The organism is Lactiplantibacillus daoliensis, from assembly GCF_005405005.1.
Lineage (GTDB): Bacteria > Bacillota > Bacilli > Lactobacillales > Lactobacillaceae > Lactiplantibacillus > Lactiplantibacillus daoliensis.
Genome location: NZ_BJDH01000004.1, coordinates 115,344 through 230,686 on the forward strand (window position 1 = coordinate 115,344; position 115,343 = coordinate 230,686).

112 protein-coding genes and 1 tRNA gene (2 of these 113 cut by a window edge) are annotated in these 115,343 nt (G+C 44.1%); 19 read left to right on the forward strand and 94 right to left on the reverse strand.

The window, feature by feature from the left end:
• From FFM64_RS06380 to hisS, 4 genes are all read right to left on the reverse strand, one after another.
• Positions 1-24 carry the 5' end (the start) of a YitT family protein gene (locus FFM64_RS06380; RefSeq protein WP_137607180.1) on the reverse strand. 852 nt of this gene lie to the left of the window's left edge, so 24 of the gene's 876 nt are visible here — the first part of the coding sequence; the start codon lies at positions 22-24; its stop codon lies beyond the left edge, outside the window.
• 116 nt (positions 25-140) lie between these two features.
• Positions 141-677 (reverse strand): peptide-methionine (S)-S-oxide reductase MsrA, encoded by a 537-nt coding sequence (gene msrA / locus FFM64_RS06385; protein ID WP_137607181.1) that lies wholly within the window; start codon positions 675-677, stop codon positions 141-143.
• Between the two features lie 87 nt (positions 678-764).
• A complete protein-coding gene (gene aspS / locus FFM64_RS06390; RefSeq protein WP_137607182.1) occupies positions 765-2,537 on the reverse strand; it encodes an aspartate--tRNA ligase in 1,773 nt (590 codons plus the stop codon).
• 18 nt (positions 2,538-2,555) lie between these two features.
• Complete coding sequence (hisS, locus tag FFM64_RS06395; RefSeq protein ID WP_137607183.1) at positions 2,556-3,839, reverse strand: histidine--tRNA ligase; 1,284 nt, start codon at positions 3,837-3,839, stop codon at positions 2,556-2,558.
• 385 nt (positions 3,840-4,224) lie between these two features.
• Between hisS and FFM64_RS06400 the strand changes: the two genes are divergently transcribed.
• Positions 4,225-5,073: an N-acetylmuramoyl-L-alanine amidase family protein gene (locus FFM64_RS06400; RefSeq protein WP_137607184.1), complete on the forward strand. Its 849-nt coding sequence runs from the start codon at positions 4,225-4,227 to the stop codon at positions 5,071-5,073.
• Between the two features lie 128 nt (positions 5,074-5,201).
• On the opposite strand, the gene FFM64_RS06405 is transcribed toward FFM64_RS06400, so the two are convergent.
• From FFM64_RS06405 to FFM64_RS06440, 8 genes are all read right to left on the reverse strand, one after another.
• Complete coding sequence (locus FFM64_RS06405; RefSeq protein WP_137607185.1) at positions 5,202-5,822, reverse strand: HAD-IA family hydrolase; 621 nt, start codon at positions 5,820-5,822, stop codon at positions 5,202-5,204.
• 80 nt (positions 5,823-5,902) lie between these two features.
• Positions 5,903-6,349, reverse strand: coding sequence for a D-aminoacyl-tRNA deacylase (gene dtd, locus FFM64_RS06410; protein ID WP_137607186.1), 447 nt, complete (start codon positions 6,347-6,349; stop codon positions 5,903-5,905).
• Between the two features lie 14 nt (positions 6,350-6,363).
• Positions 6,364-8,628, reverse strand: a complete 2,265-nt coding sequence (locus FFM64_RS06415) for a RelA/SpoT family protein (protein WP_137607187.1) — start codon at positions 8,626-8,628, stop codon at positions 6,364-6,366.
• A gap of 71 nt (positions 8,629-8,699) precedes the next feature.
• Positions 8,700-9,038 carry a hypothetical protein gene (locus FFM64_RS06420; protein WP_137607188.1) on the reverse strand — a complete coding sequence of 113 codons (339 nt, stop codon included), beginning with the start codon at positions 9,036-9,038 and terminating at the stop codon, positions 8,700-8,702.
• A gap of 69 nt (positions 9,039-9,107) precedes the next feature.
• A complete protein-coding gene (locus FFM64_RS06425) occupies positions 9,108-9,860 on the reverse strand; it encodes a 16S rRNA (uracil(1498)-N(3))-methyltransferase (RefSeq protein WP_137607189.1) in 753 nt (250 codons plus the stop codon).
• 15 nt (positions 9,861-9,875) lie between these two features.
• Positions 9,876-10,826 carry a 50S ribosomal protein L11 methyltransferase gene (prmA, locus tag FFM64_RS06430; protein ID WP_137607190.1) on the reverse strand — a complete coding sequence of 317 codons (951 nt, stop codon included), beginning with the start codon at positions 10,824-10,826 and terminating at the stop codon, positions 9,876-9,878.
• Positions 10,827-10,923: 97 nt separating this feature from the next.
• Positions 10,924-11,544, reverse strand: a complete 621-nt coding sequence (locus FFM64_RS06435; RefSeq protein ID WP_137607191.1) for a DNA-3-methyladenine glycosylase — start codon at positions 11,542-11,544, stop codon at positions 10,924-10,926.
• Positions 11,545-11,581: 37 nt separating this feature from the next.
• Positions 11,582-11,866, reverse strand: a complete 285-nt coding sequence (locus FFM64_RS06440; protein ID WP_137607192.1) for a hypothetical protein — start codon at positions 11,864-11,866, stop codon at positions 11,582-11,584.
• 256 nt (positions 11,867-12,122) lie between these two features.
• Here FFM64_RS06440 and FFM64_RS06445 point away from each other — a divergent pair, with 256 nt between their 5' ends.
• Complete coding sequence (locus FFM64_RS06445) at positions 12,123-12,413, forward strand: hypothetical protein (RefSeq protein ID WP_137607193.1); 291 nt, start codon at positions 12,123-12,125, stop codon at positions 12,411-12,413.
• Positions 12,414-12,547: 134 nt separating this feature from the next.
• Here FFM64_RS06445 and lepA read toward each other — a convergent pair whose 3' ends face one another.
• The 29 genes from lepA to rpsB all read right to left on the reverse strand — a co-directional run bounded on the left by lepA (position 12,548) and on the right by rpsB (position 46,584).
• Positions 12,548-14,383, reverse strand: a complete 1,836-nt coding sequence (gene lepA, locus FFM64_RS06450; protein WP_137607194.1) for a translation elongation factor 4 — start codon at positions 14,381-14,383, stop codon at positions 12,548-12,550.
• Between the two features lie 151 nt (positions 14,384-14,534).
• Entirely contained in the window at positions 14,535-15,821 is a 1,287-nt protein-coding gene (gene dltD, locus FFM64_RS06455) for a D-alanyl-lipoteichoic acid biosynthesis protein DltD (RefSeq protein WP_137607195.1), read from the reverse strand.
• Positions 15,818-16,060: a D-alanine--poly(phosphoribitol) ligase subunit DltC gene (dltC, locus tag FFM64_RS06460; protein WP_130843307.1), complete on the reverse strand. Its 243-nt coding sequence runs from the start codon at positions 16,058-16,060 to the stop codon at positions 15,818-15,820. The genes dltD and dltC overlap by 4 nt, the downstream gene beginning before the upstream one ends.
• A gap of 25 nt (positions 16,061-16,085) precedes the next feature.
• Entirely contained in the window at positions 16,086-17,300 is a 1,215-nt protein-coding gene (dltB, locus tag FFM64_RS06465) for a D-alanyl-lipoteichoic acid biosynthesis protein DltB (RefSeq protein WP_137607196.1), read from the reverse strand.
• On the reverse strand, positions 17,297-18,823 hold the full coding sequence (gene dltA / locus FFM64_RS06470; RefSeq protein ID WP_137607197.1) for a D-alanine--poly(phosphoribitol) ligase subunit DltA: 1,527 nt from the start codon (positions 18,821-18,823) through the stop codon (positions 17,297-17,299). Before dltA ends, dltB begins: the two co-directional genes overlap by 4 nt.
• 39 nt (positions 18,824-18,862) lie before the next feature.
• Entirely contained in the window at positions 18,863-19,012 is a 150-nt protein-coding gene (locus tag FFM64_RS06475) for a teichoic acid D-Ala incorporation-associated protein DltX (protein ID WP_137607198.1), read from the reverse strand.
• Between the two features lie 37 nt (positions 19,013-19,049).
• The gene (locus FFM64_RS06480) at positions 19,050-20,255 is read right to left on the reverse strand and encodes a serine hydrolase domain-containing protein (protein ID WP_137607199.1); all 1,206 of its coding nucleotides are present in this window, start codon (positions 20,253-20,255) and stop codon (positions 19,050-19,052) included.
• A 410-nt stretch (positions 20,256-20,665) separates the two neighbouring features.
• Positions 20,666-21,811 carry a molecular chaperone DnaJ gene (gene dnaJ, locus FFM64_RS06485; RefSeq protein ID WP_137607200.1) on the reverse strand — a complete coding sequence of 382 codons (1,146 nt, stop codon included), beginning with the start codon at positions 21,809-21,811 and terminating at the stop codon, positions 20,666-20,668.
• Positions 21,812-21,915: 104 nt separating this feature from the next.
• Entirely contained in the window at positions 21,916-23,784 is a 1,869-nt protein-coding gene (dnaK, locus tag FFM64_RS06490; protein WP_137607201.1) for a molecular chaperone DnaK, read from the reverse strand.
• A gap of 39 nt (positions 23,785-23,823) precedes the next feature.
• Positions 23,824-24,411, reverse strand: a complete 588-nt coding sequence (gene grpE / locus FFM64_RS06495; RefSeq protein WP_379859051.1) for a nucleotide exchange factor GrpE — start codon at positions 24,409-24,411, stop codon at positions 23,824-23,826.
• A 20-nt stretch (positions 24,412-24,431) separates the two neighbouring features.
• Positions 24,432-25,475: a heat-inducible transcriptional repressor HrcA gene (hrcA, locus tag FFM64_RS06500; protein ID WP_137607329.1), complete on the reverse strand. Its 1,044-nt coding sequence runs from the start codon at positions 25,473-25,475 to the stop codon at positions 24,432-24,434.
• A 153-nt stretch (positions 25,476-25,628) separates the two neighbouring features.
• On the reverse strand, positions 25,629-26,339 hold the full coding sequence (budA, locus tag FFM64_RS06505; RefSeq protein ID WP_137607203.1) for an acetolactate decarboxylase: 711 nt from the start codon (positions 26,337-26,339) through the stop codon (positions 25,629-25,631).
• Between the two features lie 5 nt (positions 26,340-26,344).
• Positions 26,345-27,340: a riboflavin biosynthesis protein RibF gene (gene ribF / locus FFM64_RS06510; protein ID WP_137607204.1), complete on the reverse strand. Its 996-nt coding sequence runs from the start codon at positions 27,338-27,340 to the stop codon at positions 26,345-26,347.
• A gap of 14 nt (positions 27,341-27,354) precedes the next feature.
• Positions 27,355-28,278, reverse strand: a complete 924-nt coding sequence (gene truB / locus FFM64_RS06515) for a tRNA pseudouridine(55) synthase TruB (protein ID WP_137607205.1) — start codon at positions 28,276-28,278, stop codon at positions 27,355-27,357.
• 215 nt (positions 28,279-28,493) lie between these two features.
• The gene (gene rbfA, locus FFM64_RS06520) at positions 28,494-28,847 is read right to left on the reverse strand and encodes a 30S ribosome-binding factor RbfA (RefSeq protein WP_137607206.1); all 354 of its coding nucleotides are present in this window, start codon (positions 28,845-28,847) and stop codon (positions 28,494-28,496) included.
• A gap of 25 nt (positions 28,848-28,872) precedes the next feature.
• Positions 28,873-31,500: a translation initiation factor IF-2 gene (gene infB, locus FFM64_RS06525; protein WP_137607207.1), complete on the reverse strand. Its 2,628-nt coding sequence runs from the start codon at positions 31,498-31,500 to the stop codon at positions 28,873-28,875.
• A 13-nt stretch (positions 31,501-31,513) separates the two neighbouring features.
• Positions 31,514-31,819, reverse strand: coding sequence for a L7Ae/L30e/S12e/Gadd45 family ribosomal protein (locus FFM64_RS06530; protein ID WP_137607208.1), 306 nt, complete (start codon positions 31,817-31,819; stop codon positions 31,514-31,516).
• Positions 31,809-32,108: an RNase P modulator RnpM gene (rnpM, locus tag FFM64_RS06535; protein ID WP_137607209.1), complete on the reverse strand. Its 300-nt coding sequence runs from the start codon at positions 32,106-32,108 to the stop codon at positions 31,809-31,811. The genes FFM64_RS06530 and rnpM overlap by 11 nt, the downstream gene beginning before the upstream one ends.
• 18 nt (positions 32,109-32,126) lie before the next feature.
• The gene (gene nusA, locus FFM64_RS06540) at positions 32,127-33,359 is read right to left on the reverse strand and encodes a transcription termination factor NusA (RefSeq protein ID WP_137607210.1); all 1,233 of its coding nucleotides are present in this window, start codon (positions 33,357-33,359) and stop codon (positions 32,127-32,129) included.
• A 19-nt stretch (positions 33,360-33,378) separates the two neighbouring features.
• Complete coding sequence (gene rimP / locus FFM64_RS06545) at positions 33,379-33,855, reverse strand: ribosome maturation factor RimP (protein ID WP_137607211.1); 477 nt, start codon at positions 33,853-33,855, stop codon at positions 33,379-33,381.
• A 136-nt stretch (positions 33,856-33,991) separates the two neighbouring features.
• The gene (locus FFM64_RS06550) at positions 33,992-38,302 is read right to left on the reverse strand and encodes a PolC-type DNA polymerase III (protein WP_137607212.1); all 4,311 of its coding nucleotides are present in this window, start codon (positions 38,300-38,302) and stop codon (positions 33,992-33,994) included.
• A 273-nt stretch (positions 38,303-38,575) separates the two neighbouring features.
• Positions 38,576-40,285 carry a proline--tRNA ligase gene (locus tag FFM64_RS06555; RefSeq protein ID WP_137607213.1) on the reverse strand — a complete coding sequence of 570 codons (1,710 nt, stop codon included), beginning with the start codon at positions 40,283-40,285 and terminating at the stop codon, positions 38,576-38,578.
• A 40-nt stretch (positions 40,286-40,325) separates the two neighbouring features.
• Positions 40,326-41,603, reverse strand: coding sequence for an RIP metalloprotease RseP (gene rseP / locus FFM64_RS06560; RefSeq protein ID WP_137607214.1), 1,278 nt, complete (start codon positions 41,601-41,603; stop codon positions 40,326-40,328).
• A gap of 39 nt (positions 41,604-41,642) precedes the next feature.
• On the reverse strand, positions 41,643-42,428 hold the full coding sequence (locus FFM64_RS06565) for a phosphatidate cytidylyltransferase (protein ID WP_137607215.1): 786 nt from the start codon (positions 42,426-42,428) through the stop codon (positions 41,643-41,645).
• Positions 42,429-42,446: 18 nt separating this feature from the next.
• On the reverse strand, positions 42,447-43,226 hold the full coding sequence (locus FFM64_RS06570) for an isoprenyl transferase (protein ID WP_137607216.1): 780 nt from the start codon (positions 43,224-43,226) through the stop codon (positions 42,447-42,449).
• A 118-nt stretch (positions 43,227-43,344) separates the two neighbouring features.
• A complete protein-coding gene (gene frr, locus FFM64_RS06575; protein ID WP_137607217.1) occupies positions 43,345-43,908 on the reverse strand; it encodes a ribosome recycling factor in 564 nt (187 codons plus the stop codon).
• 1 nt (position 43,909) lies between these two features.
• A complete protein-coding gene (gene pyrH, locus FFM64_RS06580; RefSeq protein WP_137607218.1) occupies positions 43,910-44,632 on the reverse strand; it encodes a UMP kinase in 723 nt (240 codons plus the stop codon).
• A gap of 164 nt (positions 44,633-44,796) precedes the next feature.
• On the reverse strand, positions 44,797-45,675 hold the full coding sequence (tsf, locus tag FFM64_RS06585; RefSeq protein WP_137607219.1) for a translation elongation factor Ts: 879 nt from the start codon (positions 45,673-45,675) through the stop codon (positions 44,797-44,799).
• Between the two features lie 102 nt (positions 45,676-45,777).
• Positions 45,778-46,584, reverse strand: a complete 807-nt coding sequence (gene rpsB, locus FFM64_RS06590; protein WP_137607220.1) for a 30S ribosomal protein S2 — start codon at positions 46,582-46,584, stop codon at positions 45,778-45,780.
• A gap of 223 nt (positions 46,585-46,807) precedes the next feature.
• Between rpsB and FFM64_RS06595 the strand changes: the two genes are divergently transcribed.
• Positions 46,808-47,530: an HAD family hydrolase gene (locus FFM64_RS06595; protein WP_137607221.1), complete on the forward strand. Its 723-nt coding sequence runs from the start codon at positions 46,808-46,810 to the stop codon at positions 47,528-47,530.
• A gap of 102 nt (positions 47,531-47,632) precedes the next feature.
• On the opposite strand, the gene FFM64_RS06600 is transcribed toward FFM64_RS06595, so the two are convergent.
• The 3 genes from FFM64_RS06600 to FFM64_RS06610 all read right to left on the reverse strand — a co-directional run bounded on the left by FFM64_RS06600 (position 47,633) and on the right by FFM64_RS06610 (position 49,730).
• Complete coding sequence (locus tag FFM64_RS06600) at positions 47,633-48,631, reverse strand: D-2-hydroxyacid dehydrogenase (protein WP_137607222.1); 999 nt, start codon at positions 48,629-48,631, stop codon at positions 47,633-47,635.
• A gap of 81 nt (positions 48,632-48,712) precedes the next feature.
• Entirely contained in the window at positions 48,713-48,988 is a 276-nt protein-coding gene (locus FFM64_RS06605) for a GIY-YIG nuclease family protein (protein ID WP_223876915.1), read from the reverse strand.
• Positions 48,978-49,730 carry a tRNA1(Val) (adenine(37)-N6)-methyltransferase gene (locus FFM64_RS06610; protein ID WP_137607223.1) on the reverse strand — a complete coding sequence of 251 codons (753 nt, stop codon included), beginning with the start codon at positions 49,728-49,730 and terminating at the stop codon, positions 48,978-48,980. Before FFM64_RS06610 ends, FFM64_RS06605 begins: the two co-directional genes overlap by 11 nt.
• A gap of 110 nt (positions 49,731-49,840) precedes the next feature.
• Between FFM64_RS06610 and FFM64_RS06615 the strand changes: the two genes are divergently transcribed.
• Entirely contained in the window at positions 49,841-50,476 is a 636-nt protein-coding gene (locus tag FFM64_RS06615) for a lysophospholipid acyltransferase family protein (RefSeq protein ID WP_137607224.1), read from the forward strand.
• A 20-nt stretch (positions 50,477-50,496) separates the two neighbouring features.
• On the opposite strand, the gene FFM64_RS06620 is transcribed toward FFM64_RS06615, so the two are convergent.
• Positions 50,497-50,733 (reverse strand): YneF family protein, encoded by a 237-nt coding sequence (locus FFM64_RS06620; RefSeq protein WP_137607225.1) that lies wholly within the window; start codon positions 50,731-50,733, stop codon positions 50,497-50,499.
• A 97-nt stretch (positions 50,734-50,830) separates the two neighbouring features.
• Positions 50,831-51,094: a DUF896 domain-containing protein gene (locus tag FFM64_RS06625; protein WP_171000320.1), complete on the reverse strand. Its 264-nt coding sequence runs from the start codon at positions 51,092-51,094 to the stop codon at positions 50,831-50,833.
• A gap of 130 nt (positions 51,095-51,224) precedes the next feature.
• Between FFM64_RS06625 and lexA the strand changes: the two genes are divergently transcribed.
• Positions 51,225-51,854: a transcriptional repressor LexA gene (gene lexA / locus FFM64_RS06630; protein ID WP_137607227.1), complete on the forward strand. Its 630-nt coding sequence runs from the start codon at positions 51,225-51,227 to the stop codon at positions 51,852-51,854.
• Between the two features lie 33 nt (positions 51,855-51,887).
• Here the strand turns inward: lexA and FFM64_RS06635 are convergent, their stop codons facing one another.
• Positions 51,888-52,529, reverse strand: coding sequence for a DNA alkylation repair protein (locus FFM64_RS06635; protein ID WP_223876916.1), 642 nt, complete (start codon positions 52,527-52,529; stop codon positions 51,888-51,890).
• A gap of 97 nt (positions 52,530-52,626) precedes the next feature.
• On the opposite strand from FFM64_RS06635, the gene FFM64_RS06640 reads away from it, so the two are divergent.
• Positions 52,627-53,244 (forward strand): hypothetical protein, encoded by a 618-nt coding sequence (locus FFM64_RS06640; protein WP_137607228.1) that lies wholly within the window; start codon positions 52,627-52,629, stop codon positions 53,242-53,244.
• A 48-nt stretch (positions 53,245-53,292) separates the two neighbouring features.
• Here the strand turns inward: FFM64_RS06640 and FFM64_RS06645 are convergent, their stop codons facing one another.
• The 3 genes from FFM64_RS06645 to FFM64_RS06655 form a co-directional block, all read right to left on the reverse strand.
• Positions 53,293-54,462, reverse strand: a complete 1,170-nt coding sequence (locus tag FFM64_RS06645) for a hydroxymethylglutaryl-CoA synthase (protein WP_137607229.1) — start codon at positions 54,460-54,462, stop codon at positions 53,293-53,295.
• Positions 54,463-54,499: 37 nt separating this feature from the next.
• Positions 54,500-54,883 (reverse strand): hypothetical protein, encoded by a 384-nt coding sequence (locus tag FFM64_RS06650; protein ID WP_137607230.1) that lies wholly within the window; start codon positions 54,881-54,883, stop codon positions 54,500-54,502.
• A gap of 117 nt (positions 54,884-55,000) precedes the next feature.
• Positions 55,001-55,834 carry a hypothetical protein gene (locus FFM64_RS06655; protein WP_137607231.1) on the reverse strand — a complete coding sequence of 278 codons (834 nt, stop codon included), beginning with the start codon at positions 55,832-55,834 and terminating at the stop codon, positions 55,001-55,003.
• A 203-nt stretch (positions 55,835-56,037) separates the two neighbouring features.
• Here FFM64_RS06655 and FFM64_RS06660 point away from each other — a divergent pair, with 203 nt between their 5' ends.
• Entirely contained in the window at positions 56,038-56,463 is a 426-nt protein-coding gene (locus FFM64_RS06660; protein ID WP_137607232.1) for a PTS sugar transporter subunit IIA, read from the forward strand.
• Between the two features lie 155 nt (positions 56,464-56,618).
• Positions 56,619-56,706 (forward strand) — tRNA-Ser (locus FFM64_RS06665).
• 229 nt (positions 56,707-56,935) lie between these two features.
• Here FFM64_RS06665 and FFM64_RS06670 read toward each other — a convergent pair.
• From FFM64_RS06670 to rnz, 8 genes are all read right to left on the reverse strand, one after another.
• Positions 56,936-57,397, reverse strand: a complete 462-nt coding sequence (locus FFM64_RS06670; protein WP_137607233.1) for a phage tail protein — start codon at positions 57,395-57,397, stop codon at positions 56,936-56,938.
• Positions 57,398-57,505: 108 nt separating this feature from the next.
• Positions 57,506-59,260, reverse strand: coding sequence for a thiamine pyrophosphate-dependent enzyme (locus FFM64_RS06675; protein ID WP_137607234.1), 1,755 nt, complete (start codon positions 59,258-59,260; stop codon positions 57,506-57,508).
• Positions 59,261-59,351: 91 nt separating this feature from the next.
• Entirely contained in the window at positions 59,352-59,774 is a 423-nt protein-coding gene (locus FFM64_RS06680) for an Rrf2 family transcriptional regulator (RefSeq protein WP_137607235.1), read from the reverse strand.
• Positions 59,775-59,995: 221 nt separating this feature from the next.
• The gene (locus FFM64_RS06685) at positions 59,996-60,514 is read right to left on the reverse strand and encodes an adenine phosphoribosyltransferase (protein WP_137607236.1); all 519 of its coding nucleotides are present in this window, start codon (positions 60,512-60,514) and stop codon (positions 59,996-59,998) included.
• Between the two features lie 18 nt (positions 60,515-60,532).
• On the reverse strand, positions 60,533-62,869 hold the full coding sequence (gene recJ / locus FFM64_RS06690) for a single-stranded-DNA-specific exonuclease RecJ (protein WP_137607332.1): 2,337 nt from the start codon (positions 62,867-62,869) through the stop codon (positions 60,533-60,535).
• 27 nt (positions 62,870-62,896) lie between these two features.
• Positions 62,897-63,247: a LapA family protein gene (locus FFM64_RS06695; protein WP_137607237.1), complete on the reverse strand. Its 351-nt coding sequence runs from the start codon at positions 63,245-63,247 to the stop codon at positions 62,897-62,899.
• Positions 63,248-63,264: 17 nt separating this feature from the next.
• Positions 63,265-64,056: an SDR family NAD(P)-dependent oxidoreductase gene (locus FFM64_RS06700; RefSeq protein ID WP_137607238.1), complete on the reverse strand. Its 792-nt coding sequence runs from the start codon at positions 64,054-64,056 to the stop codon at positions 63,265-63,267.
• Positions 64,057-64,064: 8 nt separating this feature from the next.
• The gene (rnz, locus tag FFM64_RS06705) at positions 64,065-65,000 is read right to left on the reverse strand and encodes a ribonuclease Z (protein ID WP_137607239.1); all 936 of its coding nucleotides are present in this window, start codon (positions 64,998-65,000) and stop codon (positions 64,065-64,067) included.
• A 147-nt stretch (positions 65,001-65,147) separates the two neighbouring features.
• Between rnz and FFM64_RS06710 the strand changes: the two genes are divergently transcribed.
• On the forward strand, positions 65,148-65,429 hold the full coding sequence (locus FFM64_RS06710; protein WP_137607240.1) for a hypothetical protein: 282 nt from the start codon (positions 65,148-65,150) through the stop codon (positions 65,427-65,429).
• A 54-nt stretch (positions 65,430-65,483) separates the two neighbouring features.
• Here the strand turns inward: FFM64_RS06710 and obgE are convergent, their stop codons facing one another.
• Positions 65,484-66,779, reverse strand: a complete 1,296-nt coding sequence (obgE, locus tag FFM64_RS06715) for a GTPase ObgE (RefSeq protein ID WP_137607241.1) — start codon at positions 66,777-66,779, stop codon at positions 65,484-65,486.
• A 444-nt stretch (positions 66,780-67,223) separates the two neighbouring features.
• Here obgE and FFM64_RS06720 point away from each other — a divergent pair, with 444 nt between their 5' ends.
• From FFM64_RS06720 to FFM64_RS06735, 4 genes are all read left to right on the forward strand, one after another.
• Positions 67,224-67,979, forward strand: a complete 756-nt coding sequence (locus tag FFM64_RS06720) for a DeoR/GlpR family DNA-binding transcription regulator (protein ID WP_137607242.1) — start codon at positions 67,224-67,226, stop codon at positions 67,977-67,979.
• Complete coding sequence (gene pfkB / locus FFM64_RS06725; RefSeq protein ID WP_137607243.1) at positions 67,976-68,893, forward strand: 1-phosphofructokinase; 918 nt, start codon at positions 67,976-67,978, stop codon at positions 68,891-68,893. The genes FFM64_RS06720 and pfkB overlap by 4 nt, the downstream gene beginning before the upstream one ends.
• Before the next feature lie 28 nt (positions 68,894-68,921).
• Entirely contained in the window at positions 68,922-70,889 is a 1,968-nt protein-coding gene (locus FFM64_RS06730; RefSeq protein WP_137607244.1) for a PTS fructose transporter subunit IIABC, read from the forward strand.
• A gap of 155 nt (positions 70,890-71,044) precedes the next feature.
• Complete coding sequence (locus FFM64_RS06735) at positions 71,045-72,367, forward strand: metallophosphoesterase family protein (RefSeq protein WP_223876917.1); 1,323 nt, start codon at positions 71,045-71,047, stop codon at positions 72,365-72,367.
• Positions 72,368-72,447: 80 nt separating this feature from the next.
• Here the strand turns inward: FFM64_RS06735 and uvrC are convergent, their stop codons facing one another.
• From uvrC to FFM64_RS06750, 3 genes are all read right to left on the reverse strand, one after another.
• Complete coding sequence (uvrC, locus tag FFM64_RS06740) at positions 72,448-74,262, reverse strand: excinuclease ABC subunit UvrC (RefSeq protein ID WP_137607246.1); 1,815 nt, start codon at positions 74,260-74,262, stop codon at positions 72,448-72,450.
• A gap of 115 nt (positions 74,263-74,377) precedes the next feature.
• Entirely contained in the window at positions 74,378-75,118 is a 741-nt protein-coding gene (locus FFM64_RS06745) for an amino acid ABC transporter ATP-binding protein (protein WP_137607247.1), read from the reverse strand.
• Positions 75,111-76,589 carry an ABC transporter substrate-binding protein/permease gene (locus FFM64_RS06750; RefSeq protein ID WP_137607248.1) on the reverse strand — a complete coding sequence of 493 codons (1,479 nt, stop codon included), beginning with the start codon at positions 76,587-76,589 and terminating at the stop codon, positions 75,111-75,113. Before FFM64_RS06750 ends, FFM64_RS06745 begins: the two co-directional genes overlap by 8 nt.
• Before the next feature lie 204 nt (positions 76,590-76,793).
• Here FFM64_RS06750 and FFM64_RS06755 point away from each other — a divergent pair, with 204 nt between their 5' ends.
• Positions 76,794-76,961, forward strand: a complete 168-nt coding sequence (locus tag FFM64_RS06755; protein ID WP_137607249.1) for an SPJ_0845 family protein — start codon at positions 76,794-76,796, stop codon at positions 76,959-76,961.
• Between the two features lie 51 nt (positions 76,962-77,012).
• Here the strand turns inward: FFM64_RS06755 and FFM64_RS06760 are convergent, their stop codons facing one another.
• From FFM64_RS06760 to rpsO, 11 genes are all read right to left on the reverse strand, one after another.
• Positions 77,013-77,420: an iron-sulfur cluster biosynthesis family protein gene (locus tag FFM64_RS06760; RefSeq protein WP_137607250.1), complete on the reverse strand. Its 408-nt coding sequence runs from the start codon at positions 77,418-77,420 to the stop codon at positions 77,013-77,015.
• Between the two features lie 238 nt (positions 77,421-77,658).
• Positions 77,659-77,955 carry a nucleoside triphosphate pyrophosphohydrolase family protein gene (locus tag FFM64_RS06765; RefSeq protein WP_137607251.1) on the reverse strand — a complete coding sequence of 99 codons (297 nt, stop codon included), beginning with the start codon at positions 77,953-77,955 and terminating at the stop codon, positions 77,659-77,661.
• Between the two features lie 2 nt (positions 77,956-77,957).
• The gene (gene yihA / locus FFM64_RS06770; RefSeq protein ID WP_137607252.1) at positions 77,958-78,551 is read right to left on the reverse strand and encodes a ribosome biogenesis GTP-binding protein YihA/YsxC; all 594 of its coding nucleotides are present in this window, start codon (positions 78,549-78,551) and stop codon (positions 77,958-77,960) included.
• A gap of 163 nt (positions 78,552-78,714) precedes the next feature.
• Entirely contained in the window at positions 78,715-79,977 is a 1,263-nt protein-coding gene (gene clpX / locus FFM64_RS06775; protein WP_137607253.1) for an ATP-dependent Clp protease ATP-binding subunit ClpX, read from the reverse strand.
• A gap of 223 nt (positions 79,978-80,200) precedes the next feature.
• Entirely contained in the window at positions 80,201-81,520 is a 1,320-nt protein-coding gene (tig, locus tag FFM64_RS06780) for a trigger factor (protein WP_137607254.1), read from the reverse strand.
• A 202-nt stretch (positions 81,521-81,722) separates the two neighbouring features.
• Positions 81,723-82,910, reverse strand: coding sequence for an elongation factor Tu (gene tuf, locus FFM64_RS06785; RefSeq protein ID WP_137607255.1), 1,188 nt, complete (start codon positions 82,908-82,910; stop codon positions 81,723-81,725).
• A 215-nt stretch (positions 82,911-83,125) separates the two neighbouring features.
• Positions 83,126-84,046, reverse strand: a complete 921-nt coding sequence (locus tag FFM64_RS06790) for a hypothetical protein (RefSeq protein WP_137607256.1) — start codon at positions 84,044-84,046, stop codon at positions 83,126-83,128.
• A 61-nt stretch (positions 84,047-84,107) separates the two neighbouring features.
• The gene (locus tag FFM64_RS06795; RefSeq protein ID WP_137607257.1) at positions 84,108-85,832 is read right to left on the reverse strand and encodes a ribonuclease J; all 1,725 of its coding nucleotides are present in this window, start codon (positions 85,830-85,832) and stop codon (positions 84,108-84,110) included.
• 15 nt (positions 85,833-85,847) lie between these two features.
• Complete coding sequence (gene dapA / locus FFM64_RS06800) at positions 85,848-86,723, reverse strand: 4-hydroxy-tetrahydrodipicolinate synthase (RefSeq protein WP_137607258.1); 876 nt, start codon at positions 86,721-86,723, stop codon at positions 85,848-85,850.
• Between the two features lie 130 nt (positions 86,724-86,853).
• Entirely contained in the window at positions 86,854-88,050 is a 1,197-nt protein-coding gene (locus FFM64_RS06805) for an MFS transporter (RefSeq protein ID WP_137607333.1), read from the reverse strand.
• A 150-nt stretch (positions 88,051-88,200) separates the two neighbouring features.
• Entirely contained in the window at positions 88,201-88,470 is a 270-nt protein-coding gene (gene rpsO, locus FFM64_RS06810; protein WP_122551502.1) for a 30S ribosomal protein S15, read from the reverse strand.
• A gap of 227 nt (positions 88,471-88,697) precedes the next feature.
• Between rpsO and rpsT the strand changes: the two genes are divergently transcribed.
• A complete protein-coding gene (rpsT, locus tag FFM64_RS06815; protein WP_137607259.1) occupies positions 88,698-88,952 on the forward strand; it encodes a 30S ribosomal protein S20 in 255 nt (84 codons plus the stop codon).
• Positions 88,953-89,049: 97 nt separating this feature from the next.
• Here the strand turns inward: rpsT and holA are convergent, their stop codons facing one another.
• From holA to pdhA, 18 genes are all read right to left on the reverse strand, one after another.
• Entirely contained in the window at positions 89,050-90,093 is a 1,044-nt protein-coding gene (gene holA, locus FFM64_RS06820; RefSeq protein ID WP_171000322.1) for a DNA polymerase III subunit delta, read from the reverse strand.
• Positions 90,071-92,287, reverse strand: coding sequence for a DNA internalization-related competence protein ComEC/Rec2 (locus FFM64_RS06825; protein ID WP_223876918.1), 2,217 nt, complete (start codon positions 92,285-92,287; stop codon positions 90,071-90,073). The genes holA and FFM64_RS06825 overlap by 23 nt, the downstream gene beginning before the upstream one ends.
• Positions 92,288-92,341: 54 nt before the next feature.
• Complete coding sequence (locus FFM64_RS06830) at positions 92,342-92,827, reverse strand: ComE operon protein 2 (RefSeq protein WP_137607262.1); 486 nt, start codon at positions 92,825-92,827, stop codon at positions 92,342-92,344.
• A 52-nt stretch (positions 92,828-92,879) separates the two neighbouring features.
• Positions 92,880-93,584: a helix-hairpin-helix domain-containing protein gene (locus FFM64_RS06835; RefSeq protein WP_137607263.1), complete on the reverse strand. Its 705-nt coding sequence runs from the start codon at positions 93,582-93,584 to the stop codon at positions 92,880-92,882.
• 93 nt (positions 93,585-93,677) lie between these two features.
• Positions 93,678-94,721 (reverse strand): SepM family pheromone-processing serine protease, encoded by a 1,044-nt coding sequence (locus tag FFM64_RS06840; protein ID WP_137607264.1) that lies wholly within the window; start codon positions 94,719-94,721, stop codon positions 93,678-93,680.
• On the reverse strand, positions 94,721-95,206 hold the full coding sequence (gene coaD, locus FFM64_RS06845) for a pantetheine-phosphate adenylyltransferase (RefSeq protein ID WP_137607265.1): 486 nt from the start codon (positions 95,204-95,206) through the stop codon (positions 94,721-94,723). The genes FFM64_RS06840 and coaD overlap by 1 nt, the downstream gene beginning before the upstream one ends.
• On the reverse strand, positions 95,203-95,772 hold the full coding sequence (gene rsmD / locus FFM64_RS06850; RefSeq protein WP_137607266.1) for a 16S rRNA (guanine(966)-N(2))-methyltransferase RsmD: 570 nt from the start codon (positions 95,770-95,772) through the stop codon (positions 95,203-95,205). Before rsmD ends, coaD begins: the two co-directional genes overlap by 4 nt.
• A gap of 15 nt (positions 95,773-95,787) precedes the next feature.
• The gene (locus FFM64_RS06855; protein ID WP_137607267.1) at positions 95,788-96,084 is read right to left on the reverse strand and encodes a YlbG family protein; all 297 of its coding nucleotides are present in this window, start codon (positions 96,082-96,084) and stop codon (positions 95,788-95,790) included.
• A gap of 166 nt (positions 96,085-96,250) precedes the next feature.
• The gene (locus tag FFM64_RS06860) at positions 96,251-99,682 is read right to left on the reverse strand and encodes a pyruvate carboxylase (RefSeq protein WP_137607268.1); all 3,432 of its coding nucleotides are present in this window, start codon (positions 99,680-99,682) and stop codon (positions 96,251-96,253) included.
• A gap of 31 nt (positions 99,683-99,713) precedes the next feature.
• Positions 99,714-100,880, reverse strand: coding sequence for an FtsW/RodA/SpoVE family cell cycle protein (locus tag FFM64_RS06865; protein ID WP_137607269.1), 1,167 nt, complete (start codon positions 100,878-100,880; stop codon positions 99,714-99,716).
• Between the two features lie 264 nt (positions 100,881-101,144).
• Positions 101,145-102,983 (reverse strand): translational GTPase TypA, encoded by a 1,839-nt coding sequence (typA, locus tag FFM64_RS06870; RefSeq protein ID WP_137607270.1) that lies wholly within the window; start codon positions 102,981-102,983, stop codon positions 101,145-101,147.
• A gap of 189 nt (positions 102,984-103,172) precedes the next feature.
• Positions 103,173-103,949 (reverse strand): inositol monophosphatase family protein, encoded by a 777-nt coding sequence (locus tag FFM64_RS06875; RefSeq protein WP_137607271.1) that lies wholly within the window; start codon positions 103,947-103,949, stop codon positions 103,173-103,175.
• 9 nt (positions 103,950-103,958) lie between these two features.
• Positions 103,959-104,249, reverse strand: a complete 291-nt coding sequence (locus FFM64_RS06880; protein WP_223876919.1) for a UPF0223 family protein — start codon at positions 104,247-104,249, stop codon at positions 103,959-103,961.
• The gene (locus FFM64_RS06885; RefSeq protein WP_137607272.1) at positions 104,230-105,171 is read right to left on the reverse strand and encodes a Rossmann-fold NAD(P)-binding domain-containing protein; all 942 of its coding nucleotides are present in this window, start codon (positions 105,169-105,171) and stop codon (positions 104,230-104,232) included. Before FFM64_RS06885 ends, FFM64_RS06880 begins: the two co-directional genes overlap by 20 nt.
• 243 nt (positions 105,172-105,414) lie before the next feature.
• Positions 105,415-106,827: a dihydrolipoyl dehydrogenase gene (lpdA, locus tag FFM64_RS06890; protein WP_137607273.1), complete on the reverse strand. Its 1,413-nt coding sequence runs from the start codon at positions 106,825-106,827 to the stop codon at positions 105,415-105,417.
• 7 nt (positions 106,828-106,834) lie between these two features.
• Positions 106,835-108,145: a 2-oxo acid dehydrogenase subunit E2 gene (locus tag FFM64_RS06895; RefSeq protein ID WP_137607335.1), complete on the reverse strand. Its 1,311-nt coding sequence runs from the start codon at positions 108,143-108,145 to the stop codon at positions 106,835-106,837.
• Positions 108,146-108,201: 56 nt separating this feature from the next.
• On the reverse strand, positions 108,202-109,179 hold the full coding sequence (locus tag FFM64_RS06900) for an alpha-ketoacid dehydrogenase subunit beta (protein WP_137607274.1): 978 nt from the start codon (positions 109,177-109,179) through the stop codon (positions 108,202-108,204).
• 1 nt (position 109,180) lies between these two features.
• On the reverse strand, positions 109,181-110,293 hold the full coding sequence (gene pdhA / locus FFM64_RS06905) for a pyruvate dehydrogenase (acetyl-transferring) E1 component subunit alpha (protein WP_137607275.1): 1,113 nt from the start codon (positions 110,291-110,293) through the stop codon (positions 109,181-109,183).
• Between the two features lie 301 nt (positions 110,294-110,594).
• On the opposite strand from pdhA, the gene def reads away from it, so the two are divergent.
• Positions 110,595-111,155, forward strand: coding sequence for a peptide deformylase (gene def / locus FFM64_RS06910; protein WP_137607276.1), 561 nt, complete (start codon positions 110,595-110,597; stop codon positions 111,153-111,155).
• A gap of 43 nt (positions 111,156-111,198) precedes the next feature.
• Here the strand turns inward: def and FFM64_RS06915 are convergent, their stop codons facing one another.
• Positions 111,199-111,693: a hypothetical protein gene (locus tag FFM64_RS06915; protein ID WP_137607277.1), complete on the reverse strand. Its 495-nt coding sequence runs from the start codon at positions 111,691-111,693 to the stop codon at positions 111,199-111,201.
• A gap of 273 nt (positions 111,694-111,966) precedes the next feature.
• Here FFM64_RS06915 and FFM64_RS06920 point away from each other — a divergent pair, with 273 nt between their 5' ends.
• The 3 genes from FFM64_RS06920 to FFM64_RS06930 all read left to right on the forward strand — a co-directional run bounded on the left by FFM64_RS06920 (position 111,967) and on the right by FFM64_RS06930 (position 114,904).
• On the forward strand, positions 111,967-112,185 hold the full coding sequence (locus FFM64_RS06920; RefSeq protein WP_137607278.1) for a DNA-directed RNA polymerase subunit epsilon: 219 nt from the start codon (positions 111,967-111,969) through the stop codon (positions 112,183-112,185).
• Entirely contained in the window at positions 112,182-113,858 is a 1,677-nt protein-coding gene (gene rnjA / locus FFM64_RS06925) for a ribonuclease J1 (protein ID WP_137607279.1), read from the forward strand. Before FFM64_RS06920 ends, rnjA begins: the two co-directional genes overlap by 4 nt.
• 83 nt (positions 113,859-113,941) lie before the next feature.
• On the forward strand, positions 113,942-114,904 hold the full coding sequence (locus FFM64_RS06930) for a diacylglycerol/lipid kinase family protein (RefSeq protein ID WP_137607280.1): 963 nt from the start codon (positions 113,942-113,944) through the stop codon (positions 114,902-114,904).
• Positions 114,905-114,966: 62 nt separating this feature from the next.
• Here FFM64_RS06930 and FFM64_RS06935 read toward each other — a convergent pair whose 3' ends face one another.
• Positions 114,967-115,170 (reverse strand): hypothetical protein, encoded by a 204-nt coding sequence (locus FFM64_RS06935; protein WP_137607281.1) that lies wholly within the window; start codon positions 115,168-115,170, stop codon positions 114,967-114,969.
• Between the two features lie 158 nt (positions 115,171-115,328).
• A protein-coding gene (locus tag FFM64_RS06940) for a C40 family peptidase (RefSeq protein ID WP_137607282.1) crosses the window boundary here: on the reverse strand, positions 115,329-115,343 show its end. Its footprint extends 1,287 nt past the window's final position; 15 of the gene's 1,302 nt are visible here — the last part of the coding sequence; its start codon lies beyond the right edge, outside the window; the stop codon is at positions 115,329-115,331.

A 115,343-nucleotide genomic window follows, 5' to 3' on the forward strand; every position in this document is an offset into this window, starting at 1 on the left:
GGTCAACTGCTGAAAATCAGTCATTTTTGTGCGCTCCTTTGTATGATGTCTCCGTTATTTTAACATGCATAAACTGTGGTAAACAGCTTTTACCGCATTTCACCCGAAAGTCTAACCCTTCTCAGCAAATTACCATCAAATTAGTCAACTTTAGGTGTATCAGCCCAGTTATCCGCAATAAATGCAGCCCGGCCACCGGCCTCTTGGGCCGCATAGACTACTGGATTATTTTGATAGAAACGTTGATGCTCTGCAGCAGCTGGATAAAATGGCTGGGCCGCTTCAATCGTGGTCACGATTGGCTTATCAAAACGTTCAGCCGCTTGTAACTTGGCTTTTGACGCCGTTGCGATGGCCCGCTGTTCAGCACTATTAACAAAAATAACTGGCCGATAATTGTCACCACGATCTTGAAATTGCCCCATCGCATCGGTGGGGTCCGTTTGATGCCAATAAATTTCGACTAACGCCGCATATGTGATTTTACTAGGATCAAAAGTAATTTTAACGGCTTCGGTGTGACCAGTCGTATGCGACTTCACTTCTTCATAAGTCGGATTGACGGTATGACCACCAGTAAACCCAGAGACGACACTAATAATACCGGGTTGGCTATCAAATGGCTCAACCATGCACCAAAAGCACCCGCCAGCAAAGATCGCTGTTTCAGCTTTCATGAGAATCACTCCAATTAAATTTTAATATAAATCTAACATGAAATAAAAAGCGCGTCCAGTCGCTTGATTGGACGCGCTCCAGTTGTATTAATCTTTAGGTTTAGTCACAAATAAGGCTAAGTCCTGTAATTGACGTTCTGATACTTCAGCTGGTGCATTCGTCATTGGTTCAGAAGCTTTCGAATTCTTAGGGAATGCGATGACTTCACGAATGTTGTCATTACCAGAAAGTAACATCGCGAACCGGTCTAACCCGATTGCTAAACCGCCATGCGGTGGGAAGCCCATGTCTAAGGCATCTAGTAAGAAACCAAATTGTTCTTGGGCCCGTTCTTTGGTGAAGTCCAGTGCCTTGAACATCTTTTCTTGCAATTCGCGTGTATGAATACGGATGGAACCGCCACCTAATTCATAACCATTTAAGATGATGTCATAAGACTGTGCGTGGGCTTTATGTGGATCTTCACCCTCGTTTAGATAATGCACATCTTCCTCATTTGGCATCGTGAATGGATGGTGAGCAGGAACCCAGCGTTCGATTCCTTCATCATATTCAAACAGTGGCCAGTCAACAACCCAGAGATAGGCATATTGATTTTCATCGATCATGCCTTGTTCCTTAGCAATCACCTTACGCAAATAACCCAACGTTTCAGAAACAACCTTGAAGTTATCCGCTGCAAACAAGAGTAAGTCGCCTGGTTTGGCGTCCGCAGCTTTAGTAATGGCATCAAAGTCATCCTTGAAGAATTTAGCGATTGGACCACTAAAGCCATCGTCAGTAACTTTCATCCAAGCTAAGCCTTTCGCACCGAAACGTTCAACATAGCTTGCATAAGCATCGATAGCTTTGCGAGAATACTTGTCGGCGCCTCCAGGAACAGCGATGGCTTTAACGAAACCACCATTTTTGATGGTGCCAGAGAACACTTTAAAGTCAGTGTCGGCGAAAACTTTTGACATATCCTTTAATTCCATCCCAAACCGTACATCTGGTTTGTCAGAACCAAAACGACTCATTGCGTCATGCCAAGTAATACGCGTAAATGGCGCCGTAATATCAATGCCCTTCACATCTTTCATGACTTTTTGGATTAACCCTTCCGTATATGACTGAATTTCTTCAGCAGTTAAGAAGGAAGTTTCCATATCGATTTGCGTAAATTCTGGTTGGCGATCGCCACGCAAGTCTTCATCACGGAAACAACGCGCAATTTGATAATACCGGTCAAAACCCGCCCCCATCAACAATTGTTTGAACAATTGTGGTGACTGTGGCAAGGCATAAAAGTGGCCTTGATAAACGCGTGAAGGAACCAAGTAATCCCGCGCACCTTCAGGGGTTGATTTTGTCAAAAATGGCGTTTCAATATCGTAGAAACCATTGTCGTCAAAATAACTGTGAACGGCTTTAGTGATGCCATTACGAATCTTAAGCCCCCGTTGCATTTCAGGACGACGCAAGTCTAAGTAACGATACTTCAACCGTAATTCATCAGAAACATTAATGTCATCTTGAATATAAAACGGTGGCGTCTTAGCCTTGTTCAAAATTTTAGCATCATGAATTTCAACTTCAACTTTACCAGTCTTCATGTTCGGATTAATGGCATTGTCAGCCCGATTAACCACTTTACCTTGAACCTCGATCACATATTCATTTCGAAGTTGGTCGGCAACGGCTAAGGCATCCGCTGAAAATTCTTGACTGAAGACCAATTGTAAAATGCCTTCACGGTCACGCAAATCGATAAAGATCAAACTTCCCAAGTCCCGGCGTTTTTGCACCCAGCCTTGTAAAGTGACCTCTTGACCAAGATAGTCTTCATTGACTAACCCAGCATAGGTGGTTCGTTTCATCAATTCAATTCCTCCTTATTATTTCGCAGCTAACAGCTGTTTAACATCGTTGTAGACATCCGCCATGGCAACTTGAGTTTCTTCACCCGTCGCCATTGACTTCAGGTTAACGACACCATTTTCCAACTCGCTCTCACCGACTGTCATCGTGTAGCGGGCATTTAACCGATCAGCGCTCTTGAATTGGGCTTTCGGCTTCCGATCCAAATAGTCTCGTTCAGCGGTTAAACCAGCCCCACGCACAGCTTGAACTAATTTCAGCGTCGTAGCACTGGCTTCATCACCAATCCCAACAACGTAAACGTCCAATTGATCTGCAGTTGGAAAGGCAATGTTTTCGGCATCCATTAAGACAAGTAACCGTTCAACACCAAGTCCGAAACCAACGCCAGAAGTCTCTGGACCACCAAGTTCCTTGACCAAGCCATTATAACGACCACCGGCACAAATCGTGGTGTAACCTTGCCCTAATGACTTCGAATTCGTCATGATTTCGAAGATCGTATGGTTGTAATAATCCAAACCACGAACCATGGTTGCATCAATTTCATAAGGAATTTCTAACGCATTTAAGAAAGTTTGGGCTTGTTCAAAATGAGCTTTCGCTTCCGGCGTCAAATAATCCAAGATTGACGGCGCTGCCGCAACAAATTTTTGATCTTGTTCAGCCTTGCTATCCAAGACACGTAATGGATTCTTGTGTAAGCGGGCCTTTGAATCATCACTCAATTCGTCAAAGTGAGGTTCCAAGTAATCGATCAAGGCTTGACGGTAGTCGTCACGAGTCTGTTGATCCCCTAAGGTGTTGATTACTAGTTTCAAATCATTTAAGCCAAATTGCTTCAACAAGTTGTAGCCCATTGCGATCACTTCAACGTCCAAAGCCGCACTTTCGCTACCAAACGCTTCAACCCCAAGTTGATGGAATTCCCGTAAACGACCTGATTGTGGCCGTTCATAACGGAACATTGGTCCCATGTAGTAGACCTTATAAGGTTTCAAAACTTGAGGACCATACAATTTGTTTTCAACAAATGCACGGACCACGCCGGCGGTCCCTTCAGGACGTAGCGTCACATGACGGTCACCCTTATCATGAAAATCATACATCTCTTTGGTCACAATATCGGAAGTGTCACCTGCAGAACGTGAGAAGACTTCAAAATTTTCAAAAATTGGCGTGCGAATTTCCTTAAACTGGTAAGTTTTGAAAAGTTCACGTGCGGTTTGTTCGACATATTGCCATTTTTCACTATCACCAGGTAATATATCCGCGGTGCCTTTTGGCCGTTGGTATCTCATCTAACTTCCTCCTTCTATTCAAATCGACAAAAAAAACGCCCTTGTTTGTTTATCCAAGGGCGCTTTTTTGCGCGGTACCACCTTTATGAGCACTAACTGATAACGTCTGTACTAATAACAGGCGGAACTTTTACGTTCACCTCAAAAGCGTCTCCTCATTGTTCGCAATCCGGAATTCTCAGCACTACCGGTCTCTGGCTAAAGCGTTGCACAATGCTCATACTTTCTCTGCGGTCGATTTATTAATATATGGTTAAAGTTACACGATTTTGGGGTAAAAGTCAACGCCTCCACCTAAAATTAATACCGTTGATGCGCAACCATTCGATTCTTTGGTATACTATTTAGTAATGAAAAATTTATTTAGACTTAGTTGGTGACTCGCATGCAAGTGCTTAAGCGTTTTTGGCGTCAAATTACAATTTCACTCGTTTTTATTGGGCTCATTATTGGGTTCATTTTTGTGCTGGCCACTCATAACACGGCCATCGTTAATATTGCGAATGTCAACATCCGTGAAGGACCTGGCATGAGCTATGCCATTACTGATGCCACCAACAAAGGTACCAAAGTCCATATTATGAAGCGTAAAAATAATTGGTTATACGTCCGCTATGCGGATCATAAATTCGGCTGGATCGCTAGTTGGCTTGTCAACGAACACAATACACAATTGACTAAAACGACTAAAATCTCTGATGCAACGATTGTCATCGATCCCGGCCACGGCGGATCCGACTCCGGGGCCCTCTCAAGTAAAAACAAGATGGAAAAGACCTATACCTTGCGAGTCGCTAAAGTCGTCGCCGCACGGTTACGCGCTGCTGGTGCCCACGTTGTGATGACCCGTGACACGGATAAAACGGTTAGTCTAAGCGCCCGACCGGCGATCGCCAATAAGCTCCACGCCGACGCGTTCATCAGTTTCCACTTTGACAGTTCACCTGAGAAAAATACCGCCTCTGGTATTACAACTTACTATTATCACAAATCAACCTCACTAGACTTAGCGAAGGCTTTGAGTGATGACACGGTTGGCCTACCGATTCCGAATAAAGGCGTGGCCTTTGGGGACTTCCTCGTTATCCGTGATAATCAAGTTCCAGCCGTACTAATGGAACTTGGCTATATTAACGATAAAGCCGATTTTAAGACCATCAGTTCACAAAAATATCCTAATGAAGTGGCCCAGGCAGTCTATGCGGGATTGACAAATTACTTCGACACGCACTAACCTGGACAGACAAACGTCTCAAGCAACCGCTTGAGACGTTTTTAGTGGTATCACGAAAATAACCGAGCAGACGCTAAAACAGGTCACACGGCAATTAGGCTGTGTGACCTGTTTTGATCTGAGATAATTTATTTAATAAATGGCATCAAGTTAACCAACTTGGTCACCTGTACTTCTGGGGCACTAGTGACTTTGATGAGCTGATCATAATCAAATAAGAACCCAGTGATGTGCGCATTGTGCCCGGCATCGATGTCTAAATTACGATCACCAACCATAACCGCTTTTGAACGATCAACCGCGTGTTTATCCAACAAATAATCTAAAGCCTCAGGATTTGGCTTGCGCGCAAAAGGCTGTTCACCCGTCACAAAATCATCGAAATACCGGCTTAAGTCAGCCCGTTTCAGATAGTCCAAGGCATCTCGATTACGGTGGGTCATCAAATAATTGTGACCACCCACGGTTTTAATTTGCGCTAAAACTGTCGCAGCCCCTTCAAAAGCTTGTGGTGCTTGCAATGCGGGTTCGTATTGCTGATAACCGGTCCGCAAGTCATGCCAGTCCCAACCAAAACGTTTCGCAACTTCCCGATAGGCAAAACCGACAGATTCTTGACGCATCATGTCATAAATCTCGTCACGACTTAAGTCACCACCTAAGTTTTGGACGGCGCGTTGAAACGCTGTGACCATGGCCGGATACGTGTCCATTAAGGTCCCATCAAAATCCCATATAAATTCTTGCATCATTAAATTCCTCCAAAGTGTTTTTTGACTTGTTTTCAAAAAATATTGACGTGATCCCCCGGTCACGCCAATACCTTTAATTACTTCCGATCTGTATCATAACAAATGGTGACCGGGCCATCATTAACCAAAGCCACTTGCATGTCAGCGCCAAACTCGCCGGTAGCGACCTTAATCCCAGTCGCGGCTAATTGGTGATTAAACTGATCATACAACTTAGTTGCCAGCTCCGGTGCCCCCGCGGCAGTAAAACTCGGTCGATTGCCGTGAGTTGTCTCAGCGTATAAGGTAAATTGTGAGATAGATAGAATTTCACCCGCAACCTGTTGCAAGTTGAGATTCATTTTACCGGCAGCATCACTAAACACCCGCAAGTTCAAAATCTTATGTGTTAGATAATCTAATTCTGCCTGACCATCCGTGTCCTCAAAACCAACTAGTAAGACAAAACCGTGATTGATGGCGCCGTGAACTTGCTCATCAATGGTGACTTGCGCCTCTTTAACTCGTTGTAAAACAACTCGCACGTGTCCAATGCCTCCTAAAACATCTTCCGTTCGACCACATAAACGTCTTGCACGTTCTTCAGACTATCAATGATTCGTTGCAAGTGATCTAAGTTACGAACCCCCAACGAAACGCTAATAATCACCATCTTGTTATGATCAACTTTTCCATTAACGTTCGTTAAGAATTTGGTATTATTGTTGATCACCTTCAAGACATCGTTCAGCATACCGTTACGATTGTAACCTTGGATTTCAAGATCTGAATTATAGTTCGTCCGGTCGCCCTCAGGATCTTCCCATTGAACTTCAATGAGTCTTTCACCCTGTGACTCGGCACTTTTGACGTTTGGACAGTCAATCCGGTGCACGGAGACGCCGCGGCCCTTAGTAATATAACCAACAATTTCATCACCAGGAATCGGTGAACAACAGTGGCTCAGCCGGACTAACAAATTGTCGACGCCTTGAATAATGACCCCACCAGAAGACGAAACCTTCTTGTGCTTGACATCATTTTTGGCTTTCTCCTCTTGTTGATCCTTGGCCTTTTTCTTCGTGACTTGTTCATGATGTTCTTCGAGAATTTCACGTTCGCGTTCACGTTGACGATCGGCTTCCCGTTGTTTCCGAACATCACTGGTCAACCGGTTGGCGACACCAACCGGTTGCACATCACCGAATCCTAACGCGGCATACAGGTCGTCTTCGCCACCATAGTGCATCTTCTTAGCCACCGCGTCGAGCTTCTCTTTAGACATAACATCTTTAGGATTAAACTCAAAATCACGGAGTTGTTTATCTAACAATTCGCGACCGGTAATAATGTTTTCTTCGCGATCAGCATTACGGAAAAATTGCTTAATCTTATTACGAGCCCGGCGAGTATAGACTAATTTCTGCCAATCCCGACTTGGCCCCGTCGAACTGGTCGACGTCAAAATGTCGACAATATCCCCATTTTTGATTTGATAATCAAGCGGCACAATCTTACCGTTAACCTTCGCACCGGTCGTATGGTTGCCGACTTCGGTATGGATCGAGTACGCCATATCTAGTGGTCCAGCACCCTTTGGCAATTCGGTCACATCACCCTTAGGCGTAAACGCATAGACACGATCACTAAACAAATCCCCCTTAACGCCTTCCATAAAGTCTGCGGCATCTTTACTTTCGTCCTGTAACTCAATGATTTCTTTAACCAAGTTAAGTTTATTGCCAGACTTAGTTGCTTGAACTTGATCACGCATGCCTTCTTTATAGGCCCAGTGCGCCGCAACCCCGTATTCAGCGACCCGATGCATCTCATAGGTTCGAATTTGAATTTCCAGTGGCTTACCCTCTGGTCCAACTACGGTCGTGTGTAGGGATTGATACATATTCGCTTTTGGCATCGCAATATAATCTTTAAACCGCCCAGGCATTGGCTTCCACTGAGTATGAATGGCACCCAGTACTGCGTAACAGTCTTTAATCGAATCAACGACCACGCGAATTGCTAGCAAATCATAGAGTTGACTAAACTGCTTATGCTTATCTCGCATTTTTTTATAAATTGAATAGATATGCTTTGGTCGGCCATAAATTTCAGCTTCTGGTAATTTCAAATCTTTTAAAGCTTTTTGAATATCCTGAATGGCAATTTCAATGTATTTTTCGCGATCATCACGCCGAGAATTCATTAAATGAACAATGCGATAATATTGTTGTGGATTCAAATAACGCAGCGAAATATCTTCAAGTTCCCATTTAATCGTGCTGATCCCTAATCGATCGGCAATTGGGGCATAAATTTCGAGAGTTTCGTTCGCAATTCGCCGTTGTTTGTCAGGACGGAGATGTTGTAGCGTCCGCATATTATGTAGGCGGTCAGCCAACTTCACAATCATGACCCGAATATCTTTGGACATTGCTAAGAGCAATTTACGATGATTTTCGGCCAGTTGTTCCTTATTAGACTTATAGCGAATCTTGCCTAATTTAGTGACCCCATCCACGATTACCGCGACATCATGACCAAATAATTCTTCAACATCACCTAAAGTGACCCCAGTATCCTCAACGACATCGTGCAAAAAGCCAGATGCCACGGTTTCTGGGTCCATTTTCAAATCAGCCAAAATACCAGCGACCTGAATTGGATGCATAATGTAAGGTTCACCAGACTGGCGAGTCTGATCTTGATGCACGTAGGTTGCAAAATCACACGCCCGTTTAACCAACGCGACGTGGTCAGCATTCATATATTTTTGAACAGCAGTTAGGACGTCTTGTGCCGTCCAAGTAGGTTGTTTGGGCATCCATATCACCACGATTTCTCAAAATTTTAGTTTCATAAAAAGGCACGTTGATGAACGTGCCTTGCTTACCGCTAATCCCGTTGTGCTTCACGAGGTGCGGCCATCCCGTAAGCTAAGTACGACAAGCCTAAATCGACTAACGCCAAATAGTAGACGTACTGTGGGAAAAATAGATAGAGACCAAGTAAACAAAATATTGGTAGCAACCAGACTAACCAGCCCGTACGAGCCGTTCGACGAATTTGCCAACCAATGATCATGGCCACGATAAAGTCAAAACAAAATAGTAACCAGACGATTTGATGAAACCGGCTGACACTCAATAACTTTAAGAGCCAAGGTAAAACGACCCCAACTAGGATTGCAACTAGCCAATACTGGCCGTTAAATTTACGAAATTTCTCCGTCAAACTAATCCCTCACTTACACTTAAATGCTTAATGACTATGATTATTTATTGTACACCACCAACGCTTAAATTACACTAATTCTTGCGAAAAAGAAACCGCGCTAAGTAGGTACATTGGCGCGGTTTCTGCGCGCATAATTCGTGGTCCTAAACCGGCCGCTACGACCCCTGCTTGAGCTAAGTCACTCACTTCGGTCATCGTCAACCCACCTTCGGGACCAAAAACAGCTAACAAACGTTGACCGATAGCCATTTTGTTCAATGATTGGACTAACTGACTACTTTCGCCTTGCTTCGCTGATTCTTCCCAGGCCACGATCCCAGTATCATATGGCACGGTTTGAACTAACTTGGTCAAACTAGGCTGATACGACACAGTTGGCACAACCGTGCGATGAGACTGTTCCGCCGCCGCATGAGCAATTTTAGCCAAACGAGCTAACTTACGATCACGCTTGTTTTCAGCCCACTTGGCAACCGCGTATTGACTGTCGAAAAAGACAAATTCAGCAGCCCCAAGTTCCGTGCCCCGTTGGACGATTTGTTCCGTTTTATCACCCTTGGAAACGCCACAAGCAATCACAACTTTAAGCGGTAATTCCACCTGAGGCGAACTGACCCGCACCACTTCAACTTGGGCGTCAATCGCTGTACTGCTCAACAGTTTGCCAATGACAACTTGTTGATTGGCCGTCACAAATTCAGCCTCATCCCCAACTTGTGCCCGCATGACTTTAAGCCAATGATGAACACTCTCACCGGTTAACTTAAATTGCTCGCCAATCGTTGTTGGCGCTGACGCCGTTAAAAAATACCGTTGCATACGCGTCGTCCTCCGTTAATCTGCATCCGTTGGGAGATAGGCCACAATACTGTGCCAGTCGCCCATTTGAGTGTGCTGTGTAATTTGGAAACCTGCGCCCTTAATAGCATCAAGTACTCCTTGAAACTTGTCATCGATAATTCCTGAAGTAATAAAATACCCGCCACGCTTGAGATTTGCTTTAGCTTGCGGAACTAATGGGATAATAATTTCCGCCAGAATGTTGGCCACAATAATATCAGCCTGGGTATGAATTCCCTTGAGTAAATCATTCGCTGCAATCTTAATGTCAGCTGCAACTGGATTTAAGTCAAGGTTGGCTTGAGCAGACTTGACGGCCACGTCATCCAAATCATAAGCTTCAACTTGGCCGACGCCCATCGCTTTAGCCGCAATACTCAAAATACCAGAACCAGTCCCAACATCAATCAAATGTTCACCACCGTTGATGACCGTTTCCAAGCCCTGTAGTGACAACTTGGTCGTCGGATGCGTCCCCGTTCCAAATGCCATGCCAGGATCTAGTTTGAGCACTAATTCACCTGGTTGCGTTGGTTGGTAATTTTCCCAACTTGGCACAATGGTCAGATAGCGCGTCACCCGTACTGGATGATAGTACTTCTTCCACGCTGTCGCCCAGTTTTCGTCGGATAAGTCAGCCATGCTGACCTCACCAGGAGCTGGATTCAAGCCGAAATCAGTTAGTTGTGCCACCCGTTGTTTGATGGTTGGCACAATTTCTGGGACAAAAATCGTTTCTGGATAATACGCCGAAATCTGTGCACCCTTGGTAATGTGTGGAATAGTCGCTAAATCGATAATTTCACCATACCGATCTGGCTTTAGATTTTGATAATCTAGGGCATCGTCAATTTTCACACCACTGGCACCAGATTCCATTAAGATATTCGAAACAGCCTCAACCGCTTCATTTGAGGTACTGACCGTTACTTCTGTCCATTTCATGAGTCGTTTCCTCCTAGAGAAAGTTTAATTAGTCTTATTCTACCAATAAATCAGTGTTTGACGCAAAAAGGGACCGATAACGCGATTGACAAGCCGATTACCGCCAACCGTGGTGGACCGTATCAATATCTCGCTTGTGGATTTGAGACACAAACGGGTTGCCGACCACATAATATCGTAATGGCGCCGTGCTCCAATCCGCTTTGTTTAAAATACCAATTCGAGCACTGTGACCAATTTGTTTGGGCGTTCGAGCCGATGAAAAATCAATGGTCAAAGTTTCTGGTGATAGTGGGCGCCCGTTCAACGTTTTATCAAGTCCCAGTGCCTGCATTAGTTTACCCGGACCAGTCGTCAAATTACTGAGCGGTACCGGCCGATTCATCTGCATTTGAACAAGACCACTAGCTGGCTCAATGCCTCGGATTAGGACACACTCTGGCACTCCTACGGCTTGGGTGACTAGATTTAATAAAAATTGAGTACGCATCTGATAAATGTAAATCGTCCCAGCAGCTTGCCAAAGTGCTTGATTACGTTTTGTTTGATGATTTTTGAATGCATGGGCACCCGCATCCTGAGTTCCCAAATAGGCTTCTGTTTCAGTAATCCAGGCACTAATTGGGCCGTCTTCTGCCTGATACACCAATCTCTGACCTAATAAGCTGGCGGCAATCTGTTGCGTGGGTAGGTTGGTTAAAAAGTCACCAATTTGCATGTCACTTGACTCCCTTCGCTAGATATTAAAAAAGCGGCTAATCAGCCGCCTTTCTGGTCAAACGTTTATTTAGATACTTAAGCATATCTGCTTCGTGCTTAAAAATTCGAGGATGCTTCTGCTTGTGCAGTCGTAAGGCAATCTCATTAATTTTAACGCGTCCAGTCCAAGTGTGACTATACTTCACGACCACGCGATTATTTCGATGGTCCTTACCGAATTTCAACACGTAAACGCTGTCGGGAACCATTAGCGGTCGAATATACGTTTTATCGTAATCATAGTTTATCGATCGCAAATACTGTTTCGTGCGCTTTAACATGTCGTTGATCTCTCCTTCACTAAGTGAAATTGATTTTATTTAAGAACTTAATTAATTAAGCCCCGCTCCGTTAGTTCTGAAAGATATTATAACAGATTTTAAACGCTAATTGTACCAATTCGCCACCGGTTAGGCAACAATTCGACTTTATTTCCTGATATTTAATTAAATCCTGGCCGAATCACTCGATTACTAATTTAATTATGATAAACTATTTGCAGTTAGGAAACTGATCTTTTACAAGGGGATAATTGTTATGATATTAATCGAAAAAATTCACCAACGTGGTCACGCTGAATTAACGAGTGTTGACCAAATCGAACGTTTTCAAACCGCCGATGGCTATATCATCTCGAACCAAGTACTCGCTCGAGAAATCGGCGCAGATAGTGAAAATTGCTTCTACAAAAATACCGAAGGCAAACGAAAAAAAGTCGTTGCGACTAAAGATGACCAGGGTCAATGGCATTTAAAAACCATCGGTAACACCGATCCTGCCACTGACGGCCTGTTACAGTTACCTTATATGCCCACTAACTGGGGATAATTGGTAGCTACAACTAGTTAATCAGAAGCTATTTGTTCTACTCAAAAAGGGATTAACCGCGTTTTTGCGATTAATCCCTTTTTGACTGTTATCAAATTAGTGTGGCAAATGCACCCCACTGACGAAAAGCCCTATTACGACGGCTTTTCGTCTTCGTCGGTTTTCAGAACTGCCATGAAAGCTTCTTGCGGAATTTCCACCCGACCAACGGCTTTCATACGTTTCTTCCCAACCTTTTGCTTTTCAAGTAACTTCATCCGTCGAGTGCGGTCCCCACCATAAAGGTGAGCCGTCACATCTTTCCGATAAGCTTTGATATTTGTCCGGGCAATGACCTTAGCGCCAATCGTTGCTTGAACTGGAATTTCAAAGTTTTGCCGTGGAATAATTGTCTTTAGTTTCGAGGCAATTTCACGACCACGCGCCGGCGCAAAGTCCCGATGAGAAATAAAACTCAACGCATCGACCTTATCACCATTCAGCAAGATATCAATTTTGACCAAATCACTCGCACGGTAGCCATCTAAATCATAATCTAATGACGCATAACCACGGGTATTTGACTTCAATTTATCAAAGAAGTCAAAAATGATTTCTGACAATGGAATATGATAGACCACGTTGACCCGGTTATTATCCAGATAAGCCATCGTATCAAATTCACCACGTTTACGCTGTGCCAACTCCATGACTGCGCCAACGTATTCATTAGGCACCATGATCTGAGCTTTGACGTAAGGTTCACGAATTTCTTTTAACGAGGATGCTTCTGGCATTTCCGCCGGATTTTCAACATCTTTTTCCGTACCATCAGTCATCAACACGTGGTAAGTAACTGATGGCGCCGTGGTAATCAATTCCAGATTGAATTCTCGTTCCAGCCGCTCTTGGATCACATCCATGTGCAACAGCCCTAAGAAGCCACAGCGGAACCCAAATCCTAACGCCTGTGACGATTCGGCTTCAAATTCCAAGGCCGCATCATTCAACTTGAGTTTTTCCAATGCTTCACGCAAATCGGTAAATTTGGCATTATCAGTTGGATAGATCCCAGCGTAAACCATTGGATTCATTTCACGATAGCCGGCCAGCGCCTTTTCGGCAGGGTTGGCAGCGTTAGTCACCGTATCCCCGACTCGCGTATCCTGAATATCCTTGATACTAGCTGTAATATAACCAACGTCGCCCGCCATCAAATAGTCACGCGCAATGGGCTTGGGGGAGTTGACCCCCACTTCAGTGACGTCGTAAGTACTGCCACTGTTCATTAACTTGATCTTATCACCAGGTCGAACAATGCCTTCGTGTACCCGAACGCTCAAAACGACCCCACGATAGTCATCATAAATTGAGTCAAAGACTAACGCCTTCAACGGTGCATCCAAGTCACCAGTTGGCGCTGGAACCTTATGCACGACTTGTTCAAGTAATTCTTCGATCCCAATTCCCGCCTTCGCAGAGGCTAAGACCGCATCTGAGGCATCAATCCCAATATCATCTTCAATTTCTTGTCGAACCTTTTCGGGTTCCGCAGATGGTAAATCAATTTTATTGATGACCGGCACGATTTCTAGATCATCATCAATTGCAAGGTAGACATTAGCGAGTGTCTGCGCTTCTACCCCTTGCGCCGCATCAACGACCAGAATGGCACCTTCACAGGCTGCCAGGCTACGTGAGACCTCATAGGTGAAGTCCACGTGTCCAGGAGTGTCAATCAGATGGAAAATATAGGTTTCGCCATCTTTAGCCGTATAATGCAGTTCAACCGCATTTAACTTGATGGTAATCCCACGTTCACGTTCCAAATCCATTGAATCCAGCACTTGGTCCTGCATCTCACGTTTCGAGATGGTATCCGTCAATTCAAGAATCCGATCCGCCAACGTTGATTTACCATGATCAATGTGGGCGACGATTGAAAAATTCCGGATATGTTTTTGCCGATCTTGCATTGTCGCTTTATCCATTTATTTTCCTACTTTCTTACTAATTCCTAGTCCAGACAATTATACCAACTAAGCTGCACAATCACAATTTTTCCGATAATTGAAGCACCGAACGACAAAATCGCGGCAAAAAAATAATCCCAACCAAGATTGGTCAGGATTACAAAACAGCTTATTGTTGTTCAAAAGCTTTTAAGTTTTTAGGATTGAGTTGTTGCCAACGCTTCGTGTAGAACTCATCATTCAAGTGATATTGTGGTTTAGTCATTGATTTCTTACTCAAAAACGGATTGAGCTGTTGATCAACAGCTAACCAGCCACGCCAGCCTAAATGAATCGTATCGGTCATGAAATAATCTTGATCGCCATCTTCTGACAAATCAATCACATTATTGAACCCTTGACTCGCCAACTGATAGCGAATCTTTTTGTCAAACTGCGCAATCATCGGCATTGATAGGCCTGTATAATTGGCCCACTTCTGATTGATTGGTGGAATCACAAACATCACATCTGTATGATTCTTGGCAAATTGATTTAAAACCAATTGGAAGTCAGAAAATTCTGGTGACTTCGTATAATCAAGTTTGGTTTGCGAGTTTTTCAAGTGCTTATAGTTCCGCCGCAACTGCGTCTTCCAGAAAGTGTTGCTAATTTCCAAACTGTTAGACGTTGTCTGTTGCTTACCAATGTTACCAGCCAATTTATCCAAATTAGCATAATTATAATTGGCAGGCAATTGCGATTCAGCATGATCAACTTTACCAAGATTCTTACCCGAAATCCCGAATTTTGAAAAGAATTCATCTTCGCTACCAAGCATCCGCGCTTTATAGTTGATATAAGCTCGTTGTGAACTCGTTGGCTTTAAACCAGCAGCGACACGCGTCAAAGCATTTGCCAACACTTTATCGGAAGATCCGGATGGCATTTCTAACAAACGCTTAGCCGCATAGCGGTCCATTTCGGTATTCTGTTCCGTCTGTAACCAGTCAGTCGTCTGCAAAGGTGAGTAATAGTACGCAAACGCATCCTTACGCGTCCCATGTGGCACAAACCATTGAGGTGAAATTACAAAGACAGCCTTCTTATTAGTTAACTGCTTTTTTACCGATTGCATCACGAAGTATTGGGTCAGCGATTGTGTCCCACGCGCCCCCAATAAGAATGGCCGATAATTACGTTGATACTTATCTGCCAACACTGACGGATGCATTGGATCAAATCGTGACCATTCGGACGACCCAAAGAACGGCACGTAACCGTCATCTAACGCTTGACGTTTAACGAGGCGGCCTTTTAAGACATTCGGTGACAGTGAGACTGCCGCCTTTTTCTCTGTCGTTTTGGAGACATGATTTAATCCGAACGAGAATGGCGAGAGCAGTACGGCCAATAATAAGATAGCTACCAATATAATTGGCCCAAAAATCTTAAAAAGGCGTTTTGGAACACTCATTGCATGCTCTCGACCTTAGCAACGATTTTAGCAGGTGTGTCCCATTCTGACCGTTCGAATTCTGAGACAGGCACTTCGATACCTAATTGGTTTTGTAATTCCAATAAGAGTTGTACGGAACCCATTGAGTCTAAGATACCTTCATCAAATAAGTTCGTGTCCATGTTGCTAGAAACGTCTTCCCCGGTTAAATCCTGTAAAATTGATAAGACTGTTGATTGTGTTTCATCCATAATAATAACTTCCTTTTTATTAATTTATTTTTTAATGCCGTGGCACGAACCACAGCGTGTTCAAGAATCCTGAGAAAATTAAGAAACTGAAACAAACCACGTTAAACGTTAAGAAGATGGCGAAGTATTCTGTAAACTTGTTATGCGGAATCTGGGCCTGATGCTTCTTCTTGTATCGTAACCACGAATCGTTGATCACCATCGCAAAACCATGGAATAACCCATAGACGATGTAGTACCAAGTCTCGCCATGCCAGAACCCCATGATCAACATGTTAATGACATAGGCGACGTTGGCCGTGGTAATCCGGCTCTTGAACCACTTGTGCTTCATCATAAAGAAGACCAAGCGCATGTAGATGAAATCACGGAACCAGAAAGATAACGTCATGTGCCAACGATTCCAGAAGTCTTTGATATTCTTTGACTTAAATGGTTGATTAAAGTTCATTGGGGTTTCAACACCCATCAGGTAACTGACCCCAACTGCAAACAAACTGTAACCCGCAAAGTCAAAGAACAGATCCATACTGTAAGTATACATGACTCCTAGCAGTGCCCAAGAAATCCCATGTGCTTGCAAAGCCGCATGTTCAACCGTTGGCAACATTACTGTCCCAAAGATATAAGCCAATAAGAACTTATACAAGAACCCCAGAAAAATGTAACGAACCCCTTTTTCCATCAGATCCAAGTACTTCGCACGCGTTGGCACACTATCGTAATCCTTGACGAAACGCCGATAACGGTCAATTGGTCCCGAAGAAATCGTTGGGAAGAATAGTAAGAACTGTCCAAATAAAATTGGATGGAATTCTTTAATCACACCATCACGCGTTTCCATGATAGTCTGTACAACCTTAAAGGTTAAATAAGAAATTCCTAAGAATCCAATAATCGAACTGGCGCCATGAGCAACAGCAGGCGTGATTTTAACAACTGCTAATGGAATAATCGCTAAAATCACACTCACCACGAAGACCCAGCCCTTGTTAGCTGAATCTGCCCGCTGACGGTATTTCGAGTACAACCAAACCAAACAGATTTGGTAGACCAGGTAAATAATCAATGCGATCCCAGTCTTCCATTTTGGCCCACCAAAGGTCAGCAGCAGGAAGACAAATGAGATGATTGATTCATAAATGTGTGAACGGTGGCCGTAAAGTAATCCAATCATTAACGGTAACAGAGCAATGAAAAGTAAGATGAAGTACGTTGGGTTACCGTATGGATCAAATGACATCATTCCGGATTAACCTCTTTCATAATCGACTTGACATCAATTTTGCCGTTAGGCGTCAATGGCAAGCTTTCTTGATAGACGAAACGCTGAGGAATCATATATTCCATCATCATTCCTTGTAAATCTTTTTTGATTGCCGTGGTCAAGGCAAAGTCCGTTTCAAATTCATTCGGCTTTGGCACCACGTAAGCGATCATTTGGGTTACTTTATGCTCTTTATTGTACTTCGGTACGGCTACCGCTTGTTTAATATGTTGCTGTTGACCCAAGAAATGATCAACTTCTTCTAGCTCAATTCGATAACCATGCATCTTAATTTGGAAATCGACACGACCACGGTAACGGAACAAGCCGTCAGCGTCCATCGTACCAATATCACCAGAATGATAAGCGCGTTGGCCATCTAATTCAAAGAATGCTTTGGCTGTCTTTTCAGGATTATTGAGATACCCCTTTGAAACACTTGGACCAGCAATGATCAACTCGCCCTCAGTTCCAGTTGGGACTGGTTCGCCGTTTTCATCAACAACGACCATTTGCGTATCGGCCTTCGCATAACCAATTGGCAACCGATCAAATTTTGCTAAGGCTGCATCCGTAATCTCAATTTGCGTGACTGCGACACAGGTTTCCGTTGGGCCATAAGTGTTGAAAATCCGAGCTGCTGGGAAACGTTGCTTTAAAGTCGCTGCCGTTTTATGCGTCAATTCTTCCCCACAGAATAAGAAGTGGGTCAATGATGGTAAGTTTTCGGCATTAAACTTAGGTTCAAGCAAACAAATATCCATAAATGAAGGCGTTGAAACCCACACGTTAATTGGGAGCGTCGGTAGCGCCGCAAATAATTGCTTAAAGTCATCAGTTACGGCCTTTGGTAGTGCATAGAGCGTCCCACCAGCTGCCAATGTTGGATAAACATCCATCACTGATAAATCAAATGAATATGGTGGTTGTGATAACGCGTTTGGTTGTGCAGGTAAGCCGAAATCATCGCTCAACATCCAGTTCACGTAACTAATTAAGTTGTCGTGACTGATCTGAACCCCTTTTGGTTTACCCGTCGTTCCAGACGTAAAAATAATATAGTAATTATCATCGCCATTCACCGCATGATCTACTTGGTAAGCCACGGTTGTTTTGAAAATGGCATCCAATTGATCAGGTGTAATGACTGGCGTCGTGCCAACACCCGTTGGTAAGTCAGCGACCGCAATGACGGCAGCCGGCTTGGCAATTTCATTAATCATCGTTAAACGTTCATTTGGCGAATGTGTATCAATCGGAATGTAGGCGCGACCGGATTTCACAATCCCTAAGAAGGTCGCAATCATTTCAAAAGTTTGCCCGCCGAAAACAATTATCGGCGCATCGGCTGCCAAATCCAGCGTATCTAAGTGCGCTGCTAACGCGTCTGAATATCGTTTTAAATCGGCGTAAGTGTGTTTTACACCCTGCACATCGTAGACTACCTTTTCTGGTTGAGTCCGTGCAAAATCATCAATTGTTGCAATCATATTTTTGATCATTAGTCATTTCCCCCAAAAAGATCGTTATTGCCTTCCCAGTTAAAATTCATTATAAATAAACTTCGCTTGGTTAATACCACTGTAACCATAAAGGTAAACCAGCGCCAACATGATAGCAAAATAAAATACTGTCAATGAAATAAATTGAACTACTGGTCGATGAAACCAAACCTTCAATTTTGCAAACATGCAGTCACCTCCTAAAGATCAATTCTAATGAAATTTTTTAGTTCAAGTTCCCCTGCATCATTTCTTCATAAATCTTGCTCGTCGTCCCTGGCATATTTAGTGCTTGACGCCCATAGTTTGACAACAAGACCACGCCATTCTTACCATCATTAGAGATCATCACGGCCGATTCTTGACCATAACCAACACCATGTAAGCGAAGTGTCTTAGAACTAATTCGATAGAGGCCGCCAGCATAGGGACCGGTCGCCGAACGCGTATGCAAGATATCAACGTTTGCCTTTGACAATAGGCGTCCTTTTAAGATGGCTGCCTCACTCTTAAATAAATCACTAGCACTCATAAATATTTGTCCAGTGCCTAATTCATAAGTCATTTGGGCTCTAGACTCCGTTGCCTCTGGCGTATAGTCTGCATTAACTTGGGTTTTAGTTGCAAAATAACCCTTAGTAGCATTTTCACTAAGCTTATCCGTAACAAAACCCGTTTCTTGCAAATTTAGTTTTTGGATAAAATGCTTTTTGAAATACTGCTTGTAAGATACCCCACTCTGCTGACGAATAATTCCCGCCAACAATAAAAAGTTAACAGGGGCATAATTAAAGGTACCATGTATTTTTGAATTATACGTCGCATTCGTGACCGCAAAATTGACAACTTGATTTTCAGGAAGCGCCGTTTCAGGTGCCTTTTTCAACTGCAATCCAGTTGACATATCTAGCATCATCCGAATCGTAATATCATCACCATGTGTAATGCTTGGATAATATTTCGACAACTTATCAGATAGTTTGATTTTGCCAGCCTGAACGAGCTGCATAATGCCTGCTGCGGTCAGAGACTTTTGAATCGACAAAATCTGAAACATTGAATGTGGCCCATTCTTGACCTTTTTCGCATAGTCCGCATACCCAAAACCCTTTTGATAAATCACTTTGTTGTCTTTAACGACTAAAGCCGTCCCAACAAATTGATCAGCATCTAACATTGACGTAATCTGTTGGTTCGTTGATTCCGTCTTGCTGAATGGATCAGCGTTAATTTTTTCAGCCAGCTTGCGCTTTTTGACTGTTTCACGTTTGACGCGCGCTGCTCGTTTCGAAGCTTTAGCACGTTTAGTAGCTGCCTGCTTTTTTTGCAGCACAACCGCCGCTTGATGTTGTTCATAGTGCCGATAACCGACCCCCGCGCCGATTAAAACGATACCTGCCAACATAACTAATCCTAATTTCCATTGTTTCACAATTATCAGCTTCCCCGTCAGTCAATTTACCACACAACATCACCGACTAGCGGTACGTTAAGTTCAAGGAATAGTTTACCAAGCGATGCCGTTTATTCGTGGTTTGCACTTGAAAACCATAAAAGTCTGCACGTTCGCACTGCCAAATGACTCGCCTGTAACGATTTTGTAACATTACCGTTGAATTGCCCCCACTACTGTGATTGAATCCCATTGGTTCACCTCCTTAATTAAGTCTAGCACCGACAATATTATAGTTATAATATATCGAAACCGTTTATTAAAAAAATGACTGCCAGGCAGTTCAGTTAATAAACCAAGTCAGTCGCCTTTACGCAGTCTGATACGGATTCGTTCACATGAAAATAAAAAAGACATGCCTAGTTGCCCAGACATGTCTCAAAATCGCTTTAGACGCCACGAAGTTTATCGAATAGTGAACTCTTCCCATTACCGGCAACTGATTTACCGCTGGCTTTGGCAAAAGTCTTCAAAGCTTCTTTTTGACCTTTATTTAATTTTGTTGGGGTTTGAATTGAAACTGTGACTCGTTCGTCACCATTCCCGTTGCCACGTAAACGAGGAGCACCCTTACCACGTAAGCGGAAGGTTGTGCCGGTTTGTGTCCCAGCTGGAATCTTCAATTTAACATCACCATGGACCGTTTTAACGGCGACTTCATCACCCAAGGCCGCTTGTACGAAGTCAATCGGCAACTTAAAGTAAATCGTCGCACCGTCTCGTTCAAACTCATCACTAGGTTCAACTCGGAAAATAATAAACAAATCACCGTAAGGGCCACCATTTGCTCCGGCTTCACCTTGGTTTTGAAGGCGCATTTGTTGGCCTTCTTCAACCCCAGCTGGCACCGTTACTTTAATGGAGTGACTTTGTTCCGTATGACCGGAACCGCCACAAGTAGCACACTTATCTTTGATTTCCTTACCAGTTCCATGACAAACATCACAGACTTGTTGACTCATCATGCGACCAAGTGGGGTATTCGTTTGAACTTGAATATAGCCACTCCCATGACATTTCGAACAAGTGACTGGTGACGTGCCAGGTTTGGCACCTGAACCGTGACAAGTTTCACATTGTTCTTCACGATTATACGTAATGTTGGTCTTTTTTCCGAAAATCGCATCTTCAAATTTCAGTGTCATTTCATATTGTAAATCACGGCCCTGTTGAGGTGCCGTCGGATTTGGCCGACGACCACCTCCGCCAGCACCACCAAAGAACGAACTGAAAATATCTTCGAAGCCACCGCCGCCAAAACCACCGAAGTCTTGACCGCCAAAGCCACCAGCACCGCCGCCGAAGCCTTGTTGTTGACCACCAGTTGAACCGAATTGATCATATTGCGCCCGTTTTTGCGGATCACCTAATGTTTCGTACGCTTCATTGACCGCTTTAAACTTATCTTCCGCGCCAGGTTCATGGTTCAAATCGGGATGGTACTTTTTTGAAAGCTTCCGGTAAGCTTTTTTAATTTCATCCTGACTGGCATCTTTTGCAACACCCAGAACCTTATATAAATCTTGTTCTGCCATTGTAACCTCCTAATGATCCTTAATAAAGTCTCATCAATACTAGCATAGTTGACGCAAAAAGCCAAAGCCGCGCGGCCTTGGCTTTTTGATCCAACCGGTAAATTTTACTTCTTATCCTTATCTTTATCTAAGTCTTCGAAGTCGCCATCGACGGTATTGTCATCGTCTTTAGCATCACCCTTAGCATCTGCACCAGCAGCATCGGTGGCACCTTTAGCATCGCCTTGTGCTTGTTGCGTTTGTTGATAGAGTTTAACTGATAAATCTTGAACGATCTTGTTCAAGTCGTCTTTCTTGGCTTTCATTTCTTCAACGTTGTTGTCATCTTGAGCTTTCTTCAAAGCATCACGAGCATCTTGTGCTTTCTTGACTTCTTCGTCAGAAACCTTACCTTTAAGTTCCTTGAGCGTCTTATCAGTCGTAAAGATCAATTGGTCAACTTCATTCTTCAAGTCGACTTCTTCCTTACGTTTCTTATCAGCATCTTCGTTTTCTTTGGCTTCCTTGACCATTTGATCAATTTCTTCGTCAGAAAGACCCGATGAACTCTTGATGGTGATCTTTTGTTCTTTGTTCGTGCCCATATCCTTAGCAGAAACGTTCACGATCCCGTTCTTATCAATATCGAACTTAACTTCGATTTGAGGAACACCACGAGGAGCAGCAGGAATATCAGTCAGTTGGAAACGACCCAACGTCTTGTTGTCAGCAGCCATTGGCCGTTCACCTTGTAAGACGTGAATATCAACAGCTGGTTGATTATCCGCAGCCGTCGAGAAGACTTGTGACTTGCTAGTAGGAATCGTCGTATTACGATCGATCAACTTAGTGAAGACACCACCCATGGTTTCAATCCCAAGTGATAATGGGGTGACATCCAAGAGGACAACATCCTTAACATCACCAGTGATGACCCCACCTTGAACAGCGGCACCTAAAGCAACGGCTTCATCTGGGTTAATTGAATGGTTTGATTCTTTACCCGTCCACTTTTCAACGGCTTCTTGAACGGCTGGAATCCGAGTTGAGCCACCGTTTAAGATCACAACATCCAAGTCAGAAGCTTGTAAGTTGGCATCCTTCAAGGCATTCTCAACTGGAATCCGAGTCTTTTCAACTAAGTCTGCCGTTAATTCATTGAACTTGGCACGAGTTAAACTTTGTTCCAAATGTAATGGACCATTAGCGCCAGCAGAAATAAATGGCAAGCTGATATTTGCTTCAGAAACCCCTGAAAGATCCTTCTTAGCTTTTTCAGCAGCATCCTTTAACCGTTGTAAGGCCATCTTGTCTTGTGACAAGTCGACACCATTGTCAGCTTTGAAGCCGGCAACTAACCAGTCAATGATCTTTTGGTCAAAGTCATCACCACCAAGATGAGTATCCCCGTTGGTTGATAAGACTTCAAACACACCGTCGCCTAATTCCAAGATGGAAACATCAAAAGTCCCACCACCAAGGTCATAAACTAAGATTTTTTCATCTTTGTCGGTTTTATCCAAACCATAAGCTAACGCAGCAGCTGTTGGTTCGTTGATAATCCGTTCAATGTTTAAGCCAGCAATCTTACCAGCATCTTTAGTAGCTTGACGTTGAGCATCGTTGAAGTATGCAGGCACGGTAACAACCGCTTTTTCAACGGTATCGCCCAAGTAATCTTCAGCAAATCCTTTGATGTACTGTAAAATCATTGCAGAAATTTGTTGTGGTGTATAATCTTTGCCTTCAATATTAACTTTGTAGCCTGCTTCACCCATGTGACGCTTGATTGAAGCAACCGTGTTAGGGTTAGTGATTGCTTGCCGTTTGGCAACTTCACCAACTTGAGTTTCGCCATCTTTGAAAGCCACAACTGAAGGAACCGTCCGGCCACCTTCTGGAGTGGTAATAATCTTTGGTTCGCTACCTTCGAGTACGGCAACTGCAGAGTTAGTCGTCCCGAGGTCAATCCCGATAATTTTATTACTTGCCATAAATTAACAAACCTCTTTTTAAATTTATTTTTTAATTAATTACTGAGCCACAACGACCATTGCTGGACGTAGGGTTCGGTCTTTGAATAGGTAACCTTTTTGCAAAACCTGCACCACGGTTTCAGCCGGATGATCTTTGTCAGCAGGAACCGTTTGTACGGCCTGGTGAACATTTGGATCAAAGGTTACACCGTCAGCTGGAACTTCGGTGACACTGTGCTTCTTCAAGGCTTCTTGCAAATGGCCATAGACCATTTCGACACCCTTCTTCAACTGATTAGCAGTTTCATCCGTAGCATCTGCGGCTAAAGCGCGTTCCAAGTTATCCAACACTGGCAACACGTCTTTCGCCAACGCCTGACCATCATACTTGATGATCGAAGCTTGTTCCTTTTTGAAGCGATTTTGCATATTGACCAATTCGGCTTGCGCGCGCAACAATTGATCATCTTTTGCATCTAATTGTTGTTTCAAATCGGCAATTTGCGCCTCGCGAGGATCAACTTTCGGTGCAGCCTTTTTAGCCTTGCCTGCTGATTTCTTCGTCGCTGAATCAGCGGCAGAAGTGGCAGTTTGACTAGCTGCACTTTCAGTTGGTTCAGTAGCACTTGTTGGTTTTTTTGCCAATGATTTCATCTCCCTGTCCGTCACTCGTCAAAGTACCGGTAATAATCTAGCAATTTGCGGGCCAGTTCACGTTGAAACGCACCCATCAGACCAATCATCCGTGAATACGGCATAGCAGTCGGCCCAAGCAACGCAATGATGCCTTGCCCATGCTGATCGACGTCGTAAGTCGCGGTGATCAAACTGTAGTCTTTCAAGAGGTCGTTGGTAATTTCATTACCGATACGCACTTGGATGTGCTGCCCCGGTGTGCCAATAACATTGGCTAAGTTATCCGTTTGATCAAGTAATGAATACAATGATCGCATTTCCTTTGGATCTTGTAGGCTAGTGTAGTTAAAGAGATTCAACTTACCACCCACATAGAATCGTTCAGAAGCTGCCTTGGACAATACACTGCCAAAAATCGCTAGGAAACCATCGGGATCTTGCAAATACTGCGCCAACTTCAATGGAATTTCTTGCTGTAATTTTGCCAGCACGTCTTGTAACGGCAGACCAATCAATTGATCATCAATAAACCGGACCACGGGTTCTAACTCATCACCGGAAAGATCATTCGGAATCGTGAACGTTTGGTTCTCAACGTCACCGTTATTTGTCACCAGAATGGCCATCACTTGATGATTGCCAAGTGGCACTAAACGAAAACCGCTGAGCCGACTGTCCTTCAATTCCGGCCGCAACGTAAAAGTGGTATAACTTGTCAATTGAGATAAGATATCCGCCGATTGCGCCACGATCTCATCGATTTTATGAAATTCACCACCCAACGAATGTTGGATGACCTTCAAGTCGCGATTGTCCACTTTTTCAGGGGTCAAAATATGATCAACATAATAACGATAACCCTTAATTGATGGAATTCGACCGGAAGACAAATGCGTTTTGACGATTAATCCCAAATCCTCGAGCCGCGCCATTTCATTACGAATGGTCGCAGAGCTAACCTTCATTGGTAACTCTTGGACTAACGATTTGGACCCAACTGGGGAACCGCCTTCGGTATAGTCACGGACAATTGCCTTCAAAATTAGGCTTTGTCGTTCAGTTAACGTGATCATCACCTCTTTTTAGCACTTAACTTAATGGAGTGCTAACACAAGTACTAATATAACAACCCCTAACCCTAAAGTCAAGGAAAGACAAAGTATTTTAGCAAAATAATTAGCCGAGTGCTAAAAAAGTCCAAGGAACAAATTCCCTGGACCAGCAAACTAGCGTTCAGCCTTGTTAATGGCCGAATCAATGGTGTCATTATCAAATTTTTCAGCCAAGTAATCGGCATTGTCAATTGGCAAATGCACTTGAAAATCGGCAAACTTTTGCACGCTTAATTTCGCTTGATCAATCTCAAAGTCCAATAAGTGACCGCCGAGTTGGTGATCTGTACTCAAGAAATGCAAATGGAACCCACCGACCGTCGCACCTTGGAACAAATGCGGCGCAAAATAACCAATAATTGTGCCTTCGACAGCAGTCCCCTCAAATTCTGGTTGGGTCGCCGTCGCAGCCACTAAGGTCTTATAAGGCTTAGTTTGGTGTGGTGCCACCCGTGTTTTAACACGCTTAAACATCCCGTCCACGCGTACTGCTGCGAAAACATTCATCAGTTGAAAGTCAGTGGCGACCTGACGCTGAAAATCAGCCATATCTAACTGACTCACTGTAGTCGCCTGTTGTGGGGCCTCGAAGTGAACCGATGCGAATGGTAAGGTTTCGGTGGCAGCAATCTCACGCACCTGGCCGTCTTCACGGGCCTGGTAAGCATGACCGTTCAAAATAATGACTTCACCATTTAAACCGTCCAAGGTCCCAATCCCAGTATCGCCATGAGCTAATAGCTCGCCAGCGGTAATCGTGCCGTCATATAGACCTGGAACTAATAGTCCTAACGTCCCATGTTGGAAAATTTTGCTTGTATCCATTTTTGCTAATCCTCCTGATCAGTTTGCAATAATGACCATAAACGTGGTTCCGCGTGAAACAGTTGCGCCACATAATACGCGCGGGTAGCTTGTTCATCTGCTTGCAACTGGGCCACGAGTCCAGCCGCACCATCAAACTTGATTTCGCCCCGCATGCGATGTCCCCAGCGAATGGTTAACGCTTGACCATAAATGTCCCCGGTAAAATCTAATAAGTAAATTTCAACCGTGATGGGACGATTATCGCCAAAGGTGACATTCCGACCCACGGACGCCATGCCCAAGACCCACTGATCTTCGACCTGAACCATTACCGTATAAATCCCGATTCCTGGCACCCGTGTATTATTACCATGTGCCACATTGGCCGTCGGAAACCCCAACGTCCGTCCACGAGCTTCCCCATGAACAACGGTCCCAGTGGTTTCGTATTGATAGCCAAGCAACTCATTTGCTTCATCCACTTGCCCCGCATCCAATGCTGAACGGATTCGGGTTGAACTAATTTTTTCTGTGCCATCAACGGCCTTGGGAACTTCAACAATTTCAAAGCGTTGTCGTCCATACCCGCCAAGTCGTTGCATGTTTGCAGTCGCAGCTGGACCATAAGTGTAATCAAATCCAGCAACAACCGTCGTTGCATGCAGCCCAACAATCAATTGGTCCACAAACGCTTGCGGTGACAGCGACCCCACGATGGCATCAAGATGTAAGATATACAAAATGTCGACACCCAGCTCTGCCATCAATGTTTCTTTTTGCGCGATTGACGTTAAATAGCGCACATGTTCGGGCGCGGCATGTTGAAATACCACTGAGGGATGCTGATCAAAAGTCATGGCGGCGAGCTTAGTCCCGTTGCTGTCAGCCACTTTGCGAGCAGTCTCAATCACCCGTTGATGTCCACGATGCACGCCGTCAAAAAATCCCAGTGCCAAAGTAATCGCACTAGTAGAAATTTGAGCCGCCACATCGGGATATTTTAAATTAATCACCTGCATGTCACAAAAACTCCTTAATCAACTGAAAACATCTTAAACGGCTTATACCGCTGTTCTTCAGTCCGATAACTATATAAACATTTTATGCGGTCTTGATAGGTTAATGCAACTATCGTGTTCGCATCTGGATGTGGCTGTTGACCTTCTTCCGGCAATAACCAGGCGCCATTTTTAACGTGTGACCAGAGTTCAGTCGTTAAAGCCACCTGCGGATAGGCTGTCAAAGCCTTCTCAATGGGTGCCAATAAGGTTTCCTCAGTCTCATTGGCTACCGCTGCTTCAATCTGGGCAAAAGTGACCGTTTCAGCCAACGTAAACCCACCACTTTTTAACCGAGTTAAGTCACTCATGACCGCTGGGACACCCAGTTTTTTACCAACATCAACTGCGAGTGTGCGGACATAGGTTCCCTTACTACAATCGACCGTAAAATAAATCGTTTGTGTTTGTCGTTCAGGATCATAAGTCGCAGCTTGCCGTTGCGTAAAGCGACCGATTGTAATCTGGCGGGCCGGTCGTTCAACGGTTTCACCATGTCGCGCATAGTCATATAAGCGCCGGCCGTTGACCTTAACTGCCGAAAACATCGGCGGAATCTGCGTAATCTCACCGGTCATCGTGGCTAGTGCTGCATCAATTTCAGTCGCACTAAACGGCCGGGTGATCGCTTGACAGTCAACTTCATCGCCATCTAGGTCCTCGGTCGTGGTGGCAAAACCAAGGGTAATACTCCCCTGATACTGCTTACCAGAAGCTACCAAAAACTGCACGACTTTGGTCGCATTGCCAATACAGATTGGTAGCACGCCATCAACACCCGGATCCAGTGTACCTGAATGTCCCACCTTACGGGTATGATATAACTTTCTGATTTTAGCCACACAGTCAAAACTCGTCAACCCGCGTGGCTTATACAATGGTAAAATTCCGTTTGGCATAAAAATGACTCCTTAAAATTAACTTTTTTCAGTATACCACAACCAAGTAAAACGATTACAGTTGAATCACAGTCCGGAATTACTGAATGGAAATTTATTGCCGGCTACCGGTCAGTGAAAAACGGCTAAAAATTTAGTTTCACTAAAAGTAGTTGATCAAAAAAAGACCGCTGTGAGAAAATACCCACAGCGGTCTTGAACCAATCATTAGTGAACTAATCTTGGCGTTTTAAATTATTAATCAATTGATCGATTCGACTCCCATATTGAACAGAAGTATCCCGTTCAAATGTAAGTTCGGGGGTCTTATAAATACTGAGACGTGACCCTAATTCACTACGAATCAAGCCTTTAGCTTTTTCAAGCCCTTTGGCCGTCTTCTCACCATCAGATGCTTTATCTGATAAAATGCTGTAGAAAATCGTCGCTTGTTGCAAGTCACCAGTTACCGTCACACCGGTAATGGTTAACCCAGCAACACGTGGATCACGAACTCGCTTCAATAGAATGTCGTCAACTTCTTTTTGAATCTCTTGTTCAAGTCGACCAACCCGATAATGTTGTGCCATCTAGTGCACCTCCTTGAGGGATTGCTTATTCAATCGGAACTTCCTTCATGATATAGGCTTCAATCACATCGTTCACACGAATATCATTGTAGTCTTCAATCCGAAGTCCTAATTCGAAGCCTTGCTTAACTTCCTTCACATCGTCTTTGAAACGACGTAAACTAGCTAATTTACCGTCATAAATAACAACGCTGTCACGGATGACCCGAACACCGGAATCACGATGAATGACCCCATCGGTAACCATCCCACCACCGATTGTCCCAATCTTAGAAACCTTATAGATTTCACGGATTTCGGCTTGACCAGTGATCTTTTCTTCGTATTTAGGTTCGAGCATCCCTTTCATCGCGCTTTCGATTTCATCGATCGCGTTGTAGATGACTTGATGCAAACGAATATCAACATCGTCAGTATCAGCTTGTGACTTCGCTTGTGGCGTTGGCCGCACGTTGAAACCGATAATGATGGCATTACTTGCTTCTGCTAAGGCAACATCACTTTCGTTGATGGCCCCAACAGCTGTATGGATAATATTAACTCGAACGCCTTCAACATCGATCTTCTTCAAACTTCCTGCTAAGGCTTCAACGGAGCCTTGAACATCTGCCTTAATAATCACATCGACTTCTTTGATTTCACCTTGCTTCATTGAATCAAACAAGTTGTCCAAAGTGACATGGTTCGTTTGCTTCCGTTCGTCCATCAAGGCTTGTTTAGCCCGTTCTTCACCGGCTTCACGAGCAGTCTTTTCATCATCGAAGACGACGAAACGATCTCCGGCTTCAGGCACATCACTTAAACCAGTAATTTCGATTGGTGTTGATGGAATAGCTTCCTTAATCCGCCGACCGCTATCATTAGTCATTGTCCGGACCCGACCGTAGGTATTCCCAACCACAATTGGGTCACCAACATGCATCGTCCCTTGTTGAACTAACAACGTGGCCGTTGAGCCTTTCCCACGGTCCAAACTTGCTTCCAAAACAGAACCAGCAGCATTTTGGTCAGGGTTAGCCTTCAATTCAAGCACTTCGGCTTGTAACAAGATCATGTCCAATAATTCATCCAAATTCTTACCGAATTTCGCTGAAATTTGAACGAAGATCGTGTCGCCACCCCAGTCTTCAGAAATCAACCCATATTCGGTCAATTGTTCCATAACGTGGTTTGGATTGGCACCTGGCTTATCAATCTTGTTAACCGCAACGATGATTGGCACCTTCGCTGCTTTCGCATGGTTGATTGCTTCGATAGTTTGAGGCATAACCCCATCATCGGCAGCAACAACTAAGACCGTAATATCAGTAATATCAGCACCACGTGCCCGCATTTCAGTAAAGGCAGCATGCCCTGGCGTATCCAAGAAGGTAATGGATTTGCCATTATGTTTCACTTGGTACGCCCCAATCGCTTGGGTAATCCCACCAGCTTCACCAGCAGTCACGTGAGTGTGCCGTAATTTATCCAAAAGGGTCGTCTTACCATGATCAACGTGTCCCATGACAGTAACCACTGGGGCCCGTGTCACAGCATTTTCCATGTTTTGATTTTCTTCGTCAAAGAACTTGTCTAAGTCAGTCACATCGACTTCAACCTTTTCTTCAGCGTTGATGCCATAATCAGCGGCTAAAACTTCAATCGTATCTTTATCCAAGGATTGGTTTTGATTAACTGCCACACCTAGCATAAATAACTTCTTGATAATTTCAGCTGGTTCGCGATGCAAAATCTTACCTAAGTCTTGAGCGTTCATACCGACCGTGTAAACCAGAGTTTCTGGTAACGGCTTGTCTTTACGAACTGAGACCGGCTTGTTCGTAACTTGGCGAATCCGTTGATTCTTCCGGCTTTGCTTGCGATTGTTACGACGACGGTTATTATTACCGCCACGATAACGGCCGCCACCGCCATTATTATTTAAGCTACCGCCAAAACGGCCGCTCCCGTTACGACTACTATTGTTACTACCGGTGCTACTATTACTACTGCTCCGGTTATTAGTTGAGTTGTTAGAACGGCTTTGGGAATTATTGGAACGGTTCTGACCGTTACCATTGCTCGAACGGTTTTGACTATTGTTTGAGCGATTTTGAGAATTATTTGACCGATTAGCACTCCCGGTCGTCCGAGAGCCGTTGCTATTGTTTGAGCGGTTCGAAGAATTTGACCGGTTTTGGTTGCTATTTCGGTTCTGGGTATTATTAGAACGGTTGGCACTACTATTAGTGCGAGTGCCGTTACTACTATTTGAACGAGACGCGTTGCTTGATGACGACCGCGAAGTCGTTGATCGAGAACTTGTGTTATTGGAACGGGTATTACTATTATTATTTTTGCTTTGATTGTTATTATTATTTCGATTATTATTCAAAGAATCACCACTCTGTAAATGACGCGAGTTGGATTGCTGCTGATTAGCAGTTCGTGTCACATTTTTAGCTTCAGGTTTTGAAACTGGACTGGTTGCCCCAGTCGTTTGAGATTTAGGATTGGTTGTAGCGGAGGCACCAGTTAACTGGCGTGCCTCGTTGTCACCGAGTGTCGACATATGATTTTTGACGGAGAATCCCAACTGTTTTGCTTGCGCAATTAACTGTTTACTTGGAATATTTAGCTCCTTCGCTAATTCATAAATTCGCTTTTTCCCCATATCTTCACCCTCCTTACTTTGTCATGATTGCCACCATTTTCTTGGCAAAACCTGCATCAGTAATAGCAATCACTGTTCGTGGTTTGCCATTGGCTGCTGTTAGTTCTGCGCGAGTTAAGGTATCGATCACTGGTACATCATAAGATTGGGCCTTATCATGAAATTTTTTGGCTGTCGAGGGACCGGCATCACTTGCAATAAAAACAAGTTTGGCCGATTGGTTCCGAATTGCCGTCAACGTTAAGTTTTCACCGGCAATTTGTTGTTTGGCACGCCGTGAAAGGCCCAGTAAGTTTAAACAAGCTTGTTTAGGCGTCATCACCGAATAATTCCTTTCGGGCTTGTTGGTGATCAACGTAAGCCACTAGTTCGTCGTAGAACGCCGCATCCACTTTGACCCCAAAGGCTTTATCAAAAGTCTTTTGAGCTTTCGCTTGTTCGGCAACCGCAACATCTAACGCAATATAAGCACCACGACCCGGCTTTTTACCGGTTGGGTCAACAGAGACTTCACCTTGCTTGTTTTTAACTACACGTACGAGTTCTTTCTTGGGATGCATTTCACCCGTTACAATATCTTTACGTAACGGCACTTTTCTTTTTTTCAAGGCCCAGACCTCCTCTAGTTATTCAGCATCACTGGCTGAGGCTTCACTATCATCAGCTGACGCAACACTTGGTTCAGACGCTTGGTCATCAGTAGTTGATGCTGGTTCAGCTGCTACGGCACTATCTTCGTTCAAATCAGTCGTAGCATCCTCAGTTTCAGTCTCAGTAGCTGTTTCAGCCGCTGCAACATCCGTGGGGTTCTCATCCATTATATCAGATGCTTCAGTTTCTGATTTAATATCAATCTTAAAACCGGTTAATTTTGCGGCTAAACGCGCATTTTGACCGCGTTTACCGATTGCCAATGACAATTGGTAATCAGGAACAACGACTGTACAGCCGCGTTCGTTTTCAGGATCAAAAATAACATCTAAAACTTCGGCTGGATTTAAAGCATTCGCAATGAAAACAGCCGTGTCATCGGTCCATTCCACGATGTCCATATTTTCGCCGTGTAATTCGTTAACAATTGTTTGAACTCGTTGTCCTTTAGGCCCAACACAGGTCCCGACCGGATCAACGTTAGGATTATTTGAACGAACAGCGACTTTGGCCCGGTCGCCCGCTTCACGCGCAATTGAGACAATTTCGACAATGCCGTCAAAAATTTCAGGCACTTCTTGTTCAAATAATCGTTTCAATAAGTCTGGTGCAGTCCGTGAGACAAAGACTTGAGGCCCCTTCGTCGCATTTTCAACTTTTGAAACGTACACTTTGATTTTGTCATGGATGCGATAAGTTTCACCAGGTAATTGATCTGAACGACCCATTACGGCTTCCACTTTACCTAAGCTGACATAAACAAAGCGATTATCTTGGCGTTCAACTTCACCAGTCACGATTTCATTTTCGTATTGACTGTATTCGTCAAAAATAATCCCACGTTCAGCTTCGCGTACCCGCTGCATAATGACTTGTTTAGCGGTTTGTGCCGCGATCCGACCAAAGTTTTTTGGGGTGACTTCAAAACGAATATCATCACCAATTTCATAGGCCCGATTGATGGCAAGTGCATCTTGCAAACTAACTTCCAAACGTGAATCAAACACGTCTTCAACAACTTCTTTGACGGCGTAAACATGAATATTACCTTTAACTTGGTCAAAGTCAACTTCCACGTTTTGAGCTTGGCCATAGTTACGCTTATAAGCGGAAACCAAGGCTGCTTCTAAGGCATCGATCACAACTTCTTTTTTAATGCCTTTTTCTGATTCAAGGGTGTCTAACGCCCCTAATAATTCCTTACTCATGTGTAAACTCCTTTGCTAACTAAAACTTCACTGCCAACCGTGCTTGTGAAATCTGATCACGGTCAATCGTCACAGTTTTGTGCCGCGTTTTATCTAAGTAATTAATTGTTAATGTTTCAGGGGTCACAGCGGTTAAGTCGCCTTCAAAACCCTTTTTACCATCGATTTTTTGGTACAGGCCAACGTGGACGTACTTCCCAATGGCATTTTGAAAATCGGCTTCCTTTTTAAGTGGCCGTTCAGCACCGGGCGAAGATACTTCCAAGAAGTAGGCTTGTGGAATTGGATCAGGATCCATACTATCCAATTTTTCACTTAATTCATCGCTAACCATGGCACATTCTTCAATGTTAATGCCCCCTGGCTTGTCGATATAGAGTCGTAAATACCAACTCTGACCTTCACGCACAAATTCAAGATCAACTAATTCAAACTGGTGGGTCGCCACAATGGCTTGTGCCAACGGCTGAATGGTCTCAACAACATTATTGCTCACGTTTGCGCCTCCTATCCAGATTAGTCCAATAAAAAGAGTGAGCATCGCTGCTCACTCGTTAACGAGTTTTAAATTACACTCATATATTATCATAATAATGCGTAATCCGCAACACTAAGCGACTTTCACGCCATTTTTAGAATAAAGAAAGTTGGTTTTCATCAGGTAACCCTTTCAAAATCCCATACTGACTCATAAAGTCAATCAATTTTTGCGAGACCTTACCACGTTTAGACAAGTCTTCCTTAGATAAAAACTTCTTGTCTGCGCGTGCCGCCACAATCTGTTTCGCAACGCCTAAGCCTAAACTTGGAATTGACCGGAACGGTGCAATCAACGTGTCGCCCTCAATCAACCAATCAGTTGCATCAGATTTATACAAATCGACCATCTGAAATTTGAAGCCACGCTCCAACATTTCATTGGCTAATTCCAAAACTGTCAGCAGGTTCTTTTCACCAACCTTAGCGTCATTCCCTAAATCTTGAATTTTTTTCATCGAAGCCTTCACCGCTTCTTTACCTTGTGACATGGCCACGAGATCAAAATCGTCGGCGCGGACTGAAAAGTAGGCTGCGTAGTAAATCAGTGGGAAGTAGACTTTGAAATAAGCCACCCGCAAAGCCATCAAAATGTAAGCCGCCGCATGGGCACGTGGGAACATATACTTAATCTTCAAGCAAGACTCGATATACCAGTCAGGCACATTCGCATCCTTCATCGCTTGTTGCCAATCATCAGGAATCCCCCGACCTTTACGCACATGTTCCATAATTTGGAAAGACATATCCGATTCCATCCCATAGTGAATCAAGTCGGTCATGATGTTATCTCGACAACCAATAACTTCCGCTAAGGTAACGGTCCCATCCTTGATCAGTTCTTCCGCGTTCCCTAGCCACACATCGGTCCCATGTGACAGACCAGAAATTTGTAGCAATTCGTTAAAGGTTGATGGATGCGTCTCTTCTAACATTCCTCGAACAAAACGCGTCCCAAATTCCGGAATACCCAGGGTCCCAGTCTTTGAGAAAATTTGGTCTTCATTGACGCCTAAGACTTCTGGACTGGAAAAGATTTTCATGACATTCGGATCAACTGGTGGAATGCTTTCCGGCTTGATTCCGGACAAATCTTGCAGCATCCGAATCATGGTAGGATCATCATGTCCCAGAATATCAATTTTCAAAATATTATCATGAATTGAATGGAAATCAAAGTGGGTCGTTTGCCAAGCAGCAGTCTGATCATCGGCCGGATATTGAACGGGCGTAAAATCGTAAATATCCATATAGTCCGGCACAACAATAATTCCGGCCGGATGTTGCCCAGTTGACCGCTTGACCCCAGTGATGCCCTTCGCCAAACGGTCAATTTCAGCCGTCCGCAAGTTCTGTTCAGTGGTACGTTCATAACCCTTGGCATAACCGTAACCGGTCTTATCGGCAACCGTCCCAATCGTGCCAGCCCGATAAACATTCTTTTCGCCAAACAACACTTTCGTATAGTTATGGGCGATTGGTTGATAGTCCCCAGAGAAGTTCAAATCAATATCAGGAACTTTATTTCCATAAAAACCTAAGAAAGTTTCAAACGGAATGTTTTGACCATCGCGCACCATATTCGTGCCACATTCAGGACAGTCTTTCGGAGGTAAATCATAACCAGAACCGTATTCATTATTCGTATAGAAGTGTGAATATTGACAGTTTGGACAACGATAATGCGGTGGCATCGGGTTCACTTCTGTAATCCCAGATAATGTCGCCACGATACTGGACCCGACTGACCCACGAGAACCAACCAAGTAGCCATCTTTATTACTCTTGAAAACCAAGCGCTGGGCGATTAAATAAATTACTGAGAACCCATTCCCGATGATACTCTTCAATTCCTTGTCGACTCGTTTTTGCACGATCTCAGGTAACGGATCACCATACCAAGCATGCGCCCGATCCATCGTCAGCTTTTTGATCTCGGCTTCAGCACCCTTCATCCGTGGTGTGTAAAGCTTATCTTTAACTGGTCGCACCACTTCGAACTGATCCGCCAGCTGTTGCGTTGCCGTCACGACGATGCGTTTGGCCGTTTCATCACCCAAGAATTTGAACGCGGCTAACATTTCATCCGTTGTCCGGAAATGATCATCAGGAAACTCAGTTCGATTAGCCGTTCGTGGTTGCGAACGCACCAATACCGTGCGATAAATCTTATCTTCGGGGTTCAAATAATGGACATCTCCGGTCGCAACGACTGGAATCCCCAACTCATCACCCAGGCTAACCATGTTCTTAATAATATCTTCCAACCGAGCATTATCCGCAATCAAACCAGATGCGACTAATGGTGAATAAGCTGGTTTCGGCTGAACTTCAAGAAAATCATAATAGCTCGCCTTTTTACGGGCTTCAACTTGGCCTTTTTGCATCATCGCCGTGAACACTTCGCCATTGGCACAAGCTGAGCCAACCAGAATGCCATCACGATATTTATTCAATAAACTCCGTGGCACCCGTGGTTTTTCATAAAAGTAATCCACGTTTGAGGCCGAAATAATTCGGAATAAATTTTTCAGGCCGGCTTGCGTTTGCGCATAGAGTGTCGCATGGAAGGGACGACTATGACGATAAGCATTATTCTCGTTCATGTGACCATTCAGTTGGTCATGGAACTGCACGCCATAGCGTTCTTCCGCGTCTTTTAAGAATATATGATTCAAATGACCCGTTGATTCCGCATCATAGATGGCACGATGATGATGTTCCAAGGAAACATTGAAGCGCTTCGCTAGCGTATTCAAGGTAAACCGCTTCAAGTCTGGGTACAGCCAATGTGCTAACGTCAACGTATCAATAATCGGATTTTCAATTGGTGGCATGCCATGACGAGCATAACCCGTATCCATAAAGCCAATATCAAAAGTAACATTATGACCGACAACAATTGCGTCACCACAAAATTCACGGAAAAGCTTGAAAACTTCTTCCTCTGACTTGGAGCCACGCACCATTTCATCGGTGATACTCGTTAAATTGGTCGTCGTTTCGGATAAATGAAAACCGGGATCAATGAATTCTTCAAATTGCTCGGTCACATTACCCTTGTACATCTTGACCGCTGACAATTCGATGACCTTATCATAAATGGCAGACAGTCCGGTCGTTTCAGTATCAAAGATCACATACGTTGACTCTTTCAAGTCAGCATGCGCATCGTTGAAGGCAATCGGCTCACCATCATCGACCATATTCGCTTCGACACCGTAAATCACTTTGATGTTATTCTTTTGTCCGGCGGCAAATGCTTCTGGGAATGCTTGTGCCCCGGAATGATCAGTAATCGCAATCGCTGGTTGGCCCCATTTGGCCGCTTGACCGACAAAATCAGAGACTGTGTTGGTCGCATCCATCGCACTCATGTTGGAATGCAAATGAAACTCAACCCGTTTTTCATCCGCGGGAGCGGTATCCTGGCGAGTCGCGTGTGAGATTTCGTTAATATCGTACGCATTAATCGTCAAGTCACGCATGAAGCTATCTTCTTGCACCGACCCACGCGCACGAACCCACATACCTTGTTTTAAAGCTGCAAATTGTGCTTCATCGTCACTATTACGAGAAAACTTCTTAATCACCATTGAAGAACTATAATCGGTCACCTTTAGGATCAATAACTGACGTTGCGAACGTAAGGTCCGCACTTCCATATCAAAAACATAACCTTCGACGATCACTGAACGTTCTTCTTCAGTAATTTGAACCATCTGTTTGGCGGGTTCTTGCGGGTTAATTTGCTTACCAAGTTGGACAGGTCCATCAATTGGGGCCGGTGAGTCGGCTTGCTTAGCACGCTTTTCATTGGCCTTTTTGATTGCAGCCTCGGCCTTCTGCGCCAAAGCTTGATCTGATTTCGCCTTTTGCGCATGGAAAGCCTTGATTTTTTCCTGCGACGCCGTTTCATCAATCAAGGTGTGGACGGAGAATTTAGGAAAACCAAGTTGTTGATAGGTTTCCTCAATCGGTCCGAGTGCTTGGTTCGTCAAAAAGTTCTGAATAACTTCATTTTCGGCCAATAGGATGACCCGGTTATCCTCATATGAAGGAACGTTACTATTACAGAGTGATTGAACTAACGGTGACGAAATGCCACTATTTTTGACGATCCACTCCCAGTAATCAGCCAATGCCCGCGGATTGACTTCGGTATCATCGGTAGTAATCTGCATGTTGATGCCAGCAATTTCATGAAAAGCCATCTGTAGCTTATTGTTAAAAGTCATGAATTGCGAAAACGGTAAAACGTGTTGGAAATGTAAATGGAACTCCCAAACTTTTGAGGCTTGATGAACGGTCAGCTTTTCGATACTGGCTGCTTGAAATGCCTCATCCATCGGCATTTCGATTTGTTCAAGCAATTTCTCAAACATTTCCTGCTGATTTAAGCTCACGCGTGTTCCTCCTTTTGTCCTTTGAAAACAAACTTTAACCTGTCGCTCTAATTGGCTTGGCTTGCTGAAAATGTGGTACCCACAATTAACCACCAACAAATTGAAGCACAGCTAAAACGAACTAAAATCACCTAGTTTCTAGGTTGCCGAAACTAGGTGATTTTCTGCATACACAATGAGTTAAGTGTACGCATTTTTATATTAACTTGCAACGTTCAGGTTGCGTCAGTTCGAACTAACATCGATCAATTCAGACCAACTACTCGCAAAAAACTAGTCGATATTCTTCAATAGAACAGCTAAATTGTTAGCAACTTCTTCTTGCTTAACTTCAAGCGTTTCGCCGGTTTTACGTAACTTGATTTCGACGATGCCTTCACTAGCCTTCTTACCAATGGTAATCCGGGCTGGAATCCCCATCAAATCAGAATCCGCAAATTTAACGCCGGGACGTTCCTTACGATCATCATAGAGCACCTTGTAGCCAGCAGCTTCCAAAGTTGCTTCGATTTGATCGGCAACTTCAACTTGTTCTGCTTTCTTAGGGTTAACCGGAATCACGTGTACGTCGAATGGGGCAATGTCCTTAGGCCAAACCAAACCATTGTCATCAGCACGTTGTTCAGCGATTGCTGACAAAAGCCGTGAAACACCGATACCATAACAACCCATGATGACCGGAATATTGCGACCATTTTGATCCAAGACTTCCGCATGCAAATCTTTTGAATAACGTGTCCCTAATTTGAAGATATGGCCGATTTCAATCCCCTTGGTGAATTTCAACACGCCGGCACCATCAGGTGATAATTCACCCTCTTGGGCAAAGCGAATATCAACGTAGTCATCCGCATGGAAATCACGTTCTGGATTAACGTTAGTAAAGTGATGCCCATCTTCATTGGCGCCAACGGTGATATTAGCCATGTCTTTCACGTAGACGTCCGCAACGATTTTCACATCGTCACTCACGTTAACTGGACCAAGTGAGCCAAAACCAGCCCCTAAATAGTGTTGGGCTTGCTCTGGGGTAGCCATTTCTAAGAAATCGGCTCCTAAGTAGTTCTTCAACTTAATATCATTGACTTCGTGGTCACCACGAACAAGTGCCATCACTGGTTCGCCATCGGCCATGAACAAAATACTCTTCACTAGCTGATCAGCACCGACTTTTAAGAAGTCCGCTAATTCGTCAATCGTTCCAACGCCAGGGGTGTCAATTTTTTCAAGATCTTTGAGTGACGCATGTGACTTCTTTGGCACGTACAAACTACGTGCCATTTCAAGGTTAGCCGCATAATCACTCGCATCTGAATACACAATTGTATCTTCACCAACTGGAGCAATGGCAGAATACTCACGAGAATCCTTACCGCCCATTGCACCGCCATCACCAATAATTGAGCGGAATTTTAACCCACAACGTTCAAAAATATTCTGGTAAGCTTGTGCCATGTCTTGGAAAGTTTCATCCAATGAACCTTCATCCGCATGGAAAGAATAGGCATCCTTCATGATGAATTCACGACCCCGCAATAACCCATAACGCGGACGGTCTTCATCACGATACTTAGCTTGGATTTGATACAACGTTAATGGCAACTTCTTGTAAGATTTCACTTCATCACGAATGATTGAGGTAAATGTTTCTTCGTGGGTTGGCCCTAAGATAAATTCACGTTCATGCCGATTCTTTAGCTTAAACAATTCTGGGCCATAGGTGTCATAACGCCCAGTCGCCTTCCAGAGTTCAGCGGGAATTACAGCTGGTACTAACATTTCGGCAGCATCAATCTTGGCCATTTCATCGCGAATAATTGCCTCAATATTTTGCAAGACCCGATAGGCCAATGGTAAGTACGCGTACATCCCAGCAGAAATTTGACGAATGTAACCGGCACGTAGCATCATTTTATGGCTCAGTGCTTCGGCATCATTCGGCACTTCTTTCAAAGTTGGAATTAACAATTTTGATTGTTTCATCTAAAAATCTTCTCCTTAAGTGTTCCAATTTAATCTGATTCTAAAAGAAATAACGCTGAATATCATTCCAAGTAACCAAGACCATCAACAACATCAACAGACCAAAACCAATCAATGTGATGACACTTTCCGTCTCAACTCGGAGTGGCTTTCCTCGAATTCCTTCAACGATATTTAATAAAAGCTTACCGCCATCCAAGGCCGGAATTGGCAACAAGTTCACAATTCCAAGGTTGATCGATAATACCGCTAACAGATAGATCACTTGTCGTAACCCTGATTTAGCCGCCTGCGAAGTCGTGGCAAAGATTGCCACCGGACCACCCAGATCGTTCAAGCTAAAACCATGGGTGACCATTCGACCAAGCACCTGAAAAATCTGTTTCGTAATATTCCAAGAACCAGTGAAACCATAAGCTAGTTTAGCACCGAGACTAGTATCCGTCGAGGTTGCCCAACGGACGCCAATTTGGCCAACCTTGTTGCCAGACACGGTCTTAGCAGCCGGTTTAACGGCAATTTTGCGCGTCTGACCGTTTTGCTTGACGGTCAAATTAACCCGCTTGTTAGGACTATCTTGAATTAATAGCGAAATCGACTGCGCACTGGTATTTTTCTTGCCATTGACCGCAATAATTTCATCACCGGCCTTGATCCCGGCCTGCCTTGCAACTGAATTAGCCGTCGTTGACTGTACCTTGGTCGTGACCGAAGTCACCCCACCTTGCATAAATGCCAAAATAGCAAAGGTAATAATTGCTAAAATGAAGTTATTCATGGGACCAGCAAAGTTAGTCAGCATCCGCTGCCAGAGTTTGGCTGATTGAAACTGAACATCGACGGGCGCAATTTGAACTTCAGTCCCATCATTTTCGATGATTGTCGCATCATGTTGCACTTGATAATGTTTTAATTCAGTTTCGTCGCCATTTTCATAACCTTCAATCCAAAGGTCTTTTTCCAAATCAGTCGCCGTTACGGATAGCGGAATCCCGTTGAAAAGTGTTGTTTTTTTACTGGCATTGATCGACTGAACGAGTCCATCGTCACCAATTTGCAAACTGACTGGCGTGCCGGGCTTGAGTTCTTCATCTTCATCATCCGCAACACCAGCCATCCGGACATAGCCACCAATCGGCAAAAAACGTAAGGTATAGGTCGTGGCGTGACGGCGAAATGCAACCGCCTTGGGACCCATCCCGACAGAAAATTCCCGCACGAGAATTCCTGAACGTTTGGCAAAGTAAAAGTGCCCGAATTCATGAACGATGACTAAAATACCAAAAACGATAATGAACGTAATTATAGTAACTATCAAATCAACGTTCCTTTCTCCCAGGTCTGGGGGTTATCGATGTTAAAACAACCCGAATAAGTGTGCAATTGGGAATACGAGCAACATACTGTCAAAGCGGTCTAAAATACCACCATGACCAGGTAAGATCTTACCGGAGTCCTTCACGCCGTAATAACGCTTCAAAGCGGACTCAACTAAATCACCAAATTGACCCACAACTGACAGGATAACCGTGATCAGTAACATGCTGAACCAATTTTGATAACCGACCTGGAACCAAAGCGCAAAGGCAGTGGCAATAATGACACCAATCACACTCCCACCAATACAGCCCTCCCAGGTCTTATTGGGGCTGATTGGGGTTACCTTATGCCGGCCTAATTTACGACCAACCATGTAAGCACCACTATCAGTTGCCCAAACAATGAACATTAAGTACAATAACATTTCAACATTGATGCCGCGGGCGGCAGTAAAGTAGTTGAAGCCCATCCCGATATAGAAGATACCTAAGGTCAGTACCCCAGCATCATCAAATGAGAATCGATTCCGTGACCACACCGTATGCAATAACATCAAAATGATTAAAAAGTAAACGACATAGCCTTTGTTTAATTGATCCGGCAAGCCATTGAACCACTTGCTGGGGGCAATTTGAACCATAACTGCCAGCATACTGACAATGGCTTCAAACGAAATAAGCAGTTTTTTGCGCATAACCAGTAACTCACTCATGGCGATTGCACCCAATAACATGGCCACAATATCCAGCGTCACCCCACCAATAAAAATTACTGGGATAAATAAAATCAGCGCAACAACCGCTGTGATGACCCGTTGTTTCATTTCAAAAACTCCTCTTGTTTATTTTTTTGGTGATAAACCGCCAAAACGACGATCACGACTTTGATAGTCTGCGATACAAGCTTGTAACGTCGTCGCCGTAAAGTCGGGCCATTTAACATCCGTGAATTCTAACTCACTATACGCAATTTGCCAAAGCAAAAAGTTCGAGATCCGCTCCTCGCCACTCGTCCGAATCAATAAATCGGGATCGTGGTACGGTGCCAGTGGTGCAGTCATCATAGCCGCATCCACCGTTTTTTCATCGATGGCACTCACATCAAGTTTGCCGGCCGCAACTTGGGCCGCAATTTGCTGAATCCCAGTCACAATTTCTGCCCGTGAACCATAATTCAAAGCAAAATTTAAGACCATGCCATCGCAGTCCTTCGTATCGGCGATAGCATCGCGTACGGCTTTTTGCGTGCTAGCGGGCAATTTATCCGTGTAGCCCATCACTTCAACCCGAACATTGTTCTTAATCAAATCTGGCACGAAGGTGTCGAAGAAGCTGACTGGTAATTGCATTAAATAATTCACTTCATCAGTCGGCCGCTTCCAATTTTCCGTCGAAAAGGCATACAGTGTGAGCACTTTGATACCTAAGTCACTCGCAGCGATCGCCACTTTCTTAACGGTATTCATGCCTTCTTTATGACCAGCAACGCGTGGTAAATGGCGCGCCTTCGCCCAGCGACCATTACCATCCATGATAATCGCAACATGAGCTGGGATGCGTTCTGGATCTAATTCTACTTCAGTTGTTTCAGCGGGATCTTTCTTATTTAAAAAAGCGAACAAGTTGCACCTCCAAAAATAGCTTAACCAAGCCCTATTTTACCAAAAAAACCGTCATTAAACTATTCGTCAACAAAAAAAGGCTTGAATTTCTTCAAGCCTTAACAAATTGTGCACTAAATTAGCCTTCAAGAATTTCTTTTTCTTTATCAGCAACAATAGTATCAACCGACTTACCAGCAGCATCAGTAATTTTTTGCGCTTGATCTTCTAAATCATGTAGTTGATCATCCGTAAAGTTACCAGCTTTGTTACCCTTCTTCAAATCATCCATAGCATCACGCCGGACATTCCGAACAGCAACTTTAGCACGTTCGCCTTCAGCCTTAACATCTTTAGCTAACTCTTTTCGACGTTCTTCAGTTAATTGTGGAATTACCAACCGAATGGCAGTCCCGTCATTCGCTGGGCTGATTCCTAAATCTGAAGCCAAGATAGCCTTTTCGATTTCCTTCAAAGCACTCTTATCAAATGGTGTGACCATCAAAACTCGTGGTTCAGGCACCGTAATAGATGCAATTTGATTCAATGGCGTTTGAGTCCCATAGTAATCGGCTGAAATTCGGTTCAACAATGAAGCATTGGCCCGACCAGCACGAATATTACCTAATTCACGTTGTAAGGCAACTTCCGCCTTTTTCATTTTAGCTTGTGCATCTTTTAAGATTGGTTCTGTAACAGCCATGTTATTTCCCCCTGACTGTTGTCCCGATGTGTTCACCGGCGACAACTTTGCGAATATTACCTGGTTCATTCAAGTTAAAGACCACCACTGGAATATCATTATCCATTGATAATGAGCTAGCTGTCGTATCCATAACTTGCAACCCTTTATTGATAATATCAAGATGAGTCAATGTATCGAATTTAACTGCGCTGGCATCCTTGTTGGGATCAGCTGAGTAGACACCGTCAACGCCGTTCTTAGCCATTAAAATGGCATCAGCGTTGATTTCAGCAGCACGCAATGCCGCCGTCGTGTCAGTTGAAAAGTAGGGACTACCAGTCCCACCAGCAAAGATCACGATCCGACGCTTCTCAAGATGGCGCATTGCCTTCCGCCGAATATAAGGTTCAGCAATCTGCCGCATTTCAATCGAAGTTTGAACCCGAGTTGGGACGCCAATCGATTCCAAATTATCTTGAAGTGCTAGGGCATTCATGATGGTTGCTAACATTCCGATATAATCCGCTTGGGCGCGTTCCATGCCCATTTGAGCACCGGCTTCGCCACGCCACATATTACCGCCACCAACGACGATTGCAATCTGGACGCCCATTTCATAAACATCCTTAAGTTCTTCGGCAACCGTTTTAATGACTGGTGGGTTAATCCCAAAGCCTTTTTTCCCGGCTAGGGCTTCACCACTCAGCTTTAGGATCACACGCTTATATTTTACTTCCGACATCGTTTCGTCCTCCTCGAGATTATCTATAACCATTCTACCATATTATCAATAACCATTATACAAAAGCCTGAATTCAGACTTCAAATCACATTTTTACAAAAAAAGGGAATTACCACAAAACAATGTTTGTCGCAATCCCCCTTAATCATTTTTATAAGCGGTAATTATTTTTTGATTTGGCTCATGATTTCGTCAACAAAATTACCAGTTTGCTTTTCGATACCTTCGCCGACTTCAAAGCGAACAAAGGTGTTAACCTTGCCGCCCTTAGATTCAACGTAATGTGAAACAGTTTGATCAGAATCTTTAACAAATTCTTGATCATCCAAACTAATTTCAGCCAACCATTTGTTCAAACGGCCTTCGACCATTTTTTCGACGATCTTTTCAGGCTTGCCTTCGTTTAAGGCTTCCTTAACTAAAACGTCTTTTTCATGAGCTAATGTTTCGGCAGGCACTTGGTCGCGTGAAACATATTCTGGGTTAATTGCAGCCACGTGCATGGCAACGTCTTTAGCAGTTGCTTCATCAGCACCGTCTAAGACAACCAAGGCACCAATTTGGCCACCATTATGAATGTAAGCACCAAAGTTTTGGTCAGCTTGCTTTTCGATCACTTTGAAACGACGAAGACTAACTTTTTCACCAGTTACTTGAGTCGTTTCAATAATGTCATCACTGATCGTCCCTTTTTCGGTCTTTAAAGCTAAAGCAGCTTCAAGATCTTTAGGAGCTTCCAAGGCGATTTGATCAGAAATCTTAGCAATCAAATCCTTGAATGGGTCACTTGAAGCAACGAAGTCTGTTTCAGAGTTAACTTCAACGATTGCAGCATGGTCGCCATGAATTGCAACAGCAGCCATTCCTTCAGCAGCCACCCGGCCACTCTTCTTTTCAGCTTTAGCAACACCTTTTTCGCGTAAAACGTCAACGGCTTTCGCCATGTCGCCTTCTGCTTCAACTAATGCTTTTTTAGCATCCATCATACCAACGCCAGTTTTATCACGCAGTTCTTTAACTTGTGCTGCAGAAATCTTTGCCATAGTGTGTCTCTCCTTTGAGTCCGTTTGATTTTTTTATAAAAGGCTGCCCACAAAATCAGGCCGATGAGGTCCGCGATTTTTTAGACAGCCTAATTATTTCAATTATTTATTGTCAGACTTCTTGTCATTGTCGCCTTCAACGGCTTCAACGATATCTTCCAATGAGTCAGCGGACTTCTTAGCGTCCTTGTTACCCTTGAATGAGTCTTCTGTAACGTCTTCATCTTCACCTTGACGACCTTCAATGACAGCGTCAGCCATCTTAGAAGTAATCAAACGAACGGCACGAATAGCGTCATCGTTTGAAGGAATGATAACATCAATGTCATCAGGATCAGTGTTGGTATCAACCATCGCAACGATCGGAATGTTCAACTTTTGAGCTTCCTTAACCGCGATTTGTTCCTTACGAGGGTCAACGATAAAGACAACATCTGGAATCCGAGGCATATCTTCGATACCACCCAAGAACTTTTCAAGCTTTGCCCGTTGTTTCATTAACAATGAAACTTCCTTCTTAGGCAAACGGTCGAAAGTTCCGTCTTCTTCCATCTTCTTCAAATCTTTAAGACGTTTGATCCGAGTTTGGATGGTGTTCCAGTTAGTCAAAGTCCCACCTAACCAACGATGGTTAACGTAGTACTGACCAGCACGGGTAGCTTCTTCTTCGATTGAGTCTTGTGCTTGTTTCTTAGTCCCAACGAACAAGATAACACCATCATCAGCGGCAGCATCCTTAACGAAGTTGTAAGCTGAATCGATCATCTTAACCGTCTTTTGTAAGTCAATGATGTAGATTCCGTTACGTTCCGTAAAGATGTATGGTTTCATCTTAGGATTCCAACGACGGGTTTGGTGACCAAAATGGACACCGGCTTCAAGCAATTGTTTCATAGAAATAACAGCCATAATAAATATGCCTCCAAAAAATTTGTTTTATTCCTCCTTGCCGCTCAACTGCCACCGGAACTCTCCCGAGCACATCCAGTCACATCCCAACAAGTGTGAATTGGTTTTAACACCGAAAATTAGTATACCGAAGATTGGCCCCGCTTGCAAGAATTTTCATCAGGAATTTGTGAATTTTACAAAGTGTGTTACGATACTATCCTGCATAGGAGGCTCAATTAAAATGATCAAAGCCATCATTTTTGATGTAGATGACACGCTCTACGACCAAAAATCACCATTCAGCACGGCCTTAACGCAAACGACACAATTACGTTTCACCCCGGTTGAATTGGCAACTGTTTTCAATCGTTTTCGTGAATTCACCGACCGGACATTCCATCAAGTCACGGCGCATGAACTCAGCTTAGAAGCCTGGCAAACGGCCCGGTTACGGCACGCGCTCGCTGAACTAATTGCCGAAACAATTACAACTGATTGGTCGATTCAATTTGAACTAGCTTACCATCAAGCCTTAAAAAATATCGACCTATTCGCTGGCCTTGGTCCTGTCCTTGAAAAAGTTAGTCACTATTTTCAAATCGGTATTATTACCAATGGACCGGCTAAGATCCAGCGCCAAAAATTGCATCAATTACAAATCGAACGCTATGTGCATCCCGATGATATCTTTATTTCAGAAGAACTCGGGATTGCTAAACCTGATCCATCGATTTTTACGACTTGGGCTCATCAGGCCGGCATCAAGGCAAATGAAGCCGCCTACGTTGGCGACAATGCCGTTTTAGACATGACGAGTGCCAAACATGCCGGATGGCAAACCTTTTGGTATAACCATCGCCAAAACGGTCAAAATCAGCCTAGTGTCATTCCAGATCAAATCATTCAAACTCCCGCTGAACTAAATGACTTGCTGTTGGCCTTAACTGCCGCAGCCACTGCCTAATGTAGTACTAACGACTATCAAATGATAGCCGTTTTTTTGCATAGATCAACAAAAAAAGAGCGTCCATCCGAAGATGAGCGCTCTTGAATAACTCAGGAGAAATTAGTCAAACTTAACTTGCGTGTCAGCTTTACCAGTTTCGATGAATTGTTTGTTGTTGTCCATTGAGATGTGCACCATGTTATGAACAGCTGGTTCAGTATAGAACGCAGTATGTGGTGTAATCAAAACGTTGTCGCGGTTGAACAAGTTCATGAAGACCTTGTCATCAATCGTTTGACCTTCAAGATCTTTGTTGAAGATCTTAGTTTCGTATTCATAAGTGTCAAGGGCAGCACCGGCAACTTTGCCGCTGTCTAAGGCCTTGATCAAATCTTCTGAATCGATGAGAGTCCCACGGGCAAAGTTCAAGATGTAGGCACCATCTTTCATCTTGCTGAAGGCATCAGCATTTAACATGTGATAGTTGTCCTTCAATGCAGGAACGTGCAAAGTAATAACGTCTGATTGAGCGAATAATTCGTCCAATGTGTCAACGTACATACCTTCTTTTTCAAGTTCAGCGTTACGGTAAACATCGTAACCGATAACTTTAGCACCGAAACCTTTGAAGATATCGATAGCTGCGCGGCCAATCCGACCAGTACCAATAACACCAACAGTCATCGTGTTTAATTCTTTAGCGATGTTTGGTGCCCAACGGAAGTCTTGTTTAGCCAACTTCTTGTTGAATAATGGGGTTTGACGTAGCAATTGCATCAATTGGGTTACTGATAATTCAGCAATCGCATTTGGTGAGTATGCAGGTACGTTAGAAATCTTTAATCCACGTTCTTTAACAGTTGGGACGTCAACATTGTCGACACCAACGTTACGAAGTGAAATGTTCTTAACGCCTTCATCAGCCAACTTGTTCAAAACAGCAGCGGTGTAATCCTTTTGTTGGTATACATCGGCACCGTCAAAACCTTTAGCCAATTCGGCAGTTTTTTCGTCAAGTAGTTCTGAGACTAACTTAACTTCAACATCGGGATGTTCTTCCATCCATGTCTTGAAGAATGGACGTTCGTCATCACGTACAGCATATGCAATAATTTTCATTACAAAAATTCCTCCTATATATTGATACATTAGATATTATAACAGTAAATGTCAGAAAAAGAATGACTATTTCTGAAAACTTTAGAAAACTTTCACGCCATGTGCGGCTAAGTACTGTAACTTCGCAGTTCTGCGTTGATGTTTAAAAGCATATTCGGCTTTCAAAGCCGCTGATTTGGTGTCAAAGGTTTCATGATAGATCATTTTTAGTGGCCGCCTTTTTTGTGGTCGCGTGTATTTAGCGCCCTTGCCCGCGTTATGTGTCGCGAGCCGACGATCTAAGTCATCCGTGAAACCGCCATATAACGTTTGATCCGCACATAACAAGACATAGAAATAATACGGTTTAGTTGCCATAGAGTAGTTTGTGCACCTCTTCTCCATAGCTGCCATCGGCCTGATACACGATGACTGGCGGCAAAATCCGCACGCCATTTGGCCGACCGGATTTAATCATTTCAATCAAAACCATGTTAGCTTCGCGATCCGCTTTAGGATGCACAAATCTGAGCCGCTTTGGTGCCAACTGATGTGCGCGCATCGTTGCGAATAGATCATCTAAGCGTTCTGGCCGATGCACAAAATAAGCCTTACCGTTAGTCTTGAGCAGCTCACTGGTCACAGTCATAATCTGATCCAAATTGGCTGAAATTTCATGGCGCGCGATTGCTAAATGTGGGTTGGGATTCTTTTTGCTAGTTGGCTGATCTTTGAAATACGGCGGATTGCAGAGGACAACGTCGATTGAATCTTTCTTAATACGTTTGGTAATTGTCAATAAATCTTCATTTAAGACGGATAATCGATCGGTTAAATCATTTAAAATGATACTTCTCGCCGCCATATCGGCTAAACGCGGCTGCAGCTCAACTTCGGTAATGTGCCCACGGGTTTTAGCACTGACAAATAAGCCTACTGCGCCAGTCCCCGCACACAAGTCAACCATCTGCGTCTTGGCCGCCACTGGCACTTGAGAAAAGTCTCCTAATAAAACCGCATCTAATGAGAATGAAAACACTGTTGGGCTTTGAATAATTTGGATGGTTTGACTGTATAATTGGTCGATTCGTTCATCGGCCTTCAATGGTACAGCTGTCATAGGCTCCCTACTTTCATAAAAACTCATTGTCAGCTTAACATAATTTACTTGCAGAAATCGAAAAATTTCGTCATACTATTGGCAATTAGTATTTCGAAAGGAAGTTTGCGATGTTCTATTCTTTTATGCGCGGACTGGTTCGGGTCATTATTGCCATTATTAATGGTAATACCCATTACCAAGGCCGCGAAAAATTGCCCAAAGGTGGCTACGTCCTAGTTGGCCCGCATCGCACGTGGTTTGACCCGTTATTATATGCCTTAGCGGGAAGCCCGATGCAGTTCAGCTTTATGGCCAAGGAAGAATTATTTAAAAATCCCGTTTTACGCTTCATTTTAGTGCATGCGAATGCCTTTCCAGTGGATCGACAGCATCCAGGTCCCTCGGCCATTAAGACTCCGGTTAAATTTTTACGTCAAGGGAATCTTTCATTAATCATGTTTCCATCCGGCACGCGGCACTCCCAGGAACTAAAAGGTGGCGCAACGGTAATTGCAAAAATGGCCGGTGTCCCACTGGTGCCGACGGTCTATCAAGGTCCCTTAACGTTCAAGCGACTCTTTAGTCGTAAGCGCATAACCGTGCGTTTTGGTGATCCAATCTATATCGACCGTAAGTTGAAGCTTGACGATGCTGGACAAAAACAAATTGAAACTCAAATGTTAACGGCTTTTGACGAACTCGATCAACAAATTGATCCAAGCTTCCATTATATTGACCCAGCCGAAAAAAAACACGCCAACTAAGGCGTGTTTTTTTATTACCATTACTTGCTGTCGTTTTTAGATGCAGCTTTCATTGAGTTTAACATTTGATGCAGTTTCTTTTCGGATGGGCGTTGACCCATTTGCATCATCATGCTGCGCAACATTTCTTCACTAATTGGTGGATTTTGTTTCAAGTAGTTTTGCATGTAGTGCCGAGCACCAAAGAAACCACCGGTAAGACCGACTAAAACGCCGATAACGACAATTAAGATCCAAACACCAGTAGACACAGTCATTCCCCTCCCTTTTTATTGACTTCATTAAACTAGTCTACACAAATTAACCCTAAAAGAAAAGGAAAATTTGTCATTTGACAAATCTTCCTTGTAAGCGCTAATCATCACGCAAGCCGCGGTCACGCTGAACTTGACGAACCTTTTCAGGGGTGACTTCTTTACCATCTTTATCATACACTTGTAACATTTCGACTTGTTGCCGGAAACCGGCCCGAAATTCTTTTAAGTATTTTTGACGTAAGTCTTTTCGTTCGAGTTCTTCTAACTCTGTGAGGCCTTCTGCCTTGGCTTTGTGCGCCAATTCATTAATTCGACTCAATAATTCTTTTGAAATCAAACTGTTCACTCCTTTCAAAAGCATGACTAGAATACTCGATTTTTGACACTAAATCAATTAAAAGTATTTGTCAACCGAACATTTGTTTGAAAGCGTCAAAAACCTATGCTACAATGATTTTAACAACTAAAGAAAATTAAAATGAGGTGCCAAGATGAGTAAAACATCTGAAAGCAAACAAATGGCCGTTCTGCGTTTTATTTATGAACGTGTCAATGAAAAAGGTTACCCGCCAACCGTTCGTGAAATTGGTGAGGCCGTTGACTTATCTTCGACCTCGACCGTCCATGGTCACATCGCCCGCCTTGAAAAGAAAGGTTTGATTCAAAAAGACCCGACTAAACCCCGTGCGATTGAAGTCACACCGGCTGGCTACGACGTCCTAGGTGTAGAAACCACACCACACCAAATTCCAATTTTAGGGACAGTTGCGGCTGGACAGCCGATTCTAGCTGTCCAGGAAGCGACCGACTATTTCCCAATTCCTAAGGATCTTGAAACTTTCGGTGGCGACCTATTCATGCTAACCATTCGCGGTGAAAGTATGATCAATATCGGTATCTTGAACGGTGATCAAGTTATTGTTCGCCGTCAAAGTTCAGCAGACAATGGCGACATCATTATTGCCATGACCGATGAGAACGAAGCAACTTGTAAACGATTCTTCAAGGAAGCGGATCATTATCGGCTCCAACCAGAGAATGACACTATGGCACCCATCATTCTAACCAACGTTTCTGTTTTGGGTAAAGTCGTGGGCCTGTATCGTGACATGTTATATTAGCATCTACCAAGCAATCGTCGTTGACGGTTGCTTTTATTTTTGTAGTGCTTTAAGGGCCTCACGCTGTGCCAACGCAGATAATTGATGACTGGTGACAAAGGCCTTTACCCACGCCGGAGCCGTTTTACTATAATCTCTTAAAGCCCAGCCAATTGCCTTTTGAATGAAGAATTCTGAATCAGGTTGTGACTTTTCGATTGCTTTGGTTAAGAACACCGGATCCGTCGCATCTTTTAAGCTTAATTGTAATGTGATGCCAACTCGGCGGGGCCACATCTCATCGGTGGTAATAAATTGGTTGCCGCAAGTCGTTAAACATTCCTGCTCAACTAAATAAGTTGTCATAACTTTGCGCCAAGCATCCACCGTGTCCCACCACGCTTTTACCGTGATCTGGGTGACACACCAGTCAAACAACTCCGGTGTAAAACGTTTGACGTTGGCTAATGCGAGATCAATCGCAACGTACTGATATTCACGGGCCGGTTGCTGCATGTAGCCGGCAATCCACGCTTGCAATTCCGATAAATCTACTTGTCGACTTAATTTAATTATCGGCTTTGTAAGTTCACGTCGTTCGGTCGCCTTAACACCTAAAAAGAAAAATTGATCACGCATGTACGCCGCCATCGCAACTTGATTTTCGGGATGACTCGGCAAAAATAACTGTGGCAATTAAAAAGCTCCTTTCAGTCCAATGAATTTAACGCTCATCAATGAAGCTGTCAATGGTATAATGATTACACTAATTTAAAATTTGGGGGTTGGTTTCATGTTATTCTTAGCCATTATTGGCTTACTTCTTTTTCTCTTGGCCTTTTTCTCAGTTCTATCTGCACGTCAAAGTGGCGGTGGTTGGAAATTTCTAGCCGTCGTCGCCGTCTTGAGTGCATTGTTAACCATTTTCGCAATTGTTAAATTACCCTACTGGCCCTACAATCAAACTCACAACGCTAAAACAACGGCTACCTCAAGTAGCAGTGCCAGCAAAAACAATCGTACCGCAAAAATCGGTTCTTCTGAGGTTGTTTTTAACGAAGCCAACCAAAAGAAAGCTGCTGCAACCACTGAGCTTAAAGAAAACAGCATTCTAAAACAACTCAAGTCAAATTACAAATCGATGGGAACAGTTAGCTTGGATCGTAAGACCAAAACATTCACGGTGACCCCTACGAATGCGAAGTATGTTAAATCGCTAAAAACGGTCAAACAGTATCCGGACAAGAACCAAAAAGCAATCACAACGATTACACAGAACTATGAATCCTTATCAAACTCAATCAAAAAACATTTAGCTAAGGGTTACACGATTCAGTTGTTAGAACCAAGCACCACTAATGCGCTACTTAGCGTAAAAGATGGTGAAGTTGTCACTAACAACTTCAAATAATAAAATGCGTTGTCAAACCACTCAAACTGTGGCTAGCAACGCATTTTTTTAGTTCTCGCGATCTTGATATTGTCGTTGCTCATGCCGTTGCCCCGTCAGGACAAAGCGATGTGGGTCATCATCACAAGCAATCGTTTGATCGTCAGCGTTGAGTGCCAGCTGACCATTAAACAACATCTCATATTCTGTCACACTCACTCGGCGTCGACGTGCCAATCGCTGTGGCAACCCTAAGTCTAAGCCCTGCTGATAGTTTGCTTGTAAGCGACCAGTATAAAATTCACCCTCAGCACCTGAACCATAGCTAAATAGTCCAATCAGATCATCAGTCATTAGCTCAGGATCAGTCAATAATAGGGAAAGTAAGCTTAAATACAGTGAACCCGTATAAAGATTTCCGACTTCACGGTTTAACTGACGGGCATGTTCAAAATGAGTTGATAATGCTTGTTGCTGTGTTGTCGTTGCCATTGGCAGGACACTGCGCAATGCTTTTAAACCCATTTTTGTATATGGCAAATGGAAAGTTAGCGCCTTAAAAGCCTCAATTGTTGTCTGCTGCTCTTCGAGGTAAGTCTTAAAAACATCCTGAAAATAATCAATGTAGATGTTGGACGAATACTTGCCATCAACTAAGGCCGTCGTGTGGTATAGTGGCCGCCAAAAGTCCATCACATCTTGACTCAATAATACCGAATCATCTGCCAAAGCCAACACTTGCGGGTCCGCACTAATTAACATCGCCATGGCCCCACCGCCCTGCGTGGGTTCCCCAGGCGTATGTAAACCATAACGAGCAATATCGGTCCCAATTACCAGTGCCTTTTTTTCAGGATGAACATGAACGTGATCCTGCGCTAATTTCACCCCAGCAGTGGCGGCATAGCAAGCTTCCTTCATCTCAATGGTTCGCAGCCGTCGATCTAGCCCCAGCAGTTTAGCAACGTAGATGGCGGCCGCCTTAGAGTTATCGACACCCGATTCCGTTGCGACGATCAGGAGATCAATCGCCTTGATATCTGCTGCCGTTAGCATCGGCGCAGCGGCATTTGCTGCCAATGTTACTGCGTCTTGACTGGGTGGAATCACTGCCATTTTTGATTGGCCAATGCCAATTAAATATTTGTCAGGTGCTTCATTACGAGCAGTTGCTAATTCTGCCATATCGACATACAAGTGTGAACTTGCAAAATGTAGCTTATCTATTCCAATTTTCAACGTATTTCCTCCAGTTTGGCTCATACAATGATTTCATTCAATGTCGCCGACCTAAGTAATGAAAATCAGGGTCAGTACCAATTTTGTAGCATGCAAATGACTTCGCCAACTCATTGTGAAAGGTCACTAAAATCGCTGGGGTCGCCCAAGTTGACGCTCCCCAAAAGACTGTATCATCGAACTCACGATAATCATTAGGATAGCGATAATAGCCCCACTTATCATCCCACATCGTGCCATGCGTATTAAGCCAATCTTCAGCTAACCCAGCTTGCACGACCGCAATAACATCCTGGTTGTCACGGATTAGTTGCGCCATTTTATCCCAATCAAGTTGCCACTCATGTCGATTGGGATTTTTTATCCGGCTTCCCATCGGGGTATGCTGCAAATCAATTGGTTTCAGATCAATAAAATCCATCTGAATCACCTCTTAAACTTCCATGTCTAAGTTTACTTAAATCTAACAAATTCAGCAAGTTACTCGCCCAAAATAAAAAAGCGACCGGCCAACGCCGATCACTTTCTGATCATTGATTTAAAGTTTAATTACTGAATCTGTCTGTTGATTAAGCATTGCTGGAGTGACAACTTGCCAAGCTTCGTTGTCAGCGGTACTGTCATCGTCGGTTGACTCATCGTCATCATCTTGAGTATCTGCGTCTTGATCATCTGTTGAATCATCATCTTGACTGTCGGTATCTTGATTATCCGTTGTGTCATCGTTACTATCCGTATCGTCATCATTGGTATCTTCGTCGTCATTGTCATCATTTGTATCTTCATCATCATCGTCATTGGTGTCATCATCACTGTCATCCGAATACGAATCTGCTTTAGATACTGCCTTCGCTGACAGTGCGGCCACTAAGCTAACATCATCTTGACTATTAATAAATTGCTTAAGCAAGTCAGCCTTGCTCAAGGTCACATGAGGAAAAGTGCTCCATGCGCCTTCCCCGGATGACGGTGCGACCGTTACAGTCGCTGCGGAGATTGAAATCAAACCACATTCAGAATCAACGGTTCCTTGGTCGATCATACCATCTGATAGTTCAAAGTCAGGTGATTCATTTGCATCTGAAATTGAGTAATGCCATTCCTTTAGATAAGCCAACACATACCAATCATTATCAGTCAGTTGCTTTGCAAACTGATTACCACTCGCAGCAGACTCAGTGACATCATGATTTGAGTTCGTATCACTTTTCACCGCAGTCTTCTTGGAACTATGATGCTTATGTTTCTTATGACTGACTTGACTCACTTTCGAATGGCTACTAACAGTATTTGAAGACTGCTTTTCACTTCCACAACCTACTAACACAACTGCCATCATTAAAAATGACACCCCGACGAGAAACTTTTTCAATTGAAACCCCTCCAAAAATAATTACTTCTTACTTATATTACAATACAAATTAATTTAATTAAATAGGCCGTGTTTAACTCTGTTCACGATTTATCGCTTTCACGACTACTATCAACTAAATAAAAACACATCCTATGACTTGACCTGAGACGCGTTTCATAAGTTATAGTGGCGTTGAAAGTTAATTAGAGGAGGTTTTTCAAATGAGTTTATTCAAACGTTCTTCAGTCATCAATCAATTGTCTGCACCGGTTCAGGGTGAATCAGTCAACGTCGAGACTATTTTTGATGGCATGAGTATCCCAGGTCAGCTCAAATTTGCGATACACCCAAGTAATGATGCTATTTTTGCGCCACTAAATGGCGAAGTAACCGATCTGACGTCCCATCACATTGCGATGACCGCTATCTCTGGTGATTGTTATTGGTTAACACTACAAAGATCGGCTAATGAAACAGCCGGAACTTTCGACTGGCAAGTCCGAATTGGTGATTCAATTTCGCCGTTAACCTTGTTAGGAACATTAACGGCAACCGACTCAAAATCACTAATTATTTGCAGCCGAATCGGACTTTCATCAACAATAGAAGCTCAAAAACAGCGTCGATTTAGTGCGATCTTTGGCTAACCTGATTGGGCCTTTCAAATCGCAAAGTATAAATAACCATCTGAGGCTTCTGTGCGATCAAACAAACTGGTTACTTATACCCATTCAAACTCGGAATTTTTTGAATAAATATTTGTTCTCATTAGAAATTATGCTATACTATTTAGGTACCATTTGGAGAGTTGGCAGAGTGGTAATGCACCGGACTCGAAATCCGGCGAACCGGCTAATACCGGCGCGCAGGTTCAAATCCTGTACTCTCCTTATTAGGTTGCACTACGTTAAGTTTAAAAATAGGCATGCCGTTAAATCAACGTTTAGCGTCATTCCTATTTTTTAGTTTGCACTAAAATATGAAAAGTGTTTGCGCGCTTTTTGCGCAGATTAGTCGCAACAAGTAACCAAATTTCAATCAATAAAGCAGCGGTTTCGCCATATTTAGCGAAGCCGCTGCTTTTCATATCAAATTAAATTCCGCTAGCAAACTCCCAGCTTAGTATGTCCCTTTAATCACGAAAAATGAACCACGAATCGTCCCAGCGAGCTTAGAACGTTGACGGGCAAATTTGAATTTACCTTCAAATTCAGCTGGAACTGCCATGCCATCACTCAATTTAAAACCAACGGCCCGTTTGCCACCGTCATCAAGACTATACAAGACATTGACAGCTAATCCATTTTCATAAAAGACATACGCCCACTTGGTCCCTTCGACAACGAATTCAGTGACCTCTAAAGGTTTGTATCCGAAATGCATCTCACGTTCGGCCAAAATCGTTTCAATCCATTTCAAAATCTCTGGCGCTTCACTGGCTGGAACTGTAACAAATTCATGTTTAAATTTATTCCAAAAGTAACGCGCTTCATTTGCGCGCAAACCCGCCAATGCGGGTGCGACTGGTGAACTTTCAAGTCCCACTGTTGACACTGTCTTAAAATCTACTTTATAGGCCAAAATTAACATCATCCTTCACTATTAATAATCAGAATTATACTCCGAATTGGTTAATTAAGTCACTTATTGCAACCAAAAAAGAGCCCTCGTCAGGCTCCTCACGATAACTTAATCTTTATATTGTTTCAATAACGTTGAGAAGGCAGGTTGAGTTGCCTCATCGACGGCATATTGCTTCCGGTAGCCGGCAATCATTTCAGCATCAAAACTGTCTGGATCAACTGGCACAAAACTCGTGTCGATTGGATCAACGTTCTTGATTTTAGCATCTAACACGATTGGTTTGGTATTACCATTAGCTTGTAGTGCCGCAATCTTGTCCATAGCAACTTTTAATTCTGCTAAATTAGTCACTTTAAAACCAATGCCACCCATGTTTTCAGCCATGCCGGCCCAATCAGCGCCTACCAAATCAATCCCGTATGGTGCTTGACCCGCAGCAATCTTTTCATGACCAATATAGCCCAATGCTTTATTTTCCAAGACCACATTCACAACTGGCAATTGATACTTCACTTCTGTCAAGATGTCTGGCATGACCATTGCAAAACCACCGTCACCGGAAATGCTCCAAACTTGCTTGTCAGGATAGCTCAATTTTGCCGCTAACCCGGCCGGCATCCCAAAGCCCATCGTGCCATACCAAGCTGACATGGCAAACCGTTGTGAGTGATTGAATGGTAATTGACGAATCGACCATTCCGTGTTGTTACCAACATCAAGGCCAAAGACCGCGTCATCAGTCGCAGCAGCCTTAATTGCCGCCATCACACCTTCAGCGGCCAAACCATCATGATCATCGGCGGCTAATTTCTCTAACCAAGTATTCCAATTAGCCTTATCTTGTTTAGCAGCCTTGACGAATCCGGTCTCCTCACGAGTCACCCCAGTCTCAGCTAAACGTGTCAAAAATTCATTGGCATCAGCTAAAACAGTTGTATCAGCATCACGCTGCTTACCCAAATCAGCTAAATTGTTATTAACTTGAATAAATTTGATGTTATCAGGTAAATAACGCGCAAATGGATAGTTGGTTCCTACAAAAAGCACCAAATCCGCGGCTTGTGAAACTTCGAAAGCTGCCTTAGTTCCCAGTCGACCCCGTGAGCCCATGAATAATGGATGGTCAGTAGGCATCGTGCCAGTTGCGGGTGCCGTACTTAATGTTGGTAAATTAAATTGTTCCGCAACCTTGATCACAGCATCCTTAGCTCGACGGGCGCCTTGACCAACCCACATGATTGGGTGCTTGGCTGCCTTCAATTGACGGGCAACATCCTCAACTTGTGCCTCATCTAAGACAGGTTTCTGTGGAACTGAGGCCAACGCACTGGTCTTGAAACCATCAAAGTCAATTTCTTGACCAGATAAATCATCTGGCAAAATAACGACAGAAACTGAATGAGTGGCATAGGCAGAACGAATTGCTTCATCAACAACATATGGAATTTGAGCAGCATTCGTTACCTGCTTATGAAATTCCGCGACATCCGCAACAATCGGATCTTGATTCATTTCTTGGAAAAAGTTCGTATTCATAATTTCAGTTGCCGATTGTCCAACCAGCGCTAAAACTGGAACGTGATCCATCTTGGCATCATACAACCCATTTAACAAGTGAACGGCACCAGGACCAGCAGAACCAAAGCTAACCCCAATCTTACCAGTTAATTTAGCATCTGCCGCAGCAGCTAACGCGCCAACTTCTTCATGGCGAACCTGAATATACTTGATATTCTCACGTTCTTGATACAACCCATCCACGGTATTGTTAATCGAATCGGCGGTAATGCCGTACAAATGATCAATTTTCCAACTTTCTAATACTTTGGCCAAAGCTTGACCAGCTGTCATTTTTGTCATATTTAATTCCTCCTACACTGTTGTGTATTTTTTAAGCACATCTAAAGGGTAAAACAATCACCGTTACCTGTCAACAATTAGGTCCCAGTGATTAGAGTTGCTGATAATTTTCAATATCATTCATGACGTCCTGCAAGGTAATCCGAGCCATCCGTCCCTCGGCACTGCTTTGAATTTCACGGTAATACCCAGCCATAACCTTGGGAACCACGCTTCCCACTGGACATTGCTTAGACGTGTCACGGTCTACCGATAACAGCTCTCGCCGCGTACTAACTGCTAAATAAATCATTTTTAAATTAATTGCTGCTGGATCACAGGCCAGCGTCGGTCTGGCAATCCCTCGCGTTGATTCCAGGAGTCCAGCTTTGCGAAGCTTACTCATTAATCGTCGCACCATTGTCGGATCAGTGTTCAAACTAGCCGCAATGCGATCACTTTTTAGATCATCATTCGGATGCAGTGCCACGTATGCCATGATATGCGTGGCATCACTCAATTGCGTGTTCGCCATTTTAACACCCCCATTTCTAAGTCTTTGCTGTGTTAAATAATATCACAGCTATACTCAGAACGATACAAAATTGTTCCAAAACCACCATAGATTACTTACTAAATCAGTCTATTCGGTATTGGCCTCCCAGTGATTGTATTGGGAAAGTGTTAGTTAGTTTACTTAACTCAGGATAACTAAAAAGTAGGCCAAATCTCATCAGAAATTGGCCTACTTTTTAGTTAGAATTCCATTAAACTCAATTTATCGTAACCTTTTAGCTTATCACTGCCGTGAAGATCTTTTAGTTCCACTAAGAACGCGGTCCCAACAACGATTCCACCCAGTTCTTCAACGAGTTGAATCGTCGCTGAAATCGTTCCGCCAGTTGCTAACAAATCATCAGTGACTAAGACTTTTTGTCCTGGTTTGATGGCATCTTTGTGTAAATAGAGCGCTGATTGACCGTATTCCAAGTCATACGTTGCTTTAACGGTCGCCCGTGGCAACTTGCCCTTCTTACGTGCTGGCGCAAAACCAACGCCTAATTCGTAGGCAACCGGACAGCCTACGATAAATCCACGGGCTTCAGGGCCAACGATCATGTCCACCTGTTTATCACGCGCAAATTTAACGATTTGGTCGGTAGCTTCGCGGTAGGCTTCGCCGTCAGCCATTAATGGTGAAATATCCCGAAAGATAATGCCAGGTTCTGGATAATCCGGAATGCTAGCAATATATTTTTTTAAATCTAATGCCATTGCTTATTAACAGCTCCTTTAATTCTTGACTGCAGCTTGGTCTTTGACCCAGATTTGAAGCGCTGCAGACTTACTATACAAAAGCGTTTCTTCAGCGACGAGTTGTTGCTCGCGTAGCTGATAACTTGGGGCGTGATGGAGATCCGCTTTGGGCGGATTCGAAACGCCATTCATGACACCATCATTTATTTTAACAAATCCGACCTCAAAAAACACCTGTATCATGAAAATAAGTAAATTCCGGTCTAAGTGTAAGTGATTGGCTACCAAGGAAAGTTGGTGATGAATATCGACATCATGTTGTGCCAAAGTGAATTTATACAATTTAGCAAATTGCTCACGACTTGGCATGCCCGTCAGATAGACTGACTCGCGTTGATATAAATACAAGGTCAATTGATTGAGTGGCAAGGCCGTCAAAACTTGTGTCATGTCAGCTAACGTATCTGGACAATCCACGATAAAAACGGGTTGATCTGCTGGAATTTCACTCAGGCTCACTGCTGGATCAGTCACCAAGATGGCTTGTGCTTGCGGACCCATAAAATCAGCCAATCGTTTCATCAATTTCTGATGAAAGAAGAGGTATGAGCCTGCTGACTTAAATTGTTGCGCAGTCAGGTGCTGCGTCCGCGCGTCAATGACTTGCGTACCAGTAATGGCCAAATCAGTCACCATAATCTGTGGCTTAGTATTCCCCTGCCAAGTGTTCGAACTCAACTCGCCCACGACCGCTAAATCAGCTGGACTGGCCTGAATTGCCGCCGCAGCTGAGCCCATTGAAAATGCAATGGCATCGAGATTCGCCTGACCATCGCTAAGCTGCAATTTCAGATGCTGCTGGTCACTCCCGATTGCACGGACTTGTGGCACACTCGTTGGTTTAAGTTCAAATAACGGCGCTGGATTATCCGTTCCGAATGGCGCCAATTGTCGAATCGCAGCCAAGGTTGCTAAACTTGCCTCCTGAATCGCCAAGTCACCATCGATCATGACGGTTGGCTGGGCATTTGCCGCCAAATCTTGCGATGTCGCCGCCGTTTCTAGAGCAGCCTTTAAGATTGGTAACTGGTCAGCCATTAACGTCAGGCCAACCGCCATATGATGACCACCAAAAGCAACTAGGTCATCACGGACTGGATCAATTGCCGCAAATAAATTATAAGCCTCAATACTACGACCACTACCCTTTAAGCGGCCATCTGCTGCTTCATTCATCACAATGGTCGGTTTACCGGTGCTTTCAACGATTCGACTGGCAACAATGCCCAAAACACCCTCATGCCAATCGTGACCAGTAATCACCAGCGTTTGCCGTTGTTGATTTCCCGCACTCTCAGCCTGTTTTTGAGCGGCGGTAGCAATATCGCGCACCAAACCTTGACGTTTTTCATTCAATTTATTAATTTGAGTCGCTAATTCATTGGCCCGCTCATCATCAAACGTCGTGAGCAGTTCGACACCACTTTGGGCGGATTGCAACCGGCCGAGCGCATTCAACCGTGGCGCAATCCCAAAACCAATGCTGGTCTCGTCCAATTTTTCCGGCTCTAGGCCAGCAGCTTTAATTAAAGCTGCTAAACCTGGCCGAGCAGTCTGTCGCAATACTTTTAGTCCCAAGGTGACGATGGTACGATTTTCTGCCGTTAAACTAACTAAATCAGCAACAGTCCCAATCGCAGCCAAGTCCAGCAAGTCTTCTGGCACTTCTTCCAGCAACGCGGTCGCAACCTTGAATGCCACGCCAGCACCTGACAGATCACCAAATGGATACTGGCCGTCTGGATGACGGGGATGCACGATGGCGTACGCCTTTGGTAAAACCGCCGGCATCTCATGATGATCGGTGACCACGACATCAATACCTTGCGCTTGGACCGCATCAATGACCGCGTTACCAGCCACACCATTATCCACCGTGACGAATAATTTGGTACCAGCCGCAATCAGCTTATCAAACGCGGCTTGATTGGGACCATAACCATCTTTAAAACGGTCGGGAATATAATAATTCACTTGAGCCCCAATCTGGCTCAAAGTTTCAAACATAATTGACGTACTGGTTAACCCATCAGCATCATAATCACCATAAACGGTAATTTGATCACCGGCCATGATCGCTGCTTGGATACGTTCGACGGCTTTTGCCATATCATGCATCTGCATAGGATCATTCAACGGTTGCTGATCGGCATGCAAAAATGCTTCGGCTTGAGCCGTGGTCGTGATGCCACGTTCAATTAATAATTTTGCCACCAACACTGGCACCGACAAGTCCGCTGCTAAAGTTTCAGCATCCGATGTCAAAGTTTCAGTCGTTGGTCGATAAAGCCATTTCTTTTTGGCGGCTAACATGGCAGCCATCCTTTCTCAAATCACAAGTTATTTCGACGTTGGTTGCGGTTGTTCAATCGCTTTACCACGAGTTTGCTTTCCTTTATTATTCAAACGTAACGTCAAGCTTTTGTTCTCAGCCGTCAGCTTTTCAATTTTAGCTTGAGCAGCAGCGATGGCTTCTTTATGCGCATTCGACGTTTTGACCGAATTGAAAGTTGCCATCAAGACCGCAATCGCCACACCTAAGATCAACGTGATCACGATTACTAAAATTAATGGCCACTGCACCTTGGCAAAGCCAAAGTTCACTTCAACTGGATCAACATTTAAAATTGCAAATACCACAATCACCAATACAATTACTAACGCACTAACTAACCGCCATTGATTTTTCATTTCAACGGCCCCCTTTTTTATTTAAAGTTAAAAACAGTTCCAGCTAACCAGTCCCCTAATTTGGGGGCAAGCTGATAACCTAGATTAGCTGCCGCCATCATCCGTGGCCGATTAAGCTCACGTTGATGCCGACCAAGTTTACTGACAATCACTTCAGCGAGTTGCACTGGATTGAGTGCCAACCGTGCCACCGTCGCCAAATACTGACCGCTTGGATCTGCCGTCTTGAAGAAATCAGTGTTGATTGGACCGGGATTAACGGTCATCACATTGACACCAGCTGGCTTTAATTCCAGTCGCAAGGCATTGTCATAAGCAATCACTGCTGCCTTGGTCGCTGCATACACCGCAGACTTAGGCGTCGCCACCTTGCCAGCAATTGACGCAATATTGACGATTTCACCGTGACCCACGCGTGACATACGCTGGGCAGCCAGTTGACTCACGAGCATGACGGCTAATGTGTTGACACGCAACATTTTCTCCGTCGTCGCATAGGTCATTTTCATTGCCGGCGTGAATGTGCCAAAACCAGCAGCATTGATCACGATATCAACGCCACTAAACAGCTGATCCACTTGTTCAAACAATCGCTCAATTTCACTGACATGGCCCAGATCACATTTAATGCCAACGGCTTGAGCGGCTGACAAAATGCGACATTGATCAGCCACCTTGGTCAGCCGCTCTTGCCGTCGAGCAGTTAAAACAACGTTCGCGCCCTTGGCTGCCACGGCTAAGGCAAGCTGTTCGCCCAAGCCACTGGATGCGCCGGTCACTAACACGGTCTTTCCTGTCAAATCAACCATTCGATTACCTAACCTTTCGTCACGAGTGGAATCTCAATCAAGTCAAAATCACGAACAACCTTAGTGTTTTTGAACACTTGTTGTGCCTGCTTTTGCAATTCTTTGGCGAGTTTGCCCGTATAGCGGGCCGAAATATGCGTCAGCAATAATTGCTGTGCCCCAGCTTTTTTAGCAACCTGCGCTGCCTGGGTACTCGTGGAATGGTAGTAATTATGTGCCAATTTACCTTCATCTTTACCAAAGGTACTTTCATGGACGAGTACGTTCGCATTCTTCGCTAAGCTAACGGCATTTGGCGTCTGACGCGTGTCACCAAGAATCGTGACGATTCGGCCTGGTTGTGGCGCCGCAATGAAATCTTGACCATTAATCGTTCGACCATCTGGCAGTGTGACTGTTTGACCAGCCTTCAACTGGCCATAAATGGGGCCAGAAGGAATCTGCATAGCTTTCAATTTTTCGGCTTGCAGTTCACCCGGATGCGCAGCCTCCTCAACCCGATAGCCGACACATTCAATGCGGTGCTCAAGGTGCTGGAAAGAAACTTTAAACGTTGCATCTTCAAAAATCACGCCATCTTGACCAAGTTCCACAAAGTTTAAGGGATACGACAAGCGGGTTCCAGAAACACGTAATGACGTTTTCACGAAGTCTTTGACCCCAGTTGGGCCATAAACCGTCAGCGGCTCATCCCCCCCTTGAAAGGAACGGGAGCTCAAAAAACCTGGTAAGCCAAAAATATGATCACCATGTAAATGGGTAATAAAAATTTTTGTGATTTTACGTGGCTTCAGCGTTGTTCTCAAGATTTGATGTTGCGTTCCCTCACCAACATCGAAAAGCCAAACTTCATTACGTTCGTCCAGCAACCGGAGGGCGGTACTGGTGACATTGCGAAACTTTCCCGGTGAACCGGCACCGGTACCTAAAAATTCTAATTGCATGTTTATGTTCGTCCTTATCTGTACAGTCTGCTAATTATTTTACCGAAGATACCACTAATTAACAACGATTAGTCTTTGTTTTTGCCTTCACACTATTGTATCATTGCACGCAGTGATAATATAACGAAAATCAAGGAGAACACTAAAATGCGGCTGATTGACTTTAACCTTTCTACTGCCGACCTTGACCGGCAACTGCCCCTTTATTGGGAACATGAACACGACCGTTTTCCCATTCAGAATCTGACTTTAACCAATCAACAACTTGTGCTCACGCAAACAAAAAACGGCAAACCGATGACACTTGACCAATTCTCGGCACGCACGCGGCAACTTAGTGGTCCCACCGGGTTGTTTGTCTCAACAACCGCTGGTCTAGTTCCTTTATTCGGCTATCGCTTGAGCGATCAACAGCTACTGTTTGGCTAACCTCATCAGCACAAAAGGCCCAGCTCACCATGAGCTGGGCCTTTTGTCGACCAATTAATCCATAAACTGGAATTGATAGTCCAAAATTTGAATTGAGTCACCGTTTTCGGCACCGGCTGCGCGCAAGGCGTCGTCGATTCCCATGCCCCGTAATTGACGGGCAAAGCGCATGACACTTTCTTCATGTTCCAAGTTGGTCATCTTAAATAAGCGTTCCAACTTTTCTCCAGACAAGACAAACAGGCCTGGTTCTGGATTATCGACCGTAAAGTCCTGAGTTGGTTCAGCCGTGTAGTCACGATGTTCAACATCATCAACACCCTTGACTGGGAATTGTGGCGTTGTATCGAGTAAATCAGCTGTTTGTGCGAGCAAGGCCTTGATGCCTTGTTGCGTAATTGATGAGATTGGATAAATCGCTGGCACGGTTGGGAGCGTCTTATCGTTCTTCAACTTAGCCTCAAACTTCGCTAAATTATCAGCTGAATCTGGCATGTCCATCTTTGAAGCAACCACGATCTGTGGACGCTTCAATAAGTCGGGATCATAGCTCGTTAATTCATGATTGATTTTCAAATAATCTTCAAACGGATCATTTTCTTCAACCCCACTCATATCAATTAAGTGTAAGATAACGCGGGTCCGTTCAATATGCCGTAAGAACTGAATTCCTAAACCAACGCCGTTAGCGGCCCCTTCGATTAAACCAGGTAAATCCGCCATGACGAAATCACGGCCATCATCCAAGCGCACCATCCCTAAATTAGGGACTAAGGTCGTAAAGTGATACGCCGCAATTTTAGGCTTGGCACTCGTCACAACCGAAAGCAATGTCGATTTTCCAACGGATGGGAAACCAACTAACCCAACATCTGCTAAAACTTTCAATTCCATTCGAATCGTCAGTTCATCGCCAGGTTCACCGTTTTCAGCGATTTCCGGAGCAGGATTTTTAGGACTCGCGAAGTGAATATTGCCGCGACCACCGCGACCGCCCTTAGCGATAACTAATTTTTGATCCTTCTCAACAATATCACCGATAATTTTACCAGTGTTAAAGTCCGTCACAACTGTCCCAAGTGGCACTTTGATGATGGTATTACTGGCAGAACGACCAGTCATTTGCTTGATCATCCCATTACCACCATTATCGGCCTTAAATTTACGCGTATAGCGAAAATCCATCAGCGTCCGCAAGCCTTCATCCGCTTGCACGATCACACTACCGCCACGTCCACCATCACCGCCGGCTGGGCCACCATTTGGCACAAATTTTTCCCGACGAAACGCGACCATGCCGTTACCACCGTTACCGGCTTTAACATCTACCTTGACTTGATCTACAAACATGTTTTTCTCCTGTTTCTTCTATATTATTTATCTACGAAATGACTCCGTGCGAAATTAGATACCTGACCTAGTATACAAATGTTCGCGCCCGCCGTCAAAGTATCCGCGTTAGTTGCTCAGATTCAAAATGACTCATCCTGCGATTCACATTTTGGGTTCCATCTCTGATGACCACAGTTTAACGACGGGTTAAGCGATTTCAGTCAACTGAAGGCAGAAAGTTGGGGTTGTTTTGACCTATTTGACAGTTAAAAATGGCCATCCCCCGCCGAAAAGCTAACAGATTACCTGCAATCAGAGCATCTAACTAGCCCTTTCCACAGCGGTTGTTCATGGCAAAATAGCCGGCTAATGACGGGTTTTGAATTATTTTGACGTTTTTTGAATGTTTTTGTTGCGTTTTGATAGGTGAGCGTGTATATTATTCCTTGGAGGGATTTGAAAGTGCTTACAGAAGAACGTCAACAATACATTTTAAATACGATCCGTTTCAAGGGCATTATTAAAATCAAGGACATTTGTTCTGAAACCAATTGTTCTGAATCCACGGCTCGCCGGGATCTCCAACAATTGGAAGAACAGGGTGACTTATTGCGCGTCCATGGTGGCGCTAAATATATGAACTCGCTCCAAGAAGAACCGGCCATGAACGATAAAGTTTCACGCAATGTGGACGCAAAAGACCGTATTGCCCAGCAAGCAGTAGCTAATATTCAGGTTGATGATGTCATTTATTTGGACGCCGGAACTTCGACGCTCGCGATGATCCATCATTTAAATCCTAGTTACAACTTGCGCGTCGTGACGAACGGGGTCGTTCATGCTTCCGCCTTAGCGGACATGGGCATCAAGACCTACTTGCTTGGTGGTAACCTCAAAGGCATCACCAAAGCTGTCATCGGCCCTGAAGCTGTCAAATCGTTACAAGAATACCGGTTCAATAAGGTCTTTCTCGGTATCAACGGCGTCCACCTGAAGTTTGGCTTGACGACCCCCGATCCCGACGAAGCGATCGTCAAAAAAACTGCAATCGCCCAGAGTGAAGAAGCCTTCATTCTGGTTGACAATACAAAGTTCGACCATGTTTCCTTTGCACGCGTCGGTGATCTCGCTAGTGCGACGATTATTACCGACCAACTAATGCCAAAGTTAGCCGAACAGTACCAACCATTAACCACTATCCAGGAGGTCAAACCATGATTTACACCATTACTGTTAACCCGTCGATCGACTACGTGGTTCAACTACCACATATGACACTCGGCAGCGTTAACCGCCTTGCCCACACCGCCAAATTACCTGGTGGCAAAGGTATCAATGTTTCACAGATTTTAAATGATCTCGACCAGCCTAATCGGGCGCTTGGTTTCATTGGCGGCTTTACTGGCACCTTTATCAGTGAAGCTTTAAAAGCCAAAGGTCTTGACTGTCATTTTACAAAAATTGCCGACGACACGCGCATCAATGTTAAAATTCATGCGGATGAAGAAACGGAATTGAATGGCGCTGGTCCCGATATCACGAGCCTTGAAATTGATCAATTTTATCAAGAATTGGCTCATTTGACAGCTGATGATGTGGTCGTCATGTCCGGGAGCTTAGCACCTAGCCTCCCCGATACGTTCTATTACGACATTATCCAAAAGGCCAAGGCTGCCGGTGCCAACTTCGTCATTGATACGACCGGTGAAGCACTGAAAAAGACTTTGCCAAGCAATCCGTTGGTGGTCAAACCAAATAATCACGAACTCGCTGATTATTACCACACCACTTTCAACAGTCAAGCAGACATTATCGCTGCTGGTCAACGGATGCTGGCAGAGGGTGCTCAACACGTCCTCATCTCAATGGCTGGAGATGGTGGCTTGCTCATCACGCCCGAACAAGTTTACTTCAGCCCCGCACCCAAAGGCCATGTCATCAACTCCGTTGGGGCCGGTGATTCAATGATTGGTGGTTTTGTTGGGACTTTTGCTAAGACTCACGATGCCGTAGAAGGTTTCCGTTATGGTTTAGCCTGTGGCTCCGCAACTGCCTTCTCTGAAGACATTGCCACCCGCGCCAAAATCGACGAGATCTTACCATTAATCAAGATTGAAACTGTTACTAAATAGTTGTTCCAGAAAGGACTGTTACACACACATGGATATCCGCGAACTATTATTAAAAGATGTCATGATCATGGACATGCACGCCACGACCAAGGACGAAGCCATTGATGAGTTAGTTCATAAATATGCCGAACAAGGCATCATCAACGACGAAGCCCTCTATAAAAAGGACATCATCAAACGTGAAGCTGAATCAACTACTGGGATTGGCGATGGCATTGCAATGCCACATGCCAAAGACAAAGCCGTTCAACGCGCCACCGTTTTATTTGCTAAAAGTGAAGCTGGTGTAGACTTTAACGCCTTAGACGGTCAGCCTGTCCACCTGTTCTTCATGATTGCTGCTCCTGAAGGTGCCAACAACACCCATTTGGCAGCCCTAGCTGCTCTCTCCAGCTTACTAATTGATCCAGAATTAGTTGGTAAACTTAAACAAGCAACCACACCTGAAGAAGTTCAACAACTTTTCGGTGATGCACAAGCAGCTAAAGAATTAAAAGAAGCTAAAGATGCTGCTGCGAAAGCTAGAAAAGAAGCAGCTGCCTCCTCAAGCGCAGCCACTGATGAACAACGGCCTTACATCGTTGGGGTCACCGCTTGTCCTAATGGGATTGCCCATACCTACATGGCTGAAGCCGCATTGATCAAACAAGCTGAAGCCATGAATGTTGACATTAAAATCGAAACTAACGGTTCTGAAGGGGTCAAGCATTTATTAACTGCCGATGAAATTGCCCGTGCCAAAGGGGTTGTCATTGCCGCTGATAAAAAAGTTAAGATGGCCCGCTTTGATGGCAAGCCACTCGTTAACCGCCCTGTTATCGATGGGATCAATAAATCTGAAGAACTCATCACTGAAGTTTTAGATGGTAAAGCCCCTATTTATCACGATGCTGACGGTGGTACCAATGATAGTGGCGATGATGAAAGCAGTAACGGCGGTGTTTGGAGTGAAATCTACAAAGACTTAATGAACGGGATTTCACATATGTTACCATTCGTTGTCGGTGGTGGGATTTTAATGGCCATCTCCTTCCTTATCGAGCAATTTGCCGGTGACAAGAGTTTAGCCTTTACTTTCTTCAACCAAGCCGGGAATATGGCCTTTGCCTTTATGGTTCCGGTCTTAGCTGGTTATATTGCCGAATCAATTGGTGATCAGCCTGCGTTGATGCCTGGGTTTGTCGGTGGTTTCATGGCCACTGTTTACACCGGTGCTTATGGTGGTGTGTATGTCGCTTCCCTTTCAGCACATGCCAAGAGTCCAGCTGGATTCTTAGGTGGGATTGCAGCTGGGTTCTTAGCCGGTTATGTGACCGTTTGGATGAAGAAGTGGACCAAGCACTTGCCACAATCACTCGAAGGTATGAAACCAATGTTGATCTTCCCTATTGTTGGCTTATTGATTGTTGCCGCTTTGATGTTCTTCATTATCAACCCTATTTTCTCCGTTATTAACCAATTTATCACTCACTTCTTGAACTCAATGGGTACTGGTAATGCCGTGATCTTAGGTCTTGTCCTTGGTGGCATGATGTCGATCGATATGGGTGGTCCTTTCAACAAGGCCGCTTACGTCTTCGCTACTGGGGCCTTTACGGCCACCCACGATGGGAACTTAATGGCCGCTGTTATGGCTGGTGGGATGGTACCACCATTGGCAACTGCCATCGCGACTGCCTTCTGGCCAAATAAGTTTACGGATGACGAACGTAAAGCCGGGATTTCAAACTGGGTCTTAGGGATTTCCTTCATCACTGAAGGTGCGATTCCATTTGCCACTGCTGATCCTTTACATGTCATTGGTTCAGGTGTAGTCGGTGCCGCCATTGCCGGTGGTTTAACTCAATTATGGCACGTCTCTGTTCCTGCTCCTCATGGTGGTTTATGGGTTGCGTTACTTGCAACTAACATCTGGGGTTACGTTGGCGCAACAGTCATCGGGGCTGTGATTGCCGGAGTCATGTTAGGTCTTTGGAAACCTGCTAAAAAAGCTTAATCAAACACAAAAAGTTCTGGCCGTTGATTGGTCAGAACTTTTTTTACCCAATTTTCGATCAATAGCGGTCCAAGTTTGAACAAAAAACTATCCAACGCCGCAAAGATACGGGTATAATGAAAATATTAATTTATTCATTGAAACGAGACGATTTTTTGAAATTCCAACTTCGGACACTGATGCTAACGATATTAGTTGGTAGTGCCCTCTTATTAACCGGGTGTCATCAAAACACCACTGAGAAGCTCCCACCGGTCAAAGGTCGTAATCTGACGGCCATGGTGATCAGTGATGACCACGTGATTGCCCCCAGTCTCCACGATAACGGCTCAGCCTTCGACAGCTATGCCGGAAATGACGCCGGCGCAGATTTAAAATACAGTGCCACCATTTTTAAAGCGTTTATCGCTAAAGCCATTGCAACCAAGCCTGACGTTGTCATCGTCAGTGGTGATATTACTAATAATGGTGAAAAAGCGAGCCATGAATACGTGGCAAGACAGCTACAACGACTGACCCAACATCGGATTCACGTATATGTCATTCCTGGGAATCACGATTTAAACAATCCCCTGACGCGTGGGTTTAAAGGCAAAAAGCAGCATGAGGTTGAGGCAATCGACGCAGCCCAGTTTAAACAAATTTACGCCAAAGCTGGCTATAATGAAGCCGTTGCCCACGACAGCAACTCCTTAAGCTATCTCGTCAAGCCCAGCAAAAAGACTTGGTTTTTAATGCTGAACTCCGCGATTTACAAGAGCAACTATCAACAAGGCAGCTCCACAGTCGGTGGCGGCTTACCAGACGGCACCTTGGATTGGGTTGCCAAAATTGGCCGAGAAGCTAAAAAACAACACGCCATCCTGATTCCAGTCCTGCATCATAATACGATGAATCACACGATGATCAACCAAGGTTACACGATTGGTTACGCCGATCAAGTCCGCGATGTTTTTAGTAAAGCAAACGTTAAATTAACACTCAGTGGTCACATTCATGCCCAGAGTATCAAACATAAAACCGTGAATGGCAAAGAACTAACTGATATTGCCAGTGGCGCATTAATTTTAGGCGAACATTACTACGGGACACTCACCCTTGATCAACAAACGGGAAAAGCCCAGTATCACGCCACATCATTAAATGTCAGCGCCTATATTCAGCAACATCAAGGTGTTAAAGCTGCTAAAGCTTACCAAAAATATGACCACGATGTGCTATACGCCTCCGGTTACAACGCTGCCCTCAGTTCACTCTATGAGGACCGGGATGAAACGCAGTACTCGACTAAAAAGATGAAAACTCTCGCAACTGGTATGGGCGAGGCTAACATTGCGATGTTCCGCGGCACCCCTGTAAAACAAACTCCGGCCGTCCTCGCTTGGGAACAGTTACCAGATTCGGTTCGGCTGAAAGAATTTATTCTCAAAACTAAAAATTTACATGGCAATTTACAATGGTCTGGGGCTGTCCGTTAGTGACAACCATCAGCAGACGTCAAAAGCGCGGTTACGACTCACAATTTGAGTCATAACCGCGCTTTTTTGGTTCAAATTTTTTATGTGGCACCTTTTTGATAATGTTTCGGCGTCACGCCACCACCAGCGAGTGAAAACTTAATGGTTTGCGCGACGGCTTTCGAAACACCCAATTTTTGAATTTCTTCAATCGGTGCGCCGGCAATCTTTGGCATTGAGCCAAACTTTCGTAACAACTTATTGCGTGTTTTCGGCCCAACACCCGGAATTTCATCTAAGCGAGAACTCAACGAATGCTTGGTGTGTACCTGGCGATGGAAAGTAATCGCAAACCGGTGAACTTCATCTTGAATCCGTTGTAGCAAATAAAAGCCTTGGCTCTTAGGATCTAGATTGAGATGCGCATCGCCTGCCGAAGCCAACAAGTCCGCAGTCTTATGATGATCGTTCTTAACCATTGCCGCAACTGGCGTGGATAGGCCTAATTCGTTTTCTAAGACATCCTTAGCTGCATCCAACTGAATGTCCCCACCATCCATCAGAATCAAATCAGGCATGGCCGCATGCTCTTTCAGCAAACGAGTGTAACGACGACGAATAACTTCCCGCGTCGAGGCAGCTTCATCGGCGTGGTCAACGGTTCGCAATTTATATTTTCGATAAAGTTTTTTATTCGGTTGACCGTCCGTAAAGACGACCATCGCTGAAACCAAATCGGAGCCTTGAATATGCGAGTGGTCAAACGCTTCAATCTTATGACCGGCTGGCAACCCCAGTGCATCCGTGATTTCCTTCATCGCACCCGTCGTCTTACGTTCATCCATCTCAAGTAAGCGGAACTTCTCTTCCAACACGATGCGTGCGTTCTTTTCGGCTAAATCAAGTAATTCACGTTTCTGCCCGCGTTGCGGCGTACGCACTGGAATTCCAAGAATATCACTCAAAACGGCCTTATCCATCCCCGCAGGGACTAAGACTTCCCGCGGTAAAACGTTATTCTTACGATTATAAAATTGTAAAATAAAACTCGTCATTTCTTCGGGCGCGGTAGAAACAATTGGAAATAGCCGTTTTTCACGCTTCATCAACCGCGCTTGGCGGATAAAGAAGACCTGAATCGATAACCAGCCCTTATCCAAGTAAAAGTTGAATAAGTCCCGCGGCGTATTATCATTTGAAATAATTTTTTGCTTTTCAACGGTCATTTCAATATAAGTCAATTGATCACGAATTTCAGCCGCCCGTTCAAACTCCAACTCAGCAGCGGCTTTGGTCATCCGTTGATTCAATTGCTTTTTGACCGTTTCAACGTGACCGTTCAGGAAAGACTTGATGCGTTTGATCTGCGCGTCATATTCTGCCACCGGAACTGTCTTGAAACACGCCCCCAAACACTGGCCCATATGATAGTACAAGCACGGCCGTTTCTGGAACCCATTACAACGACGTAAGGGATAAACCTTTTGAATAAAGTTAACCGTTTCTTGAGCAGCATACACGTTTGGATACGGACCAAAATAATAGCCACCGTCTTTGCGGACATCACTGACAATCAAGATTTGCGGGTCACGTTCGTTGGTAATCTTAATGTACGGATAGCCAGTGCCCTTTTTTAATTTGATATTGAAATAAGGCTGGTGTTTCTGAATCAATGTGATTTCTAACAGGAAAGCTTCCTTATCTGTTGAGGTCACGATAAATTCAAAATCTCTGATTTCCGAGACTAAGCGGGCCGTTTTACCGGTGTGGCTACTCTTAAAGTATGACCGCACGCGATTTTTCAGATTCTTCGCTTTCCCCACATAAATAATCTGACTGTTGAGATTTTTCATCAAATAACAGCCAGGTAGATCTGGTAATAGCGAAAGTTTATGTTCAATGTGAGCCGAGGCCATCTAACCCCTCCTTACTTTAATTCAGCGTTAATAGTATACCGCCAACACCCTAGTGACGACAAGCAATCCGCCCACGACATACAAAAGGCCGAGCAATTACGCTCGGCCAAGGAGATTACATCAAAATTTTAGATAAGAAATCTTTGGCCCGTTCCGTTTCCGGATGAGCAAAGAAGTTTTCAGGCGTATTGTTTTCTTGAATATAGCCATCCGCCATGAACCAGATACGGTCACCTACGGACTTGGCAAAGCCCATTTCATGAGTGACCACGACCATCGTCATGCCTTCTTTAGCCAATTCTTGCATAACGTTCAAGACTTCGCCGACCATTTCAGGATCCAAAGCAGAAGTTGGTTCATCAAATAACATCACTTTGGGATCCATTGCTAACGCTCGCGCGATGGCAACCCGCTGTGCCTGCCCACCAGACAAACTCGTCGGGAAAGCATCTGCATGGTCGTCTAAGCCGACCCGTTGTAGTAGTTCGTGAGCCCGTTTCGTCGCCGCAGCGTCGTCGGTCCCTTTAACTTTCATTGGTGCCAATTTAATGTTCTCTAAAACGGTCATATTTGGGAATAAATTGAAGCCTTGGAACACCATCCCCATTTTTTCCCGTAAGGAGTTCACACTTTTAGTATCCAAGGTCGTTAAATCTTGGCCCTCAAAAGCGACTTTCCCGCTCGTTGGGGTTTCCAATAAATTCAAGCAACGTAAGAAGGTACTCTTACCACCACCGGAAGGTCCGATGACAACGATTACTTGGCCAGGTTCGACCTTTTCGGTAATATCTTTTAACACTTCATTGTCGCCGAAGCTCTTTGCTAAAGCTTCAACTTCGATTACTGGTTTAGTCATGTTGCATCTTCCTTTCGAAGTAGTTCAAAATCCGAGAAGCCGTAAAGGTCAAGATGAAGTATAAGACCATGATGACCACGATTGGGGCAACCCCCCGGTAAGTGTCAGAACGGACAATATTACTTTGATAGATCAATTCAGTGACCCCGATGATCGAAACAATTGAACTATCCTTGATCAAAGTAATAAATTCGTTACCCAGTGATGGCCAGATATTTTTCAGGGCTTGTGGTAAAACAACATAACGCATGGTCTTACCGTTTGACATTCCTAAGCTACGAGCAGCTTCCGTTTGACCATCATCGACAGAATTGATCCCGCCACGAATATATTCGGCAACATACGCACCAGAGTTCAAGGAAATCGCAATAATCCCAGAAGTTAAGGCCGGTAAGTTCACGAAGAGACCTAAACCAAAGTAGACGAACATGACTTGAACCATCATTGGGGTCCCACGAATAAATTCAACATAGGCAGTGGCTAACCAACGTAAAGCCGTTTTTAGCACGCCACCCTTGGCCATCCGTGCTAAGGCCAAGATAATCCCGATAATGAAACCGAAGAAAACGGAACAAACGGTAATAATTAACGTATATTCAATCCCGGTTAAGAAGGCTTTCCAATAGTGCCCCATTGAAGTATTGACGGTGTTCGTCTTCAAATACTTCCCAGCAGCTGGCAAATAGTCTTTTTTAACCAATTTATCTTTTTTAATCTGATCAACAGTCACATTAACTTTGTTGACTAGGCTCGTTGAGCCTTTCCGGAACGCAATTGCTGAACTAGTTGCGGAAGAACTCATGTTAAAGTCTGAAGGAATCATGGCTAATTGCTTATTATTTGAAACATAGGCTTCAGCAGAAGGCTTTTCCATCGCAACCCCGTCTAATTTGTGGCTTTGTAAGGCCAAAATTAAGTCAGATTGAGAAGTCATCCCTTTAACACTCGTGTTCTTAGTCTGTTTCTTCGCAGCGTTGTATTGTGTGGTCCCAGTTTGGGCGCCCAACGTCCCGCCACTGAATGAATCTTTATTCTTGTACTTCGCAGTATCGGTCTTATTGATGACGATATCATACCCACCTTGATAGTAAGTGTGCGTGAAATCAACATTTTTCCGACGTGCGGGGGTTGGGTTCATCCCAGAAATGATCATATCGACCTTCCCAGTCTGTAACGCAACCAGCAAGGAATCAAAGGACATTGACTTGATCTTCAGCTTAACGCCTAAATCTTTAGCGACCTTTTTCCCAATTTTGACATCCATCCCAACGACGGTACTTTTACCGTTAACCGTAGCTTGGAATTCATAAGGTGGATAATCAGGTGAAGTCCCCATGACCAAGACACCTTTTTTCTGAATCTTCTCTAGTGAGTCATCGGTCGCGGCTTGTGCGTGTTGCGTACTCATTGGTACGACTAACATGAACAAGGCAACGATCATGGCTAGCAGCAACCCATATTTTTTCTTCATAAGCAATCTCCTTGTTTTCTTTTTACAAGAACAAAGTATATACGCAAATGATTATTTATGCAAGTATTTTTGGAAAATTCTTTATTTTATGCATTAATTAACCATTTATGCAGCTTTCCCGACGTTCTAATTGCATAAAAGACGAATAACTGACAAATCTGCCAAAATTTGCTATGATAAGACAGAATTGAAAGGAATGATTGCATGAGCTTAAAAGTCCAACGTCAAGATAACTTAGATAAACTATTCGATAAATTTGCGATTGGTCCCGATGATAAGGATAAGCTAAGCACCAAAGCCATCCAAGAAACCATTGATGAACATGCCAAACGTAAAACGGACGAACCTAAAACCAAAGACGCCAAAAAATAGTCAAAAAAATCACGCTTTCCAGTCATTGGGAAGCGTGATTTTGCGTTTTAATTAACAAATTTTAGTGCCGATGGTGGCCATCTTTTCACGTAACTCTGCTTCAGTCTCAGGACTGACGTCACGCCAGTCAACCACAGATAGTGCGCCATCCAACATTCCACTGTCATCTTTCAGAGCTAAGCCACTGTGCCAACGAGAAATGTTTAATCCACGACCTAAAAAGTCTTCGTCAGCAGGTGCGGTTGCCATCTCGTAACCAGCATTATTCTCTAATGGAATCGTATATGCCGGATCAGCAGCCTTCAAAATGACTAATTGGAATTTATTACCGATTGCACAGCTACCGCCGAGACTCGAATACTTGTTAGAACCATCGTCAGTGGTTAAAATCACCCGACTACCAGCCGGAATCTTATTAGCCAAATACGCTTGTGCATCATCTTTAATATTAATTTTCATCATTCAACACCCTTTCAGTGTGCCTAATTAAGTTGTGTACAACTCTTTTACCTTCTTTAATATAACGCAGGCCATCACACAATGCAATCAAAGTGCTTACTAAAAATCAGTTAAAGCTCAACCGTTGAAAGTTCCCGAACGAGTGCCACTGCGATGATACTGACATGTTAGGCTAAATTCAGCGGGCCGACAGTCAAAAAAACGAGTCCCAGCATGCTGCTAGAACTCGTTAACAACCCTATTTTGCATTTTTATCAGTGGGATACTTTTGATTCAATTTGGCAATATTTTGTTTGGCAACTTCATCAAAAGGAATATCTGCCCATTCAGCTACCTGGGAAAGGTACCAGAGCACATCACCCATCTGTTTCGTCAATTGGTCTTTATTTAAACTTTCCCCATGAAAAGTATACTTTTTAACCAAATCGACAACCTGCCCAGTTTCTGAGGCCAAGCCCAACGATAAATTCGTTAACACTTGTTCATTGCCGTACAGCGTCCGATTCGCTAAAGATTGATAGTCATTAAATTCCAAGGTTATTTGCCCCCTACAGTATGTGCTTCGATCCAGTCCCAAATAGCGTCTTTTCCCGCCTTAGTCTTCGCTGAAAACGGAATAAAGTCATCACCGGCTTGGAAATTCAAAGTTTTCTTAATCAAGCTCTCTTGCTTGTTCCACTTACCACGCGCAATTTTATCACTCTTAGTGGCAACCACGAGTAACGGCATCTTATAATAATGCATCCACTCATACATCGTCACATCATCTTTAGTCGGTGCATGGCGGGCATCAACCAAAATAATCACACCACGTAAGGTACTCCGGTTCGTCAAATAAGTTTCAATCATCTGACCAAACTTTTCCCGATCTTTCTTCGAAACTTTTGCGTAACCATATCCTGGCACGTCGACAAAATATAACTGATCTTCAACCTTGTAAAAATTTAACGTTTGCGTTTTCCCAGGTTGACTTGACGTCCGCGCATAGCTATTGCGGTTGATCAACACATTAATCAAAGACGACTTACCAACATTCGAACGACCGGACAATGCCACTTCGGGATAACCGGTGGTGGGATATTGGCTGGTCGCCACGGCACTCATGACCAGTTCTACGTTATGCACTTCCATCGAAAATAACTCCTCTACCAAATAGTCTTTACCCATTCTAACACAATTTCAGGCGGCGATTGGTCTAGTTTAACGGCCAAAATTTAGCCTTGACAATAGTCAAGACCGCGATAAGCAACGCCCATCGCGGTCTTGAAATTAGACTCAATTAAATTTTAATTTTTTATGAGGCTTTTTGATCTTCTAAAACCAATTCTGGTTCTGAATGATCTTCAACCGTTGCTTTATTGATAATCACCTTTTTAACGTCTTTACGACTTGGGATATCAAACATGATGTCGCGCATGGTATCTTCAATAATCGAGCGTAACCCACGAGCCCCAGTGTTTCGAGACAAGGCTTCACGAGCAATCGCCCGCAATGCGTCGTCATTAAAGTCAAGTTCAGCACCATCAAGTGCAATCAAGCGTTGATATTGCTTAACTAAAGCATTCTTTGGTTCTGTTAAAATGCGAACCAAGTCATCCTCCGTCAAACGTTCAAGCGCCGTCAAGATTGGCAACCGTCCGATAAATTCAGGAATCAACCCAAATTGAAGCAAATCTTCTGGGACAACTTGTTGCATGATACTCTTGGTGTCGTCTAAAATGGCATTTTTACCGTCAGTATCGTTACCAAAGCCAATCGTCTTATCGCCTAAGCGACGTTTAACGATCTCTTCAATACCATCAAAAGCCCCACCAACGATGAATAAAATGTTGGTCGTGTCAATTTGAATGAATTCTTGTTGTGGATGCTTCCGGCCGCCCTGCGGTGGCACGTTGGCAATTGTGCCTTCCAAGATCTTCAAAAGGGCTTGTTGAACCCCTTCACCGGAAACGTCTCGTGTAATTGAAACATTTTCACTCTTCTTAGCAATCTTATCAATTTCATCAATGTAGATAATGCCTTTTTCAGCACGTTCAACGTCATAGTCAGCATTTTGCAATAACTTCAATAAGATATTTTCAACGTCTTCACCAACATAACCAGCTTCAGTTAATGTGGTTGCATCAGCAATGGCAAACGGAACGTCCAAGATACGGGCTAAGCTTTGTGCCAAGAACGTTTTCCCTGAACCAGTTGGTCCAACTAAACTAATGTTACTCTTTTGCAATTCAGGACCATCTGAATCCTTATCACTATCTTCCATCGCTTTAACACGCTTGTAGTGATTGTAGACCGCCACAGAGAGCGTCCGTTTAGCTTCATTTTGACCGATAACATATTGGTCTAATTCGTCAACAATTTCCTTTGGTGTTGGAATATCTGTCAATTCATGTGATTGTTCTTCACTGAATTCTTCATCGATAATTTCTTTACATAAATCGATACATTCATTACAGATATACACGCCGGGGCCGGCGACAATTTTTTTAACTTGATCTTGTGACTTCCCACAAAATGAACAGTTAACTGGGCCGTTTGTCTCGGTATTTTCAAACATTCATTCTCACCTCATCGATGTATTTACATGGATTAATCATAACAGAAAATCAGGCCTAAAACCACCTATGGCCTTGTTATCTACGTCCATTACTATAACATGTGTCTTTGAAAACCCGAAATGATTTGTCTATAAACTTACCAACCATTGTGACAATCACATCGGACAAACTAAAGGCCTCAAGGGTTTCCCCTCAAGGCCTCTAACCAGAACGACTAACGAATTAGTCTTCCTTTTCTTCTTTTTTGTCGTCAGCTTTAGCATTTTGCTTTGCTGAATCAGCAATCAAGTCGACAGCTTGGCGAATCGCAATATCATGTGACAACATATCGTCTGTCAAAGCCCCGCGAACGGCACTTTCTTCCATGCTATATTGACCAGCTAAGTCTTTAACTTCAGCATCAATCTCGTCTTTTGAAGGTTTGATGTTTTCAGCTTCAACAACCGCTTCTAAGACCAAGTTAGTCTTAACACGACGTTCAGCTTCCGCAGCAAATTGCTTGTGCAAGTCATCTTCAGTGGTACCAGTCAACTTGTAGTAAGTCTTAGGATCGATACCTTGTTGTTGCATGTTAGCCAAGTATTGATCCATTTGACGATGGATATCGTCTTCCTTCATGGCATCGGGAATAGCTTCGATTTCAGCATTGTCAACAGCTTGGTTTAAAGCTTCGTCTTCAATTGCTTCATGTGCAGCAGATTCCTTTTGTTCTTTAAGTTCGTCCTTGATCTTAGCTTTTAATTCTTCAAGTGTGTCAACATCTTCGTCAACATCCTTGGCAAATTCGTCGTCTAATTCAGGGAGTTCCTTAGTCTTAACTTCATGAACCGTAACTTGGAAAGTTGCTTCCTTATCTTGCAAATCTTCTGCTTGATAATCTTTAGGGAAAGTTACTTTAACTTCTTTTTCGTCGCCAGCTTTAACACCAACTAATTGGTCTTCAAAACCAGGGATGAATGAATTTGAACCTAATTCAAGAGAATAGTTTTCTGATTCGCCGCCTTCAAATGGCTTACCATCAACAAAGCCCTTGAAGTCGATAACAACTGTGTCGCCCTTAACAGCTGCTTCGTCTTCTTTCAAGACTAATTCAGCTTGCTTTTCGCGACGTGATTCTAATTCAGCGTCAACATCCTTAGCATAGACACGTGTATTTTGACGGGTCACACTAAGTTCTTTGTAATCGCCTAATTTAACTTCTGGTTGAACAGTAACAACCGCTTTTAAGACCCAAGGCTTGCCCTTTTCCATGCTATCAACATCGATTTTAGGTTGGTCAACAGGTTCAATTTCAGTATCTTTAATCGCTTGTTCATATGCTTCTGGGAGCACGATGTTCAAAGCATCTTGATAGAGTGCTTCTTCACCATACATTTGATTGAAGATTTGACGAGGAACCTTACCCTTACGGAAACCAGGGACGTTCAAGTTCTTCTTTGTATTTTGGAAGGCCTTGTCGATTCCTTCTTTGATCTTGTCAGCACCAATTTCGAATGTTAATTCGCCTTGGTTGCCTTCTTTCTTTTCCCACTTTGCAGCCATTGTAATTCCTCCGAAACATTTAGTTTTTCTACAATTCTAGTCAATTGCATACTGGTTAAGTTTAACCTATCAACACCATAAAGTAAACAAAATCAGCCAAAAAAGCGCTTATTCTGGCGTCTTATTGTGAGTTTTCTAAAAAAAGAGACTTGGAAGAAATCTTCCAAGTCTCTCAAATGAATCAATGAAAATCAACTAGAGATTAGTCATCAATTTCAGAAACAACACCGGCACCAACAGTATGGCCACCTTCACGAACAGTAAACTTAGTTCCCTTTTCAACGGCAACAGGGGAAATTAATTCAACTGTAAATGTAACGTTGTCTCCAGGCATAACCATTTCAACGCCATCTGGTAATTCAATAACACCAGTAACATCGGTAGTATGGAAGTAGAATTGAGGACGATAGTTTGAGAAGAATGGCGTATGACGGCCACCTTCTTCTTTAGTTAAGATATAAACTTCACCCTTAAAGTTCTTATGGGTCTTGATCGAACCTGGCTTAGCAAGCACTTGACCACGTACGACTTGTTCGCGGTTAACACCACGTAACAAAGCACCAACGTTATCGCCGGCTTCACCTAAGTCAAGGGTCTTACGGAACATTTCAAGACCAGTAACAGTTGACTTCAATGGTTCGTCATGCAAACCAACGATTTCAACTTCGTCACCGACTTTAACAGTCCCACGATCGATACGACCAGAAGCAACAGTCCCACGACCAGTGATTGAAAAGACATCTTCAACAGGCATTAAGAAAGGCTTGTCAGTATCACGAACTGGTGTTGGGATGTATTCATCGACAACGTCCATTAAGTGTAAGATAACCTTTTCTTGTTCTGGGTCGCCTTCGAGAGCTTTCAAAGCTGAACCACGGATAACAGGAATATCGTCACCAGGGAAATCGTATTCTGAAAGTAATTCACGTACTTCCATTTCGACCAAGTCAACTAATTCGTCATCATCAACAAGATCAGTCTTGTTTAAGAAAACAACGATGTAGTCAACACCAACTTGGCGAGCCAAGAGGATGTGTTCACGCGTTTGTGGCATAGGACCATCAGTTGCAGCAACAACTAAGATGGCACCATCCATTTGAGCGGCACCAGTGATCATGTTTTTAACGTAATCAGCATGTCCTGGGGCATCAATATGCGCATAGTGACGCTTTTCTGTTTCGTATTCAACGTGCGCGGTGTTGATAGTAATACCACGTTCACGTTCTTCGGGAGCGGCATCAATTGAGGCAAAATCTTGAGCTTCTGCTAAGCCCTTTTCAGATAATACCTTTGTGATTGCAGCTGTCAAAGTAGTCTTCCCATGGTCAACGTGGCCGATAGTACCAATGTTTACATGGGGTTTTGTTCTTTCATAATGTGCTTTTGCCATTAAATGAAACCTCCTGTGATTTTCGCAAGAATAATGTCAGTCCAACTAATGTCCCGACAATTCTTTAGTTAATATTATACTACATCCTAATGAAAAGGCCAAATTGAGCACCCATCACTAGGAATCCTTAAACATTATATATAGTAGGCTCTGGTTTGTAAACAGATATTATTCAAAAAATTGAATTTTTGTAAGAAAAACCTTATTGCTTTCAATTATTGGACCAATTCAAGATTTAATTCTTGAATTTTTTGTTGATTGTCAAGCATTTTTTGCTCGGAAACTGTTAATTTTGGGGAAAGTTCTCTGGTTTGACTCGCAATTAACAAGTCGATCCAAGTTTGCACATCTGTCACAATTTTTTCAGGAACCGGATATAAATACATTAATTGTAATGACAACAATCCCTGTAAGCTTTCATACAACGCCACATCTTGTTGTCCCAATCGACGCCGTAATTCTTGCTGAGTGGCCTCACTCACCGCGTCGGCCCCCATCACGGGTAATTTGGCCGGAATCAGCGTGAGTTGTGTCTGATCCAGCCAAATAAACGTTACTTCATCAGTCACGCCTAAGCCCTTCAAGGTATACAACACCTCAACCCGTGAAAGCTGATGCAAAAATGGATCTACCAATAAGAATTTGGCCGCCGTCAGGTATTTCGCAAAGGTTAAGTGTTTAGCGGTTGTAAGACGTGGAATCTGTGCCGCAACTGGCAACTCTGAGAGGTGATAGAACTGTTTCATCGTCGCGGTTAGGGTTTGTGCCATCGTTCTCTCGGCGTCTTGTTCTGCGGCAAATATGCGCTGCTGGGTAGTCTTCAACCATGCTGGTGCCGACTGGACCCGTAGTTGGGCCGACAACCGTGCCTGAATAAATTGCTGACTTTGACACAAGCAACTGATCAAAGTGTCCGCAGTCTGATCAGATTCCAGATAGCGGGTCTCATATTCTAAAGCCAGTAAACTGGCTTGCGTGTAATTCTGCGTATGGCACAGCGCCGTCACCAATTGTAAATTCAGCTCATAATTCTGATCATTTTGATAAGCTGCTTCTAGCGCACTTGTGGCAGCCGACCAGTCACCAGCTGCAGCGGCTGCTTGCCCAGTCGCAATTAATTGTTCCGTTGTTCGCACAGGTTGACTCCTTTCTTAAGTAACAAAAAAGTCGGGATTTCCCGACTAATCTGAGCTAATTTTAAGCTTCATCTTCGGTTGTAGCCGTCTCCGACTTCGCCTTTTTAGTATGGCGCCGATGATGCTGATTGACTTCCATAATGACTGGCAGAATAACCGGGTGACGCTTGGTTTGATCCCATAAATAATGGTTCAACTTTTCGCGTACCGCTTGCTTTAAGTGACCCCAATCGAATTCTTTGTTATCCAAATTCGATTGAACGGTTTCTTTCACTAATTCCGCACTTTCCTGCATCAAATCCTTGCTGGTTTTGACATAAACAAAGCCACGAGACGTGATTTTAGGCGTTGAAATAATCTTTTTCTTCTTACGATCAATCGTGACAACTGCCACAAAAATACCGTCCTCTGACAAGATCTTCCGATCGCGCAAGACAATGTTCCCGATGTCACCAACGCCAATCCCATCAATCATGGTGTCACCAATTTCAACAGAACCAGCTAAATGCATCTCATCGCCGTCATAGACGTATTGATCCCCTTTAGCTGTGATAAAGATGTGATCATCTGGGATGCCCACTTCTTTAGCAAATTCGGCATGTGATTCCAACAAGCGATATTCGCCTTGAATTGGCATGAAGTATTTCGGCTTCATCAGGTTCATCATCAACTGGAGGTCACGTTTCGTCGCATGACCCGACGAATTCATTTCATCAGCAATGGCTTTCACATCTGCTCCAGCCCGATAAATCATATCACGGGTTTTCGCAACGACTGTTTCCATTGAATGTGATGGTGTGGTCGTAATAAAGACCAGATCACCGGCTTCGATGTTAACCTTGCCTTCTTGCTTGTTCGACATCCGTTGCAAAGCTTTAATCGGTTCGCCCATGCGACCAGTCTGCAAAATAACGACCTGTGAAGGTTCTAGCTTTTCAATTGACTTGAGTGGCACCACCACATCGTCAGGCATCTGTAGTTTTTTGAGTTTTAAGGCGGTGTTGATAATACTTTCAACATCACCAGGCATTAGCGCTACTTTACGACCTGACTTAGCAGCTGCATCTAAAACTTGCTGAATTCGTAAGATGTTTGATGCGACCGACGCCACAATGATACGACCATTGTGATACTTAAAGGTTTCCAACACATAAGAGGCAATCTCATGTTCACTGACAGGTTGATCAAAGTTTTCTGAATTAGCCGAATCACTCAACAAGGCTAAGACACCCTTAGCACCAATTTCAGCTAACCGCGCAAAATCCGTTTGGTAACCGGCAGTTGCTGTTGGATCAAACTTGAAATCACCGGTGTAGACAATTTCACCAACATCCGTTTGCAAGACAATCCCCATTGAGTCGGGAATTGAATGCGTTGTCCGGAAAAATGATGCCGTCACATTGCCAAAATCTATTTCGGTTTTTTCATCGACGATATGAAAATCGGTAAAGTTCTTAGCTTTCGGATCCTTTTGTAATTGAATTTTAGCCAATTCAATCGTTAATTCCGATCCAAAGACTGGCACGTTAAACTCATTCAAAAAGTACGGTAACGCACCGATTGCATCTGCATGACCGTGAGTCAAAAAGACGCCGACAATCCGATCTGCATTTTCCCGCAAATAACTGAAATCTGGAATGACGATGTCAATCCCCAACAATTCATTTTCCGGGTACTTCAAACCGCAGTCTAAAATATAGATGTCGCCATCTACTTCAACTGCATACATATTCTTACCATTTTCACGAACCCCACCAATGGGGGTAATTTGTACTTTAGAACTCAATTATTTCACCTTGATTCATTTAATATTTAGAGTGGCATACAATTTGGTTTGTTGTGCATCATTTAAAGGCAAGATTGGTAAACGTGGTTCACCAACGAGTTGGCCTAAGTGATTTAAAGCGGCTTTAACTGGTGATGGCGATGGCGCACTAAACAGTGCGGCCATCTTAGGTGTTAAGTCCCGCTGATATTTTGCGGCCTTAGCAATTTCACCTTTGGCAACGGCTTGGAACATCGCCGTCATTTCATCACCGTAAATATGGCTGGCAACGGAAATGACGCCCGCGCCACCAATTTCCTTAGCAGCGAGGCTTTGTGAGTCTTCACCGGTATAAACTAGGAAATCAGCCGGGGCATTTTCCACGATTGCGCCATATTCTTCCATCGAGGTACACTGCTTAATCCCAATAATATTGGGATTTTGTGCCAGTTTCAGCACAGTGTCTACTTCCATCTTAACAATAACCCGTCCTGGAATATTATAAATAATGACTGGCAAACCACCTTGATCAGCAACCGCGGTAAAATGTGCGATCATCCCTGCTTGATCTGGCTTATTGTAGTATGGCACAACGACCAAAGCCGCATCGATACCTTTGATCTGACTAACCTTTTGCGTAAATTCAATCGTCGCTGCGGTACTATTTGAACCAGTCCCAGCGATAATTGGGACGCGGCCAGCCACAATTTCAGCAGCCTTTTTGAGTAAGCCCAACTTTTCAGATTCCGTTAATGTGGGAGCTTCACCGGTCGTTCCGCCAACCAATAACCCTTGCGTACCATGTGCCAATAAATGCTCAATCAAGCTACTTAAGCGTTCATCATCGACTTGTTGTTGATCGTCAAAAGGTGTCACCATTGCAGTCATTAAGTCAACATTGTTAAAGTTCATGAATTAAAACTCCTTATTTATAAAATTTTTACAAGTATTTTCATACTTGAGCCGAATAAATAACTCTCTTCAGTTTACCACATTTTAAACTAAAGCAATAGCTCGGCCATTCGGCACCATAACGCCCCCGTTAGTGACTCCGCTGCCACCAAAAATATCGTCCCCAAAGCCCGAGAACCAACGCAACAAAAAATGCTGTCACCATAAAGATTGGTTGATAGCCCCAGTGGTTCGCAATCATGGCCCCGAGCAGTGGTCCAACCACATTTCCCGTTGACTGCGCCGATTGATTCAAACTAAAGATTCGCCCAAATGCCGCTCGCGGCACTCGTTCAATCGTTAAAACTTGAATTGCCGGCAATAATGCCGCATCCGCAATACCTAACACAAATCGTAAAATAACCAATTGCCAAATCTGAACGACAAAGCTCGTCAATGCTAGGTTCACGACTGCCAAGCTCAAAAAAATTACTAAACAACGGGCAGCCCCCATTTGATCCAACCAGTGACCGATTCTTCCCGCCATCATTACAGTCGCCAATCCCGGTGCCGCCGCAACTAAGCCAGTCATCAAAACAACTTGACTGGGAGCGGTTGATAATTGGCTGACAAATAGACTTAATATTGGCGTAATGGCATTTGTTGTTCCCTGAATAACTAATAATGATGAAAATAAGGCAATTAAGAATGGCTGACCAACCTGACGTAACACCGGTCGCAATGGCGGTAACTCATGGCGACTAATGGGGCTGACTTTTTCAGTCACCCCCCACCAAGTTAAACTGAAGACGATTGCCATCAGGAGTCCAGTAACAAAAAAAGCCCCTCGATAACCGACACTACTCGCAAGTACCCCGCCAAGCAGCGGTCCTAACAAACTACCCGTAATACTGCCGGTCACTAATTTACTTAACTGTTGCCCTCGAGTGGCGACCGGTGTGGTCAATGAAACCAACGCATTCGTATTATTAATATAGCCTGAAAAGGCCCCTTGTAACGCTCGTAATCCTAATAATACGGTCACATTCGGCGCAAGACCCACACCGATGATCGTCAGGGCCATCACCCCAGAGGCCCGTAAGCACATCAACTTACGCCCTTTTAAATCTGCCAAGCGTCCCCATAGCGGCGAAACCAGCGCTTTGCTCACATAGGTCACTGCAAATGCCACTGCCCCCAAACCATTGAGTTGCTGAGTCGTGAAAGTGCCCATCGTTTGAATATACAACACAATAAATGGCAAGGTCATCGCATTACCTAATTCCGTAATCAAACTACCAAACCACAAAATTTTAAAATTCCGTCGTAACTCAACTGTCACCATCATTAAACTTCCCTTCACTAACTGCTTCAATTTCACAGTATAGCGAACAACCGTTTGCCTATGGTCAATTTTTCGTATTGTTTATGTAATGGTCAGTGTAAAAAAGTTTACAAAAAAAGAACCGCCCGCAGGCAGTCCTCTTGAAATTCAATATTAACGACGAAGACCAAGATTTTGGATCAAATCACGGTAACGGTTAACATCTTCCTTACGCAAGTATGCTAATAAGTTACGACGATGACCAATCTTCTTCATCAACCCACGTTGTGAGTGGAAGTCTTTCTTGTGAACACGTAAATGTTCGTTTAATTCGTTGATGTCTTCAGTTAAAACTGCAACTTGGACCTCAACTGAACCAGTATCGCCTTCGTGACGGGCATATTTGTTAATAAGTTCCGTCTTTTTTTCGCGTGAAATTGCCATGTGTATCAACCACCTTTCGAATAATTGCCCCAAACTGAGTAAGTCGCTGGTGGTGCGCGATAAACTAAGTAAAGGGTTGCTGAACACTTGATATAGTCTAGCAAAGACGCGTCCGAAAAGCAAGCCTTTGAACATATCAAGTCTAATCACTTTACACATAACAGTTGCAATCAGGCCGGGGCTTATGTATAATAGCATTTGTTGAAAAAATGATGGAGGTGAATCTGATGCCAATTATCAAATCCGCTATTGAACGCGTGAAAACAAACAATAAAGCAAATGCTCGTAACACCACTCAAATGAGTGCGATGCGGACTGCTGTTAAAAAATTCGAAAATGCTAAAACTGCCGGCGCTGACAACGTCGATGATTTATACTTAGCAGCCGTTAGCGCTGTTGACAAAGCAGCTTCTAAAGGGCTTATCAAACGTAACAAGGCTTCTCGTGACAAGTCACGTATGGCTGCTCGTTACGCTAAGTAATGTGCATTCCCAACTCCCAAGCATCTGCTTAGGAGTTTTTTTATTGCCAAAAATATCGTGCTAAACGTTAACTCACAAACGTTTAGCACGATATTTTTTAGGCACGTGTTCCCACTGCCCGTCGTTCATTGACAAATTGAACCATAAATAACTCAAATAATAATTCTGGATCGCGTTGCGTCGTTTTCATTTGCACTTCTGTCTGAAGTAAGCCTAGATAGGCCGCCCGTAATGTTTCCTGATTAAATTGGCGGACAACTTGCATTGCCAACTTAACCCGATATGGATGAACTTTAAGCGTACTGGCCAAACTACCTTGACTGTACCCTGCCCGCTCCAGAATCTTCACTTGTAATAACAATCGAAATTGTCCTAACAAGATCGCATTAATCTTCAATGGTGCCTCTTGGGCAGCCACGAGTTCATGGTAAAGTGAGACAGCAGCCTGCGTTTGATAGCGTAAAACATCATTAACTAAGTCGAACACGTTTTGCGTTAGCGACTTGGTCACCAAGGCATTGACTGCAGCTAATTCGATCTGTTGCGACTGAGCTGCATAGATCATTAATTTAGGTAACTGCGCCATAATCGACCCAAGCTGACCATCCGTCCGATTCAACAATTCTTGAAATGCCGCCGGTTCAATCGTGATTTTTTTGGCTTGTAAAGCTTGTTGTACATAAGCTTGTGTCTCACGTTCGGAAACCTGATTGACCTCAACAATAGTTGCTTGCTTTTTTAACGATTTTACTAATTTTTTTCGAGCATCTAACTTCTCGTATGGTGCCATCAAGACCAAAATTGTCGCAGGTTCAGGATGATCAAAATAGGCCTGTAAGGCCTCTAAGTCATGGTCAATTTTACTTTTCTGATGCTCACCGGTCAGAAAATAAGGATGATTGATAAAGACCAGGCGTCGCTCGCCAAAAAAAGGCGCTGACATCGCGTCATCCAGCGCAACGGCAACTGGGGTACTTTCCATATCATAACTACCAACATTCATGGTTCGTTCTTCACTTGGAATTACCTTGAGTAGCTGTTGTTTGAGTTGATCAGCTAGATAATCTACAGTACCTAAAACAACGTAGATTGAAGCCAAATTTCCCGTTTTAATGGCCTTAATGGCCTGCTGTGCGTTGATAATAATTACCTTCCTTCAAAAAAGTGGTCCAATAACTCGACCGGCCACCACCAAAGTGATAAGTGATCATGCCTTGCAACGCCGTCGAATAAGTTTGGATGTGTTTGGTCCGTAATGTCGCTAAAGTTTCTGCATTCGGATGACCATAGCGATTGTGGCGACCAACTGATAAGATACCACGTTGGACACCCAGCTGTTGTAACACCTCTGGATCAGAAGCAGTTTTACTGCCGTGATGTCCTAATTTTAACACATCAACCTTCAGCGTCGGATAACGCGCCACAATTGCGCGTTCACCCGCACGGTCCAAATCCCCAGTGAACATAAATTGTTGACCGCCAAAACGCCCCGTCAGAACTAAGGAATCACCATTCTCAGCCTTTCCTGGTTGAAACGGATGGACTGCCGTTAACCCATCTGCAAAACGTTGACCCGCCAACACTTCGCGCACAACCGGTTGGCCAAGCGCCGGTTGCAGTAACCGCCTAAATTTAGGCAACGCCGCCATCCCGGCAGGCACCACAATTTGTCGCACCCGAATCAACTGCAATAATCGGCCCAAATCCCCCATATGATCAACATCTTTATGTGACAAATAAACCGTATCAATTTTTGCAATGCCCAATTGGTGCAAATACGGCACCGTAATCGTTTCAACTCGAGCCCGCGGCGGTATCCCCTGTTGCCAACTCGGCCGTGGAAATTGTAACCGGCCGCCGGTGTCGATTAAACTGACCGTTCGATTAAACGGTTGGCGAATTAGGATGGAATCCCCCTGACCAATATCAATAAATTGAATCGCCCCTTGCCACGGCCAATGAAGTGTCATCACCATGACAGTATAAGCCACAACCAACTCGACCATCAGCCGTTTAGTCGGTCGTCGTATCAGCCACAGGGTCATTAACCCAATCAACCAAGCTACCCAGGCCGGTGGTTGACCAATCGTCAATAGTCCGGGCAAAGTCCCGACCCAATTAATGTTGGTTTGAAAAAGCGCTAAGCCCCAATCACACCACCTAGCAATCATTGGCAGCCAAAAACCGACACTGGCCCCAATCAAAGTCAGCGGCAGTAACAACCAAGTAAAGATTGGTGCAACCAGCAAACTCACTCCGATCGTCAACAAGTGCCATTGCGACGTTGCCAATAGGATGACTGGTAAACTCAACAACTGAATCCAAATAGCCAATCGCCACGGTGGCAACGCAGGCATCAGAATTAAGAGTAATGCCAGACCATAGCTCAACTGCCCACCCAATTGTAGTAACACTAATGGATTCTGACAAATTCCGAGTAATAGTGCCACACTCCAGCCGGCAATTGCACCCTGCTTTTTGCCAGTGATGAGCTGCCAAGCCAGTGAAAGCATGACGGTCACAACCGCACGCTTCAAGCTATCCGCGGCCCCACCTAAAATTAAATACAGTGGTAATAATCCTAATAACCAACTATCAATGGTCGGTAGACTCAAATGGCAACGGACTAACCCCCAACGTAATAGACCGATTAGTAAGATCACGTGCATTCCAGACAAACTAAATAAATATAAGAGTTCCAACTGTTGGACACCAGTCATCGCGGTACGAAATGTTGCTGGACGTGATCCAATTAATAAACTAGTGGCATAAAGTTGCAACGTTTTAGGTAAACGGGCACTGGCAAGCATGAACTGCTTTCGCCAATGGTGAACCATGTCCACGATTTGCCAAACACCTGAGCGACCGACCAGAACACGTTCACGAACAGCTGTTAAGGTAAACTGTCGGTTAATTCCCTGACTACGATAATAATTAGGCACGTTAAACTGTCCGGGATTCGTCGGTGGCAAAACCGGCGCCAATTCACCCTCAACCCGCCATTTCGTCCGCTGCGTCAGTTGTTCAAGTTGACGTTTTTCTCGTGCATCAGTCAAGCGACCATAAACAATTAAACGCCCCGCTGAACTGTCAGCAGTCAACTGATACTGCCCACCATTGACACTAATTTGATCTGGCTGAACCGTCAACATCGTCTGAATCGTACGCGGATTCTCACGCTGGATGTGTGCAAACTGACTATTTTGATAACTCATCCAACCAGCCATCACCACAACTACCAGCAAGTTAAAGATTAAAATTCCACGATGTTTCAAACACAACAGGCGGCCAATCCAGCCCAACCACAAAATGGCGGCCACCCATTGTTGACCCACGAGCCAACTACTCAGCAGACCGCCACTGATTGCGGCAAAGAATAGGGCGCGCAATTAGTTACGATTTAATAAAATACGATCTAACCCTAATTTATCTAGGTCAGTCTGGTCAAATACCACCTGTTGCAATTCGACCTGTTTACGGTCAATCAATGACATCGCATAGGCATCATTGTGATAATTTCGTAAATAATGAATCTTAGTAATTCCAGCCTGCAACAGCATCTTTGTACACTGCAAACAAGGAAAATCAGTGACATAAATTTCGGCGCCATCTGTGGCTGCACCAAACTTCGCACACTGCAAAATGGCGTTCATTTCCGCATGAATCGTGCGCATACAATGACCATCGACCAAATAACAGCCCTCATCAATACAATGAACGTCACCAGACACGGAACCATTGTAGCCACCAGCAATAATTCGCTTGTCACGCACAATCGTCGCACCAACTGAGAGCCTTTCACAAGTACTACGCGTTGATAATAAGACCGCCTGCATCATAAAATACTGATCCCATGGAATACGTTGATCTTTCATTATTTTGCCTCGCTTTCAATGACAGTAGTATACCAAATTGTTGCGCTCACGACTAGACAGTCAGTTGGTCGCGAAATTTAGCCAGCGTCTTATCGCCAAAGCCACCAACCTTTTTGAGATCGGCCACACTTTTAAAATCACCGTGTTGGTCACGAAAAGCAATAATCTTTTCCGCTTTCTTCTGACCGACACCGGACAATTTTTGTAGTGCGGCCACATCCGCCGTGTTTAAATTAATTTTATCTTTGGTTGCACCAACAGCGGTGCCCTTACTTGTTTTGCCACTCGTATCAGTGGCAGTGGCTGCCTTACTGGTCGGTGTTGTCGGTGACGCCAAAGCAGGGGCTTTTTCTCCTTTGACTGGGACGTAAATCACCTGTTGGTCAACCACTTTCGCCGCTAAATTGACCTGACGCTGATCGGCCTGTGACGTTAGCCCCTTCGCCAAGGCAATGGCATCCGCCACGCGCATTTTCGCAGTGACCTGATACAAGCCCGGCTGTTGGACTGCCCCCTTGACATCAACATAAAGCGGCCCACTCGTGCTTGCTTTTAGACGACTAGACTGGGCTGTCTTCGTTGTAGAACTTTTTGTCGCTTGAGAGGACATTGCCGCCGTCCCCAGCGGTGTCGCTGTCACTGGTGGTCGTAATACCGCCACTAACCCAATCAATCCCAGTCCCAAAACAGCCACGCCCACCAGCATAGCAACCAATAATCGATGTATTTTCACCCACGTTACCCATTCATTTCCCATTTAATCCTGCCCCCTAACGTCTTTCAATTACGCAGAAGGTCAGCGAATATCATTTTATGAGTCAAAAAAGGCTGTGACCATTGTCACAACCCCTTAATGTGTCGTTAAATATTTTATTGCTTCGTTAAATGAACTTACAGGGACGACCTTCATCGCTGGCGCATATTTTTTTGCTGTTGCCTTGGCCAGCTGATAATTCGTTTGATGGCCTTCTTCCAATGCTAGTACCGCCTTGGTTGGTTTGACGTACGGCGCAAAGAAAATAGTCGCACCGGCTTTTTTAGCCGCAATGATTTTTTTGTCGATCCCGCCAATTTCGCCCACCGTACCGTCTGGATTAATGGTCCCAGTGCCAGCAATTTTTTGTCCGTGACGCAAATTTTGATTGGTTAACTGTTGATAAATTTGCAAGCTAAACATCAGTCCCGCCGAAGGGCCACCAATTGAGCCTGGATTGACTTTGACCGGGATCTTAGTCGTCACTTTCACATCATCCGTCAAACCGACACCAATCCCAGCCCGCTTCGTGCTCAATTTAATCAGCGGTGCAGTCACTTGCTTGGTCTTCCCGTCACGTTGCGTCGTAATGGTCACTTGATGCCCTACACCCTGACTGGCGATATACTTTTGATAGCCTTGGGCCGTATTAAAATGACGACCATCGACCTTAGTAATCGTATCGCCAACCTTAACCTGATGTTTAAATTTTGAGTTAGCTTGAACCTCTAACACATAAATCCCACGATAAGTCTTTTGATAACTCGCATGTGCGGCAGAATAGGCCGTGGCAATGGCTTCGTTGATTGCACTCTGCATATAGAAATTCTGAACCTTGTCATAAGTGGCGTCATCTTGACCACCTGTCACCTCAGTCTCACTGATAACCGAATAATGCGGATTGAGTTGCGCATAGAGCCAAGTGATCGGTCGTGCCGGTGCCTGCAATACAGACGTCAACATAAACTTTCCTGAACGTTGATCAGCGTGACCTTTAACTTTAACAAAGGTCTTCAAGTTATTTGCGCTACCCGGGCCTTCAATATAATACGGTAAGGGCGTATAACACAACACCAAAATGGCGATTAATGTCACAATCGCCCACCAATAGTGTCGTAATAACTGTTTTACTTTTGACATTAGTCACGTTCCTTTAGTCGCTGCGTCAACTGTTGTGCCACCTCATCTGGGACATACTCGCTGACATCCGCCCCCATCTTAGCAACTTCCTTAATCAGACTTGAGGAAAAATAAGCAAAGGGTGGCCGCGCCAACAAACAGACGGTCTCGATATCTGCACTCAAAGATTGATTCATCCAGGCAATATCGCGTTCATAGCCAAAGTCTTGTTCATTTCGCAGCCCACGAACTAATACGGTCGCGTGTTGTGACGCCATAAAATCGACGGTCAACCCCGTTGCTGCCTGAACACGCACGTTAGGTAATTCCGCCACGGCTGCTTCAATCAATTGCACTTTTTCGGTTTTGGAAAACAGAGCTTGTTTGCTCGTATTAGTCATCACCGCAACGATCAACTCATCAAATAACCGGCTGGCACGTTCAATCAGGTCCAAATGTCCCCTAGTTACCGGATCAAAACTTCCGGGAAAGACTGCAATGGTCATACCTCTGCCTCCGTTGCAACTTTTTGATAAATCGTCAAGTAAGTGATGCCATAATTTTGACGCCGGACTAACTTAAATCCAGTGATCTCATCCGGTAAGTCTGCATTGGCATCGGTCTCACAAATAATATGACAACCGTCATTTAACAAGCCCAACGCCTGACACTTTAAAATGTCCTTAACGATCTGCTGTTTGGCATATGGCGGATCTAAAAAGACCCAGTCAAACCGCTCATTCTTAACAGCCAGTTGTTCAAGAACTCGCTTGGCGTCACCCTTGATGACTTCAAACCGCTCTGGTGCTTTTGTGACCGCCACATTTTCTTTAATTGTTTTGATGGCCTGATACTGACGGTCAATCAAGACAGCTTGATCAACTCCACGTGAAACGGCTTCAATACTCAGTCCACCACTGCCAGCAAACAAATCTAATGATCGACCACCATCAAAATACGGGCCAATAATATTAAATAATGCTTCTTTAATCTTATCTGTCGTCGGCCGGGTTTGCATGCCGGGAACAGCTTTTAACCGGCGACCACCAAAATCTCCTGCTACAATCCGCATTTATTTTCACCAACTTTAATCTTCATCATCAACTGGCACACCTGTCTGGGGCTTAAAGAAGCCTTGATCAACCCGTTCACCGAAGTTCATATCGATATCCGGACGATAAGACGGTTCAACGCGTCGAACAAAATTTAATTTTTTAAGTTTGGCCATCGTGGGCTGCACTTGGGCTTCATCCATGTAAATAACGACATAATGTTGTTGGCGCGATTGATATTGAATCACACCATAACGCTTCAACTGTCGAATTTGTTTCATCGAATGCAGGTAAACAATCACCGAACGCCGTGGTTTTACTGTAAATTCCATCGAATAGCCACCTCTTTTACTTTCTATCTTTTTAAATGTTAGGCTAGATTACCACGTTCGTCAAGGTTTAGTCTTTGCCTATAAAACTGCGTCCCTCAACAGAACGTCCCAAGTGACTAAAAAGGTCTGAACCAGCTAACCGGTTCAGACCTTTTCGAGGCAATTCCTATTTAGGTGTAATTTCTAGCAATAGATCATCCGTTTGAATGACGTCACCAGCACTAACATACGTGTGTTCAATCACGCCATCTTCTGGTGCTTGAATCGTAGTTTCCATCTTCATCGCTTCAGTAACCAACAATGGTTGGCCCTTCTTGACTGTGTCACCCTTCTTAACGAGGAGCTTCAAGACAGACCCGCTCATGGTTGCCCCAACTTCATTTTCGTTGGTTGGTTCAGCCTTGCGCGTGCTGGCCGCCGTTTGATGGACTGAATTATCCTTAACAGTAATTTCTTGATTCTGACCGTTAATACTAAAGTACAACGTCCGAATCCCATCAACATCCGGTTCACTGATTTGGTTCAATTTGACGATCATTGTCTTACCCTTGGCTAAGGCAACATCGACCGTTTCACCCAGCCGCATCCCTTGGAAGAAGGTTGGCGTATCTAATAATGACACGTGCCCATATTGTTTGTGTTGCATTTGATAGTCCAAGAAGACTTTAGGATACAAGATATAACTCAAAACTTCTTGTTCCGACGGTTCATGCCCAATCTTAGGGGCTAATTCCGCTTTGGTCGCGTCAAAGTCAGCTGGTTTTGCCAAAGAACCTGGCCGAACTGTCAAGCCTTGACGACCTTTCAAGATAATCTTTTGTAACTTCTTCGGGAAACCGCCAACTGGTTGACCAATATTCCCAGCAAAGAAATTGATGACTGATTCAGGGAAATCTAGCTTTTCACCGTGATCGTAAACATCATCCGGCGTCAAGTTATTTTCAATCATAAATAAAGCCATATCACCAACCACTTTAGAACTTGGGGTTACTTTGATGATATCCCCAAACATGTCATTGACAGTCGCATACATTTCTTTAACTTCTTCCCAACGATCGCCTAAACCTAAGGCTTTGGCTTGTTGTTGTAAGTTAGAGTATTGACCACCTGGCATTTGGGTTTGATAAATATCGGTCTGTGGCCCAGTCATCCCATTTGAAAAATCTTGGTAGTAAGGTCGAATTCCTTGCCAATAACGATTGATTGTTTCCACATTTTCAATATCAACTGCGGGCTGCCGATCATTATGGGCTAAGGCGTAATACAACGAGCTCATTGACGGTTGACTCGTCGTCCCCGACAAGGCACTGGTAGCGACGTCCACAACATCAACACCAGCATCCACGGCACGGGCATAGGTGAAAATCCCATTGCCAGTCGTATCATGCGTGTGCAAATGGACTGGAACATCCAACGCGTCTTTTAAGGTCGCTACTAACTCGTAGGCAGCTTCTGGCTTCAAGACACCAGCCATATCCTTAATTGAAATAATATCAGAACCAATTGATTGTAAGTCCAACGCCAATTGCTTGTAGTAAGCCAGCGAGTACTTCTCGCGCTTAGGATCCATAATATCACCGGTGTAACAAATCGTTCCTTCGGCAATTTTACCGGTTTCCTTAACCGCTTGAATACTCTTCTCCATCTGTGGCACCCAATTCAAACTATCAAAGATCCGGAAAACATCAATCCCACTCTTGGCAGCTTCCAAGATAAACTCGCGAATCACATTATCTGGATAATTTTGATAGCCAACCGCATTGCTACCACGGAATAACATTTGGAATAAGGTCCGTGGCATGGCCGTCCGTAATTTACGGAGCCGGTCCCACGGATTTTCATTCAAGAAACGATAGGCCACATCGAAGGTTGCGCCGCCCCACATTTCATACGAGAACAGTTCAGGTAAGGCCTTTTGTGACGCTTCTGCGACCGCTAACATATCTTTGGTCCGCATCCGTGTCGCAAACAAACTTTGGTGCGCATCCCGCATGGTTGTATCGGTCAATAAGACTTCTTTTTTAGCTAACAACCAGCTTTGCAGACCAGCCACACCCTGTTCGTCTAAGACATCCTTGGCAGTCACAATCTTTTTACTGATTGGGGCAAAATCATCTTTGAACTCAACATCTGGATAATACTTCTTAGAGTGTTGTGCCACGTCTGGGAACCCGTTAACCGTGGTATTCCCGATATATTTCAGCATTTTATCTTCTTGCTGCGTATCATCTGGAAACTTAAATAATTCTGGTGTCAAATCGATAAAGCGAGTATTGGCTTCGCCTGCTTGAAACATGGGATGATCGATCACATTCAACATGAACGGAATATTGGTCTTCACGCCACGAATATCAAATTCAACGAGCACTCGGCGCATCTTGTGCACGGCTGCCTTAAAGTTACGCGCCACAACACAGGCCTTGACCAATAATGAGTCAAAATATGGTGTTACCACCGCGCCAGAGTAAGTATTACCGGCATCCAAACGAACCCCGTTACCACCTGGAGAACGGTACGTCTCAATGCGACCAGTGTCAGGCATAAAGTCATTGGCCGGATCTTCGGTCGTTACCCGACATTGAATCGCGGCACCTTTATAAGTTAAGGCATCTTGATGTGGTAAATGTAAATCTTCGAATAAATCACCGCCCATGGCAATCTTTAATTGCGCATGCACGATATCAATTTCAGTAATCATTTCGGTGACAGTGTGTTCAACCTGCACGCGGGGGTTAACTTCCATAAAGTAGAATTGATCCCCTTCGACCAAAAATTCGACCGTTGCAGCGTTCAAATAATGGACATGCTTCATCAAACGAACCGCAGCATCACAAATGTTCTGACGCAATTCAATTGGTAAGGCGACAGCAGGCGCAAATTCAATCACCTTTTGGTTACGACGTTGCACGGAGCAGTCCCGCTCGAATAAGTGCAAAATATTACCATGAGCGTCCCCTAAAATCTGAACCTCAATGTGTTTTGGATGAGCAATGAATTTTTCTAAGTAAATTTCGTCATCACCAAAAGACTGCATCGCTTCTGAACGGGCACGGTCGAACGCTTCTTGTAATTCGGAAGCTTCATGAACGATCCGCATTCCACGACCACCGCCACCCATGGCAGCTTTGATCATGATTGGAAAACCATATTTTTTTGTGAATTGAAGTGCTTCATTCAAGCTAGTGACCGGGTGCGTCGTGCTTGGAATCGTGGCAACACCGGCATCGGCCGCAACTTGTTTAGCCGTGATCTTATCACCGAACATTTCCAAGTGTTCCGGCGTTGGGCCGACAAAGGTCAAGCCTTCCTCAGCACAACGACGTGCAAAGGTCGCATTTTCGGATAAGAACCCGTAGCCAGGATGAATCGCATCAACGTCATTCTCCTTGGCAATCCGAATAATATCTTCAATATCTAAATAAGCTGCAATTGGTGCGAGGCCTTCACCGACTAAGTATGCTTCATCAGCCTTAAAACGGTGAACGGAAAATTCATCTTCTTTAGCGTAAATTGCCACGGTCTGTAGGCCTAATTCGTGACAAGCCCGGATAACCCGTGTCGCAATTTCACCACGGTTAGCAATTAATACTTTCTTCACCAGAAACCCCTCATTTCCAAATTAGATTGACTTAACTCTCCTGACGAACTGCGGTAGCTCGCGAAATTTTTTCGATTGAACTGATATTAAGCACCAGTCCAAGTGAAAGCGTGAGTACCATCATACTGGAACCGCCGTAACTGACAAAGGGAAAAGTAACCCCTGTAATTGGAATCAAGCCGACGATTCCGCCAACATTAATAAATGCTTGAATGGTTAAATAAGCAGCCACTCCGTAACAAACCAACGTATTAAACGTGTTATTCGACCGCACACCGATATAAATCGTGCGCCCAACGATCACGAGTAATAAACCCATTACAAACAGAACCCCTAGTAGGCCCAGTTCTTCTGCTGTAATCGACATAATAAAATCAGTATTGGGTTCCGGTAAATAGCCACGTTTTTGCAAGCTATTCCCGATACCAACACCGGTAAAACCACCATTTGAAATGGCATAATATGAATTCACCAATTGCGTCCCAGCGCCAGAAGCCGTCTTAAACGGATTAATAAAGCCGAGAAAACGCCGCAATTGATACGAATTCGCTAACACACTTTGAGGAAGACGACTCATCATGGGAACCAAAATCCATTCAAATCCCACAACCGCAGTCGCGAAGACGCCAATCCCAAACAGATAGGACATCCCACTTGCAAATAAAATCACCGCGGCAATCGCCATATTGATGGTAGCACCCCCAATATCAGGTTGGATCACAATAAGTAAAATCATTGCTCCTAACATGATTATCTGTGCAGTCAAATCACGCAGTTTGGCAAACCCTAAGCGCTGTTCACGCTGCGCAATCATCATTGAGAGGTACACGATCAAGTAAAACTTACAAAACTCGGCTGGCTGAACGGAGATTGGTCCTAAAATGATCCAACCAGCAGCCCCATTGATTGATTTACCAAAGGCCCGGAGTATCACTAGTACACCAATCATAATGAATCCCAACCATCCCCATAGCCGTCCACGCTTGAAGTAATCAATCTTTAAGTTCATAACAAACAAGGCAATGCCCAGGCCCCCCACGACCCACACGAGCTGACGGATTAAATAACCCGTTGGAGATGACCCATTGTCTGCTGCAACGTACGAACTTGCGGAATAAACCATGACGATCCCGATACCACATAAAATGAGATATGGGATAAAGAGGACATAGTCCATGTTGTGCATTTTCTTTGACATGACAGTCAATCCCACCTTAACTAATCTGAGTCGCTAAAACGTTATTAGCTGGCTCATTCTATAAAAGTTCGCTTGCAGTAATTATAGCATAGTCGCAATTACCGCAACCTGTGAAATGATGAATTTGTCTCGTCTTTTTAAACTTTTTTAAGCAGCCAAATTTCCGCATTTAGTCTCCACACTCCGGGCACTTAATTGACACATGATTGCAAAAAAAGCACGACCCCTTTTACGGAGTCGTGCTTTGAAGAAACGTGAATCAGCTTATTTAGCCATCTTACGTTTCTTGGCTTCTTTTTCACGTGAATTCGTGTTCAGAATCGTCTTACGTAAACGGACGTGTTCTGGTGTGATTTCACAGTATTCGTCACTGTTCAAGAATTCCAATGATTCTTCAAGTGTCAAATGAGTAGGCGTCTTGATTGTTGCAGTCAAGTCCTTGTTTGATGAACGAACGTTGGTCATGTTCTTACCTTTAGTGATATTAACTGAAATATCATTTTCACGGCTGTTTTGACCAACAATCATCCCTTCATAGACATCAGTACCTGGGTCAACAAAGATCGTCCCACGTTCTTCGATACCCATCGTAGCGTACGTCGTGGTCTTACCTTGGTTAATTGAAACTAAGGCACCATTCCGACGGCCAGGGTTCCAGTTCTTAATAACTGGGGCATACTTAGCATACGTATGGTTCATGATACCGTAACCACGCGTTAATGATAAGAATTCAGTTGAGTAACCGATCAAGCCACGTGAAGGTGCTAAGAAAGTCAAACGAGTTTGACCATTCCCAGTACTTTCCATGTTCTTCATTTCACCCTTACGTTGTGACAAGGTATCAATGATGGCACCGGTATATTCATCTGGTGTATCGATTTGAACGGATTCGAATGGTTCGCTCCGAACACCTTCAACATCACGATAGATAACTTCTGGACGAGATGCTTGTAATTCATAACCTTCACGCCGTAACGTTTCGATTAAGATTGACAAATGCAATTCCCCACGACCAGAAACGACCCATGAACCAGGTTCGTCAGTATCGTCAACACGCAATGACACATCTGTTTCCAATTCTGACTTCAAACGTAATTCCAATTGACGAGCAGTCACGAATTTACCTTCTTTACCGGCAAAAGGTGAAGAGTTCGTTCCAAATGTCATTTGTAAGGTTGGTTCATCGATCCGTAAGATTGGTAAAGCTTCTGGGTTACTTGAATCAGCAACCGTTTCACCAACGTTAATATCTTCCATCCCGGAAACGGCAACCAAGTCACCAGCGTGGGCTTCGTTGATTTCCAAACGTTGTAAACCGAAGAAACCGAATAACTTAGTGACCCGGAAGTTCTTCTTGCTACCGTCAAGCTTCATAACAGCAACACTGTCACCAACTTTGATGGTTCCACGGAAGACCCGGCCAATCCCAACACGACCAACATAGTCATTATAATCAAGTAAAGCAACTTGGAATTGTAATGATTCGTCGGAGTTGTCAATTGGTGCTGGAATCGTCTTGATAATGGTATCGAAGACTGGTTTCATGGTGTGTTCTTGTTTTTTGGGATCTGATTCGTAGCTTGAAGTCCCGTTTAAAGCTGAAACGTAAACAACTGGGAAGTCTAATTGAGATTCGTCAGCGCCTAATTCGATGAATAGGTCTAAGACTTCGTCAACAACTTCTTCAGGACGAGCACCTGGGCGGTCAATCTTATTGATAACCACGATAGGCGTCAAATGTTGTTCCAAGGCCTTTTTCAAGACGAAACGCGTTTGTGGCATTGTCCCTTCAAAAGCATCAACAACTAATAAGACCCCATCGACCATGCGCATGATCCGTTCAACTTCACCACCGAAGTCAGCATGTCCTGGTGTATCCAAAATGTTAATTTGTTTGTCGCCGTAACGTACGGCCGTGTTCTTTGAAAGGATCGTGATACCGCGTTCCTTTTCAATGGCATTAGTGTCCATCGCCCGATCATCAATCTGGACGTGTTCATCTAAGGTATCCGATTGTTTAAGCATTTCGTTAACCAAGGTTGTCTTACCATGGTCAACGTGGGCAATAATGGCAATGTTGCGGATATCATCTCTAAATTTCAAAATTGATCTTCCTTTCATCCTTCAAAAATTCTAACTATCCGATTGATAGCAGAAATCTTACATATATTAATACAATCTGGCATTACTATCAAGTGACACGTGCGCCTTGATTGACGCGTAATGCCGTTTTCATCGGCTTTCATCAATTGGCATAAAAAAACTGTGACGGATGGGTCACAGTCACACCGTTCATCTGACAATTGTCAAAATAGCACGTTGCGCACTTTTAGTCGCTATTAGTACAGCACCAGATGATAACATATTTACGGGCTTGCCGTCAACTTGTGAAACAACCAGCCCTAACGTTTCAGCTAACACTCGCCCGGCAGCAAAGTCCCATGGGCGTAGATAAGACAGGTAACCGACCAATTCGCCAGCTAAGACTTGACTAATCTGAATGCCAGCACTACCCATAATTCTTGGGCCTAAACTAGCATGTGCGATCGCCTGCATCGCATAACGATCGTGAATAAGTAACGGCCCACTGGCACCAAACAACCCATCAGCCAAGGCCAGGTCAGCCGGCGCCTTTAGTGGCTTTGAATTGACCGTCACACCTAGTTCAGGGCCACCAGCAAACAACCGATCCGCCATCACATCATAGATATATCCCAGCGTTGGTTCACCGTCAATATAATACCCAATCATCATGGCAAAGTGGTCGCGCTGATGCACAAAATTCATGGTCCCATCAATGGGGTCCACGATCCAAACATGTCCAGCCATTGACGTCACGTTGTCGCCTAAACCTTCTTCGCCAAGAATTTGGGCATGCGGATCTAGTTGGCGCAACCCATGGACTAAAAAGTCCTCGTTACTCTTGTCAACATTAGTCACCAAATCTTTGCGACTAGTCTTTTGAGCGACCGTTAACTGGGTCCCCATCTGAGCCAAGACGTGTGTCCGAGCTTCTTGAAGTAACCCCTGCACGGTGTCATTTAATTGTTGTAATGTTGTGATTGCCACTTGCTTCACCTAGTCTCGATATTGAAAACGCTGTTTGTCGGTCGTTTGTGCCGCTTGCATCGTTTTGTAGATGCTTAAGCCAGACGCCGCTTCAAAAGCACGCCCCAGTTGCTTCTCTTCTGATTTAGCGGTGACAATCGTTTTAAAAGCGCGATACGCTGCTAATAATTCTGCTGTGGGCACACTACTATCATTGGCGGCTTCAATCTGTTCATAAAACTTGCTCACCGTAATAATTTCGGCGGTCGTCCAAGCGTCATTCAATGGATATTGATAATTCTCAGGCCTGTTCATTGTCATTTTGATCAAACTCCCCTGCTTCAACACGGTCTAAATCGTGGCGAACTTCACCAGCGATTTCCGCGTATTCTTTTTGTTCTTCGTCTGATAAAACCATGTCAGCCAAACGTTTGATACCGTTGGCACTGATCAAAACTGGTGAAGACAAGCCCACCAATTGATCATCGGTCGTGTCCTGCACATTTGTAACCGTGCCGATAAACGGTGCTTGATCATAAAACGCGCGTAAGACTTGTACCAATGCTAACACACTCAACGTTTGATTGGTAACAATCGCTGGCTCATCAATTCGTTCTTGATCGGCACCCATTTCATCGGCGCCAAAACTAATATCTTGATTCGCCAAGTAAGTCAAAACGGGAGCTGGGCCAATATAAGAACGACTCCAAGAAATCAAATGCTCACGGGCGGTCCCAACCACAAAGGCATGCACATCGTTGGCGCCAACACTTAATTGGTCTTGCAAAAGTCGTTCTAGCAACCGACTCTGTGGCAAAGTACCGAGTCCAAGCACCCGTTGATGATCAACACCACTAAAACGCGCCGCTAAGACACTCAAGACTGAGTCATTGCTACCAGTTAGAACTAACTTGCCATTAAACCCGGCTGCCATGGCGGCATTGATAAATTGACGGAAAAGCGGCAATGTTGCCTTTAAGTCAGCCTCAACATCTCTGTCAGCGGCCAATGGGACTAAATTGCCAATAATAAGCGTATCGGCTTGTGAATAATCAGGTTTTGCAGGCGTCTGTAAGGTAAAACGGCGACAAGCAGAACTAGCGGTAATCAATGATTGGTAACGCGGTGCTTCGTCGGCCTCAGCCGCAACGATCAAGTTCAATGGCAAATCTTTCGCCATCGCAATCAAAATGAGTTGTTGTACAAATTCAAATAAACCACGAATAATAACAGTATTGTTCATGAAATTTCTCCCCACTTTCGCTAATAATTGTACCCGAGCTGTCAACTTATTCAAGTAAAGTTTAAGTAAATCTTGACCATTATGACAACTTGAACAAGCTTGTCAGCCAGTCACGAAAGTTATTTTTATGTACGCTCATGACAGTCCTAAATAACGCTAAATGCCCCGTGCTGTCATGAGCAAAACAAAAGTTTGAGACCGTTAAGCCTCAAACTTCTGAATTTAATCTTTAATTAATCACGCTTAGATATGCGTTGGGTAACCCATCGCAACATCTGCAGCTTCTTGGACAACTTCGCCCAAGGTTGGATGTGGATGAATTGTCAAAGCTAAATCTTCAACGTTCATGCTGCCATTAACGGCGACACTTAATTCAGAAATCAAGTCACTCGCACCAGGACCAGCGATTTGTGCCCCAACAATGGTGCCTTCATCCTTCGTTGAAACGAGACGGAAGAAACCTTCCATCGAGTTCAATGAAATGGCACGACCATTCCCAGCAAATGGGAATTTCGAGGTGGTGACACTCAAACCAGCTTTTTCAGCCTCTGCCTTAGTCATCCCCACCGTTGCCAATTCAGGATCTGTGAAACATACGGCTGGCACAGAAACATAATCGTTAGCGGTCTTCTTACCACTGATGGCACCAGCAGCAACTTTACCTTCTGCGAAGGCTTTGTGAGCCAATGCTGGACCAGCAACAATATCCCCAATCGCAAAGATGTCTTGTGCAGCAGTCCGGCCTTGTTGATCAACTTCAATCAACCCACGGTCTGTCAATTTGACATCCGTGTATTCAAGCCCCATATCATCGGTGTTAGGCCGACGACCAACAGTAACCATGCAGTAGTCAGCACGAACGGATTGTTCCTTGCCATCGACTTCATAAGTAACCGTGACACCGTTATCATCTTGTTCCGAGTTCTTTGCCATTGCGTTTGTCACAACAGTGACACCCTTATCTTTGAAACTCTTCAAGACTAATTTAACCATGTCTTTTTCAAAGTTTGGCAAGATTTGTGGCGTTCCTTCAAGAATCGTCACGTGCGCACCAAGGTTAGCGTAGGCACCGGCTAATTCAGAACCAATATAGCCGCCACCAATGACAACTAATTCTTTTGGCACTTCTGGCAAGTTCAAACCACCGGTAGAATCTACTACCCGGCCATTAAACTTGAATCCAGGAATTTCAACTGGACGAGAACCAGTCGCGATAATTAGATGCTTAAATTTATAAGTTTGACCCGTGTGGTCGCCATTCATAACACGTAACGTATGGTTATCGTGCATGTAGGCTTCTCCTTCAACGACTTCGACCTTATGCTTCTTTAATAACATCTTAACCCCGCCAGTTAAGCGGTCAACAACTTGATGATCTTTCCAATCTTGAGTCGTCTTAAAGTCTAAGACTGGGTCTTGAATGTTTTTAATCCCAAAGATTTTACTATCTTTGACTTCTTGGAGCCGATGACCAGCACTGATCAAGGCTTTCGATGGAATACAGCCCACGTTCAAGCAAACCCCACCAACATATTCTTTTTCAACGACAGTCACTTTTTGACCGAGTTCAGCGGCCCGAATCGCGGCAACGTAGCCACCAGGACCCGCACCAACGATCATTGTATCGCGTTCTTCAGCAAAATCTCCTACAACCATTCTGACCTCATCCTTCCATCAAAAGTAATTCTGGATCATGCAACAATTGCTTCAATAAGTTCATCGCTTTTTGAGCGGTTGCACCATCGATTAAACGGTGGTCGAAACTTAAGGACAATTTTTGCATCTTACCAACGACAATTTCGCCATCATCGTTGACATATGGTTCTTTACCGATCCGACCAACACCTAAAATAGCAACTTCTGGTTGGTTAATAACCGGTGTAAACCAGCCGCCACCTATTGAACCAATGTTACTAATCGTAATTGAGGCACCACTCATTTCGTTGGCCTTCAATTTACCGTCGTAAGCTTTTTGCGTATTGTCAGTAATTTCCTTGGCAATAGCAAATAAACCTTTACCTTCGGCATGCTTGATATTTGGTACTAACAAGCCTCGATCAGTGTCCGTTGCGACCCCAATATTGTAGTAATGCTTGTAAACAATTTCTTTGTTAGCATCGTCAATTGACGCATTGAATTCTGGGAATTGTTGCAACACTGCAACCAAAGCCTTGACAAAGTATGGCAAGAACGTCAAATGAATATCACGATCTGCAGCAATTGTCTTGTACTTCTTACGATGATCCATCAAAGCTGTCACTTCAACTTCATCAAATAAGGTGACATGTGGTGCGGTGTGCTTACTATTAACCATGGCTTTCGAGATGGCCTTCCGAATTGGCGTCATCTTTTCGCGGGTTTCTAACTCTGGTGTGTCAGAAACGTATGGTTTAACTGGTTCTGGTGCTGGAGCAGCTGCGGGTGCGGCCGCTTGAGCAGCAGGCGCAACTTGTGAACCGGTTGCTGCGGGTGCGCCAGTATAATTGTCAATATCTTGTTTCGTGATCTGACCATGAGCACCAGTGGCAACGACTTGTGAAATATCAATATCTTTGTCACGTGCATATTGCCGAACTGATGGCATCGCTAAGATCCGTTTGTTTGGATCAGCTGGTGCAACGGGTGCACTGGCCGCAGGAGCTGGTGCGGCTTCTGTCGCAGCGGGTGCTGGTGTAGCCGGTTTGTCAGCGGTTGCATTTTCAGCCGGTGCCGCAGCGGGTTCTGCATTATCTCCAGAACCATCATCAATTTCCACGATGACGTCACCGATTTTAGCAGTTTCGCCTTCTGGAACTAAGATTTTTACAATTTTCCCATCAACAGGTGATGGTAATTCTTCAACAGATTTATCGTTTTGAATCTCAACTAGAGAATCGTCTTCCTTGACTTGATCGCCAGGTTTAACGAGCCAAGTGGCAATTTCGCCTTCTTCTAGGCCTTCGCCAAGCTCTGGTAATTTAAACTCGTAAGCCATTGGATAACTTCCTTTCATTGCAACCAACTATTGGTTGTTTTCGATGCGCAAAATTTTTAATAGTTTAAAATTTCACGGGTTTTTGCTTCAATTTCATCTTCGGCAGGTAGCCAGTCGTCTTCAGCCAACCCGAATGGATAAACCGTATCTGGAGCTGAAACTCGACCAACTGGTGCACTCAAGTATAAAGCACCTTTTTCAGCAATCAGTGAGGCCACGTTAGCAGCAATCCCTGCTTGACGTTGGGCTTCTTGAATCGCGACTGCCCGGCCTGTCTTCTGAACAGACTTCAAAATGGTGTCTTCATCGAGTGGTGACAAAGTCCGCAAATCAACGACTTCAACTGAAATGCCTTCTTTTTCAAGCTTTTCAGCAACTTTCAAAGATTGATTGACTTGAGCACTATAAGCGATCAACGTAATGTCGGTCCCTTCACGGACAACGTTAGCTTTATCCAACGGTACCGTGTAAGCTTCATCTGGAATGTCAGCTTTCATTGACCGGTATAACTTCAAGTTTTCTAGGAAGAAAACTGGATCGTTATTCCGAATTGATGAAATAAGTAATCCTTTTGCATCATATGGGTTAGATGGTGTAACCACCCGCAACCCAGGGATTTGTGCTAAGTAACCTTCCAACGAATCGGCATGCATTTCTGGTGTATGAGTCCCACCACCATAAGGTGACCGAATGGTGATTGGCATATGACGTGTGCCGCCAGTCCGGAAACGTTCACGTGACATTTGACCAGCAATTGAATCCATCGTTTCAAAAATGAAACCTAAGAATTGAATTTCTGGAACGGGACGGAAACCTTCCAAAGCTAACCCAATGGACAAGCCACCAATACCAGATTCAGCTAAAGGTGTATCGAAGACCCGATCTTCACCAAATTCAGCTTGAAGACCATCAGTTGCCCGGAAAACCCCACCGTTTTTACCAACGTCTTCACCAAAAATTAACGTCTTTTCGTCAGACCCTAATTCTAATCGAAGTGCATCGGTAATCGCTTGAATATATGTTTTCTTTGACATGTTACTTCGACTCCTTTGCTTGGTATTCCGTAATTTGTTGTTGAATGTTTTGTGGCTTTTCTTCAAAGACATTCTCCAAGAATTCGGTCATTTTTTGCTTAGGTGCTTCATCCGCTTGTTTAACAGCGGCTTTAATGTCTGCTTTAACTTGTTCAACATACTCATTTTCAAGATCTTCAGACCAAACACCTTGATCTGTAAGGTACTTGCGATAACGAATTAATGGATCATTGTCAAACCATGGTTGTTCTTCTTCCTTAGTCCGGTAACGTTTAGGATCATCACCAGCATTGGTATGTGGTCCGAAACGATAAGTTAAGGTTTCAATCATCACAGGACCATTGCCAGCAGCAGCGTATTCCCGTGCAGCCTTGGTGACTTCATGGACAGCTAAGAAGTCCATCCCATCAACTTGAACACTTGGGATCCCAGCAGCAACCGCTTTTTGCGCCAAAGTCTTGGCAGCAGTTTGCTTGCGACGTGGGACAGAAATAGCATAACCATTATTTTGGACGATGAAGACTGCTGGTGCTTGGAAGGCACCAGCAAAGTTCATTCCTTCATAGAAGTCCCCTTGCGATGTCCCACCATCACCGGTATAACTATAGGCAACTTTATCTTCAGTGCCATTCTTCTTGATCCCGAGTGCAACCCCGGCAGCTTGAATATATTGTGCACCGATAATAATTTGTGGTGGCATTGCGTGCAAGTCTTCTGGGTATTCATTACCCAAGACATGACCACGTGACCATAAGAAAGCTTTGTAAACAGGTAAGCCATGTTGAATTAATTGTGGAATATCACGATAAGCCGGCATTAAAACGTCGGTAGACTTCATCGCGGAATTACTCCCCATTTCACTAGCTTCTTGACCTTCTGTTGGAGCATAGAAGCCAAGGCGACCTTGACGAGTCAACGCATTCGAGCGCTGGTGCAAAGTCCGTTCCCAGATCATCAGCTTCAGAAAATCGACTAATTGATCATTTGAATATTTAGAGACAATTGCTTGGTTGACGACGTTAGCTTGACCATCGATCACTTGTACTGGTTTGAAATCTTTTCCAAGTGCATCCCGGATCGCACCAAAATCAACAATTGGTTTTTCGTTGTCCATAAATGACACATCCCTTTCATGAACGTACAGACTCGATGATTAGCCATCGGTCCGTAATCGTTTTCATAATCACAAGTCTAATTTACCATTGGTTTTCAATTTTTGCAAGCCCTTTCAAATCGCTAAATAACAGCTTTTCACTCAAAAATGATTGTGAATGTTTTCATTTGTAATGTGAGTTGACTTTCATACTTTTTCGAGAATCATTCTACATTTTCATTTTTAGTTATGCTAAACTTATTTGGAGGATTGAACTGCTTGTCAGTTCGGATCGTAGAATTTGTTTTGGAGGTAATTTAGGTTGATTAAGATGAGAGATATCATCCGCGAAGGTAACGACACATTACGCGCGGAAGCCAAGCCAGTTGAATTCCCATTGAGTGATGCTGACCAAACGTTAGCTAACGACATGATGGCTTACTTGGAAAATAGCCAAGATCCTGAATTGGCCAAAAAATATGGCCTGCGTGCTGGGGTCGGTTTAGCTGCACCACAAGTAGACGTTTCTAAACAAATGGCCGCCGTGCTAGTCCCTGCAGAAGACGATAGTAACAAACCCATTTTTAAAGATGTCATCATTAACCCAGTCATCATCAGTCACTCGGTTCAAACCGGTGCCTTAACTGAAGGTGAAGGTTGTTTATCCGTTGATCGTGACATCTCTGGCTACGTTATTCGCCACGACCGGATTACATTACGCTACTATAATATGGCTGGCGAGCAAAAAAAGATTCGCTTGAAGAATTACCCAGCCATCGTTTGCCAACATGAAATCGATCACTTACATGGCATCCTGTTTTATGATCATATCAACAGTCATAATCCATTTGCCGCTGAAGATGACCTCGTATTAATTTCGTAATTGCCAAATAAAAAAGCTTAGACCGCAAATGGCCTAAGCTTTTTTATTTGGCTTCATGATTCAAGCGCCGTAAATCTTCCAAATATTCTAAGGTGGCTTCATTCATTAAATAAGCGACATCTAGATGTAGTTGCCCATCACGTAACCAAGTGTCCGTCACGCGTAATGCTGGGCCAGCGTTTTGATAAGCAGCAACCCGCTCGTCGCGAGCATAAACTTGTAGTTGATTATTCAGGAGCCGACGTACCTCTGCCAAATCCGCAGTCAACATTCCCGGCGCGTCAATCACATACTCAAACGCCATCACGCCACGGCCCCAAACATCCGCAACCGGCACCGAATGGAGTTCGCCACCAACTTGCTGCGCTTTCGACACACTACTTAATTTGGCCAAGCACACCACCATTGCTTGGTCGACTGTTCGTTGGCCACCTAGCCTAATTTTCAACGCCGTCCGTTTCAAAACTTGTCGGCGCAAGACTTCATATACACTGACGGCTAAGATTAACCCAATCAGTATGATTAGCCACTTACCCATTAGACATCCCTCACATTTATTGTACTTTTTTTCACAAAACGGCTTTATGCGTCCAAATTATTCTGTTATTAGCATAGCATGTTTAATAAAAAAATTTACACCAGACCAACTCATTTTTGAAGAAAGTTAACATTGTATACACCTCCGTCAAATTATGCTAAAATGAAAGATAATTGTTGTGTTTACACAACCTGGTGTACGGATCAAACTTTTATTTTTGCTACTACTTAGACTTTCAGTTCTGAGTAAATATTTTTATAAGGAGTTTTGTTAATGATTTACAAAGTTTACTACCAAGAAACCAAAAAACGGAACCCACAACGCGAAAACACGCACTCACTTTATCTCGAAGCTGAGACTGAAGTTGATGCCCGCGCTCTGGTCGAAGACAACACTGAATTCAACATTGAATTTATCGAACCGTTAGAAGGTCACTTCTTGGATTACGAACAAGAAAATCCAGAGTATCAACTAACGGAGTTTAATAAATGAAACGGTTAAACGTCAAAAATAACGAAACCGCTGTTTTTGCAGTCGGCGGTTTAGGAGAAATTGGGAAAAATACTTATGGTATCCAATTTCAGGACGAGATTATTCTGATCGATGCTGGTATCAAGTTCCCTGAAGACGAACTTCTCGGAATTGATTATGTTATCCCAGATTATTCTTATCTAGTTGCAAATCAGCAAAAAATAAAAGCATTGGTGATTACGCACGGACACGAAGATCACATTGGTGGAATTCCTTTCCTACTCCAACAAATCAACGTGCCAATCTATGCCGGTCCCCTAGCCTTAGCCTTGATTAAAGGTAAGCTGGAAGAACATGGTCTCTTGAAGACGACCGAATTACACGAAATCAACGAAGATTCAGTGTTGAAATTCCGTAAAACGCGCGTTTCCTTCTTCAGAACGACTCACTCAATTCCAGATACGCTAGGGATTGCCGTCCAAACACCACCTGGTACCATTGTGGAAACCGGTGATTATAAGTTCGATCTGACACCCATTACGAATCAGCCACCGAACTTGCAACGCATGGCACACCTCGGCGAACGAGGCGTGTTGGCGTTGCTATCTGATAGTACTAACGCTGAACGACCAATCTTTACGAAGTCAGAACGCTGGGTTGCACAATCAATCCGACACATCTTTGAAGGCGTGGAAGGCCGCATTATTTTTGCCACCTTCGCTTCCAATATTTCTCGGATTCAAGAAGCAGCTCAAGTGGCACTGGAACACCATCGTAAAATTGCGGTCTTTGGTCGCAGTATGGAAGCGGCAATCGTTAACGGACGTGAACTGGGATACTTAAACATTCCAGATGAAGCCATCGTTGACGCTAACGACATCAAGTCATTACCCGCCAACAAAGTCATGATTTTATGTACCGGTTCTCAAGGTGAACCGATGGCTGCCCTTTCACGGATTGCCAACGGGACTCATCGTCAGATCTCAGTTCAACCTGGTGATACCGTCATCTTCTCAAGTTCGCCGATTCCCGGGAACACGCTCAGCGTGAACCACGTCATCAACGAACTTGAAGAAGCTGGTGCACATGTCATTCATGGTAAAGTCAATAACATCCATACTTCCGGTCATGGTGGCCAAGAGGAACAAAAACTAATGCTTCGTTTGATGAAGCCTAAGTTCTTTATGCCAATTCATGGGGAATACCGGATGTTAAAGATTCATACCGAGCTAGCTGAACAATGTGGCGTGCCATTAGACCACAGCTTCATCCTGGAAAATGGTGATGTGCTTGCCCTAACTAAGGATTCTGCCCGAGTTGCTGGCCATTTTGGTGCTGGCGACGTTTATGTTGACGGTTCTGGAATCGGTGATATTGGCAACGTTGTGTTACGGGATCGCCAAGTTCTTTCAGAAGAAGGCTTGGTTGTCGTCGTGGCAACAATTGATCTTAAGAAAAAAGAAATTCAAGCTGGTCCAGATATTCTCTCGCGCGGATTCGTTTACATGCGTGAATCTGGCGACTTAATCAATGAGGCTCGCCGTCATGTCTTCCGTACCATTCGTCGGAAGATGAAGAGCGACAAAGCCAGTGAGGCGACCATTCGTAACGCGATTATTGATGACCTACAAAGTTTCTTGTTCGATAAGACTGAGCGGCATCCAATGATTTTACCGATGTTAATCATGAATTAATCACCTGCCGGAACGATCCTGTTCCGGCTTTTTGTGGTGTAAGGGTCAGTTAACTGTTGGCCCGATCTTAGTGAGGTGTAAATTTGACGACTGAATACGACATTATTATTAATGAGTTGGCTGGATCTGGCCAAGGTAAGACGGTTTGGGAAATCGTCAAACCCCTGCTCGAACAACGCCAAATCGTTTTTGAGTCACGGGTGTCGGAATATGCCGGCCATACCACTCGCTTGGCAACCCGATTCGCCGAAGCGCGGCGTCAGTCGACCAAAAACATCACCACCGTCTTATTAGTCATTGGTGGTGACGGAACCTTGAATGAAGCGCTCAATGGTTTAATGCAAGTGCCAAGTAACGATCCAATGCCACTCGCCTATATTCCTGCTGGTTCAGGAAATGATTTTGCAAGAGGCTTAGGCATGGCAACCGATCCAGCAATCGCACTCGCACAAATTCTCAACAACATGCGAGCGCGACCACTCAGTATCGGTTACTATCATGAAACTTTAAAAAACGACCATCGCTATTTCGTCAATAATGTGGGCATTGGCTTTGATGCTCAAATCGTCGATGATACTAATCGGAGCAAGAAAAAAGGCAAACTGGGACATTGGGCATATTTAAGCAATGCACTCAAAGCCTATTCTCAACAAGAGGGTTATCCCCTCACCGTGCACGTGGGACGCGAGCGTGACCAGTATCGGCATGCTTTTCTTTGTACCGCTTCAAATCATCCTTATTTTGGTGGCGGGGTCAAAATTTTGCCACAAGCCAATATTCATGATCACCAATTAGAGCTGATTGTGATTGAAGAACCACATTGGTGGATTATTTTATGGTTGTTCCTCCTATTACTGATGGGTGGCCGGCATTTAAATTCACGGTTTGTGCATCATTATCGTAGTGACAAGCTTCATCTACTGGTCAATTCCGTCGAAGTTGGCCAAATGGATGGTCAAACGATTGGTAATCGTAATTACGATCTATACCTTTCTACCCAAACCTATCCATTTTGGATTGACACCAGTATTCATGATCATCATTAAACACAAAAAGGCGTTCCAACTCGTAACTGAAGTTACAGGTTGGAACGCCTTTTAACTGACTTTTAGTCTTCAGAAGCATTAATTGCTTCGAGCAGCATATCAAGCTGTTCACATTTTTGGGAAAGATGACTGACCCGCTCTTGCAAGTGCGGATAGATCGTAATCACCCGTGAGCGATCCCGTTGACGCATCGCCAACCCCTTCAAACGATCTAGTTCCGTATTCGCCTGTTGGTATTCTTCCAGGATCTCAAATCTGTTACTCACTTAAAACACTCCTTCAAAACAATTATCTGTGATTAATAAAAAAACAGCAGAATTAATATAACACAATTCCAAGCATTAATAAATCACAAAACACGAAAACAGCCAAGCTAGCCCACTAAACGTAGGAAGCTGGCTGTTAACGTGAACAAAAAACTTAATTATTTAACGGTACC

Bases quoted from the DNA above. Each gene is read 5' to 3' on its own strand.
- tig (WP_137607254.1), bottom strand. From the start codon at position 81,520: ATGGCTGCAAAGTGGGAAAAGAAAGAAGGCAACCAAGGCGAATTAACA.
- rnjA (WP_137607279.1), top strand. From the start codon at position 112,182: ATGAAACGGTTAAACGTCAAAAATAACGAAACCGCTGTTTTTGCAGTC.
- FFM64_RS06435 (WP_137607191.1), bottom strand. From the start codon at position 11,544: ATGCAAATTGGTGACTTTTTAACCAACCTACCCACGCAACAGATTGCC.
- FFM64_RS06660 (WP_137607232.1), top strand. From the start codon at position 56,038: ATGAGTTTATTCAAACGTTCTTCAGTCATCAATCAATTGTCTGCACCG.
- infB (WP_137607207.1), bottom strand. From the start codon at position 31,500: ATGGGGAAAAAGCGAATTTATGAATTAGCGAAGGAGCTAAATATTCCA.
- lexA (WP_137607227.1), top strand. From the start codon at position 51,225: ATGAGTAAAACATCTGAAAGCAAACAAATGGCCGTTCTGCGTTTTATT.
- FFM64_RS06755 (WP_137607249.1), top strand. From the start codon at position 76,794: ATGAGCTTAAAAGTCCAACGTCAAGATAACTTAGATAAACTATTCGAT.
- FFM64_RS06830 (WP_137607262.1), bottom strand. From the start codon at position 92,827: ATGAAAGATCAACGTATTCCATGGGATCAGTATTTTATGATGCAGGCG.
- FFM64_RS06640 (WP_137607228.1), top strand. From the start codon at position 52,627: ATGTTATTCTTAGCCATTATTGGCTTACTTCTTTTTCTCTTGGCCTTT.
- FFM64_RS06620 (WP_137607225.1), bottom strand. From the start codon at position 50,733: ATGACTGTGTCTACTGGTGTTTGGATCTTAATTGTCGTTATCGGCGTT.
- FFM64_RS06840 (WP_137607264.1), bottom strand. From the start codon at position 94,721: ATGTCAAAAGTAAAACAGTTATTACGACACTATTGGTGGGCGATTGTG.
- FFM64_RS06595 (WP_137607221.1), top strand. From the start codon at position 46,808: ATGATCAAAGCCATCATTTTTGATGTAGATGACACGCTCTACGACCAA.
- FFM64_RS06610 (WP_137607223.1), bottom strand. From the start codon at position 49,730: ATGACAGCTGTACCATTGAAGGCCGATGAACGAATCGACCAATTATAC.
- lepA (WP_137607194.1), bottom strand. From the start codon at position 14,383: ATGGATAAAGCGACAATGCAAGATCGGCAAAAACATATCCGGAATTTT.
- FFM64_RS06680 (WP_137607235.1), bottom strand. From the start codon at position 59,774: ATGGCGAACACGCAATTGAGTGATGCCACGCATATCATGGCATACGTG.
- FFM64_RS06805 (WP_137607333.1), bottom strand. From the start codon at position 88,050: ATGATGGTGACAGTTGAGTTACGACGGAATTTTAAAATTTTGTGGTTT.
- rpsT (WP_137607259.1), top strand. From the start codon at position 88,698: ATGCCAATTATCAAATCCGCTATTGAACGCGTGAAAACAAACAATAAA.
- FFM64_RS06885 (WP_137607272.1), bottom strand. From the start codon at position 105,171: ATGAACAATACTGTTATTATTCGTGGTTTATTTGAATTTGTACAACAA.
- ribF (WP_137607204.1), bottom strand. From the start codon at position 27,340: ATGCAGGTGATTAATTTAAAATATCCCGATGTGGCGGCTCAAATTTCT.
- FFM64_RS06415 (WP_137607187.1), bottom strand. From the start codon at position 8,628: ATGCCCAAACAACCTACTTGGACGGCACAAGACGTCCTAACTGCTGTT.
- FFM64_RS06625 (WP_171000320.1), bottom strand. From the start codon at position 51,094: ATGCTTTTGAAAGGAGTGAACAGTTTGATTTCAAAAGAATTATTGAGT.
- FFM64_RS06745 (WP_137607247.1), bottom strand. From the start codon at position 75,118: ATGACTAAACCAGTAATCGAAGTTGAAGCTTTAGCAAAGAGCTTCGGC.
- rpsB (WP_137607220.1), bottom strand. From the start codon at position 46,584: ATGGCTGTTATTTCTATGAAACAATTGCTTGAAGCCGGTGTCCATTTT.
- FFM64_RS06675 (WP_137607234.1), bottom strand. From the start codon at position 59,260: ATGACAAAAATGACAGCTGGTCAAGCTTTGGCCAAAGTATTAGAAAGT.
- FFM64_RS06750 (WP_137607248.1), bottom strand. From the start codon at position 76,589: ATGAAGAAAAAATATGGGTTGCTGCTAGCCATGATCGTTGCCTTGTTC.
- truB (WP_137607205.1), bottom strand. From the start codon at position 28,278: ATGCCAAACGGAATTTTACCATTGTATAAGCCACGCGGGTTGACGAGT.
- dltB (WP_137607196.1), bottom strand. From the start codon at position 17,300: ATGATGTCATTTGATCCATACGGTAACCCAACGTACTTCATCTTACTT.
- FFM64_RS06710 (WP_137607240.1), top strand. From the start codon at position 65,148: ATGCGGCTGATTGACTTTAACCTTTCTACTGCCGACCTTGACCGGCAA.
- dltD (WP_137607195.1), bottom strand. From the start codon at position 15,821: ATGAGTGTTCCAAAACGCCTTTTTAAGATTTTTGGGCCAATTATATTG.
- hisS (WP_137607183.1), bottom strand. From the start codon at position 3,839: ATGAGATACCAACGGCCAAAAGGCACCGCGGATATATTACCTGGTGAT.
- FFM64_RS06405 (WP_137607185.1), bottom strand. From the start codon at position 5,822: ATGCAAGAATTTATATGGGATTTTGATGGGACCTTAATGGACACGTAT.
- pyrH (WP_137607218.1), bottom strand. From the start codon at position 44,632: ATGTCGGAAGTAAAATATAAGCGTGTGATCCTAAAGCTGAGTGGTGAA.
- aspS (WP_137607182.1), bottom strand. From the start codon at position 2,537: ATGAAACGAACCACCTATGCTGGGTTAGTCAATGAAGACTATCTTGGT.
- rbfA (WP_137607206.1), bottom strand. From the start codon at position 28,847: ATGGCACAACATTATCGGGTTGGTCGACTTGAACAAGAGATTCAAAAA.
- FFM64_RS06650 (WP_137607230.1), bottom strand. From the start codon at position 54,883: ATGGATTTTATTGATCTGAAACCAATTGATTTGCAGCATACCCCGATG.
- recJ (WP_137607332.1), bottom strand. From the start codon at position 62,869: ATGTTAGCCGCCAAAAAGAAATGGCTTTATCGACCAACGACTGAAACT.
- FFM64_RS06695 (WP_137607237.1), bottom strand. From the start codon at position 63,247: ATGAAAAATCAATGGCGGTTAGTTAGTGCGTTAGTAATTGTATTGGTG.
- FFM64_RS06685 (WP_137607236.1), bottom strand. From the start codon at position 60,514: ATGGCATTAGATTTAAAAAAATATATTGCTAGCATTCCGGATTATCCA.
- FFM64_RS06730 (WP_137607244.1), top strand. From the start codon at position 68,922: ATGGATATCCGCGAACTATTATTAAAAGATGTCATGATCATGGACATG.
- FFM64_RS06565 (WP_137607215.1), bottom strand. From the start codon at position 42,428: ATGAAACAACGGGTCATCACAGCGGTTGTTGCGCTGATTTTATTTATC.
- clpX (WP_137607253.1), bottom strand. From the start codon at position 79,977: ATGTTTGAAAATACCGAGACAAACGGCCCAGTTAACTGTTCATTTTGT.
- dnaK (WP_137607201.1), bottom strand. From the start codon at position 23,784: ATGGCAAGTAATAAAATTATCGGGATTGACCTCGGGACGACTAACTCT.
- pdhA (WP_137607275.1), bottom strand. From the start codon at position 110,293: ATGGACAACGAAAAACCAATTGTTGATTTTGGTGCGATCCGGGATGCA.
- FFM64_RS06920 (WP_137607278.1), top strand. From the start codon at position 111,967: ATGATTTACAAAGTTTACTACCAAGAAACCAAAAAACGGAACCCACAA.
- rsmD (WP_137607266.1), bottom strand. From the start codon at position 95,772: ATGCGGATTGTAGCAGGAGATTTTGGTGGTCGCCGGTTAAAAGCTGTT.
- FFM64_RS06605 (WP_223876915.1), bottom strand. From the start codon at position 48,988: ATGGCAACTAAACCGTATTATTTCTATGTCTTGTTATGTGCGGATCAA.
- nusA (WP_137607210.1), bottom strand. From the start codon at position 33,359: ATGAGTAAGGAATTATTAGGGGCGTTAGACACCCTTGAATCAGAAAAA.
- FFM64_RS06915 (WP_137607277.1), bottom strand. From the start codon at position 111,693: ATGGGTAAGTGGCTAATCATACTGATTGGGTTAATCTTAGCCGTCAGT.
- FFM64_RS06475 (WP_137607198.1), bottom strand. From the start codon at position 19,012: ATGTTTGCAAAATTGAAGGTTTGGTTTCATCGACCAGTAGTTCAATTT.
- tsf (WP_137607219.1), bottom strand. From the start codon at position 45,675: ATGGCAAAGATTTCTGCAGCACAAGTTAAAGAACTGCGTGATAAAACT.
- rnz (WP_137607239.1), bottom strand. From the start codon at position 65,000: ATGCAATTAGAATTTTTAGGTACCGGTGCCGGTTCACCGGGAAAGTTT.
- FFM64_RS06400 (WP_137607184.1), top strand. From the start codon at position 4,225: ATGCAAGTGCTTAAGCGTTTTTGGCGTCAAATTACAATTTCACTCGTT.
- yihA (WP_137607252.1), bottom strand. From the start codon at position 78,551: ATGGAAGTGCATAACGTAGAACTGGTCATGAGTGCCGTGGCGACCAGC.
- FFM64_RS06880 (WP_223876919.1), bottom strand. From the start codon at position 104,249: ATGACAATGAACAGGCCTGAGAATTATCAATATCCATTGAATGACGCT.
- uvrC (WP_137607246.1), bottom strand. From the start codon at position 74,262: ATGGCCTCGGCTCACATTGAACATAAACTTTCGCTATTACCAGATCTA.
- FFM64_RS06425 (WP_137607189.1), bottom strand. From the start codon at position 9,860: ATGCAACGGTATTTTTTAACGGCGTCAGCGCCAACAACGATTGGCGAG.
- FFM64_RS06865 (WP_137607269.1), bottom strand. From the start codon at position 100,880: ATGTCAAAGAAAATGCACAACATGGACTATGTCCTCTTTATCCCATAT.
- dapA (WP_137607258.1), bottom strand. From the start codon at position 86,723: ATGAACTTTAACAATGTTGACTTAATGACTGCAATGGTGACACCTTTT.
- tuf (WP_137607255.1), bottom strand. From the start codon at position 82,910: ATGGCAAAAGCACATTATGAAAGAACAAAACCCCATGTAAACATTGGT.
- FFM64_RS06760 (WP_137607250.1), bottom strand. From the start codon at position 77,420: ATGAAAATTAATATTAAAGATGATGCACAAGCGTATTTGGCTAATAAG.
- FFM64_RS06615 (WP_137607224.1), top strand. From the start codon at position 49,841: ATGTTCTATTCTTTTATGCGCGGACTGGTTCGGGTCATTATTGCCATT.
- FFM64_RS06445 (WP_137607193.1), top strand. From the start codon at position 12,123: ATGATATTAATCGAAAAAATTCACCAACGTGGTCACGCTGAATTAACG.
- prmA (WP_137607190.1), bottom strand. From the start codon at position 10,826: ATGAAATGGACAGAAGTAACGGTCAGTACCTCAAATGAAGCGGTTGAG.
- dltA (WP_137607197.1), bottom strand. From the start codon at position 18,823: ATGATCAAAAATATGATTGCAACAATTGATGATTTTGCACGGACTCAA.
- msrA (WP_137607181.1), bottom strand. From the start codon at position 677: ATGAAAGCTGAAACAGCGATCTTTGCTGGCGGGTGCTTTTGGTGCATG.
- FFM64_RS06700 (WP_137607238.1), bottom strand. From the start codon at position 64,056: ATGGTTGATTTGACAGGAAAGACCGTGTTAGTGACCGGCGCATCCAGT.
- FFM64_RS06855 (WP_137607267.1), bottom strand. From the start codon at position 96,084: ATGGAATTTACAGTAAAACCACGGCGTTCGGTGATTGTTTACCTGCAT.
- FFM64_RS06900 (WP_137607274.1), bottom strand. From the start codon at position 109,179: ATGTCAAAGAAAACATATATTCAAGCGATTACCGATGCACTTCGATTA.
- frr (WP_137607217.1), bottom strand. From the start codon at position 43,908: ATGGCTGTTACAGAACCAATCTTAAAAGATGCACAAGCTAAAATGAAA.
- FFM64_RS06600 (WP_137607222.1), bottom strand. From the start codon at position 48,631: ATGAAAATTATTGCATATGCTGTACGTGATGACGAACGTCCATTCTTC.
- pfkB (WP_137607243.1), top strand. From the start codon at position 67,976: ATGATTTACACCATTACTGTTAACCCGTCGATCGACTACGTGGTTCAA.
- FFM64_RS06440 (WP_137607192.1), bottom strand. From the start codon at position 11,866: ATGTTAAAGCGCACGAAACAGTATTTGCGATCGATAAACTATGATTAC.
- FFM64_RS06530 (WP_137607208.1), bottom strand. From the start codon at position 31,819: ATGACGCCTAAACAAGCTTGTTTAAACTTACTGGGCCTTTCACGGCGT.
- FFM64_RS06895 (WP_137607335.1), bottom strand. From the start codon at position 108,145: ATGGCTTACGAGTTTAAATTACCAGAGCTTGGCGAAGGCCTAGAAGAA.
- FFM64_RS06555 (WP_137607213.1), bottom strand. From the start codon at position 40,285: ATGAAACAATCAAAATTGTTAATTCCAACTTTGAAAGAAGTGCCGAAT.
- coaD (WP_137607265.1), bottom strand. From the start codon at position 95,206: ATGACCATTGCAGTCTTTCCCGGAAGTTTTGATCCGGTAACTAGGGGA.
- FFM64_RS06835 (WP_137607263.1), bottom strand. From the start codon at position 93,584: ATGGGAAATGAATGGGTAACGTGGGTGAAAATACATCGATTATTGGTT.
- obgE (WP_137607241.1), bottom strand. From the start codon at position 66,779: ATGTTTGTAGATCAAGTCAAGGTAGATGTTAAAGCCGGTAACGGTGGT.
- dnaJ (WP_137607200.1), bottom strand. From the start codon at position 21,811: ATGGCAGAACAAGATTTATATAAGGTTCTGGGTGTTGCAAAAGATGCC.
- lpdA (WP_137607273.1), bottom strand. From the start codon at position 106,827: ATGGTTGTAGGAGATTTTGCTGAAGAACGCGATACAATGATCGTTGGT.
- rpsO (WP_122551502.1), bottom strand. From the start codon at position 88,470: ATGGCAATTTCACGCGAAAAAAAGACGGAACTTATTAACAAATATGCC.
- hrcA (WP_137607329.1), bottom strand. From the start codon at position 25,475: ATGATCACGTTAACTGAACGACAAAGCCTAATTTTGAAGGCAATTGTC.
- budA (WP_137607203.1), bottom strand. From the start codon at position 26,339: ATGGATACAAGCAAAATTTTCCAACATGGGACGTTAGGACTATTAGTT.